This is a genomic window from Paenibacillus sp. FSL M7-0896, assembly GCF_037975415.1.
Taxonomy (GTDB): Bacteria; Bacillota; Bacilli; order Paenibacillales; family Paenibacillaceae; genus Paenibacillus_AQ; species Paenibacillus_AQ silagei.
The window spans coordinates 115,343-230,685 of record NZ_CP150250.1 but is presented as its reverse complement, the minus strand read 5'-3'; the positions used below and the strand labels follow the sequence as shown (position 1 = coordinate 230,685).

Sequence of the window (115,343 nt, the reverse complement as noted above, 5' to 3'; positions counted from 1 at the left end):
ATATCCCTCATAGAACAGCTTCCCCATTTTCAGAAATTCAACCTGCATCTCATGCTCAATATCCGAAATCTGCCCATTCAGCTTGCTCACTTCCACCGAGCTTTGCGCTTTTTCACTCACCCGGCTGGCACCGTCTTTAATGCGTTGCAGTAAATTCATTGTAGTTCCTCCTTCTCCAGAGTGAGAATAGGCTGATTCGCAGCCGCGTATATCCTTACATTCCGATTGCCGCCCCACGCAGCAGCGGAAACGTGATTCTATCATACCAAAAGTCCACGGCAGATTCATTATTTGTCGTCATGTGGTAAATACCAAGTAGAGGCGGTTAGCGTTCTTATTGGAATGAGTATGCTGCGGAAGAAGCAATCATACATATTGCCTTCTGCTGGATCCGTTCCTGCGTACCCGTACATTATCGAATGATGGAGGGATGAATTGTGCCTGACGATAACCTTAACCGATATTTCGTCTCTGTGAATCACGGTCTGATTCAGGAAGAGAGAGGCGACTCCAGTGAGTACGAGGTTCTGCTGTCCAGTGACGGGTTGACTGTGCTTCAGGATCTTCTGGCCGATCTGGCCAGCGGGGATGACTACGCCTTCCGGCGTGCTCTGGTTCCCTACAAGTCAGCCGATCATGATGATGCCGCGGAGCAGTTCGATGACACCACCATCCGCCTGTTCCAGTATCTGCACGACCATGGCACTGACGAGACCCGCCTTCAGATCGAAGGCTTGAACGTCCTGCAGAAGCTGGAGAATACAGGCTATCAGGATGAAGGCTACGGCACAGGCTCTCCCACCAACAAATAAGAATGAACGGAGCTGCGCCATAAGGACGGCCTAAAGCCTATACTGAGCTAATACGCGCCGGAGGGAAGAATGTTTCTCTTCGGTCAGGGTTACGGTTTTATTTTGCTTCCGGGGCTGTACATCGGTTAAAATAGAATCAGAACCGCAGCTAGCGCTGTATAAGATTGCCGTAGTCATCCATTCATGGTCTACAGTCACAAATAACGAAAACCGGGAGAGTTTCAGTGGAAGAATATGATAGTACACAAGTAACATTGAACAAGTTGCAGGTCCATGTGAAGGATATGCAGAAGTGGCAGATTAACGAGGATTTTGCCAAGCAGGTTGAGAATTTCAAGGCTTTGCCGGCGCTGTACCGTCATGCTCTGAATGAGCTTGAGAATAAAATCGATATCATCCGGACCGAGTGGCAGGTGCGTGACGGCTTCAGCCCGATTGAGCATGTGAAGTGCCGGATCAAAGAACCGAAGAGCATTGTGCAAAAAATGCAGCGTAAGGGCTATGAGCTTAATCTGGATAATATGGAACAGCACATCCATGATATTGCGGGGATGCGGATTGTCTGCGCCTTTGTGAAGGATATCTACCGGCTGGTGGACCACCTGTGCGCCCGCGAGGATATCCGTGTGCTTGAGATTAAGGATTATATTGCCCACCCGAAGCCGAACGGCTACCAGAGCCTACACCTTATCGTGGCTATACCGCTGGTACTGCTTGATGGCACCCGCTGGGTGAAGGCAGAAATGCAGCTGCGTACGTTAGCCATGGATTTCTGGGCCAGCATGGAGCATATTCTCTACTATAAATTCGACAAACAGCTGCCCTCCCATGTGGCCGAGGAGCTGAAGGAAGCCGCCCGTGCTGCCGATGAGCTGGACCAGAAGATGCTCCGCCTGCGCCGGGAGATCCTGGAGCTGTCAGAAGGCAGCGGCGGCAACGAGTCTTAATTGCGCTTGTTGCCGTAGTATAAGTGAATAACATAACCAAGCAGACATAATCTTAGGGTAAAATGGCTGCAGCCAGGTCGTTATCCGGCTACTAGAGGGGCACTTGTGTGCTCCTCTTTTGTTTTGCTCACTTCTTTCTGGCGATCAGGACGGAAGTGAGGTGCTCTTCTGCCACTTCTTCTGCCCCTCATTCCCGCCTACCGCCCCGTTTGGGCCAATTCAGGGGCACTTCTGCTCTTCATTCCCACTCCCCGCACGGGTTGGGCCAATTCAGGGGCACTTCTGCTCCTTATTCCCACTCCCCGCACGGGTTGGGCCAATTCAGGAGCACTTCTGCCCCTCATTCCCGCCTACCGCCCCGTTTGGGCCAATTTAGGGGCACTTCTGCTCCTCATTCCCACCTGCTGAATAGTAGCAAAATGTCCGCACGTCGACTTCTGGCTGATCCAGAGGGATTTATCCACTTTATTCCCGCGCAGCCACCTCGCAACCTACCCGGCGCACTGCTCTCAAAACTAATGTTACTTGGTAGAACAACTCTTACATTCGAGCCCGGCATCCGATCCCTTTTCACCAGTTGGCCTAGTTTACCCTCTATATTACTTAAAGAGCAGTTTCAGTCGCCGCATAAACAATGTAGCCTATTGCTCATTCATTCCCATCACACCTATCCGTGCTCCTCCAGTTTACTCAAGCCCCATCTCACGAACCCGCTCAGCTACAGCTTATTCAAGCCCGCCGCGCGCTTCGCAGCAGCTTCCGAGACCCGGCGCATCAGCAGCGCAAGCCCTTCACGCGCCTTGGGTGTCTGCGGGAGGAGTGCGCTCCAATCCTCCTCCGGCTCCATTACCTCAGGCATAGCCGGAAACGGACGTGAGGAGATCTCGTGAAACAGCGGCCCTGGCTGGTGCAGCGAGCCTTCAGCCGCTGCCTCAGCCAGCCACTCTCCAGAGGATACGGCCGGACCCTTGCGCTCCAACCGGGCCAGCTCGGACGCGAGCGACACAGACGCAGGCGCGTCTTCTTCAGCGCTCCGCTCGTTCTCCTGCTCCGCCCACAAGGCGAATACGCCGGAGAGCAGCTCTTCCTTGGACAGTCCGCGCAGGGCGAACGCAAGCAGCGGCGCCTGGATCAGCTGCTGCCGGACCCGTTGCACCAGCTCCTCAGCAGGCAACAGACCCGTGCCCTGTTCCTCTGCAGCCAGCCTCAGCTCGTCATCTACAGGCAGCAGCTCCAGTGCAGCAAGCCCGCCATTCAGGCTGCCCTGCAGCAGATCATACAATTCGCCCGGATGCGCAGCGAGCTGATGCAGCACTTCATTCTTCCGGGCGGGTGTCCACTGCGGAATACGCAGAGTAACAGCCTCCCTCTGCACCTGCGGTAGTGGCGCCTGCTGTCCTTGCCGTACCTGCGGCACTGCTTCCACCCGCTCTTTTTGCCCTTGCTGCACCAGTTGCTTATTCTCCACCCGTTCTACCTGCACCAGCTGCTTATTCTCCGCCCGCTCTCCTTGCCGCACCGGCTCCGCCCGCTGGCCCTGTTCCCCTCGCTTCTCTATCTCTGCTCCGGCTTTGCTGCTGCGTCTGTCTGCTCCTTCAGCAGCAGGCCCCACACTCCCGGTGGCCTTAATGACCCCGGGCAGCACCTCCAGCCGCAGCTCCAGCAGCTCATTCATAGATGTTGCCTCCTTCTGCCTTACAATGTATTGCCCTGTTTACATCCAGTCCTGTCCCTGGAGTTCAATCAGCTCTTTGAGCTCATGGTTAGACATCTCGGTCAACCAGTTCTCGCCGGAGCCGACGACCTGCTCGGACAGGCTTTTTTTGCGTTCAATCAGCTCGTCGATCCGCTCCTCCAGCGTTCCCTGGCAGATCAGCTTATGCACCTGTACATTCTTATGTTGTCCAATCCGGAAGGCGCGGTCCGTCGCCTGATTCTCTACAGCCGGGTTCCACCAGCGGTCATAGTGCAGCACATGATTCGCCCGTGTCAGATTGAGGCCTACTCCCCCCGCCTTAAGCGACAGAACGAAGAAGGCCGGACCGTCCCCCTCTTGAAAAGCATGCACCATCTCGTCGCGCTCACGCTTCGAGATGCCGCCATGCAGGAACAGCGGCGTCTGCCCGTATCGTCTAGCCAGCCGGCTGACCAGCAGTTCGCCCATCGCCACATACTGGGTGAAGATCAGCGCCGATTCGCCAAGCTCGGAGATGCTGTCGAGCACCTCGAACATGACGTCCATTTTGCCCGAAGGCTCACTGCGCAGGCTCCGCCCCTCGTCCTTGCGGAACAGCTGGGGATGATCGCAGATCTGCTTCAGCTTGGTTAGGGAAGACAGCACCAGCCCCCGCCGGGCCATGCCCGAACGCTCGCCGATGACGCCTAGCATCTCATCCACAACCCCCTGATACAGCGCGGCCTGGGTCTCCGTAAGCGGACAATAGGACTTCAGCTCAAGCTTCTCCGGCAGATCCTTCGAGATATCCGGGTCACTCTTGAGACGCCGCAGCAGGAAGGGCGAGACCAGCCGGTGCAGCTCACGCAGCCGTTCGCCGCCCTCTCCCGACACATAACGCTGGCGGAAGGAATGATACGTCCCCAGATAACCTGGGTTGAGAAAATGAAAAATCGACCACAGCTCGCCCAGCCGGTTCTCCACCGGAGTCCCGGTCATTGCGATCCGGTGCGGCGCGCTCAGCTTCATGACGCTCTGCGCCTGCTTGGTGCGGTGATTCTTGATGTATTGCGCTTCATCCAGCACAACCGTGGACCAGCGTACCCCGGCCAGATCCTCGCTGTCCCGGCCCGCCAGATGGTAGGTAGTTAGCACAATCTCATGGCTGGCCGCCAGTTCCCTGAATCCTTCGCCGCGCACCCGCCGCCCTCCATGGTGAATATGCAAGCTAAGCGAAGGGGCGAAGCGCTGCAATTCCCGCTGCCAGTTGCCCAGCAGCGAGGTCGGGCAGAGGATCAGCACAGGCTCCTGCTTCTTGCCCGGCGGGGCATTCAGCGCCCGGTCGAGCAGGCAGGTGATGACCTGCACGGTTTTGCCGAGGCCCATGTCATCAGCCAGGCAGACGCCGAAGCCGAGATTGCTGAGTGCCGTAAGCCACTGATAACCCCGCTCCTGATATGGCCGCAGCGTTCCGTTCAGATCCTCCGGCACCGGACGCAGCGGCATCCCGCGCAGCACATCGCCGTGCATGAGGGAGGCCAGCAGGCCAGAGGTCTCCATGCCGGTAACCGACATGCCCTTCCACAGCCGCTCTTCACCATCTTCAGCCTCCAGGCGCATCCAGTCGGCCGCCGTCATCTCTCCGCTCTCGCCACGCTTAATATATCTCAGGACCTGACGAACTTCCTTCGGGTCCACTTCAATCCATTCTCCCCGGAAGCGCACAAATGGCACGCCTGCTTCCACCAGGGCATTCAGTTCCTCCTCTGTGATGTCTGAATCTCCCAGAGAGGCTTCAATACGGAAAGAGATCAGCTCTTCCATGCCCAGCGCAGACTGCACCGGGCCATCCGCTGCACCCGCCGGGGGCTGCATCTTCATTCTCATGCCGATCCGCCGCCGTCCCTCCCGGCTCCAGCGCGAAGGCATCTGCACGGTAATTCCCCGTTCCCGCAGCTGCTGCACGCTCTCCTTCAGGAAGAAATACAGCCGCTCCGGCGGCAGCTCAATCCCGCGCGGGGCCGGTTCAGCCAGCGAGCGCCGGATGTCGGGCGAACTCTTCGCCGCCCGTCCCAGCGCAGCCAGAAGCTGCTGCTGAATATTGCGGTAACGCTTGCCCCATAGGGTGAATTCCCGCTCCCGGCTGCTCCACACCGCTTCCGCCGGAATCCAGAATTCCCCCTCCTCGCGGCTCTCCGCCCAGAAGGTCAGCTGCCACAGCTCGCTCTCCTCCGCAGGAGGCTCCAGCCGCAGGCCCAGGCTTAGCTGTCCGCTGCGGGCCTCCTCAGTCTCGAAATGCGGCACCTCATGGCCCGCCGTCTCGTTCACCACTGCCAGCAGCTCCGTTACCTCAGCCGGAGTCCCCTGCACGGGGATATCCCGGCTGCCCGTGAGCAGACTGTTCCACCACAGCTCCGTCAGCGGAGAATAGCCGCGGCGGTAATTGGCCTTATACGGCGACAGCACGCTCTCATGGGCGGCAACCACATTCTTGATCTCGGCGGTCATGACCGCCTGCAGGAAGGAATACAGCACATACCCGCCCGCTTCCTCCCGCGAGGACAGGTCGCCTTCCTCAGCTACGTGTGTGCCAAGTGCAAGCACCGGCATGGAAGCCGCCATCTGCAGGAAGAACTCCTTATCCGCCTCTTCCCGGAACGCCGGTGACCAGCATACGGCAGCGGCCTGTTCGCCGCCGCGCCGCCGCGAACCGATCTTGCGCGGCGGCTGGGCGCCGGGCACAATCCCGCCCTTGCCCATCAGCTCCAGCGCGAAGCGGGCGGCTGCCGACCAGTAGCGCAGCTCCCCCCCGGGTTCAATGCCCTGGGCACGGCTCGCCTGCTCATCCCAGGCCAGCAGCAGCTCGAAGGCATCCTTCGGCGACAGCGCCAGCCCTTCCAGCGTGCGTCCGGGCAGTCCGCGCCGCGCCGGTTTGCCCTCCACGGCGGCGGCCGCAGGATACTTCACTTCCGCCAGCCGCAGTGCAGCACCCGCAAAAGGACGCCAGCCGCTGCGGAGCTCCAGCCGTTTGATTACGCGTGTCCATGCGTCCACCTTCGGCTCGGAGGTTTCGCCCGAGAAGCAGAATAATACGTCCCCTAACCATATTGCATACAGATGCTTAATCATTGTTGGTTAATCTCCATTCTTGTGAGCAAACAGCAAGAGCAGCCCTTCCAATCCGGAAGACTGCCTCCTGCTGCGCGAGAAATATATTATGAAGCTGCACCGGCAGCAATAGCTCTAGCCGTACAGCCTTCCTGTTACGTTATCTGCTGCAACTTTTTCTTCATCCCTTCATCTTATACGAAAAAGCCTATATTTAAAAACTTTTCTGCACATTTTCTGTGATTTTCAGCAGATTGTTGTTCAGATCAGGCGATTACTGTCCAGATAGCGTTGCAGCAGAAAGAACCGGCCCGCCCTCTCCAGGCTAGCCGGTCCTGAAATCCTGTGCAGCAACTCGTGCTGGACTACCAAAATCTGACGGGCTACATCTACCTGCCCTCTAATCCGTACCTGCCAGAATCCGCAGCTCCCCGCCCCCGGCAGCATCCGCTACCTGAACGATGATCGCGCCGTTCTTGCCGTTCCGGGCCCAGCCCAGTGCCCCCTCATTCAGCTGCTCCAGGCTAATCTCTGCCAGTCCCTCCACCGCAGCGACAGTGAAGAACGGATAGCAGAGCGCGAAGCGGAGCGTCTCCCGGCGCGGCTTATAATCATGCACCGCATACGCCCACTTCAGTGCAAGCAGACCTTCCCCGCCTTCGGCCTGCACGGCAAGCTCCGTATACTGCCCCTTGCGGTAGCTGAAGCTGTGGCCGTCATCCTCATACAGCTTGAAGGACGAAGAGAAGCCCGCAGCCGCTTCCGCCCCGTAGAGGTGGAAAATGATCGTCTCCTCCGTGTCCTCCAGCGCATACTGTCTCAGCGGGCCTTCAGCCACGAAGCTGCCCGCCTTCACATACATCGGCATGATGTGCAGCGGTGCAGCCGCAAGAATATGCCGTCCGCCTTCGTGAATCTCTCCGTCCCAATAATCCAGCCAGCGGCCTTCCGGCAGATAGACAGAGCGGTGATCCGTATCCGGGCGGTAGACCGGGGCAATCAGCACATTTTCACCCAGCAGGAACTGGTCACACAGGTTACTGACATGCGGATCACGCGGATATTCAAGCACCAGCGGACGGATGACAGGCAGACCACTCTTCTCCGCCTCATGAAAAAGATTATACAAATGCGGCATCCAGCGGTACCTCAGTCCGATGAATTCACGCAGAATCCCTTCCACCTCTTCCCCAAAGGACCACGGCTCCTGGCGCAGCGTCCCGATGGAGGAGTGATTGCGGCAGTATGGGAAAAAGACGCCCATCTGCGTCCACCGCACCAGCAGCTGCGCCGACGTATGATGGGCGAACCCGCCGATATCCGGCCCCGAGAAGGCCAGCCCGGACAGCCCCATGTTGAGCACCATCGGCATCGCCATCGCCATGTGCTCCCAGAAGCTGCGGTTATCGCCGGTCCATACGGCTGCATAGCGCTGGATGCCCGCATACCCGGCACGGGTCAGCACAAAGGGACGCTCACCCCCCATATGCTCGGCCAGCCCTTCATAGGTCGCTTTGGACATCATCATCCCGTACAGGTTATGGTATTCCTCATGCGTCACCGGCCGCCCGTTGTTGAAATGCATCACATCAAGATCCATCGTCTTGGTCTCATTGAAGACCGCAGGCTCGTTCATATCGTTCCAGATGCCCTGAATGCCAAGCTCTGTGTAGTATTTGTGCAAATCTCCCCACCACTCGGCGGTCCGGCTGTCGCTGAAATCAGGAAAGGCACTGATCCCCGGCCACACCTCACCGAAGAAAATATCGCCCTCCAGGCGGCGGCAGAAATGCTTCTCCAGCACCCCTTGCTTATACACCTCGTATTTGGGGTCTTTTTTGACGCCGGGATCTACAATCGGGACAATGCGCACACCCAGCTCCGCAAGCTCCGAGATCATTTTCTGCGGATCAGGGAAGTTGACAGGGTCGAAGGTGAATACGCGGTACTCGTCCATATAGTGGATATCCAGATAGATCACATCGCATGGGATATTCTTCTCACGGAAGGTCTTGGCCAGCTGCAGCACCTCCTGCTGATTCATGTAACTGTAGCGGGACTGGTGATAACCGAGCGCCCACTTAGGCGGAAGTGCGATCCGGCCGGTGAGCGTGGTGTATCTTCGGACGACATCCTTCATCTCGGGCCCATTAATGAAATAGATATCGTACGCTCCCGTAGAACAGCCAATGGTAAAAGCAACGCCGTGCGAGCGCATGTCGAAATCACTCCGGCCCGTATTATCCAGAAACAGCCCGTAGGAGAGGTCACCGTGCATGTGGATAATGAGCGGTATCGACTCATAGAGCGCTTCAATCTCCGGCAGATGAGGGGCGAACACATCGGTGTTCCAGTTCGTATAACGCTCCCCGCGTTTGTCCAGGAAGCTCGATTTCTCACCCAGTCCGTAGAAATGCGAGTCCGGCTGCATATCATATTCCGCATGGCTTGCGCCGCGCGGGTTCCAGCTCGCCAGATTCTGCTGCATGATCACCTTCCCGGATGTATTCTCCACACGGAGCAGAAACGAGGCCTTCTCAATAATCAGCCGGATGGCGCCTGTAGAAAAAATGAGCTGCTCCTCCGTCTCCTCTACCGGAAACAGATGCGGAATACAGCACTCCTTCAGCACAGCCTCCGAGGTGGTTAGGTCCGGTACCTTGCTATGGAAGACCTTCATCCGGAACATATCATCGCTCAGGAAGATAAAAGCCATCCCGGCGCATTCCCCCCGGACGATGTAGATATTCTCGGAGCGTTCCCAGGACACCACGCTGCCCGGCGTGTTCCAGGTCTCCTTCATCACCATCGGCCCCATCTTCTCGGGGCGTATCGCCTCACTGCTCTCCATGAATCTTCTCTCCCTTCGCTGCTTGCTGATCTACTTCTTGACTACATATTACCCCGGGCCTAAGGAATACTATCCGCGATTCTTATGACCAATTGGTCATTTTTTTTGCCGGATTAGTCTTAATTTCCGCCACAGCGGGTATATTCTATATAGGCCAAGGCCAAACCGTAGTTATCAAATAAGTTAGGGAGTGGTCATATGACTAGAACTAATCCTTATAAGTGGGGGAATTTACTGCTCTTCCTCGGCGTCATTGCCGTCAATACCCTTTCGGTCGTCCTGCCGCTTGGCGGGAACAGCACCGCCGAAATCTCGGACAGGTATCATACGTACCTCACACCGGCCGGATATGCTTTTTCCATCTGGTCCCTGATCTATCTGCTGCTGGCCGGATTCATTATTTATCAGTTCCGCAGCGATACCGGGGGCAGGGATTCCGTCCAGCGGATCGGAATTTGGTTCATGCTCAGCTGTCTCTTCAATATGGGCTGGCTGCTCCTCTGGCATTACCTGTACATTGAGCTGTCGCTGGTGGCGATGGTGCTTCTGCTGCTCTCACTGATCGTCATTTACCGCAAAACCCGCTTCATCGCAGATCCCACGACAGGCGAGAAATGGCTCGTGAAGCTGCCGTTCAGCCTCTACCTCGGCTGGATCTCGGTAGCCACCATCGTCAATGTCAGCGTTGTGCTGGTGAAGAATGACTGGGGAGGCTTCGGACTCAGCGGCCCGTTCTGGGCCGTCATCATGCTCTGCGTCGGTGCTGTGCTCGCTGTGCTGGTAAGCTTCCCGTACCGGGACAGCATCTATCCGCTCGTCTTCGTCTGGGCCTACATCGCCATCGCTATCGAGCATAAGTCTACGAATGAGGTGTATTTCACCGGCCTGATTGCAGCAGGCCTTCTCTTGCTCTACAGTATCTGGCTGCTGCTGACTCCGCGCCGTTCCCGCAGCAGATACTAGATTCGCTTATATGTGCACACAAAAAGCCCCCGCACGCCTGCTTCACGTGCGGGGAATTCCCTGTACCCAACCTTGACCGGATGCATCCGGTCTGGGTTATTTCTTGCGTGCTACCGCTTCGATCTCGACCAGCGCGTCCTTCGGCAGACGAGCTACCTCAACGGCACTGCGGGCCGGGTAAGGCTCGGTGAAGAAGGTGCTGTACACCTCGTTAACCGCCGCGAAATCATTCATATCCTTCAGATACACGGTTGTCTTCACCACCTGATCCATTGATGCTCCGGCCTCTTCCAGGATGGCCTTCACATTGTTAAGCGACTGGCGTGCCTGCTCCTGCACACTGCCCGGCAGTTCCGCCGTCTCCGGGTCCATTCCCAGCTGGCCTGAAGTGTAGACCCAGTTGCCGGCAACAATGGCCTGGCTGTAAGGGCCGATCGCTCCTGGAGCTTTCTTTGTAGCTACTTGTTTTTTGGTCATAGTGAACGCCTCCTGCATGCTGTACGCGGCCTGTAGACCGCTATGTACATTCTAATCGTATGTTTATTGTAAGTCCTGGGGTCTGCGGTTTGCAAACCCTGATGCCCAGCTAATGCTTGCCGATCACATGAATGACCTCATTGGTGTAGATATGAACGCCGCCTGTATCGGCCAGGGCAATATTCATCATCGCCCGCGCTACTGTTGCAGCCGGAATGGCCCGGAACTTCGCAGCCTTGCCGATCATGGCGAAATCCAGCGCCTTCATCAGCACAGCCGCGGCGCGTTCCCCCAGCCTGAATTCTGCCCGGTCACCCAGCAGCAGCGAAGGCCGGAACAGATGCAGGCCGTGGAATCCGGCAGCAATCAGGCCCTCCTCCGTCCGCCCCTTGATCCGGCTATAGAAGGTGCGCGATTTGGCGCTGGCTCCCATAGAGGACACGGCCAGGAATTGCTTCACATTATGCTCTTTGGCCAGGGCCGCAGCCGCAAGCGGATACTCCAGGTCCACCCGTTCGAACTGCTCCTGCGAGCCCGCCTGCTTAATCGTCGTTCCCAGGCAGCAGAATACTGCATATACACCGGCGAATTGCTCGCTGTATTGCTCAAGCCGGTCCCAATCCACTTGAATCTGTCTCAGCTTCGGATGCTCAAGGGCAAGAGGACGGCGGACCAGTATACGGACCTCGTCCCAATTCCCGACCAGCAGGTCCCGGGTCAGCGCACTGCCGACCAGTCCTGTAGCTCCCAGTACCAGTGCAATTCTTGTCACCGAAATAGCCTCCTTCTATTCCTCCTTATTCATCCCGCAGAATACGGCGGCCCAGCAGCAGTGCCAGCAGAATCATCAGCACGCCTACCACTAACTGCATGCCGTAGATCTGCATCCACTGGGGCCATTCCTTAATCCATTCATAGATACGGCCGCCCAGCAGCGGGCCGAAGAAGGCCGCCAGACCGGTAAGCGCCGCATACATAGCCATATACATCGGCCGTTCGCGCTTCGGCGTATCGCCAATAATGAAGTTGAAGGCGAGCTGGTTGAAGCCTCCCACACCCACGCCGAACACAATATGAGCCGCAAATAATACCGGAAGCATCGGCAGCACAGACAAGAGTCCCCAGATTAGGGAAGAGACCGCGATAATCGGCAGCGTCCACAGCAGCAACTTCTTGTTGCTGTGCCTGGCATTCAGATTGCCCCATACATAGAAGCTGGCCATCATGAAGACCGTCTGCGCGACATTCAGCAGGGACAGCTTCTCATAATTGATATTCAGCAGCTGCAGCATGACATAGGAATACAGCGGCACGGTCAGGTTCTGCAGCAGCAGCCAAGCAGATAGGAACAGCGTGGATTTCATGAACATCTTGTCCTGAAGCGGCTTCCTGAGCATCGGCAGGAAGTCCTTCTCTTCCGATTTCTCAAACGGCACATCCGGGTAGAAGAAGAACACCACAATATTCGAGATCGAGAAAATCCACACTACAATATACAGGATAAGGAATCCGTGTCCGCCCGGATAACGGTCAAGAATAATACCGCCTCCGTACATCACTAGGCTTCCCAGCGCATTAAGGAACGTATTGCGAATACCGAAATACCGGCCCCGGACCCTTGCAGGCACCAGGTCACTGATGACCGAATTCCAGAGCACACCGCCGGCAGTGTTGGCAATGAAGGCAATGGTATATAGTACGATGAAGGCAGTAACCCAGTGCTCTTGCGGAAAAATAAACGGAACCAGGCCCGTAGATCCCCACAACAGCCGGTGTAAGCCAATAAAAGTCACGAGCGCCCACTTGCGGCTCGGCAGCCTCTGAATCAGGAAAGCCACACCGATCTGTGCGACGTTCACCAGCGTAGTAAGCGCGAGGACAAATCCGATCTGACTGGAGCTGGCACCCAGGTATAACAAAAATCCTGTAAGAAATTGGCCTTGCAGCAGCACCTGGAATATGGTGGATGGTATCCCCTCAAAGGTAGCGATCTGCAGATTCTTGCGGTGTACGGAGGCCTTGCGCAAATCCTTGGAACGGTTCCGCAGCGGCCGGTTTCTCATGATGTTCATGGGGTGTTGACTCTCCTTTGATGCGGCTTTTGCTTCATTCTACTCAGCACCAGGTTCCTGTCAATACACCGAAATCACAAATAAAGTTGGAGCTGCGGGGATTATACGGACGCGCCTGAATGCAGTGGTAAATGTAAGGAGAATATACTGCCCTGGCCTTCGCGGCTATGCAGGGTAATGAAGCCGCCCAGGAGCCTGGCCAGATCATTGCTGATAGACAGACCCAGCCCCGTACCGCCATACTTGCGGCTGACATTGATATCCGCCTGTTCAAAGGCCTCGAAGATCAGATCATGCTTCTCCGGGGGAATGCCGATTCCGGTATCCTGCACCTCAAAGGCAATCCACTTCTGTGCAGCAGACCCCTCCTGACGTTCCACTACACGGATATTCATAGTGACCCCGCCAGTCATCGTGAACTTGAACGCATTCGAGAGCAGATTGCGCAGAATCTGCTGCACCCGCTGGGGGTCCGTGTAGATTACCGCAGGCACCCCTTCGTCCAGGGAGACACTGAAGGTGAGCTGCTTCTGTCTGGCTAAGACGCCGAACTGCTGGACGAGCAGATCAGGGACCTCGCTGGTATTTAAATCCTCTATAATAATATCCAGCTTCCCTGCCTCCACCTTGGACAGATCGAGAATATCATTAATGAGCGACAGGAGATCCTCCCCGGAGCGGTGAATGATCCCGCCATATTCAGCAAGTTCCTCCGTACTCAGGGACTCATCGCCTTCTTCAATCATCTGGGACAGGTTGATAATGCTGTTCAGCGGGGTTCTTAGTTCATGGGACATGTTCGCCAGGAACTCCGATTTGAACTGTGAGGCTAGCATGAGCTGCTTGGCTCTTTCCTCGAGCACAATTTTATTCTTATGCAACTCCTCCGTCTGCTCGGACAACAGCTTATTCGCTCTAATGATCTGTCCTGTACGCATCAGGTCCAGATGGAAATCGCGGATAATCAGCGCGAACAACGCACTGAGGACAAGGCCTGCGGGAAAGGTAACCGGCAGAATCTTCGTTATGTAATCATGTGTGGGAATGACCCCAAATACGGCAATATTCAGCACATTCACTACATTGACTACCAGAATAGTAGCAATCCCCTTATACATCACCGACGCAGACGAACGCTTCATCCATACGCTTAGCGCGGCACAGACAAAGCCCAGGATAGTCAGATTCAGCACGCCTACCAGCGCTGCCTCGTTCACTCCAAAGGTCAGGCGCGTAAGCCCGGTTGCGATTCCGATGATAATCAGGACCAAGGGCTGGGGGTAAGCCAGTGTAGAGATGATCAGCGGTACATACCGCAGGTCAAAAATGACATGCTCATGCAGTCTGTAGCCGAAAAAGGTACTGATCCACCCTGCAAAGACCGCGAGCAGCACCCAGCTTACTCTTTTTACAGGCTCGGATGCGTGGGTTACAGTGTACTTGTATATTAGATTCGCCAGATACGACAGAGTGATTAGTAAAGCTGTATTCACAAAAAAGATTTTGACATATTCCATGGCTTCACTCCTGCAGCGAAAATAAGTTCACAATAATATTTATAGTATCATACTGGAGGAATGAAAAACATGAAGCGTGAGGGCTATTGCATATGTATATGTATGAGAGTGATGGCTGCGGAATGTCCGGGGGACAGCAAAAAAGCGCAAATCAGATACGATTTGCGCTTTTTCCTTGAAATATAAGAATTTATATGTTCTACGCTTTAAATTATCCTTCTGATTAGCTGCGGTGGGAGGACTCCCATTTATGGTACTCCGCTTCGGCTTCATCCTTGGAATGGCCGTAACGCTCCTGCAGCTTGCCTACCAGCTTGTCTTTTTCACCATCGATGATATCCAGGTCGTCATCTGTCAGCTTGCCCCATTGCTTCTTGGCTTCACCTTTAATCTGCAGCCATTTACCTTTGATCACATTGTTATCCACTACAAGCTCATCTCCTTAGTTGTCTATTTAATGTCTGGCGAAAGCTTATAATTGCTTGTGAACTATTACCCCCATGACTTTTGGCTGAATCTCCTGGCTGTGCAGGGGCTGCACCTGCAATTGCATGAAGCCATGCAGAATAACTCAACTTTTGTCACATAAAAGTCTTTTTAAAAAGCTATTCAACTATCTTAAAATTTGATATACTTCAGAAGTAAATTTATTTATGATTTAAGTGATTATTTTCACATGATAGTTCCATAGCTTGTGCTAAAATGCCATCGAACAAGAAACGATATGATTAAATTTTTTCTTATTGCCTGCCGATATATGTCGTATGCCTGCTACAAAAAGGGACTTAAGACCGAGATGAAAGTGACATTTATCATTTATAAAGTGATTTTTATCACTTCCACCGCTATTAAAATGTTTTACATTTTAATATATATATTTTAAACTATTTTCTTGGAGGTCATATCAAAATGAAAAAAGCTTCTGTAATCTTGTCGAGCGCTCTGGTATTGGGTACTTTACTCGCAGGTTGTGGCAACAGCAACAAAGCAGAGAACGCTGCTGCAACAACAGCACCTGTAGCAACTGCTACTGCCGCAACTGAAGCAACTACTGCACCTGCAGCCGAAACAGGCAAGTACCAGGACGGAACCTACTACGGTACAGTGGATGCCGATCCAGAGACTGGTTGGCAGACCTTTACACAACTGACTGTAGAAGGCGGCAAAATCACCAAAGCTGACTGGAATGCTTTCAATGTTAAAAAAGCGGGCGATTTGAAGAAAAAAGTATCTGAAGACGGCAACTACGGCCTGGTAAAAATCGGCGGAGCGAAGTCCGAATGGCATGAACAGGCTGCTCTTGCTGAAGCCTACCTGATTGAAAAACAAGATCCTGCTGCTCTCACTGTAAATGCTGAAGGCAAAACAGATGCAATCTCCGGTGTATCCGTACACGTTAGTGATTTCGTTGGCGCGGCTCAGGCTGCACTTGCTGCCGGCCCTGCACAAGCAGGCCCATACAAAGATGGCGGATATACTGCTGAAGGCGAAATGGATGCTACATCCGGCTGGAAGTCCACAGTAGCTCTCTCTGTTGCTAACGGCAACGTTGTAGCTGTTAATTTCAGCGGTGTGAATGCTGCAGGCGACGATAAGAAACAATATTCTGTAGACGGCAAATACGGCATGAAAGCCGGCGGCGCTGCTGCTGAATGGCATGAAGAAATCGCCCTTGCCGAGAAATACTTCCTTGAGAACAAAGGCGTAGCTCCTACCCTGGATGCTGAAGGTAAAACAGATGCAATCTCCGGCGTATCCATCCACGTTGGTGAATATTTCACACTTGCACAAAAAGCACTCGAAGGCGCGAAATAATTATTCGCTACCCTTTTGCAGCTAATCAGATGAATGAGGTGAGTTTCTCTTGAAGAAAATAGTCATTTTGGGCGGCGGCTACGGCGGCGTACTCACGGCTAAGAAACTGGCAAAGAAATTTAAGAACGACAAAGATGTAGAAATCAAACTGATCGACCGAAATCCATACCACACTCTTTTGACTGAGCTGCATGAGGTTTCTGCGAATCGCGCACCTGAGGATTCGATCAAAATTGACTTGAAGAAAATCTTTGCCGGCCTGAAGGTAGATGTTGTTCTGGACGAAATCAGCAACATTGATTTCAAGAACAAGAAGCTGAAGTCCGACAAAGCCACTTATGCTTATGATTATCTGGTCATCGGCACAGGAAGCAAGCCAACCTTCTTCGGAATCCCCGGAGCAGAAGAGAACACCTTCTCCTTCTGGTCCTACGATGATGCAGTTGCCTTGAAGCGTCAAATCCGCGACATGTACACCAAAGCTGCGAAGGAAAAGAACCCGGCTACACGCCGCGCTATGCTGACCTTCGTAATTATCGGTGCCGGTTTTACCGGCGTTGAGCTTGTAGGTGAAATGGCCGAGCAGCGCGATGAGCTCTGCAGAGAATTCTTCATCGATCCTTCCGAAGTGAGATTAATCGTGGCTGATATGGCTCCGAAGATCCTGCCTATCCTGCCGGATAAGCTGATCCAGAAAGCCGAAGCCCGTCTGCGCAAGCTGAAGGTAGAAATTGTTACAGGCGCCAAAATCACCGAAGTAGGCGCAGGCTCTGTTGCCCTCGGCGAGAAGAACATCGTGGATGCACAGACAATTGTCTGGACAGCCGGTGTTGAAGGCTCCGAAATTGTCGGCAACCTTGATGTTCAGCAGCAAGGCCGCAAACGTATTGTTACCAATGAACACCTTGAAAGTGTTGACCATAAGAATGTGTATGTTGTAGGGGATAACATCTTCTTCATCCCTGAAGGCGAAGAACGTCCAGTTCCGCAAATGGTTGAGAATGCTGAACAAGCGGCTCCGGTTATCGCAGGCAATATCACTGCCGACATCAAGGGTACGCCTAAAAAAGCATACAAACCAGGCTTCCACGGCACCATGGTTTCGATCGGCAGCCGCTACGGTGTAGCGAACGTTGGTCTTCCGGGCAAGTTCTTCATGCTGACCGGCTTCATGGCTATGTTGTCCAAACATTTCATCAATATGTTCTATCTGTCACAGGTTGTAGGCTTCAATAAGGTCTGGACTTACATGATGCACGAGTTCTTCCATGTTGAGAACCGCAAGAGCTTCGTTGGCGGTTACTTCTCCAAGCGCTCGCCGAACTTCTGGCTCGTTCCGCTCCGTATGCTCCTTGGGGGAATGTGGTTATATGAAGGTATAGAGAAGATCCGCAAGATCTGGGTTGATCCGAATAAGATTTTCCTGATTCCTGCGGCTCCTTATGCAGACGCCACATCGGCAGCAAGTCAGGCTGTGGATGCAGTCAAAACTACCGTAGATGCCCAATCTGCCGCTTCCGCAGTATCCACTGCCAAAGAAGCTGTATCGGCTCTTCCGGTTCCAGGCTTCATTTATGATATCTCTAACTGGTTCATGGATCTCATGTTCTATAACCCGGATGGTTCTTACACCTTCCTGGCCAAATGGTTCCAAATCGGTATGGTCTGTGCCGAGATCGTCTTCGGTGTAATGCTGATCGTCGGTCTGTTCACAGCTATCTCTGCTATAGCCACGATAGGTATGGCGGTTATGATCTGGACCACCAAGATGGCAGCAACAGAAATGCTCTGGTATGTTGGGGCAGCGATTGCCTGCATCGGCGGTTCCGGCACCGTGTTCAGCCTGGATTACTATGTTCTTCCTTGGCTCAAGAAGCAGTGGAAGAGAATACCTCTCGTCCGGCGCTGGTATCTGTATACCGACTGATGAACCGGGTAACCGGTGGTTAAGAACTACATTCATTTATAACAGCGGCGTATGCACAAGCTGCGCTGCTGCAAGCTGAATAGGATATTCTTAAGAGTAATGTGTCCCTAGGACACATTACTCTCCTTGTTTAACGAGGTGAAAGTACATTTATATGTTCGATTTCAACAAAATGGTTTTGTAGGGATAATCAGGGATTCGGTTCCATCCAGCAAAACCGACATGAAGGAGAGAAGCTTGTGAACCAAAAAATCGCCCAAGATACATTCCGGTTGCTTCAGGCTGAGATGTCTAAGATCGCCGGAATTCAGTTGTCTCTCTCTCCGGCAGAATGTGAGCAAATGCTCTCGGTACTGGAACGCCATGATCTGGAATATGACCGCAAAACCCATTTGCTAGGCATTTATACCATTCTTACCGTGGCAGCACAGCGCCATATGGAATGTGTCCCACATCATCCTGACCTGACCCGTAACATTTTGGATGGAGATTACCTGTACAGCTTCTATCTGCAGTTTGCAGTGAAATGCCGGGAGCTGGATCTGGTGGCCTACATGGCCCCTTCCATCAAAAAAATGCAGATCGCACGTTCAAATGGAGAGTTCACCGAACACAATCCGGCCCGGGAGTTGGATGAATTCCTCATTCAGGAGCGCAGACAACGAAGCCGTACCAGTAAAGCCATTTGACAGGTGGGAACATGAACGATGAAGCTGCATGAAGCCTTGAATATTGATCTGAATGAAATTAACCGTGAAATTAAGAATCTGGTCACCCATGATAAGGATGTTCCCAAAAAGTCGCAGCTGGCGCAGAGCATTCTTGAATTAACAGGCTCCGGCGGTAAACGCCTCCGCCCGCTGATGGTTATTGTCGGCAGCCGGTTTGGCCTGAGACCTGCCGGACGCCGAACTCTGCAATTATCCGCTGCGGCTGAATTTATCCATGTGGCCTCACTGATTCATGACGATATTATTGATAACGCCGAGCTGCGGCGGGGCGAGCCTGCGCTTCATATCAAGACAGGCATTCTATCCGCTGTTCATATCGGTAATTATATGTCTGCCCGCATCATTGAACTGCTCAGCAAGTACACCGGGGATAAGGACCGTTATGTTCACGATCTGTCCTCTGTTGCCACCTCCCAATTGTGTCTAGGCGAATATCAGCAATTAGAGCATGCCTTCGATTATGATCTTACGCTGGAGCAATATCTGGAGAAATCCCGTAACAAAACCGCGCTGCTAATGGCCACCTGCCTGCGGGTAGGCGCACTGTCGGCGGAGAGCAGCGCAGAGACAGCCCAGCTCCTCTATGATTTCGGCGAAGCGCTGGGGATGTCGTTCCAGATCCAGGATGATATCCTGGACTTCACGCAATCGGCGGATGTACTAGGCAAGCCGGCCGGCAGCGATCTCCGCCACGGCCAGGTTACCCTTCCGGTGCTCTTTGCCTTAGAGGATGCCGAGCTTGCCCCTGTCATCCGCAGAATAGGCCCTGGCTCATCTCCCGCCGACATCGAACAAGTCCTGGAGCTGGTAAGGAACAGTGACGCCCTAACCCGCTCAGAGGCCGTCAGCCAGGACTATCTGGCCCGGGCTGCTGCGATTGTGGAGCAGCTCTCCAGCTTCCCGGCGCATGCCGATCTGGAAACCCTGCTGCAGTACTTCGCTGGGCGTGACCGCTGAGCTCCGGACTGAATGGGTTATAGCCAGCGATGCTCTAACGCATTGTGGCCGTCAGCAGAGAATACCTGGCCAAGGCTGTTGCAATCGGTTAGCATCTGTAAGCTTTCGTACAATGCTTACGTAGCTCAGCTGTATTATGATGCTGCAAGCTCCACGCTGCTTTATTAGTTCATACTGTACGCTCCACCCTTCACACTATTTGTATTAACACATATTAAGTAAACGAGCCTGAGTAAGGCTCGTTTTTTTGTTTTTTATCACACTTCGCCGCGCTAATTGTATTTTGTACAACTAAAGTCCCCTCTAATGAGCTGGCAGGTGCTTTAATTGCACTCTGTACACCTATTTAGGCTGGAATGCCCTCAAAAGCTACTTTTCATTATTTTTAGTTGTACAGAATACATGTATCATACGAAATTAGCTTTTTGGATGTCTTTTAGTTGTACGAAATACACTTAACCGCCCACATCTCACCCATCCGCTAAATAGCGAACGCAGCGGAGCGTACGTGAGTGAGTTTAGCTATTGGTTTGTGATTTGTGGTTTTGGGGGTTTGGGGTTTGGGGTTTGGGGTTTGGGGTTTGGGGTTGCCCCCCCATAATGAAGAAAAGCGCGAAGCTCTAAGCTTATTCGCGCTTTTTCTGCCGCCCCCCGCTGGGTAGGCCTGTTGTCTTTTTGAAGTTAGTGTTGCTCAGGGAGAGGTTAGGACGGAACGGAGAGGAATTTTGGAACTGTAGGAGCGGCAGCGTTCGCCTTTAACTTCGGATTCCTACCGCGTTCAGCGGCTCGAATCAGGGAATCCGAAGTTAACAGCGACCGGAAGTCCAAACATTCCGCGCAGTGCAGCTCCCCACCCTCCTTCCCCCCCCCAACCTAATTAACGTAAAAATAATCAATCAGCGTACACAGCAAGATCACCATACTGATCACCTGATTCAAATTATAAGAAGCCACCTTCATCAGCTTACGGTTGGCAGGCTTGATAATCTTGTGCTCTGTCATAAGCAGTACCGTAGCGATGCCGATGCCCACCAGATACATCCAGCCGAGATCACGCCAGACGTACAGGAACAGCAGCAGCATAACCATAATGAAATGCAGCCCCTTGGAGATCCGCAGCGCGTTCTCCAGGCCGAAGAAGCTCGGGATGGACCATAAGCCGTTCTTCCGGTCGAACTCAATGTCCTGAGTCCCGTAGATGATATCAAACCCGGCAATCCAGAGCATCACCACGGTTCCGATCACGAATGGCGTGAACGCGATATTCCCGGTAACCGCAAACCAGGCGCCAATCGGCGCCGAAGCAATCACGAAGCCCAGATACAGATGGCTCAGGAAGGTGAACCGCTTCGTATAAGAGTAGGATGAGATCAGTACAATGGCTACCGGGGACAGCACCAGGCAGAGCAGGTTCAGCATCCCGGAGGCCACAATGAACAGGGCATAATTGATGATAATGAACAGAATGACTTCCTTCTCTGCGAGCAGACGCTGCGGCAGATGCCGGTGGGCGGTTCGCGGATTATTGCCGTCGAAGGTGCGGTCTACCAGACGATTGAACGCATTCGCCCCGTTGCGTGCCCCGATCAGCGCGATCAGTCCCCATAACATCATATGGCCGGAAGGCCAGCCTCCCGCCGCCCAGACCATCGAGATGATGGCAAAAGGCAGTGAGAACAGCGTATGCGAGAACATCACCAGCTCGCTGAACATTTTCATTTTAAGCGCCGTATGTTTAAAAGCATTAATGATAACCATATTGTTAGGCCTCTTTCTCAGTGGATCGCTTGCAGCACTTCATGGAGTGCATCCAGCAGGGCATCGATATTACCGGAAGTGACCACAAGCGGCGGCTGGAAGGCGAGGACGTTGCGGCCTATACCGTTTTTGCCGATCAGGTATCCGCGGTCCTTCAGCTCTTCCAGCACATAGTCTGTCACCGCAGCCGCATCCTCAGTCTCCGAACCGGCCAGCTCGGCCCCCAGCATAAGTCCGCTGCCCCGTACGTCGGTAATCAACGCAGGGTAACGCTCCTGGAGAGCAAGCAAGCCTTGCTTCAGCTGCCCGCCCAGCTCAGCCGCACGTTCTGCCAGCCGCTCATCACGGATGTAGTCTAGCACCGCCAGCGCCGTAGCCGCTGAGACCGGATTCCCTCCGAACGTCGAGGCGGAAGGCTTGTTCAGCGATGCCGCAATCTCATCCGTTGTGGAAAAGGCAGCGATCGGCACTCCGTTCCCCAGCGCCTTGGCCATGCTGATAATGTCCGGCACGACGCCGAAATGCTCCATCGCAAACATAGCTCCGCTCCGGCCGTAGCCGGTCTGGATTTCGTCGTCAATCAGCAGTACACCGTACTGCTCAAGCAGCGCCTTCACCTCACCGAAATAGGACAGCGCAGGCATGACGATCCCGCCGTTCCCTTGAATCGGCTCCACGATCATGGCGGCAATGGTGTCTCCTTGGGCAGCGAGTACCTCCTTCAGATTCTGGATCGACTGCGCCGCCGCTTCCTCCAGCGTCAATTCCGGATGATACGGGCGTTTAATGAACGTTACATCCTCATCGAGGTAGGCATCGGTTCTCCACATTTGCAGCCCGGTCACACTCATAGTGAGATTGGTCCGGCCATGCAGGCCAGCTTCCAGGGCGATGAAGCCTTTGCGGCCGGTATGCATCCGCGCCAGCAGCAGCGCCCCTTCATTCGCCTCCGAGCCGCTGTTGACGAAGAATGTCCGGCGCAGCGCGCCCGGCAGCACTTCTTCCAGGCGTTCCGCCAAATCTACATTCGGCTGGGTCAGATAGATCGGCGAAGTGTGCTGCAATTGCTGAAGCTGTGCTATCGTACGGGAAGTAATAGCCGGATTACAGTGGCCGCAGGCAACCACTGAGACTCCTGCGAAGAAGTCGGTGTATTCCTTGCCGTTCTCATCGTAGACATACTGCATGCTTCCGCGCACCAATTGCGGGGCATCCCGGTAAAAATGTGCGGTACACGGGTAGAAATACTGCTTTCTTTTGGCAGCTACCGCTTCTCTTCCAATGATGACGCTCTGTTCCATGTAAATCCCTCACTTTCAACTGCTGATAATTCAAGATGATTAGTTTGTGAAAAAAGGTACTTATAATTGCGCCATATGCCCTTATTATACTCTCCTCGGCGTTAATTTAAAATTGAATTATTAGCATTAGTTGAATTGCAGTGAACCGAGGGTGTATCCCGCATAGACCGGCTTCAGCCCGCCCAGCAGTTCCTCCACCGGCTTCGCCCCATCCATTGCAGCCTGATAAGCAGCAATAATGGTACGCAGCTCCTCTATGCTGTATGTCGCACCTTCAATCCGGAAGCTTGTAATTCCCAGGCCGTTCATTTCACCCAGCATCGGGAGATAACATAGCTCCTTGGCGAACAGCAGATGGCAGCGGCCATATTGGTCACGGTAGACCGGGTTCTCGCCCTTGTCGGTCTTGAGCACCAGCACTTCATTACGGACATACTGGTTGTCTTCCTCCCCAATCGGCTCCATCACCTCTGTATTCTCGAACAGATCATGCTCCATATACATCAATGCAGGCGTTCCGTGAACCACAACCTCCAGCGGCAAGTCACTGTGCGAGGTGAAGGAGGCGAAATGCTCCAGCGTCATCTCCGGCGAAACGGTCAGCTTCGTCAGGCCCAGTCCGGCATACAGTCCGGCTGACAGATGGTTGTATACATTCAGATTGGCATCGCCCATCATCGGGTAACCGGTGCCACGGTAACGGCGGATCGCCCCCAGGTTCGTAATGATCAGGCCGTCAATCGGCAGCCGTTCCCCGTTCAGCAGATGATCATATTGGTCGAAATGCAGCTCGTTCATCATCCGCGGCAGACCCAGATATAGCTTGGTATGGCCTTTTACCGCTCCAAGATCCTTAATATCCTGCTTCGTAAAAGGACGGTCCGGCTCAAACACATCGCCCGGCAGGTACAAGCTGTCTACTCCCATCTCCAGTACGAGTCGCGCTTGCTCCATATTATTCACACGCACTGCCAGCTCAGGCTTGATAAGGGTACTGCGTCTGTCTTCAGCCATTCGTGCCCGCAGTTCCGTCACCCGCTCTGCAGATAGCTCACGCTCGGCAGTCGGCGTACTGAATACTTTGCCAGTACTGTAGAACTTGCCTGTTCCCTCATAACGGCGGTTGATATTCGACAGTCCCGGTTTGCCAAAAGCATACGCCGTGGAGAAATCACGCTTACGGTTGTTATACAGCTCTTTGGAATCCTGGGTCCGGTCGAAGCCCAGCGGATCATCAATATAACGGTCAATCGCATCGCCGTAGCTGTTGGACAGCATCACCATGAAGTCTTTATCGCGCATACGGCCTTCGATTTTGAAGGAAGTAATGCCCGATTCAATCAGCTCCGGAAGATGCTCATACATGAACATATCCTTCACCGCCAGCGGATATTCCGCAGGGAAGACATAGCCGTCACGCTTGATCCGGTAATCCCAGCGGCAAGGCTTCATGCATTTGCCCCGGTTGCTGCTCATCCCGAACACCTGAGAGCTGAAATAACAGTTCGCCCCGTGGACAGAGCACATATCGCCATGGATGAAATACTCCAGCTCCATACCGCTTCTTGCGCCCAGCAGCTTCGCAGTCTGCAGATCCATCTCCCGCGAGGTAACCACCCGGCTGACGCCCAGCTCCTTCAGCGCGTGGATCATCTCCAGATTATGCACATTCATCATGACGGATGCGTGAACCGGCAGATTCAGCCCCATCTCGCGGATCAATTCCAGCACCGCCATATCCTGCACGATCAGCGCGTCCGGGCGGGCCGTGTCCAGGAAGCTAAGGTACGCTCTGGCCTCTTCCACATCCTCTTCGCTGAACAGATTGTTGACCGTGATATATACTTTTTTGTCCATACTATGAGCGATATTCAGGGCTTCGATAATCTCTTCATGACTCAAGTTGTAGCCCTTGCGCATCATTCTCATGTTAAGCACCGGACCGCCGAAATACACCGCGTCACACTTCGATTCAATAACAGCCTTGAAGATCTCGAAGGTTCCCGCTGGTGCCAATAACTCTACTTCTTTACCATTAAAATAACGTGCCATTCCCGTATCCCCCTAAATGTCTTACAATAATACAACTGCAACTCCCAGTACAACAAACATAGCAACAAAAAGCGTATCCGCCGCGCCCCACCTGAGCCGGTGATACCGGCTGCGCGGCGCATCCATGCGGAAGCCCCGGGCTTCCATGGAATAGATCAGATCCTGGGCGCGCCGGAACGCACTGGCGATAACCGGGACCAGCAGCGAGACAAGCATCCGCGCCTTCTCCTTCAGCGGCAGCTCCTTCAGATCCGCTCCGCGCGAGGCCTGCGCCTTCAGGATAATCTGCGCCTCATCCAGAATCGTCGGGATGAAGCGGAGCGCGATGCTAATCATCAGCGTAATCCGGTCCGGTGACAGCCGGAGCTTCTTAAGCGGGGCCAGTACTCCCTCAAGTCCCTGATTCAGCTTGGCGGGTGTCGTCGTGAAGGTCAGTAGGGCTGTGAAGGTCAGCAGGAATAACATGCGGATGACAGAAAATGCTCCCATCCGCAGGCCGCCCGCATGCAGCGAGAACGAGCCAAGCGACCATAGCACCTCCCCTTCCTTCACGGATAGCGCCTGTACGATGAAGATGAACAGCATCAGATAACGCAGAGGCTTCGCAGCCTTGATGAAATATTTCAGTGGAATGCGGGTCGTCGCCATCACCACGATGGAGAAGACCGCGACCAGCCCGATCGATATCCAGGAAGTGGACAGCAGGATGATGGCTACATAGAGCAGCATCCCGGTGATTTTGGACCGGGCATCCAGCTTATGGACCCAGGAGCCCGTATCAATGCTGCGTCCCAGCAGCAGACGCTCATTCATGGCCATTCCCCATTTCTTCCGTGCCGGAGGCATTCAGCATGCGGCGCTCTTCCAGCAAGGCCGCAAGCCGCCCCGCGAGGCCCTCCGCTGTAAGGAGCGGCTTCTCGCCGCTAAGGCCGAAGCGCTCGGCGGCAGCCTGCCAGTAACGCAGAGACTGCGGAACCCGCAGTCCGCAGCGCGTAAGAATCGCCGGATCAGCGGCCAGCTCACCGCCGCTGCCCTGGAAGGCGAGCTCCCCATCCTTAAGCAGCACCCAGTTGTCGGCATACGGCAACAGTTCATCCATCCGGTGCGTCACGATGATGATCGTCCGGCCCTGCTCGCGGCACAGCCGCTCCAAGAGCGCGATCAGCTCCGCGCGGCTTACCGGGTCCAGGGTGGCTGTCGGCTCATCCAGCACCACAATGTCCGGGTCCATTGCCAGCACGGAAGCGATAGCCGCCTTGCGCATCTGTCCTCCGCTGAGCCGGAAGGGATTGCGCTCCAGCAGCGCCAGATCCAGCCCCATGTCCGTCATCGACTTGCGGGCCCGTGCCTTGGCCTCCTCCAGACTGACTCCGAAGTTCAGCGGCCCGAAGCAGAGATCCTTCTCCACCGTATCTTCGAACATCTGCTGCTCCGGGAATTGAAAGACGAGGCCTACCCTCCGCCGCAGCGGAAGCAGCCTCGGTGATTTCTCCCCAGCAGTTATCGTTACATCCAGCACCTGCACCGTGCCTTCCGTCGGCTTAAGAATGCCATTGAACAGCTGGAGCAGTGTAGATTTGCCGGAGCCGGTGGCTCCGGCAATGCCGGTCAGCGAACCCTCGGCAATCTCCAGATTAATCCCGTGCAGCGCCGTCTGCTTCCACATACTGCGGTCGGCATACGTGTAGCTTACTTGCTGTAGTTGTATTGCCATAGTGTGTCTATAAGCTCCTTTTCGCTGGCGGGTACATCCACCGTAATTCCCCGGCTCTCCAGTTCACGGGCTAGCTGCCAAGTATAAGGCTCCCGCAAATGACACTTCTCCAGCAGCTCCGCATCACGGAACAGCTCCGCAGGTGATACATCTGCCGTAATGCTTCCCCCGTGCAGCGCAAGCACCCGGTCCGAAGCCAGAATCTCATCGGCATCATGGGTAATCAGCAGAATCGTGTAGCTGCCCGCGGCCTGCATGTCCCGCAGAATCCCCATCAGCTCATCGCGGCTGCCTTCGTCCAACATAGAAGAGGCCTCGTCGAAGATGACGATGCCTGGCTTCATGGCGAGAATCGAGGCGATGGCCACTCGCTGCTTCTGCCCGCCCGACAGCTCTCCGGGATGCTTCGACAGCAGATGGCCAATCCCGAGCTTACCAGTATAGAATTCAAGCCGCTCCTTCATCTCTTCGTAGGACAGGCACTGGCCCTCCAGGCCGAAGAGAATATCTTCTTCCACCGTCTGACCGATGAACTGGTTATCGGGGTTCTGGAAGACCATTCCGATGCATTGCCGGATGGACTGAACCGTCTCTTCCTGCAGCGTATGTCCGCAGACAGAGATCTGGCCTGCACTCTTCGGAAGCAGCGCATTCAGCAGCTTGACCAGGGTCGATTTGCCGCAGCCGTTAGGCCCCACAATGCTCACCCATTGGCCCTGCGGGATCGACACGTTGATATCGTGGAGAATCGGATGCTCCGGGTCATAGCCGAAGGATACGCCCTCAAGGGCAATCACCGCTGGCTTTTCACCGGCTTTTGTATCGTTGTACGCTTGATTCATGTTACTCATCCTTCCGCAGCTAGTGACCCGGTCCGTTCAGGAACTCTTCAAACAAGGATATTTTGGATAGCGAGTCAACCACATACCGGACGGCGAAGCCGACAGCAATGCCCGTAATAATACCGGTAATCAGCAGCACCGGCAGGTAATAGAAAATACTCGTTGAATTGAACACGAACGAGGCTGCCAGCAGCTGCCCCGTATTGTGAGCCAATCCGCCTGCAATGCTGATGCCGATGACACTGAATTTTTTGCGGCCGAGCTTCACCAGCGCGAACATCACGATGAAGCTGAACAGGGAACCGAACAGGCTGAACAGCAGGCTGGACAGCGTACCGAGCAGGAAGGCGGTCAGCAGGGTCTTGAGGATCACCAGTACCAATACATCGCGTCCGCGCAAAAAGTAAATGCAGGTCAAAATCATAATATTGGCGAAGCCCAGCTTCGCCCCGGGCATCAGCCCCACTCCTGCGAGCGGGATCTGCGCCTCCACAATACTCAGCACCACAGCAACGGCAGCGAATATAGCGATAATTACGGTCCGCTTCAGCGCTGTAGCCGATTCACTACTGGACATAGCCATCTACTTCATCCTCCCCGGCCGCACTTGCAATCTCCACCAATACCCGGTGCGGAAGACATACGATGGTCTGCTTCGGCAGCGTGATGAATCCGAAGCCGAGACAGACCTTATCGGGACAATCCGCATCAAACATCTCGACCCCGTAATCATGCACCTTAAGAATGTTATAGCCCCGTTCGGTGCGGACCTCAATAGTCTGCTCTTCTTTGGTAAGGGTTATCGTTTTGAATAACTTACCATCTACCGTGATGTTGGCCTTGAGTTCTTTGCCCGGCCCACCTTTATCAGCATCGTTTGACAGCCATCTTGGCACGAGAAAAGCGAGCGCAGCAATCAGAACGATAGAAATCAGCAGCACATCTGCGCGTTTCATAGAAATCTCCCTTATTTTTTAATTAAAATCCAGACTTAATAATTATAACGGTCTGCCCTCAATCCTTCAATGAATGTAGTCGTTAATTGTCGTAATTCCATGTCAGTTCACAAAATAGGCACGCAAAGCTGAAGCGGATCCTCCATAAACTGGATAGTATCCGCTTCGGCAAGGAATATAAGGATAATGCAATCATTTATAGAATTACCCGGCTTGGACGGGCTGAGCACCCTTAGAGGCTTCCGGCTTCCGGCCGAAGTACCCCAGGAACAGTCCGGCGAATTCAGGGTCCCACTGACTCCCCCTGCCCTGCTCCAGAATATTCAGCGCCCGTTCATGGTCCATCCCTTTCCGGTAAGGCCGGTCGGACGTCATAGCATCATAAGCATCCGCCACAGCGATAATCCGGCCGTGCAACGGAATATTCATACCGGCAAGACCATCCGGGTAGCCCCGGCCGTCATAACGCTCATGATGCGAGCGGACGCCGCCCAGATAGGGTGCCATTTTGTCCGCCGGTTCAATCTGCCGCAGAATATTCTCTCCCAGCACCGTATGACTCTGAATCTGGAGGAATTCCTCATCCGTTAAGGCTTCTTCCTTGAACAGGATGCTGTCTCTCACCCCGATCTTACCAATATCATGCAGCAGTGCTGACTTGCGCAGATCATCCAGCTCCTGCCCCCTCAGTCCGGCCAGCTGCCCGATAATCACCGAATACTCCGCTACACGGAGAGAGTGTCCTGCCGTATACGAATCGCGGGCGTCCAGCGCCACGGCAAGGGTGGAGAAGTAGCTGTCCAGCAGCTGGCGGCTCTGCTGCTCCCGCGCCTGCAGCCCCCGGACCATCATGTTAAAGCCTGCCACCAGCTTCGAGAATTCATCGGAGTACTCATCCTGCACCTGGATCAGATTGCCGTCCTTCACCTGGTTCATCGCCTGATACAGCTCATGGATCGGATGCTGTACGCTGTTCGTCAGCAGCCAGGCCGCAATGGAGGAGAACAGCGTGCCGATCAGCAGCACCATCCCCGCCCAGGCCCAGTAGCTCTGAAGTCCGACGACGACTATCGAATCCCCTTCACCGTTCATACGGATATGCGTGGCCATAATAAACAGGAACAGCGGGAAGGTGCCGATCAGCATACAGCTTACCAAGAATTTGGGGCGTATCGGCACGAACACATGGCCCTCCAGGGAAAAATCCACACCATACTGCTCCAGCGCACGGTTCCTGAATTCCTTGATCAGCGGAATAATGGAGGTGCAGGTCAGGAAGAATTCAATGAGGGAATGCATACAAGCCACAAGCACTGCGCAGCACATCGCCAGAATCAGATAGAAGTACGGAAACGTGACCCAGCCAGAATGGATCATCCACACCGACAGCAGCAGAGCCGGAACGGATAATCCGAGCAGATGCGGCCCCATAATCCGCTGTATAGCCCGTTTGGGCAGCAGGTGCGTATGCAGATATGCTTCTTCCAGCATCGATAGCGCAGCATTCTCCTGAACGAGCGCAGCCCGTATGGGCCTGATCTGTCTGAGAAAGACAGTAATCTCTATAGACGCCATTATTACGAAAGAACAAGCAAGTACCAGTAAGAGGCGGTAGTATTCAACCCGGCTGATCTCCAGGGAAGATAACATAAGCAGACTCCCGACCGCGAGTACCGCTACCGCTGAGCCGAAGATGTAGTTCCGGATCTGATTTCTCAAAAAGCTTCTGTATAGTCTCATCTGTCCACTCATCCCCGTCCGGCCTCAGCCCAATATACAGTTGCATTTATGTGAAGACCATGCTATAATAAAATAATATTTGTTTTCGAGTATGTTTATCCCCATCAAGAAGATGTCAGGCCGATGAATCACTTCTCTATATTATCGGCGGTTTGGACACAATATCTTACGTTTTCTTGCAGTACTTATCCCTTTTATGAGACTAAATTCGAACATAGCATTCCGATTCACACTGGCGCGGCCACGGAGCCGCAAGGACAAAAGAGAGGTAGGGCTTTTGTCGTATTGGAAGGATTATTCTCGCCACACGGCTGCTGGAAATAACAAGGAATAACGACACCCGTCTTGCTCACAGACGGCGGGGGATTAATATACCGATAAGACATGGCTGGCTGCTTCTCTGTTCTTCAGGGAAAGGCCCCATGTGTGGAACATAATTAGCGCCCGATAACCGCTGTCAGCGGATATCGGGCGCGTCTACGTTCTACGGACTTTTTTACCGTATAGATTCAGCGGCAGCCGGACTGTGTACATAACGTTCCACGAATTCGCCTACTGTGCGGATGTATGTGCTTTTATCCGTATCATAGGCAAGACCATGCCCCGCTCCATGCACCACCAGTTGCTCCTTCGGACTCCGGCAGGCCTCATACAGCTCATTCATCATTGCATAAGGCACGAACTTATCCGCATCCCCGTGGATGAACAGAATCGGCACCTTGGCCTTGCGAACCTGCTTCAGCGCAGACGCCTCCCCGAAGAAATAACCGGCCTTCATCCGGGTCACCAGACTGGCCACCGGCACAAACGGGAAGCTGGGCAGACGGTACATCCGCTTCAGCTGATAGGACAGCTGCGCCTTGACCGAGGTGTAGCCGCAATCGGCGACAATCGCCTTGACCTGCGGAGGAAGCTCCTCCCCGGACGTCATCAGCACCGTAGCCCCGCCCATTGATACACCATGCAGCACGATCTGCGCATCCGGACCGTTCTCCTGCAGGACGAATCTGATCCATTTCAGATAATCCCGGCGCTCCGGCCAGCCAAAGCCGATATAATCGCCTTCACTTTTCCCATGTCCCCGGGCATCAGGCAGCAGCACATTGTACCCCAGATTCTCATAATAGTTCTTAGCAGTCGCTCCCATATCCTTGGCCTTCCCGGAATACCCGTGGGCAACAATGACCGTCCGTCCGGCAGCACGCTCTGACGCCAGATAATAGCCCTGCAGCTTGAGCCCATCCTCAGACATCAGCTCCACCTCACGGAAGGTCTGCCGGGACACCCACTCCGCTCCTTCTCCCCACGAGGCTCCGGCCACCGGCGGCGGATCGATCTTAAGGTCTGGGGTCTTGGCCAGGAATTCCTTAGGGGCCCGTTTAATGGCTACTCCATAAAAATAGAATCCTGCATACCCCACCCCTCCGGCCACCACGATCAGCACCACAAGCAGGTATATCATCCACATCAACGTTCCTCCTTCAGTAAGCAACCATATTAATTTGAGCCTAGTATAGCATGGGAGTTAGGCCAACTAAAAATACGGCTGAGGCGCAAACTTCAACTCCATTGTACTCTGCATGACTCTTGAAAGAAGCAGGTGGACTCATTTAGCATACTCGCCTTCCCGCAGCAGATTGCATGTATGTTGTTTTCCACATACATTTGATCCGCTGACTCTCTCACCGGCACATTGTATGCTGTTTTCCACATACATTTGGTCCGCTGACTCTCTCATCGGCACATTGTATATTGTTTTTCGCATACATTGGTCCGCTGACTCTCTCACCGGCACATTGTATGTTGTTTTTCGCATACATTCTGTATCCGGGCACTTATTTCCAACGAAAAAAAGAGCTGCTTCCAGGAGAACATCTTCTCCGAAAGCAGCCCTTGTCAAATTACAGGATCATCGTTTGTTTGTATAAATCTCAGTTCGGGTCACTCACTTACGTTTGCTGTTTCTGGTGGTTCTTCTAAGAATCAAGCCCAGACCAGCGAGTGCCAAACCGGCAAAATAATAAGGCGCAGGACTGGATTCGCCCGTCTTCGGCAAGGTTCCATCCACAGGCACACCGCCTAGAGGAACCTCATCATCAATAAGGACTACACCGGGTGCCGGTTCTGCTGAAGGCGTTGGCTCCGGTGTTGCTGCTATTTGCGCAACCGCAACAGCCGGTGTCGGCGTCGGCACTGTTGTAGCTATTGGAGTTGCTACAGGTCCAAGCGGCAGCGGATCATCATTCACAACCACATCATTGCTCACGATAAATCCGATAATCGGAGTCGGCGTAGGCACTGGAGGGAAACTGAACGGCGGCGATGTTGGCGCTGGTGTTGTTACTGGTGTTGGTTCTGGTGTCGGCGTTGGTGTCGGCTCTACCGTCGGTGTTGGTGTTGGCGTTGCCGTCGGTGTCGGTGTTGGCGTTGGCGTCGGTGTTGGTGTTGGCGTTGGTGTTGGCGTCGGCTCTACCGTTGGTGTCGGTGTTGGCGTTGGTTCTACCGTTGGCGTTGGTGTCGGCTCTACCGTTGGTGTCGGTGTTGGTTCTACCGTCGGTGTTGGTGTTGGTTCTACCGTCGGTGTTGGTGTTGGCTCTGCCGTTGGCGTTGGTGTTGGCTCAGCTGTTGGCGTTGATGTCGGTTCTGCCGTTGGCGTTGGTGTTGGCTCAGCTGTTGGCGTTGGTGTTGGCTCTGCCGTTGGCGTTGGTGTCGGCTCAGCTGTTGGCGTTGGTGTCGGCTCTGCCGTCGGTGTTGGTGTTGGCTCTACCGTTGGCGTTGGTGTTGGCTCAGCTGTTGGCGTTGGTGTCGGCTCTGCCGTTGGTGTTGGTGTCGGTTCCGCCGTTGGCGTTGGTGTTGGCTCTACCGTTGGCGTTGGTGTTGGTTCCGCCGTTGGCGTTGGTGTCGGCTCTGCCGTTGGTGTTGGTGTCGGTTCTGCCGTTGGCGTTGGTGTCGGTTCTGCTGTCGGCGTTGGTGTTGGTTCTACCGTCGGTGTTGGTGTCGGTACTGCCGTTGGTGTTGGTGTCGGTTCTGCCGTTGGTGTTGGTGTCGGTTCTGCCGTTGGCGTTGGTGTCGGTACTGCTGTTGGCGTTGGTGTCGGTACTGCCGTTGGTGTTGGTGTCGGCTCTGCCGTTGGCGTTGGTGTCGGTCCCGCTGTTGGCGTTGGTGTTGGTTCTGCCGTCGGTGTTGGTGTCGGTCCAGCTGTTGGCGTTGGTGTCGGTACAGCTGTTGGCGTTGGCGTCGGCTTCACAGTTGGTGTTGGTGTCGGCTTCACGGTCGGCGTTGGCTTCACAGTTGGCGTTGGTGTCGGCTTCACGGTCGGCGTTGGTGTTGGCTTCACCGTTGGTGTTGGAGTCGGCACCGCTGTTGGTGTCGGTGTTGGCTTCACCGTTGGCGTTGGTGTCGGCTTCACAGTCGGTGTTGGTGTCGGCTTCACAGTCGGCGTTGGTGTCGGCTTCACGGTCGGCGTTGGTGTCGGCTTCACGGTCGGCGTTGGCGTCGGCTTCACGGTCGGTGTTGGCGTCGGCTTCACAGTCGGCGTTGGTGTTGGCTTCACGGTCGGCGTTGGTGTTGGCTTCACGGTCGGCGTTGGTGTTGGCTTCACAGTCGGCGTTGGTGTCGGCTTCACGGTCGGCGTTGGTGTCGGCTTTACAGTCGGTGTTGGCTTTGGAGTTGGAGTGCACACAGGTGTAGGTGACGGTTTTATGGTCGGTGTTGGCTTCACAGTTGGAGTCGGCGTTACCGTCGGCGTTGGCTTCACTGTAGGTGTAGGCGTTACCGTTGGTGTTGGCTTCACTGTAGGTGTTGGTGTTACCGTCGGTGTCGGCTTCACTGTAGGTGTTGGTGTTACCGTCGGTGTTGGCTTCACTGTAGGTGTTGGTGTTACCGTCGGTGTTGGTTTCACTGTCGGTGTCGGTGTAGCCGCTGGTGTCGGTGATGGACTAGGTGTCGGCGTTGCGGTCGGCGTCGGACTCGGTGGCGGCCCCTCTCCCTCGTACAATCCCAGGTGCATCTCAACCCCGCCGCTAAAAGATTTTGCAATCAGAGTCCCGTACAGCTCTGCTCCGGCATAATGAACATCCGCTCTAGGTGCGAGGATCGTCCCGAAGAATGAGGTATAAGCGATATTCACCTCAGAAGCTTCGTAAAAGTTGAACAATACCTGACTGGCTCTGCCGTTATTCATTGCAAAACTTGGCACATTGACTATAGACCCGCTAATATTAATAATCAGCGTAGCGTTCTGTGCAATGTTGAATTCGATATAGTTGGTCTTCGCCAGTGTCGAGGCATCCAAATGAACTACATTGAAACGATCCGGTGCACTTATCTTGAGCTGTCCATAATTGTTATTGCCGATCTCATTCGTGTCAGCCAAGGCCCCATACTCTGTGGAACGGGAGATCAGAGCTTGCTGCTCGGCTGCAAAATCAATCGGGCTGGCATTTTTCTTCCCGCCTTTGATGTTGACACCAGGCTCATTGGCTGTAAAGCTATCCCCAAATACCACATTTCCATAGATCTCTCCACTGCCTGAATGTACAAAATTCTTACCGGCCACAAGTACATCCGTCGGCGAAGCATCCCTGTATGCCCTAGCTACTCCGTAACCTCCGGAGAGGGTAATGTCCCCCGCCGCTGCCAGGCGGCCTTCAATCTGATCATTGGCTTGTTTAAAATCCCCGAGGATAAAAGCATTAAAATTCCCTGCGACCCCCAAAACCGGTGTTGGCGTATACGGCACCCCTGAAGCTGCTCTGACATCCGTGCCCCACGTAAAAGCACTGGATACGGTCAATAGGCCCGCCATAATGATGGCGGCTGTTTTACGTACTCCTTTTTTCAATAGTCCACACCTCCTAGTTACTATTCTATGAATCTGTCACGCGACTATAACAACAAAAAGACCGCCACGAAGGGTTAGCTTCACGGCGGCCGGACGACCCTAGCCTCAACTTTAGAGACAGTAGATTCCTGACTTTGCGTCCCGTTCTTTCGATACGGTTTGCGTTTGTACATGATTTCGGTATGCAATTGAGATTTGCTTATGTAAGATCATTGTTGAGTCTATGACATTTGTTACTTTTGTACTAATTTCAGTTTATCCGCTCTCCCACCCTATTGTCAATCCACTCCCAGTATATTTTTTGAAATTATTTTTTACGATGGTTGCTCATTGATCCCTTGTACCATAAGGGTTCAGGGGCGAGTCTCTTTTTTATCTACTGACGAAAAAAGTCGAGAAATCAGAGGATTGGCTATAGCCGTTTGTCTCTCTTTTCTATAATACTATCAATTTATATCATTAAAATTTGATGCATTCGTCCTATTTTATCGCCCTCAGCCCACCCCTACTCATTATCTGCTCCTGTTCAATGCAATTTTACCTATTTTTGGGCATCTCAGCTCCAAAAAAAGTGCCGCCCATAGGGACGACACCTGCTAATAGACTTCATATATTTTGAATAAAATGTCGCCTAGGCAGACCCGAACAGCTGAACCCAGCCAATCATCGATACCCAGAGCGGAACACTTAGAATGATCCCGAATACCAAACCACGGCGGAGGCTTCCTTCATGACTCATTGCCATTCTCCTTTGAGCTGATTTATTTATCAATCTTTAATATTTCAATTTTAATATAAAATAATTCATCTTATTTTTTTGTGAAATATATCACATTATTTGAGTTAATTTATAAAACCCATTGATTATTTTTTGAAGGATGAGTTACAATGCGAATATACGTTCTCTTTGAGGGGTTGAGAAGGATGCAAAGAGCAGAGAGCCAGGATAACCTGCTGGTCAAATCCTATATTTTGCTGCCGCTTATTCTATCCGCCTTCGAGCGCGATGCTTCTGCTATAGCCTCTGAGCTGCGCACGCCTGCACCTTATCTGGAGGTAATCCAGTCGGCCGCTCATGCCGCTTCTGCCGATCTGCGGGAGGTCCGTGCCGGAATGCGCGCCCGTGGTCTGAAGGTCTATGAGCAGCAGCGGTTGGAGACGGGTGTTGAAGCCAAATTTGTCTGCAGGGGCTATCACGAACGGATGCTGCTGCTGGATGATGTGATTGCCGCCCAGGCCACTCTGCATATGCGCAGATATCTGGGTATGGAGAAGATGGAGCAGCGCTAACAAAGAAGCCTGCCGCAAGCGGCAGACTTCTGCATTAAATGATCACCGGGATGCGGTTACATTAACAACGTCCAATACCCCAATGTGCCGCATATCACCACCACAGCTACCGGGTACAGGATTCTCCGGCTTACCTGATCCCTGAACGCAAGAAACAAACAAAGCATACAAAGCCATGCAATTAGAAGGCTTCCCATCTATTATGCATACGCTCCTTCCCGGCATTTCTGCCCCTCTCCAGCGGTAGACCGCCTCAGAGCACAACTCTCCTTATATATAGGAAGATTTCCCGCCGAATATCCCAATTATACCAGCTGACAGCCAATCTGGAGCAATTTTTCTTCACATTGCCGTCAAGAAATTCACAATTCCTCTTCCAGCACCGGATATTCCCAGAAACCCAGACGTCCCTTAGCAGGTATGGGATGTACCAGCGGAACAACCTCCTCCAGCATCCAGGCATACCTTCCTTCGGCATAATTGCCGAATACATATTCATTGCCGCCCGGCCAGCCTTGCTGCGAAAGCTCCGGCGTCACCTCACAGCAATCCGCAATGCGGCTGACTGCAATGATCTTGCCCGTCGGCAGGTTGTCCGCAGTGTAGCCGTGACGGGCCAGCAACGACTGATACGGCTCCGTCCGGCAGATCGCCTTATTCACCTGCATCCCGGCATGAATGGCTAACTCTCCCCGGTGGGCGGTCCGCCAGGTCCGGGTTTCGATTTGTTTTTCTCCCAGCGCAATTAACGTGGCCCACGGCTGGCGAATGGTTAGGCATTTCATAATGCAGCTTACCTCCTATGTTGAACACCTTTTACTTAGAATTACTATGACCTTCTATGGGAAACATTAATAGCTAAGAAGGGGGACTGACGAACTATGGGTAACGGATTAGATCAAGGGTACGGGGTATTAAAATGCAAATTATCCAATGAGGATACCATATATAAGCTAGGTGTCAAAAATAATCATGTCCAGGTACTGGTTGAGGTTGAAGGTGATATTAATAAAAAGTACAGGGTGGCTATCAATATCAGATCAAGCGCAAAAGCGGAACATTTACCGGAGGACACTGCAAATCAGGTGCTTTATTATGTGGGCGAAGATTTCAAAGCGGAAGAAACGGCCCGTTGGCTCACGCTTGAATCCGGCTTCACGAAGATCACCGGACATAACCGGAGCCTTGCCCTTGATTATATCAGGGGAAACCTGGTGATTCCCAGTAAGATGGTAGCTCTGCCTAATACGAACCGGAATGAACCCGAAAACAGCGATCCCCGCAACAATCTTTATGACAAAATCACCTCTTATCTCAAGGAGGCACAGGAACAGGATGCAACCCTGTACGTATTCGGCGAGCCTTGGGGACCCGAAGAGGATAAGCCCGATAAGTACTTCGGCTTCTCCCCTGGGCAGGGCGTTCATAATATTCATATGAACCAAGGCAATGCGGGCGGGTACGCCAGTGAAAATGGCACATGGCAAGACGGCGGCGTCCTTATTCATTTCGAGAATGAACACAGATGGGTGGCTATCTTCCTGGCCTTCCAGTCCCAATCCTGGTGTACCAACGACCAGGGAGATGCCACCAAGCCGGTTAGTGAATGTAATCATACCAATGTTTTGTCATGAGCCAACACCATCGCATTAACCGCTGATACGATATCCTTGGCATCCAACTGTTCATCCAGCCTCAAATGAAGTTGTAAGGTAGAGACGGGTGATTGGTTAGCAGAAACGATGAGCTCGACCTCATGAGATGAAAGCACCTTTGCTTGTAGGATTTGCAGCCAGGGGATAAGATCCGGTAACGCTTTATCCTCCGAAGGACCAATTTCCATGCCATCCACCCCAATAGGTGAACGCCCGTCGAAATACTCAATCCTTAGCACAGGATAAGAGGGGAGACTGTTCCTTTTCGAGGTCCTAGCCGCTTCCAGCTGATGGCGGGAGGTTTGTTTACGACCGATAATTATTTTCCACAAAACGATACACAGGGAGGGGATGAAGAAGCAGAGCACCGCCAACCAACCACTGAAGGTCTTGACATAGACGGCAAAAAAGAGGGCTGCGGATAGAATCGCAAGCAACCAGATGTAGAGCTCCTGCCTCCAATTGGACTGGCGCTTCCCGGATACTGGAGGAATGGACTGTGCTGGCTGAATATCGGTAGCTTGCTCCGGTTGAGCTGCCGTTCGTTCCCTCCTAGGCAAATGCTCCCCATTCAGCATATAAAAGTTATCGGCTGCTCCCTGCCAGACCTTCTCATGCGAGGGATGCGGCGACTGCCAGAGGGTAACGTATTCTTGAATGTCTTTTAGATACAGGGCAGGATCGCCCGTGAATGAGAAATATTGCGAAAGCTCCAGATGAATAACAGCAGCAGAATAACGCTTTACATGGGTCGATAAGGTTTCCAGCCACTCATGTACAGGAGTGGAAAGCGCTGGGAAATGGGCCAGCGTGCCGGGTAAACTCAGGCGCAATTGCTCTGCAGCATCCGCCCATGGAATCTGCCATTGGAAGGCCTCTGAAAAATGTTCCCACTCAGGCAAATCCTCCACATCCGGTTGGTCCATATGGGGTTGAATCTTGCTCCAAGCTTGCATAAGCTGCCTGCTATAGTGCTGGAACTGGTCTTGGCTGACCAGACAAAACCATATTGGAGCGAGAAAATTATTCGTTTCGAAAGCTGTATTCTCATAATCAATCAAATCTGTATCGGCACTGGTAACACTCAGGAATGTCCGGTTTCCCATATAAGATCCTTGCCTCCTTGCCTCCTAGCATCCAACCATAAGCTCCCCACTTTACTTAACTAAAGGTTAGAAGAATGGTAGATGTTGATGCTTGCATAGAAAAAAGGCGCAGTTCCAAAAAACCGGAAACCCGCGCCACTATCGACTTTGTAAGAATGCTGGTGAAGGGAATTGAACCCCCGGCCTACGCATTACGAGTGCGTTGCTCTACCCCTGAGCTACACCAGCGAACAGGCTTTGCTGTCCTGCCAAACACAAAATATTATAACTCTTCCAGCGGAAAACGCAAGCCCTTTTTCCGCTGGTTGCTGTGTCATCAGCCCTGCATCAGCCCCAGCCCGCGGAAATAATCCAGTGCGAGCTTAGCGCTTGCAAGGGAGGATACCTCATATGCCTCTTGCTCCACAATATAATAGAGAATTCCGCTCTGCTCCGCGATCTCGAAGACGCTCCGGAAATCGACCTCTCCCTTTCCGAGATCGGTCTCCTCATTGTCTGCTCCGAAGTCCTTAATGTGAACCAGCGGAACACGGCCGGCGTACCGTGACACATAATCAACGGGCCGGGCTCCCCCCCTGTATACCCATCCCAGATCAAACTCAGCCAGCATATGCTCGGCAGGAATCTGCTCCAGCCAGATATCGATGACCGCCTTGCCGTCAACCTCTTTGAATTCATAATCATGGTTGTGGTAGCCGTACTGCATCCCCGCCGCCCGGACCATCGCGGAAGCCTTCTCCAGGAATGGAATGATTCTCGTTACATCCTCTATGGAAGGGTTCGGCGGAAGCGGTGCCGACGGGGTGATCATATATTGCAGTCCGAGCTCTACACCGTATTCAATCTCTTTGGCTAATGCCTGTTCCATCTTATCCAGACTGCTGAAGTCCAGGCCTACATGCGCCGAAGGGGCCGCCAGGCCAAGTTCATCCAGCTTACGGCGCAGTTCCCCTGCAGATACACCGAAATAACCGGCGAATTCCACTGCCTGGTACCCCATCTCTGCCACCTTGGCCAGTGTGCCGAGGAAATCGCGTTCCGTCTGGTCACGCAGTGTATACATTTGAATTCCGATCTGCTGTGCTGCTTCTGTCATTAAGAATCCGCTCCTTATCGGTTGATTCTGATTGGATACTATTGTGGTTACTCTCCCTGTAGCTTGCGCTCCACAGATTCCAGCTTGCTGCGGCTGGTCGAGGTCTTGTCGCGCCGGTCATCGATCTTGAGTGAGGTTGAGACTCTCTGTGCCCCGGCGGTAAACGGCGACTCATGCAGCGCTTCTACCGCAGCCAGAATCCGCGCTACCGGTCCCTCAATAATTGTACCCATAGAAGTTAGCTCATAGGTAATGCCCTCCACCGTCTGCAGCACACGCTGCATCTCGGCCACATAGCTGCTGAGACTGGTGCTGCCTGTCCCGATCGGAATAACGGTCACTTCGCCAATTGCCATTGTGATCTCCCTCCTAATTATCTGGTGTGCCTGAGCCTCTTATTTATCCTCTTATTGTAACGCTTCGCCAGGCTTGCTACAAATCACCTGCACCCTCTCTATTCTATTAATATCCGTCAAAATGATTACCAGGATTAGACGCACTCTATTTATGGATTCTTTGTGGCGTATTTTCGGAGATTTTATGAAAAATTCACGGCAGATTCATAGGAAAGTTGTGGATTACCTGTGGACTAACTGTGGATCAGCTGTGAGTAAAAGCGCCGAACCCGCTCCCCGTGCGGGATTGCAAAAAAACATTTACAAACACAATATATTGCGGTAGCTTTAATAGATAACAACAAAATATAGTAGAAACGGGTGTTTCACCCCTTGTAATAGAGGTGCGACTTAATAGGGAAGCGCGGTGCAAAACCGCTGCGGTCCCGCCACTGTAACCGGATGCTCCCAGGGTGCGATGCCCAGGGCCGCATTCTCCGGCTAAATGCCACTAAGGGGCGGAATAAGCCCCCCGGGAAGGCGCCGGAGGAGTTGCCGGAAGCCAGGAGACCTGCCTGTTTCGGTGGCACCGCTTAGACTCCTGCGAGGAATAGGGGAGGTGTCCGTATGCGGCCTGCAATAGCAGAGTTAGCCTTCCGTCAATCGGGCCAGAGGCTGCCGATACCTGAGGACGATCGTGGATTATCTTCAGGTATCGGCTCTGCGGAATATACAAGAACGGGCGTAAGCTATTTACCCAGTGTCTGCTCGTATATTCCACCCAGACCACAGGCAAACTTCCGCTTCCCGGATCTTTGCATCATGCATTCGGGCATTTCCGGCCTTCCCGGCCGGAGGTGCTTTTTTAACGCTTACAATACCCGAGAGGAGAGAGTTATATAATGACGCTGCTGGAGAAACGTTATAACGAAGGACAAGCTGCACAGGAGGATCTTTTGGAAGAGGTCATTCATCTGGGACGGGATATTATCGACAGCCGGGATCTGGATCTGCTGCGCGAGAACGCCAACCTGAACGGGGAGAGCTTCTCCGGCAAAATGAGCAAATTCGGCAGTGAATACTCCAAATGGTATGCCCGCAACTTCACCATGCCGCCGCAGCTGGTACAGGCTACCCTGGATAATGTCGTCTATGTGCATGACCTGGATCAATACGCCATCGGAACCACCAACTGCATCTTCATCCCGTTCGAACGGCTTCTCCGTGAAGGCTTCAACACCGGCAACGGCAGCGTACGGCCTCCCAACTCGATTATGACGGCGATGTCGCTGGTGGCGATTATTTTCCAGTCGCAGCAGAATGCGCAGTACGGCGGTGTGTCCGCGAATAAGCTGGATTATGATCTGGCTCCTTATGTGACCAAGTCCTTCTCCAAGCTCTTCCGCAAAGGTCTGGAGTATTTCGAGGAGAATGCAGAGGTTTCAGAACTTGGGGAGATTACGATGAGCCGCAGCGATCTGGCTGAGCAGTATCCGCGCGCCTTCCGTTTTGCCCTGAAGGAGACGCAGAGCGAGACCCTGCAGGCCGCAGAGAGTATGGTACATAACCTGAATACGATGTCCAGCCGCTCCGGCGGCCAGATTCCTTTTACCAGCATCAACTACGGGACCTGCACCTCCCCGGAGGGCCAGCTTGTGATCAGCTCGCTGCTGACGGCTACGATGAACGGACTGGGCAGCGGGGAGACGCCGGTGTTCCCGATTCAGATCTTCAAATGCAAGCAAGGCATTAACCAGCAACCGGGTGACCCTAACTATGAGCTGTTCCTGAAGGCAGCGGAGTGCTCGGCGCGCAGATTGTATCCGAACTTCGCCAACCTGGACGCTCCGCTGAACATGCAATATTATGATCCGGCTGACCCGGATACCGAGTTCGCTACGATGGGCTGCCGGACCCGTGTGCTCGGCGACCGCTTCGGACGCAACCATTGCTCCGGCAAAGGCAACTTGTCCTTCAATACGCTCAACCTGGTGCGTCTTGGACTGACCCACGGCACGATAACCGGCCGCCGCCTGGCTGCTGATGAAGAAGGGTTCTTCGACGACCTGAATCACTATATGGATATTGCACTGGACGGTCTGCTGCACCGCTTCCGTATCCAGGCTTCCCAGAAGGCCAAAGCCTCCGATTTCATGATGCGTGAAGGCGTCTGGGAGGGCGGCGAGCAGCTTGCACCTGATGACAGCGTAGGCGAACTGCTGAAGCACGGCAGCCTGTCGCTGGGCTTCATCGGGATGGCAGAGTGCATGAAGGCTATGTACGGCAAGCACCACGGCGAAGATATGGAGATTCACGCCAAGGCTGTAGCCATTGTCCGCCACATGCGTGAATATTGCGACCGCAAGAGCGAGGAGCTTAACCTCAACATCACCTTGTTCGCAACACCGGCCGAAGGTCTCTCCGGCAAGTTCACCAAGATCGACCGCAAGGTGCTCGGTTCTATCCCTGGGGTAACCGACCGTGAATACTATACGAACTCGTTCCACATCCCGGTCTACCATGAACTGAGCGCAGCCAAGAAGATCAGCCTGGAAGCCCCGTTCCATGAATATTGCAACGCCGGAGCGATCTCCTATGTCGAGCTGAACGGCAATGCCCGGAGCAACCCTGCAGCCTTCGTCAAAATCATCAAATACGCGCTGGAGCAGGATATCAGCTACTTCAGCATTAACCATCCGATTGACCGCTGCTCCGGCTGCGGCTATGAAGGGGTCATCGGCACGAATTGCCCGACCTGCAATGCCCATGAGGATACCACCCATATCCGCCGTCTGCGCCGGGTTACCGGGTATCTGACCGGTGACTATCAGACCCGCTTCAATGCGGCCAAGCAAGCCGAAGTCCGGGACCGTGTTAAGCATCTATGAACATCTGCGGATATTACCCGGAGTCGATCAATGAAGGGGAAGGCCTGCGGGCCGTCCTCTTCATCAGCGGCTGCCGCCACCGCTGCCCGGGCTGCTTCAACCCGAAGACCTGGAACTTTAACTACGGGGAGGCCTTTACCCCGGAGCGCCGGCGGGAGATTATAGAGGAGATTGCAGGCAATCCGCTGCTGGACGGCTTGACGCTGGCGGGCGGGGACCCTTTTTTCTCGGCTGAGGAGGCTGCAGACTTCATACACGAGCTGCGCGCCGAGCTGCCGGGCTTCCCGGTCTGGATCTATACCGGCTATACGTACGAGGAGCTTACGGCTTCCCCGGGCTCTGCGGAATGGAAGCTGCTGGCCTTGTGCCAGGTCGTGATCGACGGACGGTTCGTCGAAGAGCTCAAAGACCTTACCCTCTCCTACCGGGGAAGCAGCAACCAGCGGATCATTGATATTCCGGCGAGTCTGGCGGGAGATAGGGTTGTTCTGTGGGAGCCGGAGCTGAGCTTTCAAGGGGTATAAAATTCATATCAAGTAGAGACGGTACCGTCCTTATAAAGGACGGTACCGTTTCAGCGAGAAAGATAAGGATAATTATAGCGCGAAGCATATAAATTACTCGCGCGAGCACAATGTATGTTGTTTTCCACATACATTTGGTTCATATGCCTGCATGCGAACACAATGTATGCTGTTTTCCACATAGCATTTGGTTCATATGCCTGCATGCGAGCACAATGTATGCTGTTTTCCACATACATTTGTTTCATATGCCTGCATGAGAGCACAATGTATGCTGTTTTCCACATACATTTGGTTCATATGCTATTGTACCAGCATATTCCTATTCGGTTTTAAGCATACCTTTAGTCACATTCAGTATCAAAGTCACTCTACGGATCACCCAAAGAACTCTTAATCACAAATTTACACACACCTTTTCCACAACAGCAGGAATTATAGTTTCCTATATAACCAAAAAGGCACTGCACGCCCACATCCGGGTAGTGCAGTGCCTTTCGATTATACCGGGCAGCTCGAACCGGCAGCTTCACGTTATTTTGCGGCTCCTGTCTGCCCTGCCTTGCGCCCCATCTTATGCTCCGTCTCCTCCGCCAGCTCTTCCAGCACACTGTTCAGGCGTAAACGCAGCTCTTCAGCCAGCTCAACTACGCCCTGGTCGTTACGAACCGCCTGGGAGTCTACGGCGTAGACGCCGCCAAGAATGTAGCGGGCGCCAAGCACGGACAGTACCGGCTTCAGTGCATAGTCGATCGCCAGCAGATGTGCAAGACTTCCGCCCATGAAGAGCGGCAGGACGATTTTGCCGGCCAGCCCTTTTTGCGGCACCAGATCCAGGAAGGTCTTCAGTACTCCCGTGTAAGAAGCCTTATATACCGGACTGACTACGATTACCGCATCAGCTTCCGCTACGAGCCCATTCGCCTTGACAATGGCTTCGCTCTCGAATTTGGTATGGATCAGATCCTCTGCAGGCAGCTCCGCCACATTGATCCGCTCCACTTCATACCCGCGCTCCCGCAGGGCATTCTCTGCATACTCAATCACGGCATTGATCCGTGAGACCAGCGAGGGTGTTCCGTTAATTACGACTATTTTGGCCATTTCCGCACCTCTTCCGTCCGCATAATAGGATAAACCGGGCTGCTTCGCCGGGCATCAATACTTTAAATTAGTAATAATCCTAGCAGAGTACAAGGAATATTGTCAAACCCCTCTTATGCTTGCAAACCGCTGCCGCTCTGGTTATAATAAACGGCAAACCTATATCCCGACCAGGCCAACGACCGGCATCCAACCGCGAGGCGTCTGCGACCGGAGCAGCTTCCTGTTCCCTAAGTTTACCGGGTTTCGCCCGTTACCGCGAAGACCAAAGAGGGCCTGATTCCGCGCTGCTTAGCTGCTATACGTGAATGAGGTCAACCTGGGTGGCACCGCGAGCTGACGCTCCTCGTCCCATGGATGAGGGCGTTTTTTGCGTTTTTTTACCCACACTTAAGGAGCGGATGCAGATGTTGGATATGAATTGGATCAGGGAGAATGAGGACATTGTACGGAAGACGGCCGAGTGGAAAAGACTGGAGTTCCCGCTGGCGGAGCTCCTGAAATGGGATGACCGGCGGCGGGAGGTACGCCGGGCCACCGAGCAGCGGCGCGCGGAGCGCAACGCGCTGACGAAGGAGGTCGAGCGCCTGCTGCGCGGGGGCGACGTTTCGGGTGGCGAGCTGGCCAAGGAGCAGGTGCGGGTGATCAACGGCCAGCTGACTCTGCTGGAGGCGGAGCTGGCGGAAGCGGAGCAGCGCTGCGGCGAGCTGCTGCTGGAAGCGCCGAATCCCGTGTCGGCGGATACGCCGATCGGGCCGGATGACAGCGCGAATGTGGAGCTGCGGCGGCATGGCGCGCCGCCGGTCTTCGGCTTCCGCGCGCGGGACCATGTCGAGCTCGGAGAGCTGCACGACATCATCGACCTTCCGCGCGGTGTCAAAGCCGGAGGGCCTCGCAGCTATGTGCTGAAGGGGGCCGGGCTGCTGCTGCACCTCGCCGTGCAGCGGCTGGCGCTCGATGTGTTGATGCAGCGCGGCTTCACCGCGATGGATGTGCCCGTGATCGTCCGGCCGGAAGCGCTGGAGCGGACCGGCTTCTTCCCCGGCGGCCGGGACCAGACCTACGAGCTGACAGGCGAGAAGCGCTGGCTGGCCGGGACCTCGGAGGTGTCGCTGGTCTCGCTGTACAGCGATGAGATTCTGGAGCTGGATCAGCCGCTGCGGCTGGCCGGGATGTCGGCCTGCTTCCGCCGTGAGGTGGGTTCGGCCGGCCGCGATGTGCGCGGGCTGTACCGGGTCCACCAGTTCTCGAAGATCGAGCAGGTGGTCATGTGCAAGAACAATCCGGCAGAATCGGAGCAGATGCTCCAGGAGATTCTCGGCAATGCCGAGCATATTCTTCAGCTGCTGGAGCTGCCTTACCGGGTAGTCGCCGTCTGTAGCGGAGACATGGCGATGAAGACCCATAAGCAGTATGACATCGAGACCTGGATGCCGGGCAGAGAAGCTTACGGGGAGACCCACTCGGCTTCCAATCTGCTCGACTTCCAGGCCCGCCGCTCGGGCATCCGCTACCGTGATGAAGACGGGCGGCTGCAATACTGCCATACCTTGAACAACACAGCGGTCGCCACGCCGCGCATTCTGATTCCGCTGCTGGAGAACCACCAGCAGGAGGACGGATCGATCTATATCCCGCAGGCGCTGCGGCCTTATATGGGCGGGGCGGAGCGGATTGAACCGGGAGTGAATCACGGCTGATATCCGGCTCTACAACGACGACTATAATTGATTTTCTATTAATAATCGATAATAGCCATTCCCCATATATTGGGGAATGGCTATTTATATAGATTTTATACTAAACATTACTACTATTTTTATGCATTTCTAATAAACTTCTCTATTATTCTTTTGAATTGGTCTCAATTTAATATATATTTATATGAAGCGACCCTTTATTTAACAATTAAATGGTAGAATAATGGGGAATGCCAATCATAGTTTTGAGAGGAGTGGGTTTAGGATCATGGTTATTTCTCACAGGATGCGAAGATGGCTGTCTGCAGCGTTATCCGTGCTAATGCTGCTTGGACTAGTAACACCTGCTGGACAAAATGCTCAGGCAACAGCGGATAACAGTAACATTGTAATCTCACAAGTCTACGGTGGCGGCGGCAACGGCGGCGCTAAATACAAAAATGACTTCATTGAATTATACAATCCTACGGATACAGCAGTGAGTCTTGAGGGATGGAAGGTGCGTTATGCCAGTGCCAATGGTGACCTAAGTAACACATCCGACATCTCAGTATTAACAGGAACCATTGCCGCGAAGGGATACTTTCTGATCCAGCAATCGGCTGGTACCGGAGGTACGGTTGAATTGCCAGCCCCTGATTATACAGGAACATTAAAGCTTGGAGCTGCCAATGGCAAAATTGACCTTGTAGATGCCTCCAATGCAGGTGTTGATATGGTTGGCTTCGGAAATGCCACTACTTATGAAGGCAGCGGACCTACAGGAGCGCTAAGCAGTACGCTTGCTGCAGTGCGCAAAAACTCAGATATCGGCCCTGCCGGTAACCGCGGCCTGGATACCGATAACAACACCAACGATTTCACCGTCCAGCCCCCTGATCCCCGCAATAGCCATTATGGTCTCAGTCAGACTGTAGCGCCGGTTATTGCCACTCCGTCTGCCAATGCCTGGCCCGCAGGCACTGAAATCTCCCTTAATACGTCAACCGTTGGCGCATCCGTGTACGCCGCAGTCTACATAGACGGCGCCGAAGCGGCATTCAAACCATACAGCGGACCCATACTGCTGAATGCACCCATAACCATCAAAACCTATGCTGCCGTATCGGATTCAGTGTACAGTACGGTAACGAGTTATGATTACACCCTGCTTCAACAACAGGGTATCGCCTCTGTCCGCCCGGCACCTAAGGGTCAGAACGTATGGACGGAAGGAACGGTTACACACATCGACGGCGCAAAAATGTACATTCAGGATGCCACTGCAGGCCTTGTGTTGTACGGGTACCCTGACTTCGCCAAAGCAGGAGATATTGTTAATATTCAAGGTGTTATGGATATCTACAGTAACCTCCAGGAACTTAAACCGTCCGCCGGGCTTAACTACAGTGTAGTGACTCCGGATGCCGGTGTTCCTGCTCCCCAGTTAATCACCGCCGCAGAACTGACAACAGCAAATGGTGAAGCTTATGAGGCTAAACTTGTCACACTTGAGAATGTGACGATCAAAAGTAAAGACGGTAAGAATGTCACCGCCATTCAAGCAGAGCAGCCGTTCAGAATTTACTCTGACCTGCCTCAACTGACCGCAGAAAAGCATTTTGATAGAATCACCGGTGTTATTGAACAGTTTAATGATGTCTATCAATTCATTCCGCTGAATGCCGAGAGTCTGGTAGAAGAGCTCTTCTCTGTGACCGCCAGCCCCGGCGCTGGACGAATCATTAGCGGAGGCTCTGTAACACTATCCAGTCCTACAAAAGGAGCAGCTGTCTATTATACGCTCGACGGCTCAGAACCTACCGTGTCCAGTACGTTGTATACCGTTCCGGTTACGATTACTAAGGATACTGTAATTAAAGCTATCGCTTCCATTCCGGGCCAGACCAGCAAAGTATTCACGTTCAGTTATACCGCTTCAGCGCCTCCGCGCATCCATGATATTCAAGGGGAATCCCATTCCTCTGAATATGCCGGCCAGACCGTTACGGATGTCGAGGGGATTGTAACCCAGTATGGATATACATTTGCGAACGGCAATTATAAAGGCTTTTTCATACAGGACCCTAAGCCGGATAGCAATGACAATACCTCTGAAGGCATATTCGTATACAGCACGAATGCCAGCCTGAAGCCCGATATTGGAGATCATGTGACTGTATCGGGTATGGTGTCGGAGTACAATGAGGGCAGCAGCAAGAATCTGACTTCCACCCAAATTACACTCAGTACAATCAAGACAGTTGCCAAAAACGTAAAACTTCCAGAGCCTGTAGTTCTGGGCAAAGGCGGGCGGATCATCCCGTCCTCAGTCATCGACGATGATAAACTAACCGAATTCCAGCCCGATGAGGATGCTATGGACTTTTATGAATCGCTTGAGGGGATGCTCGTTACACTTCCGACTCCTACGATTCTCAGTCCGTATTGGACAAGCGGCGGCGGTACCTCCACCGTATATAACATTCCTACGAGAGTGGACAATACGATGGACGATGTGATTACAACGGCAGGGGGAATTGTTCTAAAAGACACAAAGAACCTTAACCCGCAACGGCTGCTGATCGCCTATGGCAATCCCGGCCAAGAGGTTGGTACCGGTGATACATTCAACGGTGATGTGACCGGAGTAATCGGCTACAACAATGGAAATTTCAAGGTTATTCCGGCGAATGGAAGTCTGCCCGGCATTACGCAAGGAAGCTTCACACAGGAGACCTCTACGATTGCTGTAGCTGAGGACAAGCTGCTGGTGGCTTCGTATAATATCGAGAACTATTACCCTGGCGTAGGAGCCGCGAAGATTCAGAAGCTGGCTCAGTCCATCGCTGTAAATCTCCAGAAGCCGGATATTATCAGCGTCGTTGAAATGCAGGACAGCAGCGGCGAGGTGGACAACGGTATCGTGGAAGCCAATGCCGCCGAGCTGATCGAAGCGATTCAGACCGCCGGAGGCCCGGCATACCAGTATATTGATATTGCTCCATCGGATAAAGCAGACGGCGGTGCTCCCGGCGGTAACATCCGGGTTGGATTCCTCTACAATCCGGCAAGAGTCAAGCTGTCTGACAGCATCAGCGGACAGAAGGGTTCCGCTCTGCAAGCGGTCAGCTACAATGCGGCTGCGGACCAGTTAAGCTACAATCCGGGAAGAATTGACCCGGCGAACGGTGCCTTTAACCAATCCCGCAAGCCGCTAGCGGCACAATTCGAGTTCAAAGGCAAGAAGGTTATTGTAATTGCCAATCACTTCAATTCCAAGTCGGGGGACAACGGCCCGTTTGAGAACGTTCAGCCACCGGTTTTGTCAAGTGAGACACAGCGTCACAAGATTGCCGCCGTCGTGAACGGCTTCGTCAAGGATGTGCTCGCAGCCAACCCGTCGGCGAATATTATTGCCATGGGCGACTTGAATGATTTCCAATTCACGAAGACCGCAGACATTCTCAAAAGCAATGAGCTGGACAATCTGATTGACAAGCTGCCGCTTAATGAACAGTACACTTATACGTATGACGGAAACTCACAGGTACTGGATCATATTTTGGCGAGTAAAAATATTGCGAAATCCGCAGAAATGGACGTTGTCCATCTTAATGCAGACTTCCCTGCATCGCGTGGACGGGCATCCGACCATGATCCGGTAGTCGCTCAGTTCGACCTATCCAATTTCGCTCTGCGTGTGCTGCACACGAATGACACGCATGGACATCTGGAGACCATTGCCAAGCGTGCTACGGCGATCAAGCAGGAACGCAATCCCTATACTCTACTGTTAGATGCAGGAGATGTGTTCTCAGGGACACTCTATTCCACTACATTTAAAGGCATGGCGGATGTTGATTTCATGAACGACCTCGGCTATGACGCGATGACCTTCGGCAACCATGAATTTGATCAGAATAAGGATCATCCTGAATACCTGAGAAATTTCGTGGAGGCGGCGAAATTCCCGTTCGCGAGCGCAAACATTGACTTTACCTCTAAGAACAGTGAGCTTGCAGACCGGTACCACAACGATATCGTTACCATCGGCGAAGGTGACACCGCGTATAACGGGAACATCTATCCGGCTGTAATCAAAGACGTCTACGGGGAGAAGGTCGGTGTCTTCGGCCTGACTACTGAGGATACGGTCGGATTATCTTCACCGGGTGATAAGATCAGCTTCAAGGACCATATAGAGAGCGCGAAGAACACTGTAGCGATGCTCGAAGCTAAAGGGGTTAATAAGATTATCGCGGTAACCCATCTGGGGTATACCGTAGACAAGAATCTCGCTGCAGCTGTCGACGGCATTGACATCATTGTCGGCGGTCATTCTCATACCAAGATCGACAACCCTCCTGAGCCGGTTACCAACGTTGGTACAGGTAAGCCTGTGCTGGTGGTCCAGACAGGAGAATACGGCCAAAATCTGGGTGAGCTGAATGTTGTCTTTGACAAGAACGGTGAAATTGTATCGTACAACGGAAAGCTGCTGGATGTAGCCAAATACGCTGAAGATCCGGCGGCCAAAGCCAAGCTCGCTTCAACATACGATTCCAAGCTCGAAGCGGTCCGCAGCCAGGTCGTAGGCCGCTCCGAAGTTGACCTCTACACCAACCGCGACATTGACGGGAAATCCGTCCGCGTGGTGCGCAAGGAAGAGACACCGATCGGCAACATGATTGCAGACAGCATCGCGGAAAAGGTCACCGAGCTGATGCCTAACTTCGTGTCCAAGGATGAGCTGGGTACGATCAAAGGCGTCGTAGCCATTCAGAATGGCGGAGGCATCCGTGCGGCGATTGACAAGGGCGAGATCACTATGGGAGAAGTGTTGACCACTCTTCCGTTCAATAACAGCCTGGTCGCCCTGAAGGTTACCGGCGCAGAGATCATCTCTTCTCTGGAGAACGCAGTCAGCGGCCTCGAAACCGACCAGGGACGTTTCGCCCATGTCTCGGGGATGAAATACACGTATGATTCGACTAAAAAACCAGAGATTGTGAGTTCATTGACCGGTCAGGTGACCCAGACCGGGGAACGCATCATCTCCGTTGAGATCAAGCAGACGGACGGATCTTACCAGCCGATTGATCCGGCAGGCTATTATATTCTGTCCACGAACTCCTTCATGGCTGGCGGTGGGGACTTCTACCGCGCACTGGCTTCAGCCAAGGCGGATGGACGTTATTATGAGTTGGGTCTTCCCGACTTCGAAGTTCTGCTGGCTTTTCTGAAGAAGCATAATCCGGTAACTTCAAGCGTTGAAGGACGGATCACCGATCTGAAGGGTGCCGTTCCAAACCCAAGTCCGACAGTAACACCGGCACCAACCACGAATCCGGGCGGATCTAATCCAGGAGGCTCCGGGGGAGTGACTCCTACGGCAACGCCATCAGTAACCTCTGCTCCAAGCGCGTCAGCACCACAGGTTACCACGCTTACAGCAGCAGAGCTTACAGCGAAGCTGGCCGCACTGCCAGCCGGTTCTAGTGAGCTGATCATCCCGCTTACAGCGTCGGCAGGAGGAGCACAGGTTGTCCTGCCAGGCAGTGTGCTGGTTCAGCAGGCGGCTGCCCGCCCTGATACCGTGCTTACCTTCACCTCATCAGGCGGAGCCTCCTACTCCCTGCCGCTGAGCGTTGTGAACGGATCAGCACTGGCTGCAAGACTTGGCACCGGGGAGTTCACGATCACTGTCTCGCTGCTTCAGGCCGGACCTGCTGCACTTGACGGTCTGAACAAGGCCATTGCCGCACAGGGCAATGCGGTCACACTAGCCGGCCCCGTCATTGAATTCAGTGTCACTGCCCAGGCAGGCACCACCAGCGTACCGCTGAACAGCTTCGGCAGTACCTATGTGAAGCGGACAGTCACGGCCACAGGTGCACTTGATGCCAAGGGTGCGACCGGTGTCGCCTTTGACCCGGCCACGGGCAAGCTGTCCTTCGTGCCTTCGGTCTTCGCTAGTCCGGCAGACGGACATACGGAAGTAACGATCAAGCGCAACAGCAACAGCTACTACACTGTCGTTAAATCGTCCAAGACCTTCGGTGACACTGCCGGCCATTGGGCACAGGGCTCCATTGAGCTGCTGGCCTCCAAGCTGGTGATTAACGGCACCAGCAATACCGCCTTCTCACCTGCGCAGTCTATTACACGGGCAGAGTTCGCAGCCTTGATCACCCGCTCGCTGGGGCTTGCACCGGCAGCAACAGGAACATCCTTCAGTGATGTCCGTGCTGGCGCATGGTACACGGATGCTGTACAGACAGCAGCAGCCGCGGGTCTGATTACCGGTTATACCGATGGCAGCTTCAAGCCGGGCAGTCCGATTACCCGGCAGGAGATGGCAGCCGTCCTGTCCAAAGCTATGAAATACACCGGCAAGACCCTGACGGCCGATTCGGCTGTACTGGCTAAATTCCGCGATGCCTCAAGCATCCCGGCCTGGTCCAGAGCAGCGGTAGCAGAAATCGCCGCCGCAGGCATCATCCAGGGTACCCCTGATGGTGCGTTCGCTCCGGCTAAGCTGGCTACCCGTGCGGAAGCGGCTACGATGCTGGAGAAGACCTTGAAGTCCCTGCAATTCATTAACTAACGCACGCACGCTACAGCGTTATACGAGGTTTAAATCAGTAAAGGCGGTTCCCAAGGCGCATGATGCGCTGCGGGAACCGCCTTTTTTTGAATAATAAGATTTGCCAAACCAGAAAAGTTCGTTTATGATAAAACAAATATAAGTTCTATGTTTATAGAACAATTATCTCTACTACACCAGAAAGCAGGAATTCCTTATGGATTATAAAGTAACTGTGGACTTCGCGCCTGTCTATGAATGCATTACCAGCCTGAACGCCTTTATCGGCAAGCAAAATCATACGGCTATGGATGCCGGGACCTCCTGGGTCCGCCAGGTCCAGACGCAGTTTGCCCCTGTCATGCTCCAGCGCATGAAGGAAGTGCTGAAGCTCACCGATAATTTCAGTCTCTCCCCCTACATCTGGAGCTGTCCCGGAGAGCGTACGCCGGAGGAATTCCTGCATTGGTTCGAAGAATTGTCTCCGGGGGAGCTCTACGACATTGCCGGGCGGTTCGGGCAGAGTGTGCCTGCGAATCTTGCCGGGCTGCGGGATGCTGCGGCTGAAGTGATCCGGGTGTGGAATGACAGCTATTTCAGCAGCATTGATCCGGCCATTATGGAAGGGCTGCGGCAGGAGGCCGAAGCACGGGCAGCGATGCTGGACGGCACGAATGATATGGCCATCTACGAGGCAGCTACTGAAGGGATGCGGCTCTATCCGTCTAAGACGCTGAAGCAGGTTATTATCACTCCGCAGTATCATGCCCGTCCGCTGGTCATCTCCTCTCAATATGATGAGTTTGTGTTCACCAGCTACTCTTGTGATGCGCTTCCCCCCGGAGAAGGACGGCCCGCTGCCGCGCTGCTGCGGCTTACCCGGGCGTTATCGGATGAGACCCGGTTGTTCATTCTCCGGCAGCTTACCGGCAGCCAGATGAATTTCACGGAGATTGTGAAGGCGGTCCAGCTGTCCAAAAGCACGATTCACTACCACCTGATCGCGCTGCGCGCAGCAGGTCTGGTCATCGTTCACACCAGCGGCAAAAGTGTCTCCTACAGCCTGCGGCTGGAGGCTCTGGACGATCTGCCTGGGCAAATTGAGGATTACCTGAAGGGGTGAGAAAGTTGCAGAAACGGAGCTATTACGGATTGTTATCCACGGTTTCACTCAGCGCCTTCGGCGACGCCTTTGGGCTGCTGGCCATGGAGTGGCTGGTCTATGACCTGACTGGCTCCAAGGTAGCGATGGGGGCGCTTGCGCTCAGCTCCATGATTCCCGAGCAAGTGCTGCGCCTGCTCGGCTCGCCGCTATCCGACCGGCTGCCCCGCGTGCGGTTCATGGCCTGCCTTGCCGTGCTGCGGCTGCTGGCGCTCCTGCTTCCGCTCGGCATGGGCCTCGCCGGCCATCTCCAGCTCTGGCAGCTGTTCGCGGCCGCCAGCCTGAGCGGCGCCTGCTCCGCGCTGTTCCTGCCGACGGCCATGGCCGTCATCCCGGAAATCGCCGGAACCGGCAAGCTGATGCGTGCCTTCGCCATCATTGACGGGTGCAAGGGCGCTGCCGTGCTGCTCGGTCCAGCGCTTGCCGGTATCCTGACCGCGGCCAGCGGCGCCTTGCCAGCGCTCGGGGTCAACGCCGTCTGCTATATGGCTGCGATTGCCATGCTGCTGTGGCTGCCCCGGATGGGCAAGCCCGCCGGGCCGCCTGCTGCTGCCGTTTCCGTGTCCGGCTATCTGCGGGAGGTAGCCGAAGGCTTCTCGTTCTATCGGCGGTTCCCGGCCATGCTGACGATCATGATGATGGCTGCCGTCAGCAATCTTAGCTCCACAGCCATATGGACGATGATGGTCCCTTATGTCCGCGAGGTGCTGCACCGCAATGCGGCGGCTGTAGGTACGCTGTCTACAGCTTCTGCGCTTGGGTATCTCACCGGACTCGGGGTCATCTCCATCATGGGCGAGATTAAGCAGCGGCGCGTTGTCATGCTGGGCAGCCTGGGCTTGTCAGGTATCGTCACCATGCTGTGGGGCTTCATCCCCAGCTATGCCTTCGCCTTGTTCGCCGTATTCGCCGCCGGACTGATGGGGCCGTTCTTCAGTTCCCTAAGCTCCTCCCTGCACGGGCGGCTCGTACCCGGTCAGCTTCAGGGCCGGGTGAATTCGGTCCGCTTCCTGATTGGCGGGAGCCTGTCGCCGATTGGCGCCTTGGCAGCCGGTACGGTCGCCGAGCTGTACGGAGTTCCTGTGCTTTTGATTGCCGCAGGCCTTCTTCCGGTGCTGTACGCCGGAGTGGCCCTGCGCCTGCCCGGCCTGAAAGCGCTGGACGGCGACCTGTCTGTGCTGGAGCAGCGGGACCGCCAGCGCCAGGAGGCTGTGCTGACGGGCAATGCATCTATGTAGATGGACCTTAAGGAGCTGACAGTGTTGCATTTCGTGCAGGATGTCCGCGCAGGTCGTTCCTATCGAGCCGCAGTGTTGCATTTCGTGCAGCATTTCCGCACACGCCACTCCCAACGAGCCCCAGTGTTGCATATTATGCAGGATTTTTCCTAATTTGTTACTGGCTGTGGCGCATTGTTGCAACTTTTGCAGGAATTTAGGCGATTCGGGGCGAGTGAGAGCTGGATTGTTGCATTTCGTGCAGGATCTCTGCGTAGATCGCCCCTTTCAAGCTCCAGTGTTGCACTTTATGCAAGATTTTCCTTAATTTGTTACTAGTTATGGCACATTGTTGCAGCTTTTGCAGGATTTCGGGCGATTCGGGACTAGTGGGAGCTAGATTGTTGCATTTCGTGCAGGACTTCTGCCCAGGCTGCTCCAATCGAGCCCCAGTGTTGCACAATGTGCAAAATTCCCGCGCACGCCTTACGCCGCCCCACGCCAAACAGGCGATGCCACATGCGCATCGCCTGTTTATCGTAACTCTACCTGCTGTGCTGCTATCCAGTAACTGCTACTCAGGACTCCAGCCCGCCCTCACTGGTCACATAATGACTGGTGTCCCCGTGCAGCACAATCTCCGGCACGCCGTCAGTAATATCAATTCTGCATAGGCAGGTAGGGTGAATGTAGGGCAGATCCCATAGCTTGTCCATGGCCCGGTCTTCAAAATAAGCCATCAACACCTTCACTACTACCGTATGGGTGGCAATAAGGATCGTGCCGCCTTCGTGCAGGTCTATGAGCTCACGCAGCTTGCCGAGCGCACGCTCCTGCACTGCTGCGAAGGTCTCGCCGCCCTGGATGCTGAACAGCGCCGGGTCCCCCCAGAATAGCTGGTGCTGCTCCGGGTACTGCTCCTCCAGTTCACCGGCCTCCCGGCCTTCCCAGACGCCAAGGTTAATCTCTTTGAACTCATCATAAGCGGTAAGCGGGATCTCCCGCCCGCCCCGGATAATCTCTGCCGTCCGCAGCGCCCGGGGGCTGGAGCTGGCATAGACCGCGTCCAGATGGACATCCTTCATAGCCTGGCCCAGCCACTCCGCCTGCTGGACGCCCAGCGGCGTAAGCGGCGAATCCTGATGACCCTGCATCCGCTTCTGCACATTCCATTCCGTCTGCCCGTGTCTTGTAATATACACCGTTGTAGTCATGAATTCCGATTCCCCTTTACCCAATTATGTATCGATGATTGGACCATTCCGGCCGCTATGACACCAGCATGTGCCAATCGTCTCATTCAGGGTCTACCTGCGGCGGCGCTCCAGCCACCTCACCCCATAATCGACAATCTCCCGCTGCGGGACCAGCTGCGCCGCAGATGCTGCAATGAAGCCCTTGGCAATCCGCCCGGTCTCCTTGTCAAAGTCCGCGCCAAGCTGAGCGAAATCATCCGAATTCCAGTTGTAATCACTGAACTCCACCCATTGCCGGACGCCATCCACCAGCATCGGAGCACCTGCGATAACCTCCTGCTTCCCTGCATAATCGGCCCGGTGCTCCGCGAGATGCAGCGAGGTATTGTTCCCATGGTCCACGCCAAGCAGCAGCACGCTTCCCCCCAGCTCATAGATCCGGGCCAGCGGCGACCGCTCTCCGAAGGCATATTCCAGGCCATGGCTGTCAATAATGACATCCCGGTGCTTCCCCCAGGCGGCAAAAGAATCAATCGGATGGCTGCTGCGCCGCACACCCCGCTGCTTGCGGAAGCAGTCCGGGATAATCCCCATACCGCGAATAGGCGTCAGGTTCGGGTCGTACGCCGGCATATGCTCCCGGATCTCCGGCCACCAGGCCTCCGGCACCGGCGGTCTGCTCCAGCCTGACGGATCGGTCAGATCCGAGGATTGCGTCGGCATCACCAGCGTTCCTTCCTCGCCCAGCACCTGCTCCAGCGCGAGGATCACGGCAACAGGTCCGCCTGCCACCCACTGCCCGAGTGACTTCAAGGAGGAGTGCAGCAGCAGCGTCATCCCCTCCTGCACACCCAGCTGCCGGAAATCGGCGGCAAGTCTGTCTGCCGTAATCAGTGTTCCTTGGATCTCTTCCATACCAATACCTCCAGACCTTCCATCTATCCTATCATAGATCACAAGTGGAAACGACTTTGCCGTCCTTTTAAGGACGGTATCGTTTCAGCGAGAAATAGAGGGATAATTCCTCATGTGAAACATATGAATTCTTATATTTGAACCTCAAGTCTTGCCACCCGGCCCTTAACTCCCGCTCATTATCGTTCCAGCATCTGCCCTAGCCCTAAGACTCCTTATCCTCAGCCTGGCCGGGATAACGCCCCATCAGCAGCTTCGCCCGGTACTCTCCGGGGGAGATGCCCTCCAGCTCCTTGAATACCCGTGCGAACTGCTTGCTGTTCTCGAAGCCGACGGACTCAGAGACGGAGGCCAGCTTGACCCGGTTATCGGCCAGCAGCTCCTTGGCGTGACGGATGCGGACTTTTTTGAGATACAGCACGAAGCTCTCCCCGGTATAGGCCTTGAATGCCTCACTGAAATAAGAATAGTTCAGGGACACGTAATTACTGACCATCGCCATGTTCAGCGGACGCGCATAATTCGCTTCGATATACGCCAGCGCTTCCTCCATATCGGCATGCTCGGTATGGGCGGATTTGATGCCTATAATATAATCGTTAACGCTCAGGAGCAAATGCTCCAGCGCACGGTAATAGTCGTGGAAATGGCGGAAGTTATGCAGGTTGCCCACTTGGCGGTAGAGCTTCAGCACCTCCACCGAAGCTTCGCCATGTGTACGGAACACCTCATCCAGTACGCGTTCATTCATACTCCGCCCGACATGCTCCAGGTAGCTCAGATCCAGTCTCAGCAGATGCTCCGTCTGAAAAATAACCCCAAGCAACGCCTTGATCTCCTTCTCCCGCCCGGTTCCGAGCATATTGAGCAGCTTCCGCAGCTCCTCCTCCGGGAGCGGGAAGCTCAGCCGTCCGGCCTGAATATCCGCATAGTCCACGAAGCTGGCCTGCGGCGACAGGAAGGTGTACTGCAGCGCCCGGCAAGCCTCCAGATAACAGGCGCGGAACTGCCCGGCACTGCGGCTCTCGCTGCTGATTCCGAGCAGCAGCCGTGTAAGCTCCTTGGATTCGGCCTTCCTTGTCAGCTCCAGGAAGCTCTCCCCCTCTCCGACAAGCACCAGCTTCCCATCCCCGTCCGTCAGGATCTCCTTGAATTTGTGCTCCAGCGGTCCGCTGAGCTGCTCCAGCAGCCCCTGCACCTCTCCGGGCTTCATCCGTGTACCGTCACTGTGATAATAGTTCAGCACCCCTACTGTAAAAGGCAGCGCAAGCCCCGCAAGCTCCTCCTGCTGTGCAGATGATACCTCGCTCTCCTGCTGCATCAGGAGGCTGCGCAGACGGGCCGCCCGCAGCTCGCGGCGGTAGCCCTCTGCTTCCTGCAGCTGCTTGTGGCTGCTGGATTCCCGCTCTTCCCCTTCCTTGGCTATCCGCTCCAGAATCTCGAACAGCTCCTCACGGCGGATCGGCTTCAGCAGATAATCCTTGACGCGGTAGCGGATCGCGCTTTTGGCATATTCGAAATCATCATGGCCGCTGAGTATAATGACAGCCGGAGCTTCATCCGCCGCTGCTTCCGCAGACAGCCGCGCCAGCAGTGTAATTCCGTCCATGATCGGCATCCGGATATCGGTGATAATCACATCCTGCCGCTCCTGTTTGTACAGCTCCAGTGCTTCCGCGCCGTTGCCCGCCATCGATATGCTGTAGACAGCCGGATATTCCCGTTCAATCATCGCCTTCAGGCCTAAACGGATCATTTTTTCATCATCCACAATCAGCAGATTAGTCATAGCTGTTATCCCCCGTCAATAGAACTTTGGGCAGTGACATGTACACGGCCGTCCATTTTCCCGCTTCGCTCTGTACCTCGAGCCCGTAGGCTTCACCGTAGAATAGCTGCAGCCGCTGATGCACATTGCGCAGTCCGACGCCGCCCGCCTTATATCCTCCGCTGCTGATCCCGGAAGCGTCCGCTCCAGGCTCCTCTTTCGCATAGATCGCCTCATGCAGCGCCAGCAGCCGCTCCGGCGTCAGTCCCAGACCATTGTCGCGCACGACAATTAGAATCTCCGTCCCAACCTCCGTCAGATTAATCCGCACCACGCGGTCCGTAAGCTCGACTCCGTCCGCGTTCCAGGCATGCTTCACACTGTTCTCGACAATCGGCTGCAGCGACATTTTAAGCACCTCCACTTCCAGATAAGCGCTGTCAATATCCAGCTCTAACCGGATGGTATGCTCGAACCTGATGTTCATAACCTCCACATAATTCTCAATATGGCGGATCTCGTCCCTCAGCTTGACGTATTCTCCGCTCCACTTGAAATTATAACGCATCATGCCGCCCAGCCGGGTCAATGCATCCGAGATGGTCCGCTGGTTCTCGATTTCGGCCAGCATCTTGATATTCTCCAGCGTATTATAGAGGAAGTGGGCATCGATCTGATTATGCAGGGTGCGCAGCTCCGCTTCCTTGGAGAGCGCCTGCTTATGGACCGCCTGGGCCACCAGCGTATTGATCGTATTCAGCAGCTTCGAGAAATGATGGGCCAGCTCCCCGACCTCACCGCCGCCGTTGACCCGGATGCTGCCGTAAGGCTCACCTCTGCGGACCTTCTTCATCGTCTCGGTCAGGCGGCGGAGATTCTTCAGAATGAAGGCATTCATCACATACGTAATGGCGGTAACCAGGAACAGGAAGCCGATATTGGCCCCGACAATCAGGTTACGGGTATGCGAAATATCCTTCATTAATCCCTTCATCGAGACCACCGTAACCAGCGAGGCGTCAATCTGCTCCAGCGGGGTCTGAATGAGCAAGAAGGAATTTCCGTTCTCCTGGTAATCCATCTCCCATTCCCCGGTCTTACGGTAATCGGCCAGCCGTACCTTTACGGCTTCAGCCAGTCCCTCATTCTCCTGCAAAAAGGAGTGATCTGTCCGGGAGAAGAGGTTCAGCTCCTCATCGGCGATCATCATCTGTGATTCATTGTCCTGCACAGTGGTGAACGCCTTCGGCGCGAACTTGCTCAGCAGCATATCGACCTGGACCATCCCGACATGGTGCCCGGCAGGAATACTGATCTCCTTCAGCAGCGAGACCTTGGCCGGACCCGCCTCCACTTCCCCCGAGTAGCGCTTCATAAGGTCGGGATCTTTCTTCTGAAAGGACCAATAATAGCCTCCTTCCAGCTGCAGCGCCTTCTGAAACCATGGCTCTCCGGATACCCGGTCCTCCCGGAAGATGACTGGCCACAGCTCGTGTACATTACTGCTGCCGGAGAACAGCCGAAGATGCTCGATATTCGGATTGTTGAATTGCATCTGACTCAAGCTCACATAAGTGGTCGTATTGAAATCGATCAGCTCTCCCAGCGGGGGATCGTCCTCGCTGACCAGATAGCTCTCCACCCCTTTATCCGAGGAAGCCATCTGGGCGACCCGTTCCATCGCTTCAATCTGGTTGAGCACATACAGCTTCTCCATCTGAAGCAGATAGCTGTTCTTCTCAATGGAATCACGCTTATACGTATTGTTGATCGCTCTGTACGAATAGAGGGACACCAGCAGGCTGGGTCCCAGAATAATGAAGATATATGCAGCAATCAGCCGGCTCTGCAGTGACCTCCGCCCCCACCAATAGCGGAAGGAATTCCATAATGCCCCTGTTCGTTCGCGCATGCTCACCTCTTGAAAATAGCCCAAAAGCCCGCAGTCTGCGGGCCAATGGGTCTTATATTTAAAAACTTACATTCCGAGTTTCTTTTTGTTCTCTTCATATTTCGTCTGGCGGTAGGCATCGAAGGTCGCCTGGCCGTCCTTTTCTTTCTTGGCGAGATAATCGCTCCAGATCTTATCGAAGTCTGCATCGGAATCCGCCATCAGCAGCTTCGGCAAGGTTTTGCCGCGAAGCTGTTTCAGCTTGGTCGCGATAATGCCTTCCGGCGAGTTGCCGGTAGGGTCAATCAATTGGAATTCGGAGGTGTTGACCGATTTGCCCTTCGTCCAGTCTTCCAGTTGCTTGTAAGGCTCTACCGATTCCGGCTTCCATTGATCGGTAATATTGGTGTTCTGCATCATCCAGAAGGTGAATGATGAACCGTACTGCTTATCGAAGGCTCCGCGGTCGGTGTTCATCAGCTTCAGCGCCTCAGGCAGGAATTGGTCCTTGCCGTCAATTGTATCATAGCTGACGCCTTTTTCACCCAGGAAAAGATCCTTTTGACCTTCTTCACTGTTCAGGTAGCTGAGGAATTTAATCGCACGCGCTTTATCCTTCACATTCTTGGAGATCAGGGTCACCGTCCAGCCGGAGATCCCAGGGCCGTTCAGTGCAGGCGGGTCCATCTTGGTGTTGGCCGGTCCGTCTACGGCAATGTACACTTGATCAGGGTTTTTCTGGAAAATTGTACCGAGCTGCGAAGCAAAGTCTGTACGCTGATAGAGCATTGCGAAGTAGCGTCCCTGTACGATTTTTTCTTCCATTTGCGCACGCTTGTCAATGAAGATATCCTTCGCCAAGAGTCCGTCCTGGTTCGCCTGGCGGAGAGTCTTCATCCAGCGGACATACTCAGGATCTGTCTCACGGTCATAGACCTTGCCGTCTTTTTCCCAAGGGATGTTCAGGAAATTCTGAATGTAGCCTTCCAGCGAGTCGTTGCCGTTCTCGGTGAATTCATGCAGGCCGAGCGGGATCAGCGGCTGGCCGTTCACTTCAGGGAACTTCTCCTTCGCAGCCTTCAGCGCGGCGAGGAAGCCTTCAGGCGTACGCATATCCGGGCTGCCGATGGCTTCATAGATATCCTTGCGGACCGCAAAGGTCTGGTTGGATACATAGGTGTCACCGTATTGCTTATAATCGGCCGGGGAGGACGAGGAGTTCGGATAGCCGTAGACATTGCCGTCCGGCTGAGTATACCAGCCCAGCTTATCCTTATCCGATACCTTGTAGAAGTACGGGTCATATTCATCTGCCAGCTTGTTCAGCGGAAGCACAAGATCGCCTTCTACCATTTTTTTGATCGCATCTTCCCAGTAGCCGAGCGTAATGAAGTCCGGCAGCTTGCCGGAAGCCATCAGCGTGTTCAGCTTCTCGTTCTCATTACCTGCAGGCACGATGAAGTTAAGGTTAACGCCGGTCTTCTTGGTCACATATTGAGAGGTTGGGTCTACGCCCCATTTATTCGGGAACCAGGCAAAGTTCAGATACCAGTCAAAAGTAATCGGTGAAGTATCGCTCTTCCAGCCCGGTTCATCGGCCGAAGCCGCAGGTGCCGGTGTTGCAGCATCTGTTGCAGGTGCCGTTGTAGCCTCCGTGTTCGCCGGCTTATTATTCCCCGTATTTCCGCCCTCGGCGTTATCCTTGCTGCCACAGCCCGTAACAGAGAAGGCCATCATGAGTCCCAAGAGCAGCAGGACCGTTTTCTTCGGCTTATGTTTCATGCCCATTTGTTTACCCCTTTTCTAGATAATATAAATTATAAGCTCAACCCCGTAGCCCTTATGACACCCGGGCGTTGGAGGAGTTACCTGTGGCTTGCAGATGCTTAGCCCTTGATCGAACCAATCATCATGCCTTTGACGAAATAACGCTGCAGGAACGGATAGACGAACACGATCGGCAGTGTGGTCACGACCATGGTAGCCAGCTTAATCGACTGTGAGGTGACCGTTCTTGTGGCCGCGCTGCCCTGGACAGCAGTCATCATGGTATTGGAGCTGGATTGGGCCACGACCCGGAACAGATAGGTCTGAATCGGCTGCAGATCCACGTTGTTGATGTAGATAATGCCGGTAAAATAATCATTCCACTGATAAACCCCGTGGAACAGCGCGATGGTGGCAATGACCGGCATGGAGACCGGCAGCACAATCCGCAGCAGAATCGACCAGTCGTTGGCCCCGTCAATCCGCGCCGCTTCATCCAGACCATCCGGAATTTCCCGGAAGAAGGTCATGAAGATAATGAGGTCGAAGAAGCTGAACATCACCGGGATGATATAGACCAGGAAGTTATCCAGCAGATGCAGGTCGCGGTTCAGCAGGAAGGTCGGGATTAGCCCGCCGTTGAAGAACAGGGTGACCGTACCGATCAGAATGTAGATTTTGCCGCCCACCAGATCCCTGCGGGATAGAGCATACGCGACCATTGCTGTGAAGAATACATGCACGGCAACACCGATTACTGTCTTGGCTACGGTAATGGCCATCGCCAGCATAATGCCCGGACTTGCGAAGACCGCCTCGAAGTTCTTCAATGTGATGATGCGCGGCCACCAGTAGATTCCGCCCAGCATGGCGTCATTGCCGTCATTGAAGGCGTTGACCAGCACATACCAGATCGGATAGAGCGTCAGGAAGCAGACGCAGAGCATGACCAGATTATTGATGATGTCGAAGATGACTTCGCCTTTGGTTCTGCGTTTGAGTGCAAACATAGATAGATCCTCCTTGTTCTAGAACAGCGACGTGTCGTTGATTTTTTTGGATACCTGGTTAGCAATCAGCAGCAGAATCAGTGCAATGACCGCCTTAACCAGAGTGACCGCCGCAGAGTAGGAGAAGCGGTTAGAGACAATACCTGTCTGATAAATATAATAGTCAATGACGTTAGAAGCACTGTCATTCAGCGAGTTGCGCAGCACCAGAATCTGGTCGAAGTTGGAGCTCAGCACTCCGCTGACCGCGAGAATGAACAGAATGCTGATCGTGCCCCGGACGGACGGCAGCGTAACGAACCACATTTTCTGGAACCGCCCGGCTCCGTCAATCGTCGCCGCCTCATACATCTCCGGAGAGACACCGGCGATCGCCGCCAGATAGATAATAGCTGACCATCCCAGCTCTTTCCAGATGTCGGAGCTAATGATAATGGTCCAGAAGTAGCTTGGCTCGGCCAGATACGTAATCGGCTGGTCAATGAGGTGCAGCGCCATCAGGATACTATTGATAATCCCCACATCGGCCAGCCAGGTGGCCAGAATCCCGCCAAGCACGACCCAGGAGAGGAAATGCGGCAGATAGGAGATCGTCTGAATCGCCTTCTTATACCGGAGGGAACGGACCTCATTAAGAAATAAAGCGAAGATAATCGGCAGCGGGAATCCGATAATCAGCTTGATCAGACTGATTCCCAGCGTATTGCGTATAACATTGGGCAGCTCGTCGTCGTCGAATAATTCCCTGAAGTGCTGCAGGCCCACCCAGGGGGCTTCGGCAATCGATTTGACGATGTTGTACTCCTTGAAGGAAATAATCAGGCCATAGATTGGAATGTAGTTGAATACAATCATCCAGGCTACGCCGAGCAGGGCCATCGTCTGCAAATGCCGCTGGGCTACAAATTTCCTCCAGAGTGAATGTTTTCGACCTGAACCGGTTTCGATTGACGCCGGAATGAGCGGACCCATGACCGGGTCCTGCTTGGTATTTCGTTTGTTCTCCATCGTGTGGACCTCCAGGATACCTATCTGTTTATGTGAAGCGTTTTCATCTCTATGTAAGTATTGTATGCGTTTTAGGTATACGGTAAAAGGCCTCATATTTCGTATTTAGGGGCTCATATTTCGGCTTGGAGTATTCTTCTGGACTCCCCAAGCCGAGCCTCTTACACATGCAGAACCGCATGCTCCTCCGACAAAACAAGATAGTCACCGATCACGCCGTCCTCAAACGCAGGCTTGCGGGGCTGGCCGTTTCCCAGCGGGGGCAGATCCTGATGGTATTTGTAGAAAACAAGCTGGGATCGCGCACCCTCCTGCGTCAGCTCAAGCCGCAGCTCCTCATCGGTCAGACAGACAGCGGACACCACGCTCCCCGTTACTTTTGCCGTCAGCTCATCCCATTGCTCTTCCTCAGGCTCCCCTGCCCAGCTGGATATCCACGGCCGGTGGCTCTTGTTGTAATTCAGGTGGCATTCAATCACTCTGCCGTCCAGCAGAATATATTGGCCCGATGCCCAGACGGCATACACAAGATACTGTCTAACGCCCTCCTTCTCCAGCAGCAGTCCGAAGAAGCCGGGGCCTCCCATGCCATAGGTTCCCAGATGGCGGTGAAATCCGGCAACCCGGCTGCCCATCAGCGAGTCCGTGTCAATCTCTGTCAGGGTCCGGGGTCTGGCGGTCATCATCGCCTCGCCTTCCTCCACTTCATAGTGGAAGTCCCTGAACGCCGGTTCTTCCACCCAGCCCTTCGACTCCCACGTCTCCCGCTGCGCGGCCGGAACAATCATATAGTATTTCTCAATCAGTCCGATCTTAAGCTCGCTCATTCTTAATGTAGCTCCTCTCGTGTTTGGTCGCTCTGCTCTAAGGTCATTCAAACCGAGCTACTCCAACCCAAGCTAGATTAACCCAATCTGATATATCACCTCCGGCTGTATCCTGTTAGCAGATGTATACCTTAGTATTATAAACTAACTTTTGGACTGGTGAATTTGCGTCTAAGTTGGAGTCTGCGTCAGCCTATTGCAATTGTAGTCGGTTTTTCACTTACATTTGGTCCGCACACCCTCGTCCCGCCCATTGTAATCGGTTTTCCACTTACATTCGGTCCGCACACCCTCCGCCCGCACATTGTAATCGGTTTTTCGATTACATTCGGCCCGCACACCCTCCGCCCGCACATTGTAATCGGTTTTTCACTTACATTCGGTCCGCACACCCTCCGCCCGCCCATTGTAATCGGTTTTTCGATTACATTCGGCCCGCACACCCTCCGCCCGCACATTGTAATCGGTTTTTCGATTACATTTAGTCCGTACACCCTCCGCCGGCGCATTGTAGTCGGTTTTTCGATTACATTTGGTCCGCACACCCTCCGCCCGCCTACTGTAATCGGTTTTTCACTTACATTTGGTCCGCACACCCTCGTCCCGCCCATTGTAATCGGTTTTCCACTTACATTCGGTCCGCACACCCTCGTCCCGCCCATTGTAATCGGTTTTCCACTTACATTCGGCCCGCACACCCTCCCCCGCCCATTGTAATCGGTTTTTCACTTACATTCGGCCCGCACACCCTCCGCCCGCACATTGTAATCGGTTTTTCGATTACATTTAGTCCGCACACCCTCCGCCCGCCCATTGTAGTCGGTTTTCCGATTACATTTAGTCCGCACACCCTCCGCCCGCCCATTGTAATCGGTTTTCCACTTACATTCGGTCCGCACACCCTCCGCCCGCCCATTGTAATCGGTTTTCCACTTACATTCGGTCCGCACACCCTCCGCCCGCACACTGTAATCGGTTTTCCACTTACATTTGGTCCGCACACCCTCCGCCCGCCCATTGTAATCGGTTTTTCGATTACATTTGGCTCGCACACCCTCCGCCCGCCCATTGTAATCGGTTTTTCGATTACATTCGGTCCGCACACCCTCCGCCCGCCCATTGTAATCGGTTTTTCGATTACATTTGGCTCGCACACCCTCCGCCCGCCCATTGTAATCGGTTTTCCACTTACATTCGGTCCGCACCCCCTCCGCACACCCATTGTAATCGGTTTTCCACTTACATTCGGTCCGCACACCCTCCGCCCGCCCATTGTAATCGGTTTTTCGATTACATTTAGTCCGCGCTGTCTTATTCACAATAGATGGAATCATGCTTCCTTAGAAAACCAGAAAGGAGGCCCCCGCAAGGACCTCCTCTCCACCACTATCTATGCCCGTTATTCCATCACCGCACGGATCGCGGTAATCTCTCCGCGCCGCAGAGCCTCAGCGTCTGCGCCGCGCAGCAAGCCGCCGGTAATTACGCGCTCTGCACCGTCCCGGAAGGTAAGCGCCAGCGTCTGGATAACCGCCTTGCTGTCGCCGAAGGTATCCGCATGACGCGGATTCACATAGGTCACTTCCGTGCTGCCCAGCAGCTTGAAGGAGACCTCTCCCTGCTCGTGGAACAGCCAGCCGGGCAGCGCCGGGTGAAGCGCCACAGTCAGCTCCCCGTCTTCCATCGTAAACAGGCTGCTGCCTGCCATCATCGTTCTCCACATGCTCAGGAACTCTGCCGTGGAGCCGCTCAGGCGGGCCACGAAGCCTCTGCCATGCGTCGCAGGGTCAGGATTGCCGCCCGTGGAGATGAACGACGAATTCTCCAGCGTACTGCGTCCATAGATCTCCGGGTCAAGGAACGGAATCAGCGATGTCTTCAGCTCACTGTAGAATTCTTCATACAGCCCCGCCTTCAGCAGCTCAAGCAAGTATTTATAGGACATGTGCAGGAAGTTCGATTCCCGCTCCTGCCAGCCTGCGGTGAACGCCCGGATGCGTCCGATCTCATGCCCCTCTTCCTCCAGTGATACCGAAGTCCGGTACATCGAGGTGACCGGATCGAACAGCCCGCTCCGCTTCACCTTGCTGTAGATAGCCTTGGCGGTCTGCTGATCCTCCAGTGTCTTCAGCCAGCGGGTTGGGCCTTCCAGGAAATACGGCAGCGCCGAAGCCTCGAATTCTTCTACGACTGCCTTCGGCAGTCCATAGCCGCTGATGACCGGCTCGCCGGCAGCATCCGTGACCGGCCGGAAGCGCGTAGCCTCGAAACGGAAATAGGTTGGCACCAGTCCACCGCCCATGTCTACCGCACGCGCAATCCCCTGATCCACTTTGTGCAGCCACTGCTCCAGCATTCCGCGGATCACTTTAAGGGAGACTTCGCCGGTCTCGCCTGTGATCCCGAACCGAACGGACGCCCGGTATGCCTCACGCGCTGCGGCCACACGGTCCCAATACGGGAACTCAGCCAGCGAGCCGTCCAGCACTTCCGTTACAGCCTGGCCTACCTGTGTGAGCAGCGCCGCAATCTCCGATGGAAGAGCCACTGTGGAAGGAAGCACGGCACTGTTCTCCAGCGCTTCCGCCATGAACACCAGCATCCGCTTCAGCTCCAGCGTTTCGCTCATCCCCGAGCCGATCAGGCCTGGAAGTCCGTTCATCGCATCGTTCCAGCCCGGCTTATTCGCCTCCATCTCCACACCCATACCGTACGGATCAAGCGTGGCGAATTTGTTCAGGGCGAGCGACAGCATTTTCACAAATAGACTGGTCCGGTAGATCTCCCCGTGCCCGCCTTGCGTGCGCAGCCACTCGGTACCCGATGACTTGCGCTTCAGCTTGTGCAGTTTCTCCTCATCCTCCAGCAGGGCTCCGAACTGCCGCACCTTGCCGCCACTGATCACGTACTTCTCGCTGCGCGGCAGGACGTAAGCCGGAGAGTCGTAGAACGCATACGTCTCATCCCCGAACAGCAGCTCCCCAAGGCGCTCAGGATAAATATCCAGATAGCCTTCCACCAGGTCCAGGTTATACGTCCAGTGATCGGACCAGAATCCCTCGCCGAAGGCGGCTTCAATGTTCTGCTGCGACAACGCAAGCACCCCGCTGAGGAATTCCTGCTCGCTTAGGGTTAACACGATCTGCTGATCGGCAATATAGTTAATCAGACTGCCTGCGGTGAAGCGTCCGGCCAGGAGCTGAGTAAGTCCCGCATGCTGCTCTGCAAGCGCCCCGGCCAGCCATGCCTTAAGCTGCTCCTCCGCACCCGGCAGAATCTCGAAGCTGGTGCCCTGCACACTGAGCGGGTTGTAGCCGTCTGCCTGAATCAGGCTATAGAACATTTTGATATTGAAGCTGCCCACCTTGGGATGGAAAAAGACGTCGTTGCGGCGGTTCTGGTTCATATCGCGGAAATTCCCGTTCCCCTGCGAATAATATTCGGGGGCCAGCGAGAAGAAGTTATAATCCCGTTCCATATCGCCATGCTTGCGGGAGTAGAGATGGACCACGAAGCCCTCTTCCCCATTGTCAAAGATAAACGGATATCCCCCGCGCAGGAAATTGTCGAGATAGGACTGGCGGCAATACGCGTCAAAGATCGGCGAGGACGTCCGGGTGGCGATATCCGCAGTTAACTCCTCGGTCAGTGCGGCAGCTTCAAGGGATTTAGCGGCAAAATACTCCTCACGGCACAGCTCCGCCGTCCGTTCATTAATCCGGGCAATATCATTTACATGCCCGATGATCGTGTTCAGCTTCAGCGAAGCCCCGGGGGCAAGCGTCCGGGCAGTGCCGCTAAATCCGCACGGCACCTTGTTGACCGGATACTGCGCCTGTGCCAGCAGCTCTGCCAGCGGAAGCGCCGCGAAGCGGTCAGGATAGGTCAGTGACGTATTTCCGCCAAAGATCACTTCATAATCTACCAGCGGGCGGAGCAGCTCTCCTTCCGCCGTGGAGGAGAGATAGAAATGCCCGCTCTCGATCTTGCCGATTTCGGCATCGTCATTCGTGCCGGAGCGCAGCTTGTAGAACGGAATCCCGTGCTCCAGGTTGAACACATCCATCCAGCTGCGGAGGAGGTTCCCCATCTCCTTGTAGCCTCCGTTCGCCACCCCGAACGGAAGCACCTCCGGCAGACCGTCCAGCAGTTCCAACTCAAGCTCAGCTCCGCCGGTATTCTGAATCTCCACCTGGCGGACCAGCGCGGCATAATCATCCCCCGGAAGGTTGAAATAGTGGACCGTAGTCTTCAGTCCATGTCCGGCATGCAACTCCTCGATGGTCAGTCCGTTCGGCAGAATGGTCATGATCCGCTTGGCTGCCGGGTCCGGGCGGGCTGACTGGAACGGTTCATAGATCTCCGCTGCTCCCTTCAGCTTGATGAAGGTACGGAAGCCGGTCGATGTTACGTTCTTGTAGGAAATATTGGCTGGCGAGAACTCCATAATCGGCGAGTTTTTGTCCCGTACGCCGAAGCTGCTGATCCCTTGTCCGCGGTTCACATAGAATGTCCACATCGGTATCCCCTTCAGTCCGGCAAGGCCCGGCAGGAAGCTGGCGAACGGCTTGCCTTCGTGGAACTGCTCAATGACAAATTTTCCGGCGTCAAAAGTATACTTACTCATTCTATTCCTCCTAAAAATATCAATATACGTATTCGTTTGTGAGTGATTGCGTTAGCGGTGATTGCATTTAGTGCACTAGAATTTGTCTAGTCGCGCTTCTGGCAGCCTCCTGTTGTATTTCATACAGCAGATTTCCGGCTTTCTGCCCGATAATGCCGTTTTTGCAGAATTCTACTGTACGTAGTGCAATAGATCGCTAATTTAGGCGGAAATTGGAGGGATCTAGTGTACAAAATGCAATCGGCGGCGGCCCGGAAGCCGTCTGGCATTCAGACTCACCTAAATCCGCCGCGCCTACCTCTCACAGCTTCTAGACTCTACAGGCCTATCCGATGCTCCCGATTTTTCACAGCCTCTAAACCTGCAAGCCTACTAAGCCACTCCAACTTCTCACAGCTGCTACTCCTGCAAGCACACTCCGCCGTCCCTACTCCTCTTCCTCTTCCTCTTGCTCCGCAGGCCTACCCCTGCGTAATCAGATGGGTCGCGATAGAGTGCGCAGGCAGCGTGCATTCGGCGGTCTCAGCGCCCAGTCCCAGCGTCAGCGTACGTGCTTCCCCGCCTTCGTTCATCAGCACCACAGCGAGACTGCCGTCTGGATTGCGGAACGCAGCCGACAGCACATCTGCCGCTGCCGGTTCAAGCCCGATCCGCACCGCACCCGGGGCGATGAATTTGCTGAAATGCCCGATGTAGTAATACGAGCTGTTGTAGTGGACCTCGTCAGTAGCCGTATCCGCGATCACCGGAGCATCGCAGAGATTGCCCACATGGTTCGGCCCGCCTGTCTCATCCAGCACCAGATTCCAGTCCAGGTAGCCTTCGGTCCAGGCATTCAGATCACCGATCATATTGCGGCCGTAGCGCTCGCCCGTGAACCATTCGCCCAGACGCACGCCGCCCTCCTGACAGCCCTCGGTGAACAGCACATGCTTATCCGGGAAAAGCTCATGCACCTGCTCCACATTCCCGAACTCCTCGCCGCCGTACCAGTGGATACCGGTCCCCCAGACATACTGTGCAGCTTCCGGGTCCGACAGAATCGGGGTCACGCGCTCGACCATAATGTCGCGGTTATGATCCCAGATCACGATGTTCACATCGCCCATTCCGGCTTCGTGCATCACGGGTCCGAGATGGTTTTTGACAAAATCACGCTCTTCCTCAGCACTGTACACACAGGAATCCCAGGTCTGCACCGCTGCCGGCTCATTCTGCACTGAGACAGCCCAGACCGGAACGCCTTCCTTGCGGTAGGCCTCGATGAATTTGGTATAATACCGCGCCCAGACCGGCGCATACTCCGGCTTCAGCGAGCCGCCGTTGTTCATCTCCCCGTTCGTCTTCATCCAGGCGGGAGGGCTCCACGGGGAGGCCAGCATGGTGAACGGTCCGCCCCGGACCTCCATGGCATCCTTAATCAGCGGCAGCACCCACTTATGGTCACGCGAGATATCGAAGGTCTTAAGCTCCGTATCCCCATCCTCCACATACGTATAATTACCGAGTGCGAAGTCGCAGCTATGAATATGCACACGGCCCATACTGTAATTCAGCCCGTCTACCGGGTCAAAATACCGCCGGATGACCTCGGAACGCTTCGCCGGACTCATCCGGGACAAGGTATACGCCGCTGCTTCTGTGAATGCGCCGCCAAAACCAATAATGGTCTGGAACGCCTGCTCCGGGTGCAGCACGATATCTGCTTTTGCCGCTGCGCCCTCTGCGCTGAACTGAATGCCATCCTTGCGACTCAGGCGATCTCCTGTATCTTTGGCGGTGACTACGGTTTGAACGGTTGTCATGTCTATCACTCCTTTATTATTTTTGCTAGGCGAAACCAGGGACGAAAGAAATCGAAACCGGTTTCGATTTTGCCGAAAAAAAAGGTATTCCTGAATGTACACACCTTCATCACATGCGCGGCGGTGCGCAGGAATCCCTCACAATAATCTCCACAGGCAGCACAAGTGCTTCCTGAGCCGTACCTGGACCGTTCATAGATGCCAGCAGCAGCTCCGCCGCCCGGGTCCCCAGCATTCCGGTATTCTGGCGTACAGTGGTCAGCGCAGGCGTAACGTATCCGGCAAGCTCAATGTCGTCATAGCCCATCACAGAGACATCCTCCGGCACCGCAAGCCCCTGATCCTTAGCCGCCATTACCGCACCCAGGGCCAGCAAGTCACCCGAAGCAAAAACAGCCGTCGGCCGCTGCGGCAACGCCAGCAGACGCTTCATTGCACCATAACCATTCTCCAGCGCGTAGAAGGCTCCCTCGGCCACATATTCATCCGGCACCTCAAGTCCCTGCTGCTCCATCGCTGTTCTGTACCCCAGCTCCCGCTGCTGTCCCGGATAGGTGTTCCCGCCTCCCGAGATATGGGCAATCCGGCGGTGTCCAAGACTGACCAGATACTCCACGGCCTGCAGCGCACCCGTCATGTTATCCGAGCAGACTGTATGCGACAGCTCCGTCTCGAAATCGAGCACCACGGTCGGAATATCACTCTCCAGCAGCTCCCGGAAATACGGGTCATCATAATCAGAGAGGAACACTACCACCCCGTCGACGCCGCGAATCCGGCAGTTCTCCAGATATCCGCTTTGCTTGCCGCCTACATCCTTCGAGATGAACATGAGGGCATAGCCCTTGGCTACGGCAACCTGCTTGAAGCTCTCAATCACTGCGCTGAAAAAAGGATGGCGGATTCCCGCCCCCGTATTCTCCACAAACAGCACACCGATGGTCCAGGATTTCTTGGTCGTCAGTGTACGTGCATGCGCATTGGGAAGATACCCCATCTCCCGGGCGGTACGCAGAATCTCCTCACGCGTCTTCTCCCGCACATCGGAATAGTTATTGAACGCCTTGGACACTGTGGTTGGTGAGTAGCCGGTCCTTTTGGCAATATCGTATATCGTGGTCATTTCCGGTTCACTCCCGCAGCTCAATGAAAGCCCTTTTATGTTCACTGACATTCTAACTTCTTTCGGCACGGCCGTCCAGCATAAAATATCTTTGGACCTCAGGCAGCAGCGTCAAGATCTGAATCAGCATTCCCAGTGACATATAGAACACATGAATCAAGCTGACCATGTTCCACATGTAGGTCTGCACCATAATCCAGATAATCTGGCCGAAGCCGATATAGAGCGAAAAGCTCCAGGCCGCATGCCGCTCCTTGAACGGTGTCAAGGCGTAGCTCCAAGCCCACTGCGGCTGCTTCCAGAGACCGTACAGCACGAGCAGCGGGAGCACGCCGAACACGAACAACAGCAGCAGCCCAGGGACGGCAAAGCTGTGAAAGGGCATTCGTACCATTGCAGAGGCCGGCATGCCGAGCAATTCCCCGCTGGGATCAGTTAGCAGCGCCAGCCCGCCTGCGATGGCCCCCAAGCTCAAAAACCCTTGAAGTACCAGCAGCACCCTAACAGCACCTGGCATTTTTTTAGCAGCGTTCATCCTCATTCCTCATTCCCCATTTCAGGCACCTGTTTTCCGGCTACGGATTAGGGCTATTTCTGGTTAGCGCCTATGCTTTATTGAGATTTTACAGATTTCTCCTCAAGATTGCCGGGAAAGAAATCACACTCCGGAAAATTTGCATGATGTGCCTGCTGTGTGAATGTCTGCGGTTTACGCTATACTAGTATCAATTAGGACAACTCCTGACATTAAAGCGGACGCATGCAAGCAGATGCATTTATCATTCACAATACAGAAGGGATTGGACGGTTGCGGCTTAAGGCTGCTTCTGCCAAGTACACTTATGACTGAGATTACAACTCTACCTCCATCCAAAAAATGCGCGTACTGCCATCAGCTTAAGCCGCTCGCTGAATTCCGCCGGCGCACAGGCAAGCGCGCCAAAGGCGTGTCCCGGCGCGGAGCGTGCCGGGAATGCCGCAAGCTCCGCGAGGCCGAGGCTTCCTTGCCGCCAGTGCGGGCAAGCGTAGCCCCTGCCCTGCCGGAGCGCCAGGCCGGACCGGCAGGTCCCCTCAAGCGGGACAAGGGGCCGGTCTCTATCTCCAAGGCAGCTGCGCCCGAGAAGGCAAAGCCGCCCATGGCCCAGCCCCGTCCAGCCTCACGGCCGGAACGTGCCGGGGACACCAGAGGCAGCGCGGGCACGGCCGGCCATAAGGGCAAGGCGCGTCCCCGGCATGCCGCCGAGACCGGGCGCAGCCTTCCGCAGCAGCGCGGGCCGAAGCCCGATCCGCAGGATGCCTCTGCCCTGATTCCTTCGGCCAAGGGCATGATTCTCATGCGCGGGCACAGCGATAAGGGCCGCCGCTGGCATCAGGAGATCGACCTTGAGCTTGCCGTGACACTGGTCAAGGAGCATGCGGCCATCGTCGTGAACCGGCGTACGATCCGCCGCTTATACAGCAATAAGGACTTCCGCGCCTATATTTTGACGAGGGACAACTATACCTGTTATTTCTGCGGTCAATACGGGGATACCATCGATCATCTGCTCCCCCGCGCCAAAGGCGGGCATACTACGCCGGATAACTGCGTCTGTGCCTGCAATTTATGCAATCAGACGAAGGCTGACCAGTTGGTGGAGCAATTCATGAGCCGGTAATGTTCTTGACCCGTCCAACCTGACCGTCCGCCAGGCGCACCTTGATCCCGTGCGGATGGCGGGGCGAGTTAGTCAGGATGTCTTTCACTGTGCCGTGCGTGAGCTTGCCGGTCGCCTGATCCTGCTTCAGTACGATGTCTACCTGAATGCCGGGGCGGATATCTGCTCTTACTTGTCCGTTCATAATACACTCTCCTTCCGCTAATATTCGCGTAATATATAGTCTACTTACTCTTACAGATAAGGATGAACAGCCATGGCTTTTGGAATCAACCGGGCGGAATTAACCCGCTGGAAACAGGCAGTCTCCGCAGGGGAGATTGCGTTCCTGACCCATTACTGGATCGATAAACGCTACCCTGAGATCACAACAGTCACCAAGGTGGGCTGCAGCGATCTGCCCCGCCTGCGGGAGTGGTGCAGGAAGCACGGTCTCCCGGCGCGGTATATCCATAACCGCCAGCCGTTCCCCCACTTCGACCTCATGGGCCCGAAGCAGGCGGAGATTCTCAGGCAGGAGGGCTTATGGGAGCACCTGGAACGCTTCCGTATGCTCTGATGAACGGCAGACTGCAAGAGCGCCTGTGACCGGGAGGTTATTTCGGGTTCCGCAGATCCTTCATAATCCGGCGGCCGGTCGGGGTCTGGGCCAGCCCGCCCCCTGCCGTCTCCCGGTGCTTCTCAGGCATCGCAGAGCCGACCTCCAGCATGACCTTAATCACTTCATCGGACGGAATCACGCTGCGGACGCCAGCCAGGGCCATATCCGCCGCTGCAAGCGCCGTAACGGCACCGAAGCCGTTGCGGACAATGCATGGAATTTCCACAAGTCCGCCTACCGGATCACAGATCAGCCCCAGTGTATTTTTGAGCGCAAGACCTACTGCATGTACAGCCTGTGCCGGAGTCCCGCCGCGCATCTCGGTCAAGGCTCCGGCCGCCATCCCGATCGCTGAGCCCACCTCGGCCTGACAGCCGCCTTCCGCACCCGATACAAAAGAATTATTAGCAATAACATACCCTATCGCTCCAGCCGCGAACAAACCGGAGACCATATAATCATCGTCCCAGCCGAAGCGCTCCTGACAGCTCAGGAACACACCGGGGATAATTCCGCAGGAGCCGGCAGTCGGTGTGGCAATAATCCGGCCCATAGAAGCGTTCACTTCAGAGACGGCAAGGGCATACGCCATCGCCTGGCCTGCCGGTCCCCCGAGACAAGGCTCATCCGCTGCATTATAGGCGGCCACCCGCTGGGCATCCAGCCCTGTCAGGCCGCTGCGTGAGGTGGTGTCTTCGGTCATGCCGCGCTGCACTGCTTCCTTCATGACCCCGTAATACTCGCGCATGGTGGCGAATTCCTGCTCCTGGGAACGGCCGGATTCGGTGCTCTGCTCCTCAAGCATCAGAGCACCGATCCCAAGCTCCCGCTCCCCGCATAGTACAGCCAGCTGGCTGAGTGTTTGAAAATTCATGTTGTGATGTCCTTCCCCTTCTGTGTCTGTTCTTGTGTATTGCCGTTTAAATCGACTACCTTGACGCTCTTCACTGCCGGAAGCGCCCGCAGCTTCTCCAGCAGCTCCGCCGTGGCTGGCTCATCCAGCTCCAGCACCGTCAAGGCCGCACCGCTGCGGTTCTTCCGGTCGAGTGACATATGTCCGATATTGAACTGGCCCTCCCGCATGACATCCGTAACACTGGCCAGCACACCCAGATAATCCATATGCTGAATCAGCACCGTCGGGTACATGCCGGTCAGCTTCACGCTGAAGCCGTCAATATCTACAATCTCAATATTGCCGCCGCCGATGGATGTGCCGGTAAGGGTCATCTCCGTCCCGCTCTCTCTGTCTGTAAGGCGCAGACGGACCGTATTGGGATGGGGAAACAGCCCCGTTCCCTGACCGAAGGAGATGCTCATCCCGGCTTCGGCCGCAAGCTCAATGGAATCCGGCAGCCGGTGGTCATCCGTGGCGAAGTCAAGCAGACCTCCGGCGATCGCCCGGTCTGTCCCGTGTCCCTGATAAGTCGCGGCAAAAGAACCGAAGAACGTAACCTCGGCCTCTCCCGGCAGCTCACCAAGCACCTGCCTTGCGGCCCGCCCGATCCGCGCGGCTCCCGCTGTATGAGAACTGGAAGGCCCGACCATGGCCGGGCCTATAATTGAGAATACATCTTTAAATCTCATAGTTTTGGTCTCCCGCTATCTGAATTCGGCCATGTACAGCGAATAATGTAATGATGTCCATCCGCTCATTGTACAGCACCTATATATTATACTGCGTCCGCACCAAAGCTACACTATTACATGAATTGTGACCTATTATTCGCTGCTCTGCGAGTGGAAACGGCTTTGCCGTCCTTACAAAGGACGGTACCGTTTCAGCGAGAAATAGAAGGAGAATGTATAGCGTGAAGTCTATACATTCTATTTCGAGAAAAGCACCAAGCCCTCCCGCTCCTGCCAGCCGATACGGGTCCAGAAGCTTCGGCCCATGGCATTATCTTCGATCACCATGAGATGGCACTTCGTTATGCCTGCTTCGCGCAGTCCCGCAAGGCAACGCCTCACCAGCTCACGGCCTGTACCGCTTCCCCGGCTGCTGCTGTCGACAGCCACATGGTACATGTAGCCTCTGCGTCCGTCATGCCCGCACATCGCGGTGCCCATTAGGGTGCCGTCCTCCTTCACGCACACTTGGCTGATGCCCGGATTCCGCTCCAGATAACGGATGATATTTTCACGCGAGTCGGCTTCACTGAGACCCATTCCGTCCGTATTCTCCCACAACCGGTAAGCCGCTTCGTAATCGTCCCCTGTCATTGCTCTATATATCATGCATTCTCCCCATTTCTAAGTTAATGACTCCACTTCACGCCGCACGCTTTTCTGGGCGCATGCATACCCATATACGGAAGAGATGAGCCAGCAAGGAGGAGTAACCCCGATGAACCCCGTGTATCCTTATTATGGCAAGTGGAAACAGCTTTGCCGTCCTTTGAAAGGACGGTACCGTTTCAGCGAGAAATAGAAGGATAAGTTATCGTGTGAAACCTATAAGTTTCTTATATTTTGAAAAGACGGTCTGTCATGTGCAGCCTGTCGCTTTCCCCCTCAGCACCAGGACCGTTACCAGTTGATCTATGTCCAGGCTTCAGCCGGTCACGCCGGCCTTGTTCATTCCCAACCCGAGAGGATGTATAGCGATGAATCAACACAAGGATTTCAACCTGCCTTCTGTCCGCCTGAATGCGGGCATGTACGCTCTGACCAAGCTGTCGGCCGCCGGATTGACCTTCATCCTGATCTCCCTGTTCATGCTGATCCATGGCTATGAGAACGGAATTCCGTCCGGCTGGCCGGTATCGGTGCCTTATGCCATCTACGCCTACGGCCTGCCGGCTGCCATCCTGGCCGATGCGCTGCTGCGCATCTTCCGCTCCACCTCGCTCAGCCCGGCGCTGGCCCTGTACGCCATTGCCGGCTATGGCGCCGGCCTGTGGCTCGCTGCGGAGCAGGGCGGCGACTCCCTTGTCTCCGGCCTTACCGGACTCGCAGTCCTGCTGCTGTTCCGCATCGCCCAGATCGCGGGCGAACGCTTCCCGATCCTGCTTCCCTTCTTCGCTCTGTTCATTCCGCTGGTCTGTCTGGTCTTGTTCTGACCTGGCGGGTTCAGGCAGGGCGGAGCATTGGGGAGGGCCGGGATGGCGGGTAAGGCTGGATACCGGGCTGGATGGGATCAGTATTCGGAAACCGCAAACCCTTCTCACGGCACATTGTGTTCGGTTTTTCGATTATATTTGGACCATACGTCTCCGTCAGGTCCAATGTGGTCGGTTTTTCGACTATATTTGGACCACACGTCTCCGTCACGCCCAAATATGGTCGGTTTTTTGACTATATTGGGACCATACGTCTCCGTCAGGCCCAATGTGGTCGGTTTTTCGATTACATTGGGGCTGATGACCTCGCGCTGGCACATTGCGTTAACTCTTATCGTCCGGTGCATCGCGCTCAAGTAGGATGCCCGAAGCAAAAAATTGGAGAAATGTGTCTTATTTCATCCGTTTCTGCCGTTTACAGGCAGGCAAGTGGAAAATCTCCAACTAATAAAGTTAGTTTTGTCGCCTGGGGTGAAATGTGCTAAATTAAGTGCCGTTTATCCAACTAACGTCCCGCCAGAACTCATCCGCTCATCAGCAGGTGGACAAAATCCACCTGTTATCCGCTAAAGCAGACAGCAGACTAACATAGACTTTGAACTCCAAGCAGCCCGTGCGCCAGAGCAAGCAAGAGCTTGAACTTGTTAATGAAATGTTGACGGAGGGCTGGCGCTGTTGGTTGGAGACATCAACCCCGGTGCTTACACTTACAGCGCCTCGATAATATCCCCGGCGATCAGGGCAGCAGGATGGTCCCGCTTCCGGGCAGCACGTTCTCCGGCCAGCCCGTGTAGATAGACTCCGAACGCGGCGGCCTGATCCGCCTCCAGGCCCTGGGCCAGCAGACCGGAGATGATGCCTGTCAGCACATCGCCCGCACCGCCGGTACCCATACCGGGATGCCCGGTGATATTGATATAGGCCTGCCCTTCGGGCGTTGCTATTACGGTATGTGCGCCTTTGAGCACAAGGATTACCCCATGCTGAACTGCGTAGGACAATGCTATTCCGATCCGGTCCCGCTGCACCTCCGCTGTAGATATCCCCGCCAGACGGGCCATCTCCCCCGGATGAGGGGTCAGAATAACCGGATGGCGGCGGCTCCAGCTCCTGTAATCGGCATCAGCCAGTATATTCAGCGCATCCGCATCGATAACCATAGGACCGTCCGCCTCCTCCCATAGTCTGCGGAGCCACTCCGTGTCTCCTTCGAACCGGCCCAGGCCGGGGCCGATGGCTGTACAATCGCGGCTGGTACTCAGCCGCAGCACTTCAGCGGCCGTACCTGCATTCCACTCCCCGTCACCTCCGGTGACCGGGGCCAGCATCAGCTCCGGTACAGAACCGATCACATGGGGCAGCAGCTTCTCCGGCAGCGCCCAGGTTACCAGCCCGCAGCCTGCGCGCAGTGCAGCGCGGGCAGACAACAGGCCTGCGCCGCTCATGCGCAGGCTTCCTGCTGCCAGCAGGACATGCCCGTAGGTGCCCTTGTGGCCCTCGGGCGAACGGCGGCGCGCCAGGTCAACCTTCAGGCGCGCCGTCAGTACTTCCGGCGTCAGGAGGCTGACCTGGACGCCGCCCTCCCGGGCAAGGGCAGCGGGTATGCCGATGGAGCGGACCACGACCCGCCCGGCAGCCCCAGCGCCGGGATATTGCAGCAGCCCCCGCTTCAGGAACGCGAGGCAGACGGTCACTGACGCATGAATGCAGGGCTCATGCGTCTCCCCCGTGTCCGCATCCAGCCCGCTGGGGATGTCCGCGGACACAATGGCTCTGCCGCTGGCGTTCGCAGCGGCAATCAGCTCCGCATAGGCACCGCGCGGGGCTCCCGCGCTGCCTGTGCCGAGCAGCGCATCCACGATGCCGCTGCATGCGGCAAGGTCCAGGGCGTCTCTGCCGTAGACTACGGCAGGAATGCCCATAGCTGCAGCGGCATCACGCTGCAGCGCGGCTTCGCCGGCCAGCGACTCCGGCGCGGCCGCGTACACCAGCGTGACGGCGATGCCGGCCTCACGCAGGTGCCTGGCGGCGACGAGGCCATCGCCGCCGTTGTTGCCCTTACCGGCGAGGACTAGCCAATGCTCTCCGCCGGCACCGGCAAGCGTCAGCGCCGCATCTCCGCTGACGGAGAAGCCCGCAGCGTCAGCGCCGAAGCCTGACGTACCGCGCCCGCTTAAGGCGCCCGCGTCGCCCCTGCTCGCCCCAGCCCCAGCCACGCCTGCCCCGTTCCACTGCATTCTGCTACCCAGCACTCCCTCTTCACTACCCTGCACTCTACCTCGAGCCGTGCCTGCCCCAACATGCCGGGCTTCACCACCAACTACACCTGCTCCGTCCCTCCCCAATTCGCTACCTGGCACTCCCGCTTCACTACTCCACACTCCACCTCCAGCCGTACCCGCTCCATCCCGCTTCACTCCACCTCCAGCCGCTCCCGCTCCAGCCCCCCACATCCCGCCACCAGGCACGCCAGCTTCACTTGCCCGGCGGCGGCATAGGGCGATGACCTCCTCGGCAATGGCCCGTCCCGCATTTTCCATCAGGGCGATGGCCGGGATGCCCAGCCGCTCGATCGTGTCGCGGTCGAATGCCCGCATCTCCTCCGCTGTCACCACATCCATTGGTCCAGACCTCCTTCATAGTTGCTTCGATTGTACTAAGTCCCGTTTCAGCAAGCAAATAACCAGATAGCTCATGGCGGCCAATGAGCAACAAGCCCCCAGAACAGCAAAAAGCCCTCCCGCTACGAAGAGGACTTCTATGTTAGATAGGTAATGATCCCAACTGCTTAGTCTTGAGGATCAGATAAGCATACTTGGATCCATAGTTGCATTCCATACACCTAAAAACACTCAAAAGCAAGGCTGGCCTCTTCTAACTGTAGTTTGTACAACTAAATCTGCCCAATTGGGGAGAATCCCGGCACAGCGGCATTTTTAAATGTACAGACTGCAACTAAACGGATAATCGGTGGAAAATCAGGCGTTTTAGTTGTACAAAGTGCGATTAAACCTGCCGCTGACTCTACCTCTGCCTTTCCTCTGCCTTTTCACCTTCCGCCTCCGCGTATACCCCCATCAATATCCTACAGTAAACCTGGCTCTGCTGAAATTGCCTTCCTCCAGCTCATCGATGACCGCCACGGCAAAATCCTGGATGCTGATGCTGCTCCGGCCATCTTCGTCTACAATCAGCCGGTCGAGGCCGATGCGGAATTGGCCGGTACGGCGCCCGTCTACCAGAGCGGCAGGCGGACTAAGATACGTATAATCCAGCTCCGACCCTCTATAGATCTCATAGGCATTAGCATGAGCCGAAGCCAGCGCGCGGTAGTCCTCCGGGAATCCGGCGGTGTCCATCAGCCATTCTCCCGATTCCGTCTTGAGGCTGCCTGCTCCGCCGACAATGATCAGACGCTCAAGCCCAGCCGCCTGCAGCCCCTCCAGCAATGAATCCGCCACCCGCAGCAGATCATTCTCATGCCCTGCCGCCGGACCGAAAGCACTGATTACCTCCTCATGCCCGCGCACGGCTGCCGTTACCGAGGCCGGGTCCAGCAGATCAGCAGCCGTCACCTGAAGCCGCTCATGCTGAAGGCCGAAGGCTTCAGGTCTGCGTACCGCAGCCGTGACCTCATGTTTTCTTTTTAACGCTTCCTGTACAATGGCACTTCCAACCCTGCCCGATGCTCCAAACACTACAATATCCATTCTCCCGCTGCCTCACTTTCCTAATCTGCTATCCTTTAGCATTGCACGAATTCACACGATTTATCGCCGCAGAAACATTCCCTGTGAAGCAGGCATTACCGGCTCGAACCCGAATTTGGCATACAGCTTGGCCGCTTCCCCGTCAGCAATGAGACTGATATATGCCTTCTCCGGTACACTGTCCAGGAATGTGCGGATTTCCCCCATGATGGTTTTTCCGAGACCCCGTCCCTGGAAGGAAGGCTTCACTGCTATATCCGTCACTTGAAAAAAACATCCCCCGTCCCCAATTACCCTGCCCATGCCCACCAGCAGCTCCCCCGCATACACCGTCACCGCAAAAGCAGAGTTAGGCAGTCCGGCGGAAGCCCCCTCTATGCTCATCGGACTAAGCCCGGCTTCCTGCCGCAGCGCCAAATAATCCTCAACGGAGGGAAGCTCCTGCCGGATCTCCGGCTGTGCTGAATTTATCATATCGTTCCTCCTGTATCTTTTATCCAGTATCCTGTTTCCTGCAATCTGCAAGCATAACCCGCCTGCTATACTGATACCAATATATATGTATTTGTTCAAAATTGAAACGCCCCGCCTCCTCCGGCGTACAATAACTCAAAACACAGCTCTTGCACTCTGCAGACGGGCAGGTTATTCTTACCCCGTGTCCTTGGGTAAACTGTGGATAGACAAGCAACACTACTATTTTGGAAGGTTGGTGAAGTAATTATGTCTCCTACAGGGAAACTGTTTAAATGGGGAACTTTCGCTTATGAGGCTTTTCTGGCGCTGCCGATTATCGGGGGAAGCTTTGTGGTGGCAAATGCCTGGGCGCCGCTAGGAATCGCTTTTCTGCTGCATGCTGTAGCCATAATCATTCTGCTGAGAGAGCGCGGTCCGATTATCGGGAATGCAGTGGGCGTGGTCACCTCGGTGGTTGCCTTGATTCCTTTTGTCGGCTGGGTGATGCATGCCATTACCGCTATTATTCTGCTCGTAGAAGGGCTAAGCGGATCACGGCGCAATCCACGTTACTGACAGTAAGCACATTAATCAATGAACAAGGAGTACCTTACTAATTATGATTAAAGGATTATACGAAGCCCATTTACCCGTTTCTAATCTGGAAGCATCTATTGAATTCTATAAAAGGCTGGGACTGAAATTCGCCTGGCGTGATGAGGACACCGCGTTCTTCTGGATTACAGAGGGGCGGAGCTGGATTGGATTATGGGAAGGGCCGGAGGTTCAGACCCCTTATCACCCTTCCCTGAGGCATATTGCCTTCGAAGTCACTTATGAGGACCTGAAGCAATCGCTCGCCTGGCTGCGTTCCCTACAGATTGACCCTGTTCCTTTCGGCAGCAGAAGCACGGTTGAGCCTTTTATCCGCCCCCATCAAGGCAATGCCTCGGTTTACTTCAATGATCCGGACGGCAACTCTCTGGAGCTGATGTGTCATATCGAAGTCCCTCAGGGGTTGAAGACGATCACAAGCAAGCTGTCTTTTGAGGAGTGGGAGGAGCTGTGCAGGAAGTCCAGCGATTAGTTCCAGCAGCCATGCTGAGAGGAACCTACAGGGAAACCGACATGTATACTGTTTTCCGCATGCATTCGGGCCACGCGTCCGCATGTGAGCACAATGTATGCTGTTTTCCGCATACATTCGGGCCACACGCCTGCATGTGAGCATAATGTATACTGTTTTCCGCATACATTCGGGCCACGCGTCTGCATGTGAGCATAATGTATGCTGTTTTCCGCATACATTCGGGCCACGAGTCTGCATGTGAGCACAATGTATGCTGTTTTCCGCATACATTCGGGCCACGCGTCCGCATGTGAGCACCGAATGTATGCTGTTTTCCGCATACATTTGAGCCACACGCCTGCGCGCCACTTATTCACAACAGAAGAAAATCATAATTTCCTATACCACAAGAAAGACCTTCCATTGGTTGCCCAATGGAAGGTCTTTCTGTATTATCCTCGTCCCCCTGCACGGGTATCGGTCCGCCGGCTTCCGGTCTCTCCACTACCACGTGAATTTGCTGTGCTGTTCTCGAAACGTTTGCGCTCCGTGCGCTCCATCTGTACGATTTGGCCTTCATGCACTACGATGTGCAGGGAGCCGAATTCCATATCGTCGAGCAGTTCCGTTATCCGCGCAAGCCATACCTCATCCACCTTCAGTGGTTTAGCCATTCGCAAGCCTCCCTTTCCCGGTTAGGGAATAACTCTGCCTAAATTCCGTTATTACCAACTTGTATACTATGAATTAACTTAGCACGGCACCCAATAGCTGTCAATGAGCATTTTTGCGTACAAGCAGGCTTTTTACAACCATCGTCACCAGTGCCAGCAGGAGCAGCAGAGAAGCCACCGCGAAGGATGCCGAGAACTGATATTCGTTGTACAAAATTTCGACATGCAGCGGCAACGTATTCGTCTCCCCGCGAATATGCCCGGACACCACCGAGACGGCCCCGAACTCACCCATGGCCCGTGCATTACAGAGAATAATGCCATAGAGCAGGCCCCACTTAATATTCGGCAGCGTTACGCGCCAGAAGATCTGCCACCCGTGCGCACCGAGCGTAATGGCAGCCTCCTCCTCCTGTGTGCCCTGCTCCTCCATCAGGGGAATCAGCTCGCGGGCGACGAACGGGAACGTGATAAACAGCGTAGCCAGCACGATGCCCGGCAGGGCGAAGACGATTTTGATATCATGGTCGCTTAACCAGGGGCCGAACCAGCCGTGCGAGCCGAACACCAGAATGAAGATCAGCCCGCCAATCACCGGTGATACGGCAAAAGGCAGATCGATCAGCGTCACCAGAAAGCCCTTGCCGCGAAAACGGAACTTGGTTACCGCCCACGCCGCCGTTACCCCAAAGACCGTATTCAGCGGAACCGTAATGGCGGCGACCAGCAGCGTCAGCTTCAGCGCCGAGGCGGCATCCGGGTCGGTCAATGCGGCCCAGTAGACATCCAGCCCCCGCTTCAGCGACTCCACCAGCACAATAATCAGCGGCAGCGCAATCAGCCAGAGCAGGACCAGTCCCGCCAGGGAGATGAGCACCCATTTCACCGCTTGTGACTCCGTCGTAGAAGGCGATGACGCACCTGTACGCGGCCCGGGGACATGCAGGGGAACCGTACCGGCCATATTTATTCCTCCTAAAAGTTTTATGAAGCATACGCTTCCCGATTAACTTCGCAATAAAACTCGCTTCGGAAGCATAAGCTTAAGTTTTATGAAGCATACGCTCCCCGATTAACTTCGCAATAAAACTCGCTTCGGAAGCTTAAGCTTAAGTTTTATGAAGCATACGCTCCCCGATTAACTTCGCAATAAAACTCGCTTCGAAAGCATATCCTTAAGTTTTATGAAGCATACCCGTTCTCTCTTATCGCGAGCTCCTCCGCGCCCAATGCTGAAGGCTGTTAATGACCAGCAGCATCAGGAAGGAGAGCAGCAGCAGAATCAGGGCCACAGCGGTGGCTCCGGCGTAATCGAACTGCTCCAGCTTGGACATGATCAGCAGCGGGGCGATCTCTGTGCGCATCGGCATATTGCCTGAGATGAACACGACAGAGCCGTACTCGCCGATGCCCCGGGCGAACGCCAGGGCGAAGCCCGTAAGCAGCGGCGGGAGCAGCTCGGGCAGGACAATCCGCAGGAAGGTACGCCCGCGGCCTGCCCCCAGCGTAGCAGCGGCTTCCTCCATGTCCCTGTCCAGATCCTCCAGCACCGGCTGCACCGTACGGACGACAAAGGGAATGCTGATGAACATCAGCGCCAGCGTGATGCCCAGCGGTGTGAAGGCTACCTTGAAGCCCAGCGGCGTCAGCAGGGAGCCGACCCAGCCGTTCTGGGAATAGAGGGCGGTCAGCGATACGCCCGCCACGGCTGTAGGGAGCGCGAACGGCAGGTCGATCAGGGCATCGAAGATTCTTTTGCCGGGGAATTCATACCGCACCAGCACCCAGGCCAGCAGCAGTCCCAGACCAACATTGATCAGGGCCGCAGCGCCCGCCGTACTCAGACTGACACGGTAGGAGGCCAGGACGCGGGCATCCGTAGCCACATCCCAGAATTTCGCCCAGCTCAGCCCCGTTGAATTAAAGAGCAGCGCGGACAGCGGCAGCAGGACCACAAGACTCAGATACAGCACGCTGAATCCCATCGTAATCCCGAACCCCGGCAGCAGCCTGCGCCGTGACACCGTCCTTGCAGCAGCTTTGGTCGTGACATTCATCTGCCCATTCATCCTTTCCTGCCTTCGGCATATGGCCGATCAGCCTCTGGCGGAATTCCGCCTGTCAGTATGGTCTTGCCGCTTCTGCATCATCGTTCACGAACTCCGCTGTCAGCTGCCCGGTACGTAGATTTTGTCGAAAATCCCACCGTCATTGAAGTGCTTCGCCTGTGTCTCCTTCCAGGTTCCGAATTTATCCGCCAGGGTGAACAGCTTGATCTCCGGGAATTGATCCTTAAACTCGGCCTTTACGCTATCCAGTGTCGGACGGTAATAGTTCTCGGCAGCGATCTTCTGGCCTTCCTCGGTGTAGAGATATTTCAGATAGGCATCTGCTACCTCGCGCGTTCCTCTTTTATCGACGACCTTATCCACCACAGCAACCGGCGGCTCAGCCAGAATACTCTCTGACGGATTCACAATCTCGAATTTATCCGGACCCAGCTCCTTGATGGACAGATAAGCCTCATTCTCCCAGGCGATCAACACATCTCCGATGCCGCGTTCCACGAAGGTAGTGGTTGAGCCGCGTGCTCCGGTATCCAGGACCGGTACATTCTTGAACAGCTTTTGCACGAATTCCTGAGCCTTGGCTTCATCATTATTATTGTGGTCCAGCGCATAGCCCCAGGCAGCCAGGTAGTTCCAGCGGGCACCGCCGGAGGTCTTGGGGTTAGGGGTGATGACCTCTACGCCGTCCTTCAGCAGATCCGGCCAATCCTTGATGCCCTTCGGGTTGCCTTTGCGGACCAGGAAGACGATGGTGGAGGTATATGGGGAGCTGTTATGCTCATATTTACTCTGCCAGTCCGCGCCAATCAAGCCGGCCTCCTGAAGCGCATCAATGTCATACCCGAGCGCCAGCGTAACGACATCCGCCTCCAGGCCATCCAGTACAGCCCGGCTCTGCTTGCCCGATCCGCCATGCGATTGCTTAACAGTTACCTTCTGGCCGGTCTCCTGCTCCCAGTAGGCGGCGAAGGCTTTGTTATAGTTCTCATACAGCTCACGCGTCGGATCGTAGGATACATTCAGCAGCTCCACCGGATCTTTGGCCTGTGTCTGGGTGGCTTCCGGTGCTGAAGATGCATTCGCAGCCGCTTCTGTTGCTGCCGGGGCCGCTGTTCCTGCACCCGCACTATTCCCTGCATTACTGTTCCCGCAAGCCGTAAGCCCTGCCGTCAATATCAATGCAACCCCGGCGAGAAGCCCCTTCTTGATCCCTTTTGTCATCCCAACCACTCCCCCATAATAGTCTTGTAACAAGCAATAGACGCAGGAAAGCCCGCTTGCGGCAAGTCAAACCGGTCTTGTAGACACGTATCTGCGAGCCTGAAGCAGGCGTTCCTCCGTCTGTACGGTAAGAACTTATTCGATTATTCCTACCCATTTAGTAGGTTATACAGATATAATACTGAACGCTTCCCGCGCTGTCAAACCTTTTTTTCACTTTGAATGAAAGACGGCGATTGCTGGACCCGGGGCAGGAAGTGGCGCCCGTTCCTGTAAGACCCACTTGTTATTGTTGCCCCAAAGTAATATCATTGCTACATCTTATTGAGCGAAAATAGAGCGAATTCATATAAATAGAAACGGCATCACAGTTTCTATTATTGCCGCTTACACCGGGGGAAATAATCATGGGAATGGATTTGGAGTATGGTCCCGCGCCGCAGGGACCGCGGCTGCACAGGCGTGTATTCAGAGAACTGGGCAGACGTATCCTGGAGACGTACAGGTATGATACTACTTTATGGAGGACTGCGCTTAGCGGCCCGTGGACGCTATGCATTCTGGCTTTTTCTATAGTTATTATGGGTATTCCTACCGGACTCGGAAGCGCAGCGGATATTATGCTGGCAGCCGGCGCGGGGACGCTAGTTATGGCGCTGGCCGGCAATCTGCTGGCTGTGCTGCTCTCCCTAACCGGACTCCGCTGTCCGCATCTGTTCGCAGGCTCTTTGCTCAGTACCTATGGGACTGTATTGCTGATCCTGTATTTTTCCGATCTGGAGCTTGGAGCTGCAGCCGTTGTCGCCTGTATCGCAGCCTTGGCCTGCGGGATAGGGGGACTTGCGGCCGGTCTGCTGCGGACCCGGAGAATGTTCACCGGTGGTCTGCTGGCAGCGGCACTCTTCCTCTCCCCCTTCGCACTGGCCTATGGCTATGGGACGGGAAGCAGCCCGGTACCTGTACCCTCGCTTCAGAGTCTGGCGGCGGACGGACAGGTGCTTCCCGTAACGGCGGACGATCCCGCCCATCCGGGCGACTATGAGTTCCACACCTTCACCTACGGCAGCGGCAAGGATCTGCAGCGCAAGGCGTATGGCAAGGATGTCCTGCTAGCCTCTGCTTCCGTGGATGCTACCGAATATATCTCTTCCTGGCCCGTGCTGCGGACCCTGTTCTGGGGGTTCGATCCCGCTTCCCTCCCGCTGAATGCCAGAGTGTGGATGCCGGATGGGGACGGGCCTTATCCGCTGGTGCTCATGGTCCATGGCAACCATATGATGGAGGACTTCTCCGAGGACGGCTATGCCTATCTTGGTGAATTACTGGCCAGCCGGGGCTTCATCGCGGTCACCCTGGATGAGAATTTCCTGAATTATTCGGCCTGGTCGGGTATTCCGGACAACGACTTCAAGGCGCGGACCTGGATGATTCTGAAGCATCTGCAGCAGATCGGCAGCTTCGCGGAGCAGCCCGGCACCCCCTTTTACCAGAAGGTTGATTATGACTCTGTTGCACTGCTTGGCCACAGCCGCGGCGGGCAGGCAGTAGCCATGGCTGCGGATGCGGCACGCTGGTTCGGCAGTGATCCGGTTCTGGACGCTATTCAGCAGTTCCATATTACTTCGGTCATTGCCCTGGCACCTACGGATAAAATGATCGACAGCAAGCAGGCCCGTCTAACCGATGTGAGCTATCTGACACTCCAGGGCGCCCGTGACGGCGATGTACATGATTTCTACGGGGATCGTCAATATATGCGCTCTTCCTACACCGGCAATACCCCTGGCTTCAAAAGCTCGCTCTATATTGCCGACGCTAATCACAGCCAGTTCAATACGGACTGGGGGCTATATGACCAGACGCTGCCTACCGGCCTGTTCCTGAAGCGCTCCCGGATCATGGACGGGGAGGAGCAGCGGAGAATCGCCAAGGTCTATGTCTCTGCCTTCCTGGAGACCACGCTGCACGGGAGGAGCGAGTACCGGCAATTGTTCCGCGATTACCGCAGCGGTGCCCGGTGGCTGCCGGATACCGCCTACTATAACCGCTTCCAGAGCGGGGCCTATATCACGGTGGCGGACTATGATGAAGACCGCAACAGGGGCGCCGTCCAAGGCGGGACCGTCTCTACTACTACGGGGCTTCACTGGAGCGAAGAGGCCGCGAAGGACCGCGAACGGAACAACAAGCCCTCTTACGGTATTCTGCTGGAGCGCAGTAGCAGCCCGGATCAGGAGCATACGGATGCCGAGGCCGCTTACAGCATTAGGCTTAGCGACACGCTGACTCAGACGCTTGCGGAATCCCCTGCCGTAGAGGGACTGACCTTCTCCCTGGCGAACCATAATTCCGGTCCTAACGAGGATGGAGATTCCAAGCCGCTGCCGGAGGCAGAGCTCTCCCCGGAGGTAGAGGTGGAGCTGACCGACAGTAAAGACACCTCTGCAAGAATTCCCCTGGACGAAGTGATGGATATTCTGCCGCTGCCGCAGACTGAGTTTACGCTTAGTCCATGGCTGGAGGAGCGGATCAGTGACGGCAAATTCGGCAACCTCTCGGAAGCCGTCTACCAGACGTACAAGCTGCCCTTCGAGCTGTTCCTTGAGGAAGAGCCCGAGCTTGATCCGGATAGTCTGAAGGACATCACCTTTTATCTGCAAGGGACAGAAGACAAGATTATGCTGGATGACATCGGCTTCTATGAGCGGGAGGACCCGCTGACAGGAGTGTATTAACCGGACATCATTCTATTTATCTGTAGAAAAAATAACTACAGCCCAAATTGCCCCCTGTCGCCTTATTCCGGCTAACAGGGGGCTTTGCTGTTCCTGCACAGGGGTCGTTGTGCAGGTTAATCCAGGGCTACAAGGCAGACAGGCGCCGGCACTTCCAGCTCATTGCCGGTAGGGATCAGCCGTCCGGTCTCACTGTCTATGCGGAAGGAGGCAATATTGCCGCTGTTCTGGTTAGCAGCGAGCAGCATGCCGCCGATCAGAGCGAAGTTACGCGGTGTCCGTCCCCCGGAAGTCACCCAGTCCTCCGCTTCCAGCAGACCCGTAGCCTTATCAATATGGAACAGTGCGATGCTGTCATGCCCACGGTTGGATACGTAGAGGTAGCGTCCGCATGGTGATACATGGATATCTGCAGCCGTATCATCACTTCCGGCGGTATAATGCTCCGGGAGACTGCTGATACTCTGCAGGAGCTTCAGATTGCCCTGAGGCTCATCATTGGCGAACACGGTAACCGTATTGTTCAGTTCATTAACCAAATAGATCCATTGCCGCGAAGGATGAACCGCCAGATGGCGCGGTCCTGAGCCTGGAGGAAGCTCTACCTCCCGGTGAGTGACCAGCTTCCCGTCCTCCACACGATAGAACACGATCTGGTCGAGACCGAGATCACAGACCAGCACATGATCACCCGTCTTGTCCGGAATCACGGAATGGGGATGGGGGGCATCCTGACGGTCGCTGCGGATTCCCGAGCCCTCATGCTTCACCTGGGAGGACATCTCCTGTAATGACCCGTCCTCTTTCAGCGGGAACACATTGACATTCCCTCCCGTATAGTTAGACACGGCTATGTAATCTCCCTTCGGAGCCACCGAGACATAGCAGGGCGCGCCGCCCCCGGTCACTCTGCTGCCCAGCGGATGAAGCGCTTTGCTGCCGGGATCAATGGAGTAGGCATGAACCTCACCCTCATCCTGCTCACTCACTGCATATAATACCGTCTGCGCCGCATTAACCGCCAGATAGGAAGGATTCAGGATCCCCCGGGTACCGCCCATAACTCTCATTTCTCCGGTCTCCTTATCCAGCGCACCGAGCAGGATGGCCTCTTTCTCCTCTCTGTTGTACGTTCCAATATAGAATAATACTTCATTAGGCTGGTGCATGGCAGCGGCTCCTTTGTTTGTATAGTATATAAGCTTATATACCCTGTACACCCCTATACTCACTCAGCGGGTGAACCATAAATTCACTATAACATCTTTATGTACCCACTGCGTTATCAGGGTTAAACAGCATAAATTTGGACAGACTGGAATACTAAATAAATGTGTGCCGGCAAAATTTAACACTGGTTTAAACGCTGTGCATAAGGTTAATAGTAACCATCGAAGACAACAAACACAAAAGGAGCTGAGAGTTAATGAGTTTACTATGGATGTTGATTGTTGGTGGCGTAATTGGTTGGCTGGCCGGGTTGATTATGGGTAGAGACATTCCAGGCGGAATTATCGGCAACATTATCGCTGGTATTCTCGGTTCATGGCTCGGCGGCATGCTGCTGGGAAGCTGGGGACCTAAGATCAGCGACTACTATGTCTTCCCTTCACTGATCGGTGCTGTGGTTCTGATCTTTATCGTAAGCCTGATTCTGCGTTCGGTTGGCGGACGTAGCCGCTCTTAAGCCCTATGGCAGCATTCTTTCCTGAAGCTGCTGAACTATACTTAGCAAGCAGACCCGCCGGGGTTAGACTCTGGCGGGTTTGCTGTGTGCTTCAGGCAGCTCACCCGCATGAGGCAGGCTGCGCATCATTAATGAAATCCGTTCATTATCTGCTATAATGAAGTAAATAGTGACCGAAATCACAGAGGAGGAACGTGAATTATGGGTAACATCAACCCCTCACTTCTGCATGTGGGCTCCACGCTGGGAGCAGTATTCATGGCGCTGATGGTGATTTTTATCCGCATGAAGGCCAGCGCCCGCCCGGTAACCATCCGCAAAATATGGATTCCGCCGCTTGGCATGTCCACCGGCTTCGCCATGTTCGTCGTACCGGAAGTGCGCTTCCCCTGGTGGTGGGCGGTAGCGGCTTTCCTGGTCGGCTGGTTTATTTTTGCCTACCCGCTAATCCGCAGTACGCGGTTCGAAGAACGTGAAGGGCTGATCTATGCCCAGCGCTCCAAGAGCTTCGCCTTCATTCTGCTTGGACTGCTGCTGGTCCGCACCCTGCTCCATGAGTTCATCAACCGGTATGTCTCTGTTCCGCAGTCCGGCGGATTATTCTTCATTCTGGCCTTCGGCATGATCCTCCACTGGAGACTGTTCATGTATAAGCACTATACCGGAATGCTGCCTGCCGAGCCGCAGATTCCGCAGCCCCGGGTCTAGGGTGAGGCCGGGATGGATTATATAATTATGTACAAGGGGGTGTCCCCGGCAGCCTTAGGGAGGACTGCCGGGAACACCCTTTCCTTCTGTCTTCCCAAATGCCCATCAGCTGCATATTATAATTCATAAGAACCCTGATACTCTAACCTTTCATGTGAATTATGGCCAAATAACGGACGGGTGCAGCGGGCATTTTCGGTGCGATGTCAGGTAACTTGCGATGAGATCAGTTAGAATAGTACCATACTTGTAGAGAGTGGGGACTGGGCAATTGAAAAGTAAATCGAGAAAAGTGGCAATCGTCGGCTCCGGCATGGTCGGCTCAAGCGTTGCCTATTCCATGGTGAATCAGGCCATATGCGATGAGATCATGATGATTGACCGCACCTACGACCGCGCCATGGCACAAGCGCTTGATCTCTCGCACTGCATGGACTTCACCGGAACACGCACCAAGGTCTATGCCGGCACCGCCAGTGACTGTGCGGGGATGGATGTCGTCATTCTGACGGCAGGCGCCAATCCCAAGCCGGGGCAGACCCGGCTGGATGTACTGGATGCCGCCGCTGTAATTACCCGGGAGATCATCACCGAGATTATGGCAGGCGGCTTCGATGGGATCTTCGTCGTCGCTGCGAACCCTGTAGATATTGTCACTTATATGGTCTGGCAGATCTCCGGCCTGCCGCGGCACCGGGTAATCGGCACAGGCACCTCCATCGACTCTTCCCGGCTGAAAACACTGCTGTCGGAGGTGTTCACGATTGATCCGCGCAGCGTTAACGGCTACGCCCTTGGCGAGCACGGGGAGTCGCAGTTCGTAGCCTGGTCCCATGTGACCATCGGCGGCAAGCCGATTCTGCAGATTATGGAGCAGCACCGCGAGCGCTTCAGCAGCCTGGACCTTATGGATATCGCCCGCAAGACGAAGGATGCCGGCTGGGAGATTTTTACGCGCAAGGGCTCGACTCACTTCGGGATCGGCAGTGCCCTCGCTTATATCACCCGCTCCATTCTGAATGACGAGCACAAAATCATCGCCGTCTCCGCCATCCTGGACGGGGAATACGGACAACGCGGCGTATGCGCCGGAGTTCCGGCCATTATCGGCAGCAGCGGTATTCAGGAATTGCTGGAGCTGAACCTCAGCGATACAGAGATGGCTAAATTCACCGACTCCTGCAATATCATCCGTGCGGGAATTGATAGCCTCACGCTGGAGGAGCAGCACTAAGCTTAACAGCACAGCCTATACCGCAAACACCCCTCTGCTTCACACAGTAACCTGTGGGGCAGAGGGGTATTTGCGGTGATTTTACCTGATATTATTGAAACTTCTCGATCTCGCTGCGCAATTCGCTCATCAGCTGGTTGAGGGATTCGGCTGAGGTGACAACCTGGCCCATCAGATTCCGCTGCTCGGTGGAGGCCTCCGCCACCATCTCGGCGCTCTCGGCAGAATCTCTGGCAATAATCAGCATGTCGGAAATGGAGGCCGTAATCTCTTCTGTCCCGGCGGACATCTGCTCGTTGACGGCAGAGACGTCCTGGATCTGAACCGATACCTCACGGATGGACGAGCGGATATGGTCGAAGGAGGTGCCTACATTCTGCATTTTACCCATCCCGTCTCCGATCTCAGCAATGCTCTTCTCCATAGAGACCTCAGCCGCTCTGGTGGATTCCTGAATCTGACGGATCAGCTCCACAATGTTCACAATGGCGCTGTTCGTGCGCTCCGCCAGCTTCTTCACTTCATTCGCCACCACGCCGAACCCGCGCCCGTGCTCGCCTGCTCTGGCCGCTTCAATCGACGCATTGAGCGATAACAGCCCCGTCTGATTGGAGATTTCGGAGATTACGTCAACAATCTGGCCAATTTGTTCGGATTGCCCGCTCAGATTGCTGATCAGGGCCGAGGTCTCCTCCGCAGCGCCGCTGATGACATTCATCTGCTTAAGTGTGGATTGAATCTCCACATAGCCGTTCTCGACCTCGGCGCTGACTGTCTCCGCCTGGTCGGACACATTAACCGAGGATTCCGCAATCCGCTGCAGCCCGATCGCCATCTCCTCCGTAGCTCTGGCCGCCTGCTCCGAGCCTTTGAACTGCTCGCCCATTCCATGCGCGACCTCCTGGACGACCGTCTCAATCTCTGCCGATGTATTCGAGGTCTGACTGGCGTATTTCAGCACGCGTTCTGCCGAGACAGCAACCTGCTCCACGGTAGCATCGATTTTGCCGACAATGCCGGACAATGATCCGATCATATCATTAATGCTCTGGCTCATCTGGCCGATCTCATCACCCGAGCGCACGGTCACCCGTTCGCTGAGATAGCCGTCCGCTACTTTCTTCATCACCCCGGAGATCGCCACAATCGGCTTCACAATCAGACGGGTCAGATACAAGGCCAAGGCAACGACCGCCAGAATGATGATTGCAATGAACAATGTGGATATCCGCTGGGCTGAGGTGACTTTGGCGGTAATCTCACTTTTGGGAACCGTAATCAGCAGCTTCCAGTCTGTGCCCGGGACGGTACGGAAATAGGTAATCACCTGCTTGCCGTCCTCTCCCTTATAAACTTCCGAGCCTGCTTCCTTGCCGAGAATATGCTCTACGGCCTGCTTCATCTCTGTGGTCTTCGCGTAATCCGCGATATTCTTGCCGATCCGCTCGGTCTCGGAGTAGGCGTAATAATCACCCTTGCCAGAGATCACATATCCGTAGCCGGTATCGCCCACGTGGATGTTTTTGCCCATCTCCATCAGAATGTCCGGTGTCACCGAGAAGGCGATACCGCCGCCAAACTGCTTGTCCTTGTCCACGACCGGAACGAATACCGGGATAATATATTTACTGAGCTGTTCCAGATAAGACATCTCCGCTACCGCCGGAGCAAGACTCTCCTTGGCCTGCAGGAAATATGCCGATTGGCCCACATCCGCCGTAAGCTTAAGGGAATTGGCCAGAATGCCCTGCTTGTTAATGACGCTGTAGCCTTCGGACTGAGTATCGCTCTCTTCGAGTACCTTGACCACAGGAAAAATAGTATCGGGTCTTGAGGTATCGAATTCAGGATGCTGCGCAATCAGCTCCTGGACCGCAGATGTCCGCGTATTCAGCCACTCTACGATGCGTGTAGTGTTCATCTCCAGAATATTCTGGGCGAGCTCCTCGCTATCGTCTCTGGTGACACCCCCGAAGTACTGCATGAAAAAAATCGTGACGCCGAGCAGAGGTACAATAGCAATTGCCAAAATAACAAGCGAATACTTGCTTTGCAGCGATAATGATTTTCCGTTCTTTGCATTCATTTTCAATTTTGACCGTACACTTCCCTCATTCACCGCAAAATCCCCCTAGAAACCCATTCTGGTCTTCCATATGCTGTAAATATGTATATTGATATATCGGCATAAATAGACAAAAAACATAATACATACAATAAAAATAAGCCTTAAGACCCAAAAATTAGGATCATTAAGGCTTATACTTTTCATAATTATTTCATTATCGATTCATCTTACACGATTATACCGATTTCGGCGGCTGTAAGGCGCGCATGCTGTTCAGTACAGCGAGTACAGTAACTCCGACATCTGAGAATACGGCCTCCCACATCGTGGCAATTCCGAACGCTCCCAGCAGCAGAAAGACCGCTTTGACTCCCAGCGCAAAAGCAATGTTCTGCCAGACAATGGTCCGCGTCCGTTTGGCGATCCCGATGGCGGAAGCGATTTTGGAAGGCTCATCCGTCATGATTACAATATCCGCTGCCTCAATGGCCGCATCCGAGCCAAGTCCGCCCATGGCAATCCCGACATCCGCTCTGGCCAGCACCGGAGTATCATTAATCCCGTCCCCGACAAAAATGATCTTCTCCTTCGGTCCCTTTTCCCGCTCCAGCTGTTCAATCGCTGCGACCTTATCTCCCGGCAGCAGCTCAGCATGAATCTCCTGAATGCCCAGCTGTCTGCCGACAGACTCGGCTACCGGAGCGGCGTCACCCGTCAGCATAACCGTCTTGCGGATTCCCAATGCATTCAGAGCCTGAATCGCCTTAAGAGAATCATCCTTCACTTCATCTGCAATGACGAGATAGCCTGCGTAGCGCTTATCTACAGCAATATGAACGATCGTCCCGTACTCCTGCGGAGTTACGCTGGCAATCCCTTCACGCTCCATCAGCCGCGCATTCCCGGCCAGCACTGCCTTCCCCTCCACGGTAACTGCGATGCCGTGGCCGGAAATTTCGTTATAGCCGGTAATGGCTTCACCCGGAATAGCTTCGCCATAGGCTGCACGGATGGATTCCGCAATCGGATGGCCGGAGTGGCTCTCCGCATAAGCCGCTACCCGCAGCAGCTCCTGCTCTGTGAAGCCTTCCGCCGGAACATTGCCGGTTACCGTGAACTGGCCTTTGGTCAAGGTTCCTGTCTTATCGAACACAACGATCTTCACATCATTCAAGGCTTCCAGATAGTTGCTGCCCTTCACCAGAATCCCGTTCTTCGATGCGGCACCGATCCCGCCGAAGAACCCGAGGGGAATCGACACGACAAGCGCACAAGGGCAAGAGATAACGAGGAAGACCAGTGCACGGTAGATCCAGTCGGAGAAGGTGGCTCCGCTCAGAATCAGCGGCGGAATCACGGCCAGCAGCAGCGCTGTTATGACTACGACCGGCGTATAGGCACGGGCGAATTTGGTGATGAAATTCTCTGTCTTTGCTTTGTTATTCGTAGCATTCTGGACCAGCTCCAGAATCTGCGAGACTGCCGATTCACCGAAGTCCTTGGTCACTTCAATGGTAATCACACCATTGCGGTTAATGAATCCGCTGAGTACCTCGCTGCCCGGTTGAGTAGAACGGGGAACGGATTCTCCGGTCAGTGCCGAGGTATCCATCATCGCGTTGCCCTCCAGAATAATCCCGTCCAGCGGAACCTTCTCACCGGGCTTAACTACGATGCTGTCTCCTACTCTAACCTCTTCGGGGGACACTTTCCGCAGATTACTGCCTTCCTTCAGATAGGCGAACTCCGGCCGGATATCCATCAGCGCTGTGATCGAACGGCGTGAACGGTTCACCGCCATTCCCTGGAACAGCTCACCTACCTGATAGAAGAGCATAACCGCAACGCCTTCGGGATATTCGCCGATGGCGAAGGCGCCGATGGTCGCAAGGGCCATCAGGAAGTTCTCATCGAACACCTGGCCCCTTACAATATTCCGGGCAGCGGCGAGGACGACCTCTCCGCCGACAATCAGATAAGCTGCCAGGAAGATCAGCAGCTCGGTGATCCCGCTGACCGGCAGGAACATCCCGGCCGCAGCCAGAATGGCACCGCCGCCCAGCCGCATCAGGATGCGGCGCGTATCGCCCTCCCCATGCTCATGGCTGTGTCCGTGGCCATGTGAATCCTCCTGGCCGTGGCTATGCTCAGCAGCATGTGAATGCGGGTGCCCCTCTTCATGGGAATGTCCTTCTCCATGGGCATGCTCATGACCGTGCGGTTCGACGTGGGTATGAACATGACCCTGTCCTTGAACCGCTACGCCGCGTACCTGAGCTGCCCCCTCCGCAGACAACGGCTTCTTGACCGCACGCGAAGCACGAACCGCACGCGGCTTCACATGCGGCTCCAGCTTGGTTACCGTATGCTCAGCCTGCTTCGCGATCTCATCTGCAGCAGCAGCTGTTGTCTCCAGTGTCATGGTCTTCGTCGCGAAGTTGACGGAGCAGGAGGACACGCCTTCAATCTTCTTAACCTTATTCTCGATTTTCATAGCGCAGTTCGCGCAGTCCAGCCCATCCAGGACCCACTTGCGCTTCACATTGTCTTCTACCGTACTCAAATGACTCATCTCCCTTGATCGTCCCTATATATGAGTATTTGTTCATATGTTAACTTACACCTATTATATTCCCCTGAATCATGCAGTGTCAATGCATTCAGCCCACAGATTGTGGCTAATTATGTACTGTGAAGAATCTGGATGCCGATGGAGTTATTTTGGACAAACTATTCTTCATCTATATAAAAAAGCTTGTAATTTGTCTGAGCTGGCCATAATATTAACATATGAGCAATCATTCATATGTTAACTGAAAAGAGGTCCTATCTAATGAACAATTCCAAAACCGATTCACACACTCATTCGCATGCTGGAACACACACTCATTCGCACGCTGGCGGGCATTCGCATTCCCACTCCCACTCCCATTCACATGCGCATTCCCACGCACCGGATAATAAGAAAGGCCTGCTGATCGCCTTAATTATCACCGGCGGTATTATGTTCCTTGAATTCTTCGGCGGCCTGTTCACCGGGAGCCTGGCTCTCTTGTCCGACTCGGGGCATATGCTCAGCGATACCGCCTCCCTTGCCCTTAGCCTTGTGGCCATGATTATCGCGGTGAAACCGGCATCCTCCAAGAACTCCTACGGCTTCCACCGGTTTGAGATTATGGCGGCTTTGTTCAACGGGGTGACCCTGTTTGTAATCTCCGGATTCATTATGTATGAAGCCTTCCAACGCTTCTCCGCCCCTCCGGTGGTAGCCAGCGGAACGATGATGCTGATTGCCAGTGTCGGACTGCTGGCCAACCTCGTCAGCGCCTGGTCACTGATGCGCAAAAGCGGGGCTAAAGACAATATCAATATCCGCAGCGCTTACCTGCATGTAATCAGCGATGCTCTCGGCTCCGTCGGCGCGCTGGCGGCTGGTCTGATTATGAACCTGTTCTCCTGGTATGTGGCAGACCCTATCATCAGTGTGCTGGTCGCCCTGCTCATCCTGCGCAGCGCCTGGGGTGTCATCAAGCAGGCCTTCCATATCCTTATGGAAGGAACTCCGCTTAGCGTAAATGCCGAAGAGGTCGAAAAGGCGCTACTTCAAATTGAAGGGGTTCAGGATGTGCATGACCTGCATATCTGGACCATCACCTCCGGCCTGGATGCTCTCAGCGGTCATCTGCTGATCAAAGACGGGGTGAATACAGAACAGGTGCTGCAGCAGGCACTTAAATTAGTGGAAGAGAATTTCGGCATCCAGCACTCCACACTGCAGATTGAGAATTCTGCTGTGAAGCACGGTGATCTTCCGGTCTGAGGAAGAGGTGGTAAGCGGGTAAGGGAGAATGAGGGAGTCCGAGGAAAATCTAACGATTCTGTATGCCTGCCGAATGTATGCTGTTTTCCACATATATTCGGCCACTTGCCCTCACAACGACCGATTGTATGCTGTTTTCCACATATATTCGAACCACTTGCCCTCACAACGACCAATTGTATGCTGTTTTCCACATATATTCGAACCACTTGCCCTCACAACGACCAATTGTATGCTGTTTTCCACATATATTTGGTTTATCGCACATCATAATATAAAAGGGGCTGCCCCAAGCCATTACCCGGCGTTGGGACAGCCCTTGCTGTCATAACAATCTATTCATGCCGGATATGCTCATGGGTCTGCAGGAAAATCTGCTCCACATGTGCATCATTCAGCGAATAATATACGGTCTTGCCTTCCTTGCGGCGCTTCACAATCCGCAGATTGCGCAGATAGCGGAGCTGATGGGAGACTGCCGATTGTCCCATATCCAGTATAGAGGACAAGTCATGCACACACAGCTCCTGCTGGGATAATGCGTAGATCAGCCGAACTCTTGTTGGATCACCCAGTGCCTTGAACATTTCTGCCATCTTATCTGTGATCTCACGGTCCGGCAGAATCAAGGCCATCGATTCCGGTTCCAGTTCGGAACCATTACAGGTGTTGTCGCATTCTTCAAGTGCCGCTGGTTCCATGCTCCCGCCCTCCTCCATATGCTCATCCGGTGTCACCGGCGCTTAATAGTATCTTCTACGATTAATTATAGAAAAAATGGCGTCCAATGTCCATTGAGAAGAAAATACGGGAGGGAATTCATTCAAACATGCGGCGATGTATAGCCTATCCATCAGCGAGATCAGCTAGTATGATCAGTTTCGTTCGGGTTCGCTTCGAACATTCAGTGATCATTCAGTGATAGTTGTAGTCTGTGCATCTAAAAACCCCGAAAAGAAAGGTTTTCCTCTTCTAACTGTAGTCTGTACAACTAAATCTGCCCGAATGGGTGAGAATCCGGTACAGATGGATTTTTAAATGTACGAAGTGCAACTAAACCACTCCTAGGCCATATATCAGGGTGATTTAGTTGTACAGAGTGCATTTAAGCATACCTCGTATACCTTAGTCGCATACGTAAATCGTACGTGAACCCTAACATGTGATTAGTTTTAACATTTCCCGCCAGCCGCATTCCGATACCTGCTAACCTTATACCGCCTTACGCCAAAAGGCTATCAAGCCAGCGCCCAGGAACAGAAGCAGACTCCCCGCCACTACAATCATCAGGCTCTCCAGCGGCAGGTTGAAGGCGCCGAACCGTTCTTCGCCGAAGGGGGACATGGCCAGCACCGGCTGTACCCATGGATAATAAGGACCGTAGGTGGAGGAGTTGGCAATCAGTATATTGGGAATGGTGAAGCAGACATTCAGCGCAAGCGGGGCGCCGAAGCTGCTCCAGCCTTGAGAGATCGCCAGTTGCAGTGCAGCCAGCGGCAGGCAGGCAAACCAGCCTCCGAACAGGCTGTTCAGCAGCAGCCCCCAGGGAATTCCCCCCTCTGCACCCCGATACCACCCCACTCCCAGAACCCCTGCAAGAAACAGCAGCTGAACCGCACCCAACAGCGCTACAATTAATGCATATTTGGCAAAATATACGGAGGTTCGTGTAACCGGAAGCGCCAGGAGCTGCTTCCAGCCGCCGTCACTATGCTCATTGCGGCAGATTAAAGCAGCGAAGAGTCCAGAGAGTACCGGAAGAAACAGCAGCGCATGTACCGCTGACATTGTGCTCAGCAGAACCTGCCAGGTTATCACCCTATCCTCTTGCATGTCCGAAAGCGCGCCTATCGGCAGGGAGATCAGCGGACTGAGCAGTATTAACAGCCAGGTGCGGAATCCGGCTATCTTCATGCACTCCGCAGACATTATTCGCAGAAAAGTCCGCATATTCAGTCCACATCCTTTCGCGCGAAATGTATGGCTCCAGGCAGGATTACCAGGAGTCCAAGCAACAGGCCGGCTCCGCTGAACAGCCAAGGACGCGGATCACTCCAGGCTAAGACCGGCCAGGAGAGCGGGAACCATTCCGTGAAGTACACACCGAACGGGCTGACCAGCGACAAGGTCAATCCCACCGATACCGGAAGGGTCTGGTTCCGGCTGGATAGAGAGAGCCACAGCTGGAGTGCAATGACAGGCATGGCCGCAGCATAAGCGGCGAAGCCTATCCGCAGGACATCTGCAAACGGTATCGGCTGAGCGCCGAATCCGAGCAGCAGCCCGAGGACGACAGTTCCTGCCGACAGCAGCAGGCAGGACACGATAAGCAACAGCAGGCAGAGCAGCAGCTTCGCCATGAACACAGCCGTACGGGAGACAGGCAGCGCCAGAAGCTGCTTCCAGGCGCTGGTCTGATGCTCGACATTCGCAATCAGAGAGCAGATCAGTGTGCCTCCAAGATACAGGGCAATCGGTACGAAGGGTACGACCTCACTGAGCAGGCCACCCCACAGGTCCTCCCGGTACTGCCCGCGAAGATAGTCATAGCGGAGGCCGAAATTCAGCCCCTGCATGGCGATAAGACCCAGCGGGCCGAGGAAGGCGAGGAACCAAATGCCTTTGCCGCGGATCTTAAGCCAGTCGGCCGACAGCGCACGCCACATCATAGCTCCCCTCCCCCAACCACCTGCAGGAAGAATTCCTCCAGAGATTGCCTGTGCTCCTCCACCCTGTAGATCGCGTGACCCTCCTCGACCAGCTCTTTGACCAGCAGCGATACTCTCGCATCACTCATCCGGGGCAGGACCAGCCGGCCCTCCTGCAGCTCGCCGCCGCAGCCGCGCCGCACCGCCGTCATCAGCGCAGTCTCCGGCTCGGATAACGCCAGACGCAGATGGCCGGCCGCCTGCTGCTGGAGATGTGCAATGGTATCCTGATAGACCATCTGCCCCTCGCGGATAATGCCTACCGTACCGGCCATTTGCTCAATCTCGCTCAGCAGATGGCTGGATACCAGAACCGTAATGCCCTGCTCCCCAGGCAGCCGCTTAATCAGGGAGCGGATCTCCTGTATGCCTGACGGGTCCAGTCCGTTGGTCGGCTCATCGAGAATCAGCAGCTCCGGGCTGCCCAGCAGGGCTGCCGCAATCCCCAGCCGCTGCTTCATGCCCAGCGAGAAGCCCTTGACTGGCCGCGTCTCCTCCCCGGTAAGCGATACGATCTCCAGCACCTCGGCAATACGCACCTTGGGCACACCCAGAATGCGGCGGATCGCCTCCAGGTTGTCCCATGCACTCAGATGCCCGTAGTAGGACGGCGATTCCACCAGCGAGCCTACCTTGCGCAGAATCTGCATCCGGTTCGCACGCAGCTCCTTGCCGAAGATTTCAATGCTGCCGGAGGTCGGCTTGATTAGGCCGAGAAGCATGCGGATGGTTGTTGTCTTGCCGGCACCGTTCGGTCCGAGGAAGCCGTAGATTTCCCCTTTTGTAATATTGAGATTCAGGTTCTTCACAGCCGCACGGCCGCGGTATTCCTTAAGCAGATTTCTTGTCTCTATCACTGTATCCTTCATTCTCTTCACCTCGGTAACAGCATAACGCCCCAAGGTTAAAAGCACGGAAGCAGCAAGTTTAAATTTTGTTTAAATTGTTCGGGGTGTCCCGCTTCCAGATCACAACCTCGGTCCCCTTCGCCGTGCTCTCCATGCTCCATTCCAGGTCCATCCGTTTCAGCAGCAGATCGACAATCGACAGGCCCAGGCCGGCTCCTGCGGAGTCCGTGCTCTGCGCAAGGCCGCCGCCGTGATCGGAGATGATAATCACCCGGTTACCCTCACGGATCTCCGTAAGTATTCCAACATATAATCCGCTGCGCGCATGACGCAGAATGTTCTGGAACAGATTATCCAGCACCCTGCGGAACCAGCTGTCATCGATCTCCCAGTACAGCGGCGCTCCCTCCAGATCAATCTCGATCTGGTACCCCTCCTTCTCCCACACCGGATACCAGGCGGCGGCGCTCTCCCGCACCAGTCTCAGCACATCCCGGCGTTCCGGGTGCAGCGCAATGCGTCCGCTGTTCAGCAGATTGTAGGACAGCAGGTTCTCAATTAGGATGCCAAGGCTCTCAATCCGCTGATCCATCAGCTCAAGGGAGGACTGGCCATGCGGTGACAACGGCTCCTTGCCCAGTACATGGAGGTGGCTGCGAATGACGGTCAGCGGAGTCCGCAGATCATGCGACAGATCGGCCACCAGCCGCTTGCGCAGCGCCTCTTCTTCCGCCTCTCTGGCACGGCCTGCCTTAAGCTCCGTCACCATGGTATTGAATGCTTCCTCCAGACGCCCGATCTCATCCGGCTTCCCCGGCGGAACAATCTGCGGCAATCCCTCCTGCCCGGTGAACACCATAGCGGTCTGCAGCCGCAACAGTCTTCTGCGGATCATGATGAAGAAGAACCAGGAGCTGGTGATGAACAGCAGGAAGAACACCAGCATGGCAATCGTATACCATTTATCCAGTCCTGCCCCATATTTGCTTTCCGTAATATCCTCAGGAATCTGCATGACCATGAAGCCCTCTGCGGCCTCTGCCCGGTCTCCTATAAAAGCGACAATCGCCAGCGGCTTCAGCACCGCACTGTCCTTCATGAAGGATACCGCTTCAGCGGCGCTCCACTGGACGGGAACAGCCGGAGCCTCTCCCGTCAAGAGCAGCGGCGGTCCTGAAGGCTCTGTCACCAGCTGTGTTGTGCCCGCAGGATCGACCCAGAATATTCTCGACAGCGGATAGGCTTCGCCTAAGGCCGACAGCCGCTTGGTAATATCCGCCGGGGGTTCACCAAGAAGCTTGCGCGCTTCCTCATGCCACAGAATCTCCAGCTTATCTATACTGGAATACTGTTCATACTCCTTGGGTGGACTTGTATGAGTAGCCCCCGCGAAGATGCTGTATACGGCAATCGTCAGCGGAATAACAACCGGCACGAACAGCAGTGCAGCTACAATAATCAGCAGATAACGAAAAAGAAGCGAACGGTGCAGCAGCTGGAAACGCCCTGCCCCCTTCACCCTCTCACCCGGTAGCCGATCCCCCGGACCGTCTCAATAATCTCCGGCGCGGCCGGATCAAGCTCCAGCTTCTCGCGCAGATAACGGATATGTACCATCAGCGTCTTGTCGCCTTCGATATAGCTCTCCCCCCAGACCGCCTCATAGATCTGCTCCTTGGTCAGAATCTGGCCCAGATGCCGCAGCAGATAAGAGAAGATCTGAAACTGCTTACCGGTAAGCATAATTTCCCGTCCGGTCGCAGCTTCCGTGACCACACTGCTCCCCGGTATGACAACCAGATGCTTAAGGGTCAACTGAGCGGGCGCGGCAGCGCCGCTTCTTCTCAGCAGAACCTCGATTCTCGCCGCCAGCTCATCGGGATGAAACGGCTTGGTCAGATAATCATCCGCGAAGTCCAGCCCCTGAAGCTTATCGTCAATGGAGGTGCGCGCCGAGAGCATCAGAACCGGCAGCTCCGGATAGGCCCGCTTCAGCCGCTGGCCGACGGTGAAGCCGTCCAGCCCCGGCAGCATCACATCCAGAATCGCAAGCTGGCAGCCCTCTGCAGCTTCAAGCGCCCCGTCTCCGCTCTCCAGCCAGCGCACAGCATATTCCCGTTCCCGCAGATCTGCAGCTACGACACTGCCGATCTCCCGGTCATCTTCTACGTACAATAGGGTTACACTCACGTTGTTCTCCGTCCTTTCTTCCTTCAACTGGCAAAACAAATCCCCGGATACCGGCAGTCTTGAGGTCTGCGGTATCCGGGGAGAATGATCCTTGCTGTTCAGGCCGTAATTCCAAACCTTCCCGGAGGCTTATCCTCCGGCAGCCCGAACAGATAGCCTTGTCCCAAATCCATACCGAGATCACGGCAGACCAGGAATTCCTCACGGCGTTCAATGCCTTCGGCCAGCAGGCTTGCACCGAATTCTCCGGCCCTGGAGATTATCTCCCTAAGCATCCGCTGCTTCCCCTCATCCCTGTCACAGAAGCTGATCAGACTGCGGTCAACCTTGACATAATCAGGCTGGAGGCTGGACATCAGTTCAACGGTCGAATAGCCCGCGCCCACATCATCCAGCGCAACCCGCATCCCCTGCTGGCGGTATTCGGCGAAGATGGCGCGCAGATGGGCAATATCGCTGATCTGCTCCGTCTCCACTACTTCAAATACATAGTCCGCCGGGTTCTGGTCCAGCCTCCGGATCGCCTCGAAGGTATGAGTAAGACAATACTTGGGATTATAAATAGAAGAGGGCAGGAAGTTAATGAACCGCTTGATGCCCTTAGGCAGCAGCTTACTGCTGGTCTCTATTGCCGAGATCCGGGCGGCCCGGTCAAGGAAGGAGTGAAACCCTGTCCGCCGGGCAATCTCAAACAGCTCATAAGGCTGAAAATAACTGCCCTGGGGCAGCGGGCGCAGCAGAAATTCAAAGCCGACAATCTCCTCGCTGAAATTCACAATCGGCTGCATGTGGCTGCAGAAATCATGGCTCATAATGATGGACACCAGATTCTCGTTAGCGAAGCGGACCTTCAGCTGATCGAAGGTCAGCCACCGTTCCGGGGCCGCAGGGGCACCTTTGCTCTTAACGCATACGGATAAGGAGTCGGCTATGTCCTCAGCCGCCACCAGCCATTCTATAAGCTTCAACAGCTCTTCCTTACGATGATATGGAATGGTACAGGTCTTGCTTGTCTCAAATACTTCATAACCGGCATTCCGGATGGCAGCAGCCAGCGGATCAGAGCAGGGGCGGAGCTTCAGCTCCCCTTGATCCTCTATCGGGTCGATGTCAGCACAATCAACACAGTTCATGGCAATCCCCTCCGCCTCATGATGTCGATAACCTGAGGTCATTATAGCATGATTCCTTAGGCACAATCCGAAAAGCAGCAGCAGAAAGGGCCCCCTATGAACCATGGAGGTTCCTAAGAGGCCCGGATTGCCGGACTATATAGTACTTAGGCTTAGGCGGAACTTATCCGTTACCGGCCACTGCCATCCTTTTACCGGAGACAACCGCTTAAGACTGCCATACCCCGTGCTCACCGTTCTTACCCATATATTCAATCCGCGAAGGGGACAGCTCAAGAATGACATAATCGGGATCATCCGGTCCCTTGAACCATTTCTCCAGGGACTCATTCCATACCTTAGAGCGCAAGCTATCATCCTTCGTCACAGCAACTGTAGCTTCAATCTCCAGTACATCCTTGCCGCCGCCCTGTTCATAGCCAAGCAAGAGACTAGCATTCGGATTATCCTGAAGCTCTTCTACCTTATGAGTCTTGCGGTTAGTTGCCAGATAGATGGACAGTCCGTCATGAAATATCGCCATGTAACGCACCTTAGGCTTGTTACCGGCCTCAATCGTGCCGAAGGAACCGAACCTGTTGTCGTCCAGCACCTGTATGATTGTTTTCTCCAGCTCTTTGTTATCCATTGACGTCACAGCTCCCTTCAAATTCATGTGAATATAAGTTTATATATTCACGTCCACGGTTTGGATTTATGATTAACCTGTGCCTAATATAGTGTACCCTTCCCGTTCATTCTGAATCCCGCCATCTGTTCATAAATTGATTCATAAGGAGTCTTATTCTTGAAAAAACTAATCTGGATCGGCTGTCTCTCCTATTTCGTAATCGGCCTCGCCCATGTCGTCCTGGGCTCCATTCTTCCGGTGCTGCTCCAGCATTATGACCGCAGCTACAGTGCAGGGGGCGAGCTGATCTTCAGCCAGTTCGCGGGCTTCCTGGCCGGCGTACTGGTCTCGCCGCTGCTGAACCGGCGGTTCGGCAAGCGCGGCGGTATTCTGATTGCCACAGGGTTGCTGCTCTGTGCCGAGATTGCCTACGCCTTCCTCCCGCCCTGGGGCTGGATGTACGTAATTGCCGTAGCCGCAGGGTTCGGCTTCGGGATGATCGAAGCCGTCATCGGCACGATTATTATTGCCGCAGTCACCGAAGGAACGGCGGTTGCCATGAGCCGGCTGGAGGTGCTGTTCGGTGTCGGGGCGCTGCTCATGCCGCTGGCGGCCAGTCCGCTGATTGCCGCCGGGCAGTGGAGGCTGGCCTTCCTGATCGTTGCCGCCTTCTCCCTCCTCTCGCTGCTCTTCTGGGCGAAGAGCAGATTCGGCCCGCTGGACAGCGCGCTGAATGAGCGGCCTGCCCGCCCTGACCGCGCTGCGGCAGCGGAAGCGGGAACCACCAGACGGTTGTCCTTGCCCTACAAGGGCAAGCAATGGGTCGTGCTGGGCTTGTTCATTCTGTTCTTCTTTCTCTATGTAGGCACTGAGATGAGCCTGGTGAATTTCATGCCGGCGATCTTCATTGCGAAGCTGGGCATGAGCGAGGCCGCGGCTGCACTCACGGTGACCTTCTTCTGGCTGGCCATGTCGGCGGGCAGACTGTTCGCCGGTGTCATCGCCGAGAAGATTTCCTACCGCATCTATGTGCTCGTCAGCTGCTTTGCCGCTTTGCTGCTGCTCGTTATTTTCCCGTTCGCCGGTCACCGGCTTGCCGCCTTTGCCATCATCCTGCTGCTTGGCCTGTTCATGTCCGGCATCTTCTCCATCGCGCTGGTCTTCTCCAGCAAGCTGCTGCCCGGCGCGGAAGAATCCACGCCGAGCATTATGATCGCCTCCGGCGGAGTCGGCGGCGCGGTGCTGCCGCTGCTGACCGGCTGGTCCATGGATCATCTGCAGATCGCCCAGACCTCGGGACTTTTGGCCGCTTTTGCCGCGCTGTTATTCGTGCTGAGCGTGACCGCCTGGAGAATCGGGTAATTGTATACAACAAGGTCCATATTCTGTGAATAAGGATGGAACCCACACATGGCTGAACTGCATTCCGAGCCCACTCTGCATACCGCCTTGCTGCAATTCATTTTCCCCTTCTCCATCAAGGCCGAGGTCGATGAAGAGCTGATTGAGAGTTTACAGCAGGATGGATTTACGCGTTTTTTTCTTGAGAACAAGGAACTGGAGCATGCCTATTACGGAGAGAACCACTGTGTATCCCATGAGAAAATGGAGCGCAGCTATCTTCCTTTTGCCGCCCATGTCTTGTTTCCGCATGAGAAGGACAGGGATTCCTTCCGCCGCTTTTCCCGGGTGAGTGATCTGCTGTGCGGGCTGCAAATGCCCTTTCAGACGGTTCCCTTCCGCGTGCTGTCGACCGATGTGTTCCTCTGCCCGTTCGAGCTGGGCTTCCTGACGGTAAGAGTGGCTATTGAGGAGGAGAATCTCCCCTTCAGCATGGTACTCGAATTCGCCGACCGGTTCCGCAACCTGGAGGATGTAAGCGTTCAGGATGAGCATACCTTCATCCATTGTCATAAGAAGTCTTTTGCCCGGGTGGAGGACTTCGTGTTCAGGCATCTGGCAGCCGGGCTGGAGCCGTATCTCGATCCTGCGGAGACGAATGGCAATTATTTCGAGACCCTGCCCTTCTTCGTCGATGAACGAATGCTGGTGCAGGCCTTCTACGGCGTTAATCTCCCTGAGGACGAGGAAGAGATCAGTGTCGAAATGCTCTACCGTGCCTCTCAGGTGGATGGTCTGACCATCGACGGCAGCCCCTACATGAGTGCAAGTGATCCGGATTATATCAAGCAGTACACCCGGGAGCATTGCTATAGCCGCTGGGGGCCGGACACCTACTATATGACCAATGAGCAGACCTTCTGCTGCGTGAGCCGGGCGAAGCCGGAGATTGCCGCAGGCCTGATCAGCCAGATGTACGGAGAGTATTATTACGGAATGCTGCTGAGTATTTTTCATAAAATCGTGCTGCTGAAGCTCGCCAACCTCCACTCCCGGCTGCGTATCAACCACGACAACGATGAGATCGAGAATCTGATCTTCCTGATCAACAAATTCTCGGCCAAATTCTACTTCCTGGAGCTGATTTCGCAGTCGCAGGGGCGGGAGATTTTTTTTCAGCTGCGTAAGGTGTATGGCAATGATGCGCTGTTCGATGAGGTGAAAATGACCCTGAATGACCTGTTCCAGTATCAGGACAAATTCCAGGCCAAACGGCGGGATACGCTCCTGATGGTGCTCACCGTATTTACGGTCATCAGCGGGATCTACGGGATGAATCAGGTCATCGAGGATCTGAAGGGCCAGATTGACTGGAGCAAAATGCTGGAGTACTCCGCGTTCGAGTATCTGGCTCTGTTCCTGACCTTCTCGGGGATCACCGTCAGTGTCGGCTTAACGCTGAGAGAGATCTGGAACGGCATCCGCAGCCGCCGCAAGAAGCGGCATTATACGAGGGATTAAGGCACAGAGGGTGGACAATGTCGAAGCTGCCGTCTATAATACACCGTAAGAACATAGCAATACCCGTGAACTTTATAGAACCAGGGGTGCTGGAATTGGCCGGCTGAGATTGTATCCCACAAGATACTGACCCTTATACCTGATCTGGATAATGCCAGCGTAGGAATCATCATTCGGCACAGTGCCTTAAGCGGTACTGAAGCTGAATTCCCCTCACGCAAGTAACTGGCGTCCCGATCTTCGGGACGCTTTTTTGATTCTAAGGATGTACAGGAATAGGGTTTCTGTAAGCTCTGAAGACCAGGGGTTGCTGGAAGGAGAGAGAAAGAGAAATGGGAGTCAAAAAAACAGTAATGCTGCTGCTCAGTTCCATGCTGGTTCTCACAGTCGCGGGATGTGGCGGCGGGAACAACAGCGGCAATGCGGGGGCCAGCGCACCTGCTGCCGGGAACAGTACGGCTGCACCTGATGCAACCGCAGTCGCACCCACAGATGCACCTAAGGCGCTGACTCCGGTCAAGATTGCCCTGGACTGGACGCCGAACACGAATCATACCGGCCTGTATGCAGCTAAGGAGCTGGGCTATTACGCGGAGGAAGGTCTTGACGTACAGATTGTACAGCCAGGCGCTGCCGGGTCTGATACTATGGTCACTTCCGGCGAAGCCCAGTTCGGCATCAGCGCCCAGGAGGCGCTGACCCTAGCCCGCCTGCAGGATGTGCCGCTGGTGTCGATTGCTGCAATCATTCAGCATAATACCTCGGGCTTTGCGGCTCCGAAGGACCGCAATATTAAGACGCCGAAGGATTTTGAAGGCAAAACGTACGGAGGCTGGGGCTCCCCTGCGGAGCAGGCTGCCATGAAAGCCATCATGGACCCCGAAGGCGGGGATGTCTCCAAGGTGAAGCTGGTGAATATCGGCGAAGCGGACTTTTTCACAGCCGTGAAGCGGGATATTGACTTCGCCTGGATCTTCTATGCCTGGACCGGGGTGGAAGCCGAGCTGCGCGGGGAGCCGCTGGATATGCTCTATCTTAAGGATTATGCGCCGCAGCTGGATTACTACACACCGGTGCTGACCACCAGCGAGAAGGAGATCGCCGAGCATCCTGAAGTGGTGAAGGCCTTCCTGAAGGCTACGTCCAAGGGTTATCAGTACGCTATCGATAACCCGGAAGAAGCCGCGACGGTACTGTCGGATGCTGTACCTGATCTGGACCCCAAGCTGGTGCTGGCCAGTCAGAAATGGCTTAGCCCGAAATACAAGGACGACGCCCCGCGCTGGGGTGAGCAGAAGCTTGAGATCTGGAAGAATTACGCCGACTGGATGTACGGCCTGAAGCTGCTGGATAAGCCGCTGGATGCGGAGAGTACGTTTACGAATGAATTTTTGCCGGAATCATAATGAACCCGCATGGCGGGAATCTTATACTTAACTTGAAAGGATGATTGATCATGGCTAATACACTGCTCAGCATTCAGGTAATCCCCAAGACACCGAACAACGAGGATTCCATCCCTTACGTGGACAAGGCTATAGAGGTGATTCAAAAGTCAGGCGTGAAGCATCAGGTGAATCCGCTGGAGACTACGATGGAAGGCGAGCTATCCGAGCTGCTGGATATTGTGCGTGATATGCATGAGGCGCTGGTCGCTTCCGGCAGTCCTAGTGTCATCTCACAGATCAAGATCGCCCATAATCCGGGCGGCATCAGCATGGAGAAGCTGACGGAGAAATACCGGCCGTGAGAAGCACCTGGAAGCTAGTGTGGCCGCCCTTTGTGGCGGTCCTCTTTTTTGTCGGGATATGGCAGCTATCGGTCATGCTGTTCGATATCCCGGCTTACCAGCTGCCCAGCCCCGCGGATATCGCGCGTGAGACGAAGAATAACGCCTCCGGGATCTGGGAGCACACCGCCGCCACGCTGCGGCTGACCCTGATCGGCTTCCCGGTCGGCACAGGCATCGGCCTGCTCACCGCCTTGCTGCTGCATCTGCTGCCCTGGGTCAAGCGAGCGCTCTATCCGCTGCTGATTCTCAGCCAGAATGTGCCCTCCATTGCGCTTGCCCCGCTGCTGATTATCTGGTTCGGCTTCGGCCTGCTGCCCAAAATCATCCTGATCACCCTCGTCTGCTTCTTCCCTGTGGCTGTTGCGACCATGGGCGGGCTGACGCAAAGCGACCGGGTAATGCTGAATTATATGAAGATGGCAGGTGCAGGCAAGTGGCAGATCTTCACCAAGCTGGAGCTTCCCGGCTCGCTGCCCTCCCTGTTCTCCGGGCTCAAAATCTCCGCCACTTATGCGGTGATGGGCGCAGTGGTCGCCGAGTGGATCGGCGCCGACAAAGGGATCGGCTACTATATGCTGCTGCAGAAGTCCTCTTACCGTGCGGACCGGATGTTCGTGGCCATCGCCATTATCGTGCTGCTGAGTCTCGTATTATTCGCGCTCATTGCCCTCCTGGAGAGATGGCTGGTGCGCTGGAAGCCGCGCAAGGAAGCTTAATGCCACGGGAGGATATCCCAACACGGAAGTACTTATAATTAACTGAAGGAGGTTACGCGAAGTGTCTGAGCTTACGAGGATTGAACTGGAGAAGGCGGACGGAGACGGACGCCTGGGAACACGGAGTGTGCCGCCTGCGCTCGAAGTCAGCGGCATCAGCAAGTCGTTCAAGCACCGCCGCCGGGAGACACAGGTGCTGAATCAGGTCTCCCTGACCGTGGAGCCGCAGGAATTCGTCTCCATTGTCGGCCCGTCCGGCTGCGGCAAAAGCACGCTGTTCCATATCATCGGCGGCCTTACGCTGCCGGATACCGGAACCGTCCGCATGAATGGCATCCCGGTGACCGGGCAGCGCGGCAAGATCAGCTATATGCCGCAGCAGCCCGCGCTGTTCCCGTGGCGCAGCACACTGGACAACGTCCTGCTTGGCGGCGAGCTGCAAGGCGCCCCGCAGCGGGAGGCCCGCGAGGCTGCGCGCCACTGGCTGGCGAAGATCGGCCTCGGCGGCTTCGAGCGGGCCTACCCGCACATGCTGTCCGGCGGCATGCAGCAGCGGGCCGCCTTCCTGCGGGCCATGCTCGCGCCGCAGGAGCTGATGCTGCTCGACGAGCCGTTCAGCGCGCTCGATGCGCTGACCCGCGAGCAGATGCAGCGCTGGCTGCTGGAGCTGTGGGAGGAGAACCGCCGTTCCGTGCTGTTCATCACCCATAACATTGAAGAGGCGCTGCTGCTCTCCACCCGCATCTATGTTTTCTCGGGGCGTCCCGGCTCCGTCCTCCACACCGTGGAGGTCCCCTTCCCGCGTCCGCGCCGCGAAGAGATCGCCGATTCGCCGGAGTTCCTCCGGATGCGGCGCCAGCTCTCAGAGTGGATGCGCGAAGAGCAGGCGAAGAGCCAGAGCTAAGTAACCACTCCGGCGGTATAACCTCCCCGTGTAGGGAGGTTATTTGCTATGTGCCCGCCAGCCTAATGTGATCGTTTTTTCGATTATATTTGGACCACGCTACCCCTCCAGTCCCATTGTGGTCGGTTTTTCGATTATATTCGGACCACGTGCTGCCCCCAGTCCCATTATGGTCGGTTTTTCGATTACATTTGGCCTACGCGCTGCCCCCAGTCCCATTGTGGTCGGTTTTTCGATTACATTTGGACCACGTGCTGCCTCCAGTCCCATTGTGGTCGGTTTTTCGATTACATTTGGACCACGTGCTGCCCTACATCCAGCCCTTGTCCTCCGCCAGCCGTACCGCTTCAATCCGTGTTTTTACCTCCAGCTTGCTGAGGATCTCCGAGATGTAGTTGCGGACCGTGCCATAGGAGAGGTGGAGCGCCGCGGCGATCTCTCCGGCGCTGCGGCCTGCGGCAGCCAGCTTCAGAATCTCCCGCTCCCGGTCCGAGAGCGGGTTCTCTTCGCGCAGGCTGCCGAAGACCAGCTCGGGCGAGACCTCGCGGCCCCCGCCCATCACGCGGCGGATGGCATCCGCCAGCTTATCCACCGGCTCATCCTTCAGCAGATACCCCTGAATCCCGGCCTTCACCCCGCGCTCGAAATAACCGGGACGGGCGAAGGTGGTCAGGATAATGATTTTGGTGCGGCAGCCCCGCGACTTCAGCAGCTCGGCCACCTCCAGACCGCTCATCAGCGGCATCTCAATATCCATCAGACACACATCCGGCTGGACACGCTCGATCAGAGCCAGCGCCTCCGCCCCGTCTCCCGCTTCGCCTGCTACCTCAATATCATCCTCCAGATCGAGCAGCGATGCCATCGCGCCGCGCAGCAGCCGCTGATCTTCGGCAATTATGATGCTGATCATGCCGTTTCCCCATCCTTTCCATCCTTCACTACTCTTGGTGTGACCACCGTCAGCCGGGTTCCCCCTCCGGGTCTCTGGGCAAGCGTCAGTGAACCGTCAATCAGGGCCAGCCGCTCGCCCATTCCCTTCATGCCATTGCCGTCCCGGCGATCCGTGCTCTCCGAGCCGCAGGCATCTACCCCTATGCCGTTATCCTCCAGCGTAATCTGTACCTCGCCGGGTGTCATTACGATGCTGATCCGGCACTGGTCCGCA

96 protein-coding genes, 1 tRNA gene and 3 riboswitches (2 of these 100 running past the window's edge) are annotated in these 115,343 nt (G+C 54.8%); of the genes, 31 read left to right on the top strand and 66 right to left on the bottom strand.

The features are described from left to right. Positions 1-159 carry the beginning of a zinc ribbon domain-containing protein gene (locus tag MKY12_RS00965; protein ID WP_036722144.1) on the bottom strand. The gene continues 672 nt to the left of window position 1, outside the view, so 159 of the gene's 831 nt are visible here — the first part of the coding sequence; the start codon lies at positions 157-159; its stop codon lies off the left edge, out of view. Between the two features lie 278 nt (positions 160-437). Between MKY12_RS00965 and MKY12_RS00960 the strand changes: the two genes are divergently transcribed. Next, a complete protein-coding gene (locus MKY12_RS00960; RefSeq protein WP_036722142.1) occupies positions 438-812 on the top strand; it encodes a hypothetical protein in 375 nt (124 codons plus the stop codon). 284 nt (positions 813-1,096) lie between these two features. Continuing rightward, a complete protein-coding gene (locus MKY12_RS00955) occupies positions 1,097-1,759 on the top strand; it encodes a GTP pyrophosphokinase family protein (RefSeq protein WP_051477780.1) in 663 nt (220 codons plus the stop codon). 718 nt (positions 1,760-2,477) lie between these two features. Here the strand turns inward: MKY12_RS00955 and MKY12_RS00950 are convergent. The 3 genes from MKY12_RS00950 to MKY12_RS00940 form a co-directional block, all read right to left on the bottom strand. Continuing rightward, positions 2,478-3,434 carry a hypothetical protein gene (locus tag MKY12_RS00950; protein WP_339312538.1) on the bottom strand — a complete coding sequence of 319 codons (957 nt, stop codon included), beginning with the start codon at positions 3,432-3,434 and terminating at the stop codon, positions 2,478-2,480. Between the two features lie 39 nt (positions 3,435-3,473). Further along, a complete protein-coding gene (locus MKY12_RS00945; RefSeq protein WP_339312537.1) occupies positions 3,474-6,563 on the bottom strand; it encodes a DEAD/DEAH box helicase in 3,090 nt (1,029 codons plus the stop codon). A 379-nt stretch (positions 6,564-6,942) separates the two neighbouring features. Beyond that, positions 6,943-9,393, bottom strand: coding sequence for a TIM-barrel domain-containing protein (locus MKY12_RS00940; protein ID WP_339312536.1), 2,451 nt, complete (start codon positions 9,391-9,393; stop codon positions 6,943-6,945). Between the two features lie 198 nt (positions 9,394-9,591). Between MKY12_RS00940 and MKY12_RS00935 the strand changes: the two genes are divergently transcribed. Next, the gene (locus tag MKY12_RS00935; protein ID WP_339312535.1) at positions 9,592-10,356 is read left to right on the top strand and encodes a tryptophan-rich sensory protein; all 765 of its coding nucleotides are present in this window, start codon (positions 9,592-9,594) and stop codon (positions 10,354-10,356) included. A 96-nt stretch (positions 10,357-10,452) separates the two neighbouring features. Here the strand turns inward: MKY12_RS00935 and MKY12_RS00930 are convergent, their stop codons facing one another. The 5 genes from MKY12_RS00930 to MKY12_RS00910 all read right to left on the bottom strand — a co-directional run bounded on the left by MKY12_RS00930 (position 10,453) and on the right by MKY12_RS00910 (position 14,849). After that, complete coding sequence (locus MKY12_RS00930; RefSeq protein ID WP_036722134.1) at positions 10,453-10,833, bottom strand: RidA family protein; 381 nt, start codon at positions 10,831-10,833, stop codon at positions 10,453-10,455. Between the two features lie 109 nt (positions 10,834-10,942). Beyond that, positions 10,943-11,605, bottom strand: a complete 663-nt coding sequence (locus tag MKY12_RS00925; protein ID WP_339312533.1) for an oxidoreductase — start codon at positions 11,603-11,605, stop codon at positions 10,943-10,945. Positions 11,606-11,630: 25 nt separating this feature from the next. Further along, positions 11,631-12,905 (bottom strand): MFS transporter, encoded by a 1,275-nt coding sequence (locus MKY12_RS00920; RefSeq protein ID WP_209877274.1) that lies wholly within the window; start codon positions 12,903-12,905, stop codon positions 11,631-11,633. 101 nt (positions 12,906-13,006) lie between these two features. After that, positions 13,007-14,422: an ATP-binding protein gene (locus MKY12_RS00915; RefSeq protein WP_339253235.1), complete on the bottom strand. Its 1,416-nt coding sequence runs from the start codon at positions 14,420-14,422 to the stop codon at positions 13,007-13,009. Positions 14,423-14,645: 223 nt separating this feature from the next. After that, positions 14,646-14,849, bottom strand: coding sequence for a CsbD family protein (locus tag MKY12_RS00910; protein WP_036695255.1), 204 nt, complete (start codon positions 14,847-14,849; stop codon positions 14,646-14,648). A gap of 482 nt (positions 14,850-15,331) precedes the next feature. Here MKY12_RS00910 and MKY12_RS00905 point away from each other — a divergent pair, with 482 nt between their 5' ends. From MKY12_RS00905 to MKY12_RS00890, 4 genes are all read left to right on the top strand, one after another. Beyond that, positions 15,332-16,237, top strand: a complete 906-nt coding sequence (locus MKY12_RS00905) for an FMN-binding protein (protein ID WP_339253233.1) — start codon at positions 15,332-15,334, stop codon at positions 16,235-16,237. A gap of 49 nt (positions 16,238-16,286) precedes the next feature. Further along, positions 16,287-18,164, top strand: a complete 1,878-nt coding sequence (locus MKY12_RS00900) for an FAD-dependent oxidoreductase (RefSeq protein ID WP_036722120.1) — start codon at positions 16,287-16,289, stop codon at positions 18,162-18,164. 239 nt (positions 18,165-18,403) lie between these two features. Next, positions 18,404-18,853, top strand: coding sequence for a hypothetical protein (locus MKY12_RS00895; RefSeq protein ID WP_036722118.1), 450 nt, complete (start codon positions 18,404-18,406; stop codon positions 18,851-18,853). A gap of 18 nt (positions 18,854-18,871) precedes the next feature. Beyond that, the gene (locus MKY12_RS00890) at positions 18,872-19,852 is read left to right on the top strand and encodes a polyprenyl synthetase family protein (RefSeq protein WP_339253231.1); all 981 of its coding nucleotides are present in this window, start codon (positions 18,872-18,874) and stop codon (positions 19,850-19,852) included. Between the two features lie 873 nt (positions 19,853-20,725). Here MKY12_RS00890 and MKY12_RS00885 read toward each other — a convergent pair. The 11 genes from MKY12_RS00885 to MKY12_RS00835 form a co-directional block, all read right to left on the bottom strand. Continuing rightward, on the bottom strand, positions 20,726-21,610 hold the full coding sequence (locus tag MKY12_RS00885) for a UbiA-like polyprenyltransferase (RefSeq protein ID WP_051477771.1): 885 nt from the start codon (positions 21,608-21,610) through the stop codon (positions 20,726-20,728). Between the two features lie 17 nt (positions 21,611-21,627). Further along, positions 21,628-22,911: an aspartate aminotransferase family protein gene (locus tag MKY12_RS00880; RefSeq protein ID WP_339253228.1), complete on the bottom strand. Its 1,284-nt coding sequence runs from the start codon at positions 22,909-22,911 to the stop codon at positions 21,628-21,630. A gap of 126 nt (positions 22,912-23,037) precedes the next feature. After that, positions 23,038-24,963, bottom strand: coding sequence for a U32 family peptidase (locus tag MKY12_RS00875; RefSeq protein ID WP_339253226.1), 1,926 nt, complete (start codon positions 24,961-24,963; stop codon positions 23,038-23,040). Between the two features lie 21 nt (positions 24,964-24,984). Beyond that, positions 24,985-25,776, bottom strand: coding sequence for an energy-coupling factor transporter transmembrane component T (locus MKY12_RS00870; protein ID WP_076085408.1), 792 nt, complete (start codon positions 25,774-25,776; stop codon positions 24,985-24,987). Then, positions 25,769-26,677 carry an energy-coupling factor transporter ATPase gene (locus tag MKY12_RS00865; protein ID WP_339253224.1) on the bottom strand — a complete coding sequence of 303 codons (909 nt, stop codon included), beginning with the start codon at positions 26,675-26,677 and terminating at the stop codon, positions 25,769-25,771. The genes MKY12_RS00870 and MKY12_RS00865 overlap by 8 nt, the downstream gene beginning before the upstream one ends. Continuing rightward, a complete protein-coding gene (locus MKY12_RS00860) occupies positions 26,653-27,519 on the bottom strand; it encodes an ATP-binding cassette domain-containing protein (protein ID WP_339312532.1) in 867 nt (288 codons plus the stop codon). The genes MKY12_RS00865 and MKY12_RS00860 overlap by 25 nt, the downstream gene beginning before the upstream one ends. Positions 27,520-27,538: 19 nt before the next feature. After that, positions 27,539-28,102 (bottom strand): Gx transporter family protein, encoded by a 564-nt coding sequence (locus tag MKY12_RS00855; protein WP_209994599.1) that lies wholly within the window; start codon positions 28,100-28,102, stop codon positions 27,539-27,541. Beyond that, entirely contained in the window at positions 28,086-28,475 is a 390-nt protein-coding gene (locus tag MKY12_RS00850) for a NusG domain II-containing protein (RefSeq protein WP_036700638.1), read from the bottom strand. The genes MKY12_RS00855 and MKY12_RS00850 overlap by 17 nt, the downstream gene beginning before the upstream one ends. Before the next feature lie 204 nt (positions 28,476-28,679). After that, positions 28,680-30,194, bottom strand: a complete 1,515-nt coding sequence (locus MKY12_RS00845) for an HD domain-containing phosphohydrolase (RefSeq protein WP_339253219.1) — start codon at positions 30,192-30,194, stop codon at positions 28,680-28,682. Between the two features lie 517 nt (positions 30,195-30,711). Further along, the gene (locus MKY12_RS00840; RefSeq protein ID WP_339257276.1) at positions 30,712-31,677 is read right to left on the bottom strand and encodes an alpha/beta hydrolase; all 966 of its coding nucleotides are present in this window, start codon (positions 31,675-31,677) and stop codon (positions 30,712-30,714) included. 483 nt (positions 31,678-32,160) lie between these two features. After that, positions 32,161-35,058 (bottom strand): choice-of-anchor A family protein, encoded by a 2,898-nt coding sequence (locus tag MKY12_RS00835; RefSeq protein WP_339312531.1) that lies wholly within the window; start codon positions 35,056-35,058, stop codon positions 32,161-32,163. An 81-nt stretch (positions 35,059-35,139) separates the two neighbouring features. Then, positions 35,140-35,232, bottom strand: a riboswitch (cyclic di-GMP riboswitch). Between the two features lie 750 nt (positions 35,233-35,982). On the opposite strand from MKY12_RS00835, the gene MKY12_RS00830 reads away from it, so the two are divergent. Then, positions 35,983-36,348 (top strand): hypothetical protein, encoded by a 366-nt coding sequence (locus MKY12_RS00830; protein WP_051478700.1) that lies wholly within the window; start codon positions 35,983-35,985, stop codon positions 36,346-36,348. A 362-nt stretch (positions 36,349-36,710) separates the two neighbouring features. Here the strand turns inward: MKY12_RS00830 and MKY12_RS00825 are convergent, their stop codons facing one another. Continuing rightward, complete coding sequence (locus MKY12_RS00825; protein WP_339253216.1) at positions 36,711-37,133, bottom strand: ASCH domain-containing protein; 423 nt, start codon at positions 37,131-37,133, stop codon at positions 36,711-36,713. Positions 37,134-37,229: 96 nt separating this feature from the next. Here MKY12_RS00825 and MKY12_RS00820 point away from each other — a divergent pair, with 96 nt between their 5' ends. Then, positions 37,230-37,982, top strand: a complete 753-nt coding sequence (locus tag MKY12_RS00820; RefSeq protein ID WP_339312530.1) for a YukJ family protein — start codon at positions 37,230-37,232, stop codon at positions 37,980-37,982. Here the strand turns inward: MKY12_RS00820 and MKY12_RS00815 are convergent. The 4 genes from MKY12_RS00815 to MKY12_RS00800 all read right to left on the bottom strand — a co-directional run bounded on the left by MKY12_RS00815 (position 37,961) and on the right by MKY12_RS00800 (position 40,561). Continuing rightward, on the bottom strand, positions 37,961-39,109 hold the full coding sequence (locus tag MKY12_RS00815; protein ID WP_339312529.1) for a hypothetical protein: 1,149 nt from the start codon (positions 39,107-39,109) through the stop codon (positions 37,961-37,963). The two genes, MKY12_RS00820 and MKY12_RS00815, sit on opposite strands and share 22 nt — an antisense overlap. Positions 39,110-39,265: 156 nt before the next feature. Then, positions 39,266-39,337 (bottom strand) — tRNA-Thr (locus MKY12_RS00810). 88 nt (positions 39,338-39,425) lie between these two features. Continuing rightward, positions 39,426-40,205 carry a sugar phosphate isomerase/epimerase gene (locus MKY12_RS00805; RefSeq protein ID WP_036732665.1) on the bottom strand — a complete coding sequence of 260 codons (780 nt, stop codon included), beginning with the start codon at positions 40,203-40,205 and terminating at the stop codon, positions 39,426-39,428. Positions 40,206-40,252: 47 nt separating this feature from the next. After that, positions 40,253-40,561: an MTH1187 family thiamine-binding protein gene (locus MKY12_RS00800; RefSeq protein ID WP_036732667.1), complete on the bottom strand. Its 309-nt coding sequence runs from the start codon at positions 40,559-40,561 to the stop codon at positions 40,253-40,255. 341 nt (positions 40,562-40,902) lie between these two features. Next, positions 40,903-41,134: riboswitch (cobalamin riboswitch) on the top strand. A gap of 308 nt (positions 41,135-41,442) precedes the next feature. Here MKY12_RS00800 and MKY12_RS00795 point away from each other — a divergent pair. Together MKY12_RS00795 and nrdG are read left to right on the top strand one after the other, a co-directional pair. After that, positions 41,443-43,428: an anaerobic ribonucleoside triphosphate reductase gene (locus tag MKY12_RS00795; protein WP_339312528.1), complete on the top strand. Its 1,986-nt coding sequence runs from the start codon at positions 41,443-41,445 to the stop codon at positions 43,426-43,428. Beyond that, positions 43,425-43,952 (top strand): anaerobic ribonucleoside-triphosphate reductase activating protein, encoded by a 528-nt coding sequence (nrdG, locus tag MKY12_RS00790; protein WP_339312527.1) that lies wholly within the window; start codon positions 43,425-43,427, stop codon positions 43,950-43,952. The genes MKY12_RS00795 and nrdG overlap by 4 nt, the downstream gene beginning before the upstream one ends. Positions 43,953-44,486: 534 nt before the next feature. Here the strand turns inward: nrdG and ssuE are convergent. Next, the gene (gene ssuE / locus MKY12_RS00785; protein ID WP_339312525.1) at positions 44,487-45,056 is read right to left on the bottom strand and encodes an NADPH-dependent FMN reductase; all 570 of its coding nucleotides are present in this window, start codon (positions 45,054-45,056) and stop codon (positions 44,487-44,489) included. Between the two features lie 407 nt (positions 45,057-45,463). Between ssuE and serS the strand changes: the two genes are divergently transcribed. The 4 genes from serS to MKY12_RS00765 all read left to right on the top strand — a co-directional run bounded on the left by serS (position 45,464) and on the right by MKY12_RS00765 (position 55,724). Beyond that, positions 45,464-46,756 carry a serine--tRNA ligase gene (gene serS / locus MKY12_RS00780; RefSeq protein ID WP_339312523.1) on the top strand — a complete coding sequence of 431 codons (1,293 nt, stop codon included), beginning with the start codon at positions 45,464-45,466 and terminating at the stop codon, positions 46,754-46,756. A gap of 286 nt (positions 46,757-47,042) precedes the next feature. Beyond that, a complete protein-coding gene (locus tag MKY12_RS00775; protein ID WP_339312522.1) occupies positions 47,043-53,345 on the top strand; it encodes an S-layer homology domain-containing protein in 6,303 nt (2,100 codons plus the stop codon). Between the two features lie 196 nt (positions 53,346-53,541). Further along, positions 53,542-54,447, top strand: a complete 906-nt coding sequence (locus MKY12_RS00770) for a winged helix-turn-helix domain-containing protein (protein WP_339312520.1) — start codon at positions 53,542-53,544, stop codon at positions 54,445-54,447. After that, entirely contained in the window at positions 54,444-55,724 is a 1,281-nt protein-coding gene (locus MKY12_RS00765) for an MFS transporter (protein WP_339312519.1), read from the top strand. The genes MKY12_RS00770 and MKY12_RS00765 overlap by 4 nt, the downstream gene beginning before the upstream one ends. A gap of 557 nt (positions 55,725-56,281) precedes the next feature. On the opposite strand, the gene MKY12_RS00760 is transcribed toward MKY12_RS00765, so the two are convergent. From MKY12_RS00760 to MKY12_RS00695, 14 genes are all read right to left on the bottom strand, one after another. Continuing rightward, positions 56,282-56,917 carry a histidine phosphatase family protein gene (locus MKY12_RS00760; RefSeq protein WP_339312518.1) on the bottom strand — a complete coding sequence of 212 codons (636 nt, stop codon included), beginning with the start codon at positions 56,915-56,917 and terminating at the stop codon, positions 56,282-56,284. A 93-nt stretch (positions 56,918-57,010) separates the two neighbouring features. After that, the gene (locus MKY12_RS00755) at positions 57,011-57,814 is read right to left on the bottom strand and encodes an AAC(3) family N-acetyltransferase (RefSeq protein WP_339312517.1); all 804 of its coding nucleotides are present in this window, start codon (positions 57,812-57,814) and stop codon (positions 57,011-57,013) included. A 205-nt stretch (positions 57,815-58,019) separates the two neighbouring features. Next, positions 58,020-59,603: a response regulator gene (locus MKY12_RS00750; protein WP_339312515.1), complete on the bottom strand. Its 1,584-nt coding sequence runs from the start codon at positions 59,601-59,603 to the stop codon at positions 58,020-58,022. After that, on the bottom strand, positions 59,596-61,494 hold the full coding sequence (locus MKY12_RS00745; RefSeq protein WP_339312514.1) for a histidine kinase: 1,899 nt from the start codon (positions 61,492-61,494) through the stop codon (positions 59,596-59,598). Before MKY12_RS00745 ends, MKY12_RS00750 begins: the two co-directional genes overlap by 8 nt. A gap of 66 nt (positions 61,495-61,560) precedes the next feature. Continuing rightward, positions 61,561-63,261 (bottom strand): extracellular solute-binding protein, encoded by a 1,701-nt coding sequence (locus MKY12_RS00740; RefSeq protein ID WP_339312513.1) that lies wholly within the window; start codon positions 63,259-63,261, stop codon positions 61,561-61,563. 98 nt (positions 63,262-63,359) lie between these two features. Then, positions 63,360-64,250: a carbohydrate ABC transporter permease gene (locus tag MKY12_RS00735; RefSeq protein WP_339312511.1), complete on the bottom strand. Its 891-nt coding sequence runs from the start codon at positions 64,248-64,250 to the stop codon at positions 63,360-63,362. 18 nt (positions 64,251-64,268) lie between these two features. Continuing rightward, entirely contained in the window at positions 64,269-65,258 is a 990-nt protein-coding gene (locus tag MKY12_RS00730; protein ID WP_209877335.1) for an ABC transporter permease subunit, read from the bottom strand. Between the two features lie 161 nt (positions 65,259-65,419). Continuing rightward, on the bottom strand, positions 65,420-66,085 hold the full coding sequence (locus MKY12_RS00725) for a hypothetical protein (protein ID WP_339312509.1): 666 nt from the start codon (positions 66,083-66,085) through the stop codon (positions 65,420-65,422). 188 nt (positions 66,086-66,273) lie between these two features. Beyond that, positions 66,274-66,747 (bottom strand): hypothetical protein, encoded by a 474-nt coding sequence (locus MKY12_RS00720; protein ID WP_339312507.1) that lies wholly within the window; start codon positions 66,745-66,747, stop codon positions 66,274-66,276. A gap of 17 nt (positions 66,748-66,764) precedes the next feature. Beyond that, the gene (locus tag MKY12_RS00715) at positions 66,765-67,358 is read right to left on the bottom strand and encodes a hypothetical protein (RefSeq protein ID WP_339312506.1); all 594 of its coding nucleotides are present in this window, start codon (positions 67,356-67,358) and stop codon (positions 66,765-66,767) included. Between the two features lie 126 nt (positions 67,359-67,484). After that, positions 67,485-70,712, bottom strand: a complete 3,228-nt coding sequence (locus MKY12_RS00710; RefSeq protein WP_339312505.1) for a cellobiose phosphorylase — start codon at positions 70,710-70,712, stop codon at positions 67,485-67,487. Positions 70,713-71,173: 461 nt separating this feature from the next. Beyond that, positions 71,174-72,517 (bottom strand): glycoside hydrolase family 30 protein, encoded by a 1,344-nt coding sequence (locus MKY12_RS00705; protein ID WP_339312504.1) that lies wholly within the window; start codon positions 72,515-72,517, stop codon positions 71,174-71,176. A 109-nt stretch (positions 72,518-72,626) separates the two neighbouring features. Then, the gene (locus MKY12_RS00700) at positions 72,627-73,640 is read right to left on the bottom strand and encodes a LacI family DNA-binding transcriptional regulator (RefSeq protein WP_339312502.1); all 1,014 of its coding nucleotides are present in this window, start codon (positions 73,638-73,640) and stop codon (positions 72,627-72,629) included. Between the two features lie 52 nt (positions 73,641-73,692). After that, entirely contained in the window at positions 73,693-74,175 is a 483-nt protein-coding gene (locus tag MKY12_RS00695; protein WP_339312500.1) for a hypothetical protein, read from the bottom strand. A 307-nt stretch (positions 74,176-74,482) separates the two neighbouring features. Here MKY12_RS00695 and MKY12_RS00690 point away from each other — a divergent pair, with 307 nt between their 5' ends. Beyond that, the gene (locus MKY12_RS00690) at positions 74,483-75,298 is read left to right on the top strand and encodes an HNH endonuclease (protein ID WP_209877345.1); all 816 of its coding nucleotides are present in this window, start codon (positions 74,483-74,485) and stop codon (positions 75,296-75,298) included. Here the strand turns inward: MKY12_RS00690 and MKY12_RS00685 are convergent. Next, positions 75,285-75,482, bottom strand: coding sequence for a YwbE family protein (locus tag MKY12_RS00685; RefSeq protein WP_209877346.1), 198 nt, complete (start codon positions 75,480-75,482; stop codon positions 75,285-75,287). The genes MKY12_RS00690 and MKY12_RS00685 overlap by 14 nt on opposite strands. A gap of 72 nt (positions 75,483-75,554) precedes the next feature. Between MKY12_RS00685 and MKY12_RS00680 the strand changes: the two genes are divergently transcribed. Next, entirely contained in the window at positions 75,555-75,857 is a 303-nt protein-coding gene (locus MKY12_RS00680; RefSeq protein WP_209877347.1) for a hypothetical protein, read from the top strand. A 37-nt stretch (positions 75,858-75,894) separates the two neighbouring features. Here the strand turns inward: MKY12_RS00680 and sdaAA are convergent, their stop codons facing one another. From sdaAA to MKY12_RS00665, 3 genes are all read right to left on the bottom strand, one after another. Further along, on the bottom strand, positions 75,895-76,773 hold the full coding sequence (sdaAA, locus tag MKY12_RS00675) for an L-serine ammonia-lyase, iron-sulfur-dependent, subunit alpha (RefSeq protein WP_339312497.1): 879 nt from the start codon (positions 76,771-76,773) through the stop codon (positions 75,895-75,897). Continuing rightward, positions 76,770-77,486, bottom strand: a complete 717-nt coding sequence (gene sdaAB / locus MKY12_RS00670) for an L-serine ammonia-lyase, iron-sulfur-dependent subunit beta (protein WP_339312495.1) — start codon at positions 77,484-77,486, stop codon at positions 76,770-76,772. The genes sdaAA and sdaAB overlap by 4 nt, the downstream gene beginning before the upstream one ends. A 240-nt stretch (positions 77,487-77,726) precedes the next feature. After that, positions 77,727-78,137, bottom strand: a complete 411-nt coding sequence (locus MKY12_RS00665; RefSeq protein WP_339312494.1) for a GNAT family N-acetyltransferase — start codon at positions 78,135-78,137, stop codon at positions 77,727-77,729. A 368-nt stretch (positions 78,138-78,505) separates the two neighbouring features. On the opposite strand from MKY12_RS00665, the gene MKY12_RS00660 reads away from it, so the two are divergent. Beyond that, on the top strand, positions 78,506-78,961 hold the full coding sequence (locus MKY12_RS00660; protein ID WP_339312492.1) for a hypothetical protein: 456 nt from the start codon (positions 78,506-78,508) through the stop codon (positions 78,959-78,961). Between the two features lie 104 nt (positions 78,962-79,065). Here the strand turns inward: MKY12_RS00660 and MKY12_RS00655 are convergent, their stop codons facing one another. The 4 genes from MKY12_RS00655 to MKY12_RS00640 form a co-directional block, all read right to left on the bottom strand. Then, a complete protein-coding gene (locus MKY12_RS00655) occupies positions 79,066-79,335 on the bottom strand; it encodes a hypothetical protein (protein WP_339312491.1) in 270 nt (89 codons plus the stop codon). Positions 79,336-79,668: 333 nt separating this feature from the next. Next, positions 79,669-81,582: an NAD(P)H-hydrate dehydratase gene (locus MKY12_RS00650; protein WP_339312489.1), complete on the bottom strand. Its 1,914-nt coding sequence runs from the start codon at positions 81,580-81,582 to the stop codon at positions 79,669-79,671. Between the two features lie 456 nt (positions 81,583-82,038). After that, complete coding sequence (locus MKY12_RS00645) at positions 82,039-82,671, bottom strand: NAD(P)H-binding protein (RefSeq protein WP_339312487.1); 633 nt, start codon at positions 82,669-82,671, stop codon at positions 82,039-82,041. Between the two features lie 60 nt (positions 82,672-82,731). Then, a complete protein-coding gene (locus tag MKY12_RS00640) occupies positions 82,732-83,145 on the bottom strand; it encodes a GNAT family N-acetyltransferase (RefSeq protein ID WP_339312485.1) in 414 nt (137 codons plus the stop codon). 249 nt (positions 83,146-83,394) lie between these two features. Here MKY12_RS00640 and MKY12_RS00635 point away from each other — a divergent pair, with 249 nt between their 5' ends. Together MKY12_RS00635 and MKY12_RS00630 are read left to right on the top strand one after the other, a co-directional pair. Next, positions 83,395-83,703, top strand: coding sequence for a hypothetical protein (locus MKY12_RS00635; RefSeq protein ID WP_036732747.1), 309 nt, complete (start codon positions 83,395-83,397; stop codon positions 83,701-83,703). Positions 83,704-83,746: 43 nt separating this feature from the next. Beyond that, positions 83,747-84,214 carry a VOC family protein gene (locus MKY12_RS00630; RefSeq protein ID WP_036732749.1) on the top strand — a complete coding sequence of 156 codons (468 nt, stop codon included), beginning with the start codon at positions 83,747-83,749 and terminating at the stop codon, positions 84,212-84,214. A 434-nt stretch (positions 84,215-84,648) separates the two neighbouring features. Here the strand turns inward: MKY12_RS00630 and MKY12_RS00625 are convergent, their stop codons facing one another. The 4 genes from MKY12_RS00625 to MKY12_RS00610 all read right to left on the bottom strand — a co-directional run bounded on the left by MKY12_RS00625 (position 84,649) and on the right by MKY12_RS00610 (position 88,160). Beyond that, positions 84,649-84,870, bottom strand: a complete 222-nt coding sequence (locus MKY12_RS00625; protein WP_036732753.1) for a YezD family protein — start codon at positions 84,868-84,870, stop codon at positions 84,649-84,651. Positions 84,871-84,970: 100 nt separating this feature from the next. Then, complete coding sequence (cysW, locus tag MKY12_RS00620; RefSeq protein ID WP_076083413.1) at positions 84,971-85,834, bottom strand: sulfate ABC transporter permease subunit CysW; 864 nt, start codon at positions 85,832-85,834, stop codon at positions 84,971-84,973. A 241-nt stretch (positions 85,835-86,075) separates the two neighbouring features. After that, complete coding sequence (gene cysT / locus MKY12_RS00615; protein ID WP_339312483.1) at positions 86,076-86,939, bottom strand: sulfate ABC transporter permease subunit CysT; 864 nt, start codon at positions 86,937-86,939, stop codon at positions 86,076-86,078. Positions 86,940-87,038: 99 nt separating this feature from the next. After that, positions 87,039-88,160 (bottom strand): sulfate ABC transporter substrate-binding protein, encoded by a 1,122-nt coding sequence (locus MKY12_RS00610; protein WP_339312481.1) that lies wholly within the window; start codon positions 88,158-88,160, stop codon positions 87,039-87,041. Positions 88,161-88,567: 407 nt separating this feature from the next. Between MKY12_RS00610 and MKY12_RS00605 the strand changes: the two genes are divergently transcribed. Continuing rightward, the gene (locus tag MKY12_RS00605; RefSeq protein ID WP_339312479.1) at positions 88,568-90,895 is read left to right on the top strand and encodes an alpha/beta hydrolase; all 2,328 of its coding nucleotides are present in this window, start codon (positions 88,568-88,570) and stop codon (positions 90,893-90,895) included. A gap of 116 nt (positions 90,896-91,011) precedes the next feature. Here the strand turns inward: MKY12_RS00605 and MKY12_RS00600 are convergent, their stop codons facing one another. Further along, positions 91,012-92,064 carry a lactonase family protein gene (locus tag MKY12_RS00600; RefSeq protein WP_209877367.1) on the bottom strand — a complete coding sequence of 351 codons (1,053 nt, stop codon included), beginning with the start codon at positions 92,062-92,064 and terminating at the stop codon, positions 91,012-91,014. A gap of 257 nt (positions 92,065-92,321) precedes the next feature. On the opposite strand from MKY12_RS00600, the gene MKY12_RS00595 reads away from it, so the two are divergent. The 3 genes from MKY12_RS00595 (at position 92,322) to MKY12_RS00585 (ending at position 94,524) form a co-directional block, all read left to right on the top strand. Then, positions 92,322-92,582 carry a GlsB/YeaQ/YmgE family stress response membrane protein gene (locus MKY12_RS00595; protein WP_036732764.1) on the top strand — a complete coding sequence of 87 codons (261 nt, stop codon included), beginning with the start codon at positions 92,322-92,324 and terminating at the stop codon, positions 92,580-92,582. Between the two features lie 201 nt (positions 92,583-92,783). Then, positions 92,784-93,290, top strand: a complete 507-nt coding sequence (locus MKY12_RS00590) for a cytochrome c biogenesis protein CcdC (RefSeq protein ID WP_036732774.1) — start codon at positions 92,784-92,786, stop codon at positions 93,288-93,290. 271 nt (positions 93,291-93,561) lie between these two features. Further along, positions 93,562-94,524 (top strand): L-lactate dehydrogenase, encoded by a 963-nt coding sequence (locus MKY12_RS00585; RefSeq protein WP_339312477.1) that lies wholly within the window; start codon positions 93,562-93,564, stop codon positions 94,522-94,524. A 91-nt stretch (positions 94,525-94,615) separates the two neighbouring features. On the opposite strand, the gene MKY12_RS00580 is transcribed toward MKY12_RS00585, so the two are convergent. Beyond that, complete coding sequence (locus tag MKY12_RS00580; protein WP_036732898.1) at positions 94,616-96,610, bottom strand: methyl-accepting chemotaxis protein; 1,995 nt, start codon at positions 96,608-96,610, stop codon at positions 94,616-94,618. 217 nt (positions 96,611-96,827) lie between these two features. Further along, complete coding sequence (locus tag MKY12_RS00575) at positions 96,828-99,164, bottom strand: heavy metal translocating P-type ATPase (RefSeq protein WP_339253154.1); 2,337 nt, start codon at positions 99,162-99,164, stop codon at positions 96,828-96,830. 261 nt (positions 99,165-99,425) lie between these two features. Between MKY12_RS00575 and MKY12_RS00570 the strand changes: the two genes are divergently transcribed. Continuing rightward, positions 99,426-100,412 (top strand): cation diffusion facilitator family transporter, encoded by a 987-nt coding sequence (locus tag MKY12_RS00570; RefSeq protein ID WP_339253153.1) that lies wholly within the window; start codon positions 99,426-99,428, stop codon positions 100,410-100,412. A gap of 335 nt (positions 100,413-100,747) precedes the next feature. Here MKY12_RS00570 and MKY12_RS00565 read toward each other — a convergent pair whose 3' ends face one another. The 8 genes from MKY12_RS00565 to MKY12_RS00530 form a co-directional block, all read right to left on the bottom strand. Continuing rightward, positions 100,748-101,113, bottom strand: coding sequence for a metalloregulator ArsR/SmtB family transcription factor (locus MKY12_RS00565; RefSeq protein ID WP_036732785.1), 366 nt, complete (start codon positions 101,111-101,113; stop codon positions 100,748-100,750). Between the two features lie 511 nt (positions 101,114-101,624). Continuing rightward, positions 101,625-102,362 (bottom strand): ABC transporter permease, encoded by a 738-nt coding sequence (locus tag MKY12_RS00560; protein ID WP_076083436.1) that lies wholly within the window; start codon positions 102,360-102,362, stop codon positions 101,625-101,627. Positions 102,363-102,364: 2 nt separating this feature from the next. Next, positions 102,365-103,081, bottom strand: a complete 717-nt coding sequence (locus MKY12_RS00555; RefSeq protein WP_339312476.1) for an ABC transporter permease — start codon at positions 103,079-103,081, stop codon at positions 102,365-102,367. Beyond that, positions 103,078-103,989 carry an ABC transporter ATP-binding protein gene (locus MKY12_RS00550; protein ID WP_036732796.1) on the bottom strand — a complete coding sequence of 304 codons (912 nt, stop codon included), beginning with the start codon at positions 103,987-103,989 and terminating at the stop codon, positions 103,078-103,080. The genes MKY12_RS00555 and MKY12_RS00550 overlap by 4 nt, the downstream gene beginning before the upstream one ends. 58 nt (positions 103,990-104,047) lie before the next feature. Continuing rightward, complete coding sequence (locus tag MKY12_RS00545; RefSeq protein WP_339312474.1) at positions 104,048-105,487, bottom strand: histidine kinase dimerization/phospho-acceptor domain-containing protein; 1,440 nt, start codon at positions 105,485-105,487, stop codon at positions 104,048-104,050. After that, complete coding sequence (locus tag MKY12_RS00540; protein ID WP_036732799.1) at positions 105,484-106,158, bottom strand: response regulator transcription factor; 675 nt, start codon at positions 106,156-106,158, stop codon at positions 105,484-105,486. Before MKY12_RS00540 ends, MKY12_RS00545 begins: the two co-directional genes overlap by 4 nt. Before the next feature lie 98 nt (positions 106,159-106,256). Beyond that, positions 106,257-107,291, bottom strand: coding sequence for an EAL domain-containing protein (locus MKY12_RS00535; RefSeq protein WP_339312472.1), 1,035 nt, complete (start codon positions 107,289-107,291; stop codon positions 106,257-106,259). A gap of 208 nt (positions 107,292-107,499) precedes the next feature. Then, a complete protein-coding gene (locus MKY12_RS00530; RefSeq protein ID WP_339221824.1) occupies positions 107,500-107,919 on the bottom strand; it encodes a pyridoxamine 5'-phosphate oxidase family protein in 420 nt (139 codons plus the stop codon). Between the two features lie 159 nt (positions 107,920-108,078). On the opposite strand from MKY12_RS00530, the gene MKY12_RS00525 reads away from it, so the two are divergent. From MKY12_RS00525 to MKY12_RS00500, 6 genes are all read left to right on the top strand, one after another. Then, a complete protein-coding gene (locus MKY12_RS00525) occupies positions 108,079-109,263 on the top strand; it encodes an MFS transporter (RefSeq protein WP_339312471.1) in 1,185 nt (394 codons plus the stop codon). A 48-nt stretch (positions 109,264-109,311) separates the two neighbouring features. Continuing rightward, positions 109,312-110,763, top strand: coding sequence for a hypothetical protein (locus MKY12_RS00520; protein ID WP_339253144.1), 1,452 nt, complete (start codon positions 109,312-109,314; stop codon positions 110,761-110,763). Positions 110,764-110,835: 72 nt separating this feature from the next. Continuing rightward, positions 110,836-110,946: riboswitch (TPP riboswitch) on the top strand. 149 nt (positions 110,947-111,095) lie between these two features. Continuing rightward, on the top strand, positions 111,096-112,169 hold the full coding sequence (locus tag MKY12_RS00515; protein ID WP_339312470.1) for an ABC transporter substrate-binding protein: 1,074 nt from the start codon (positions 111,096-111,098) through the stop codon (positions 112,167-112,169). 50 nt (positions 112,170-112,219) lie between these two features. Next, complete coding sequence (locus MKY12_RS00510) at positions 112,220-112,513, top strand: MTH1187 family thiamine-binding protein (protein ID WP_339312468.1); 294 nt, start codon at positions 112,220-112,222, stop codon at positions 112,511-112,513. Then, the gene (locus MKY12_RS00505) at positions 112,510-113,271 is read left to right on the top strand and encodes an ABC transporter permease (RefSeq protein WP_209877388.1); all 762 of its coding nucleotides are present in this window, start codon (positions 112,510-112,512) and stop codon (positions 113,269-113,271) included. Before MKY12_RS00510 ends, MKY12_RS00505 begins: the two co-directional genes overlap by 4 nt. Positions 113,272-113,350: 79 nt before the next feature. Further along, positions 113,351-114,175 (top strand): ABC transporter ATP-binding protein, encoded by an 825-nt coding sequence (locus tag MKY12_RS00500; protein ID WP_235192090.1) that lies wholly within the window; start codon positions 113,351-113,353, stop codon positions 114,173-114,175. Between the two features lie 99 nt (positions 114,176-114,274). Here MKY12_RS00500 and MKY12_RS00495 read toward each other — a convergent pair whose 3' ends face one another. The 3 genes in view from MKY12_RS00495 to MKY12_RS00485 are tightly spaced (at most 40 nt apart) and all read right to left on the bottom strand, a layout consistent with a single transcriptional unit that may run on beyond the window. Next, positions 114,275-114,445 (bottom strand): hypothetical protein, encoded by a 171-nt coding sequence (locus tag MKY12_RS00495; RefSeq protein WP_339312466.1) that lies wholly within the window; start codon positions 114,443-114,445, stop codon positions 114,275-114,277. A gap of 40 nt (positions 114,446-114,485) precedes the next feature. Further along, positions 114,486-115,088, bottom strand: coding sequence for a response regulator transcription factor (locus MKY12_RS00490; protein WP_339312464.1), 603 nt, complete (start codon positions 115,086-115,088; stop codon positions 114,486-114,488). After that, a protein-coding gene (locus MKY12_RS00485; protein ID WP_339312462.1) for a sensor histidine kinase crosses the window boundary here: on the bottom strand, positions 115,085-115,343 show its 3' end. Its footprint extends 899 nt past the window's final position; the window shows 259 of its 1,158 coding nt (coding positions 900-1,158); its start codon lies beyond the right edge, outside the window — the gene reads right to left on this strand; the stop codon is at positions 115,085-115,087. The genes MKY12_RS00490 and MKY12_RS00485 overlap by 4 nt, the downstream gene beginning before the upstream one ends.

What these genes read in the sequence shown, in the direction of transcription:
- MKY12_RS00935 (WP_339312535.1), top strand. Translation starts at nt 9,592, where the DNA reads ATGACTAGAACTAATCCTTATAAGTGGGGGAATTTACTGCTCTTCCTC.
- MKY12_RS00735 (WP_339312511.1), bottom strand. Translation starts at nt 64,250, where the DNA reads ATGTTTGCACTCAAACGCAGAACCAAAGGCGAAGTCATCTTCGACATC.
- MKY12_RS00590 (WP_036732774.1), top strand. Translation starts at nt 92,784, where the DNA reads ATGGGTAACATCAACCCCTCACTTCTGCATGTGGGCTCCACGCTGGGA.
- nrdG (WP_339312527.1), top strand. Translation starts at nt 43,425, where the DNA reads ATGAACATCTGCGGATATTACCCGGAGTCGATCAATGAAGGGGAAGGC.
- MKY12_RS00550 (WP_036732796.1), bottom strand. Translation starts at nt 103,989, where the DNA reads ATGAAGGATACAGTGATAGAGACAAGAAATCTGCTTAAGGAATACCGC.
- MKY12_RS00520 (WP_339253144.1), top strand. Translation starts at nt 109,312, where the DNA reads ATGGCTGAACTGCATTCCGAGCCCACTCTGCATACCGCCTTGCTGCAA.
- MKY12_RS00760 (WP_339312518.1), bottom strand. Translation starts at nt 56,917, where the DNA reads ATGACTACAACGGTGTATATTACAAGACACGGGCAGACGGAATGGAAT.
- MKY12_RS00510 (WP_339312468.1), top strand. Translation starts at nt 112,220, where the DNA reads ATGGCTAATACACTGCTCAGCATTCAGGTAATCCCCAAGACACCGAAC.
- MKY12_RS00855 (WP_209994599.1), bottom strand. Translation starts at nt 28,102, where the DNA reads ATGGCTATGTCCAGTAGTGAATCGGCTACAGCGCTGAAGCGGACCGTA.
- MKY12_RS00715 (WP_339312506.1), bottom strand. Translation starts at nt 67,358, where the DNA reads ATGGGCGGGCGGAGGGTGTGCGGACCGAATGTAAGTGGAAAACCGATT.
- sdaAB (WP_339312495.1), bottom strand. Translation starts at nt 77,486, where the DNA reads ATGAGATTTAAAGATGTATTCTCAATTATAGGCCCGGCCATGGTCGGG.
- MKY12_RS00755 (WP_339312517.1), bottom strand. Translation starts at nt 57,814, where the DNA reads ATGGAAGAGATCCAAGGAACACTGATTACGGCAGACAGACTTGCCGCC.
- MKY12_RS00640 (WP_339312485.1), bottom strand. Translation starts at nt 83,145, where the DNA reads ATGATAAATTCAGCACAGCCGGAGATCCGGCAGGAGCTTCCCTCCGTT.
- MKY12_RS00840 (WP_339257276.1), bottom strand. Translation starts at nt 31,677, where the DNA reads ATGATATACCTGCTTGTGGTGCTGATCGTGGTGGCCGGAGGGGTGGGG.
- MKY12_RS00865 (WP_339253224.1), bottom strand. Translation starts at nt 26,677, where the DNA reads ATGGCAATACAACTACAGCAAGTAAGCTACACGTATGCCGACCGCAGT.
- MKY12_RS00890 (WP_339253231.1), top strand. Translation starts at nt 18,872, where the DNA reads ATGAAGCTGCATGAAGCCTTGAATATTGATCTGAATGAAATTAACCGT.
- MKY12_RS00940 (WP_339312536.1), bottom strand. Translation starts at nt 9,393, where the DNA reads ATGGAGAGCAGTGAGGCGATACGCCCCGAGAAGATGGGGCCGATGGTG.
- MKY12_RS00775 (WP_339312522.1), top strand. Translation starts at nt 47,043, where the DNA reads ATGCGAAGATGGCTGTCTGCAGCGTTATCCGTGCTAATGCTGCTTGGA.
- MKY12_RS00820 (WP_339312530.1), top strand. Translation starts at nt 37,230, where the DNA reads ATGGGTAACGGATTAGATCAAGGGTACGGGGTATTAAAATGCAAATTA.
- MKY12_RS00700 (WP_339312502.1), bottom strand. Translation starts at nt 73,640, where the DNA reads ATGACCACGATATACGATATTGCCAAAAGGACCGGCTACTCACCAACC.
- MKY12_RS00860 (WP_339312532.1), bottom strand. Translation starts at nt 27,519, where the DNA reads ATGAATCAAGCGTACAACGATACAAAAGCCGGTGAAAAGCCAGCGGTG.
- MKY12_RS00530 (WP_339221824.1), bottom strand. Translation starts at nt 107,919, where the DNA reads ATGGATAACAAAGAGCTGGAGAAAACAATCATACAGGTGCTGGACGAC.
- MKY12_RS00630 (WP_036732749.1), top strand. Translation starts at nt 83,747, where the DNA reads ATGATTAAAGGATTATACGAAGCCCATTTACCCGTTTCTAATCTGGAA.
- MKY12_RS00950 (WP_339312538.1), bottom strand. Translation starts at nt 3,434, where the DNA reads ATGAATGAGCTGCTGGAGCTGCGGCTGGAGGTGCTGCCCGGGGTCATT.
- MKY12_RS00555 (WP_339312476.1), bottom strand. Translation starts at nt 103,081, where the DNA reads ATGATGTGGCGTGCGCTGTCGGCCGACTGGCTTAAGATCCGCGGCAAA.
- MKY12_RS00805 (WP_036732665.1), bottom strand. Translation starts at nt 40,205, where the DNA reads ATGACAGAAGCAGCACAGCAGATCGGAATTCAAATGTATACACTGCGT.
- MKY12_RS00650 (WP_339312489.1), bottom strand. Translation starts at nt 81,582, where the DNA reads ATGGATGTGGTGACAGCGGAGGAGATGCGGGCATTCGACCGCGACACG.
- serS (WP_339312523.1), top strand. Translation starts at nt 45,464, where the DNA reads ATGTTGGATATGAATTGGATCAGGGAGAATGAGGACATTGTACGGAAG.
- MKY12_RS00745 (WP_339312514.1), bottom strand. Translation starts at nt 61,494, where the DNA reads ATGCGCGAACGAACAGGGGCATTATGGAATTCCTTCCGCTATTGGTGG.
- MKY12_RS00605 (WP_339312479.1), top strand. Translation starts at nt 88,568, where the DNA reads ATGGGAATGGATTTGGAGTATGGTCCCGCGCCGCAGGGACCGCGGCTG.
- MKY12_RS00830 (WP_051478700.1), top strand. Translation starts at nt 35,983, where the DNA reads ATGCAAAGAGCAGAGAGCCAGGATAACCTGCTGGTCAAATCCTATATT.
- ssuE (WP_339312525.1), bottom strand. Translation starts at nt 45,056, where the DNA reads ATGGCCAAAATAGTCGTAATTAACGGAACACCCTCGCTGGTCTCACGG.
- MKY12_RS00680 (WP_209877347.1), top strand. Translation starts at nt 75,555, where the DNA reads ATGGCTTTTGGAATCAACCGGGCGGAATTAACCCGCTGGAAACAGGCA.
- cysW (WP_076083413.1), bottom strand. Translation starts at nt 85,834, where the DNA reads ATGGCCGGTACGGTTCCCCTGCATGTCCCCGGGCCGCGTACAGGTGCG.
- MKY12_RS00885 (WP_051477771.1), bottom strand. Translation starts at nt 21,610, where the DNA reads ATGGTTATCATTAATGCTTTTAAACATACGGCGCTTAAAATGAAAATG.
- MKY12_RS00920 (WP_209877274.1), bottom strand. Translation starts at nt 12,905, where the DNA reads ATGAACATCATGAGAAACCGGCCGCTGCGGAACCGTTCCAAGGATTTG.
- MKY12_RS00740 (WP_339312513.1), bottom strand. Translation starts at nt 63,261, where the DNA reads ATGGGCATGAAACATAAGCCGAAGAAAACGGTCCTGCTGCTCTTGGGA.
- MKY12_RS00535 (WP_339312472.1), bottom strand. Translation starts at nt 107,291, where the DNA reads ATGAACTGTGTTGATTGTGCTGACATCGACCCGATAGAGGATCAAGGG.
- MKY12_RS00665 (WP_339312494.1), bottom strand. Translation starts at nt 78,137, where the DNA reads ATGATATATAGAGCAATGACAGGGGACGATTACGAAGCGGCTTACCGG.
- MKY12_RS00825 (WP_339253216.1), bottom strand. Translation starts at nt 37,133, where the DNA reads ATGAAATGCCTAACCATTCGCCAGCCGTGGGCCACGTTAATTGCGCTG.
- MKY12_RS00515 (WP_339312470.1), top strand. Translation starts at nt 111,096, where the DNA reads ATGGGAGTCAAAAAAACAGTAATGCTGCTGCTCAGTTCCATGCTGGTT.
- MKY12_RS00945 (WP_339312537.1), bottom strand. Translation starts at nt 6,563, where the DNA reads ATGATTAAGCATCTGTATGCAATATGGTTAGGGGACGTATTATTCTGC.
- MKY12_RS00575 (WP_339253154.1), bottom strand. Translation starts at nt 99,164, where the DNA reads ATGAGTCATTTGAGTACGGTAGAAGACAATGTGAAGCGCAAGTGGGTC.
- MKY12_RS00495 (WP_339312466.1), bottom strand. Translation starts at nt 114,445, where the DNA reads ATGGGACTGGAGGCAGCACGTGGTCCAAATGTAATCGAAAAACCGACC.
- MKY12_RS00800 (WP_036732667.1), bottom strand. Translation starts at nt 40,561, where the DNA reads ATGGCAATTGGCGAAGTGACCGTTATTCCGATCGGGACAGGCAGCACC.
- MKY12_RS00645 (WP_339312487.1), bottom strand. Translation starts at nt 82,671, where the DNA reads ATGGATATTGTAGTGTTTGGAGCATCGGGCAGGGTTGGAAGTGCCATT.
- MKY12_RS00870 (WP_076085408.1), bottom strand. Translation starts at nt 25,776, where the DNA reads ATGAATGAGCGTCTGCTGCTGGGACGCAGCATTGATACGGGCTCCTGG.
- MKY12_RS00705 (WP_339312504.1), bottom strand. Translation starts at nt 72,517, where the DNA reads ATGACAACCGTTCAAACCGTAGTCACCGCCAAAGATACAGGAGATCGC.
- MKY12_RS00580 (WP_036732898.1), bottom strand. Translation starts at nt 96,610, where the DNA reads ATGAATGCAAAGAACGGAAAATCATTATCGCTGCAAAGCAAGTATTCG.
- MKY12_RS00905 (WP_339253233.1), top strand. Translation starts at nt 15,332, where the DNA reads ATGAAAAAAGCTTCTGTAATCTTGTCGAGCGCTCTGGTATTGGGTACT.
- MKY12_RS00570 (WP_339253153.1), top strand. Translation starts at nt 99,426, where the DNA reads ATGAACAATTCCAAAACCGATTCACACACTCATTCGCATGCTGGAACA.
- MKY12_RS00600 (WP_209877367.1), bottom strand. Translation starts at nt 92,064, where the DNA reads ATGCACCAGCCTAATGAAGTATTATTCTATATTGGAACGTACAACAGA.
- MKY12_RS00730 (WP_209877335.1), bottom strand. Translation starts at nt 65,258, where the DNA reads ATGGAGAACAAACGAAATACCAAGCAGGACCCGGTCATGGGTCCGCTC.
- MKY12_RS00690 (WP_209877345.1), top strand. Translation starts at nt 74,483, where the DNA reads ATGACTGAGATTACAACTCTACCTCCATCCAAAAAATGCGCGTACTGC.
- MKY12_RS00915 (WP_339253235.1), bottom strand. Translation starts at nt 14,422, where the DNA reads ATGGAATATGTCAAAATCTTTTTTGTGAATACAGCTTTACTAATCACT.
- MKY12_RS00490 (WP_339312464.1), bottom strand. Translation starts at nt 115,088, where the DNA reads ATGATCAGCATCATAATTGCCGAAGATCAGCGGCTGCTGCGCGGCGCG.
- MKY12_RS00930 (WP_036722134.1), bottom strand. Translation starts at nt 10,833, where the DNA reads ATGACCAAAAAACAAGTAGCTACAAAGAAAGCTCCAGGAGCGATCGGC.
- sdaAA (WP_339312497.1), bottom strand. Translation starts at nt 76,773, where the DNA reads ATGAATTTTCAAACACTCAGCCAGCTGGCTGTACTATGCGGGGAGCGG.
- MKY12_RS00710 (WP_339312505.1), bottom strand. Translation starts at nt 70,712, where the DNA reads ATGAGTAAGTATACTTTTGACGCCGGAAAATTTGTCATTGAGCAGTTC.
- MKY12_RS00695 (WP_339312500.1), bottom strand. Translation starts at nt 74,175, where the DNA reads ATGAACGCTGCTAAAAAAATGCCAGGTGCTGTTAGGGTGCTGCTGGTA.
- MKY12_RS00850 (WP_036700638.1), bottom strand. Translation starts at nt 28,475, where the DNA reads ATGAAACGCGCAGATGTGCTGCTGATTTCTATCGTTCTGATTGCTGCG.
- MKY12_RS00685 (WP_209877346.1), bottom strand. Translation starts at nt 75,482, where the DNA reads ATGAACGGACAAGTAAGAGCAGATATCCGCCCCGGCATTCAGGTAGAC.
- cysT (WP_339312483.1), bottom strand. Translation starts at nt 86,939, where the DNA reads ATGAATGGGCAGATGAATGTCACGACCAAAGCTGCTGCAAGGACGGTG.
- MKY12_RS00795 (WP_339312528.1), top strand. Translation starts at nt 41,443, where the DNA reads ATGACGCTGCTGGAGAAACGTTATAACGAAGGACAAGCTGCACAGGAG.
- MKY12_RS00875 (WP_339253226.1), bottom strand. Translation starts at nt 24,963, where the DNA reads ATGGCACGTTATTTTAATGGTAAAGAAGTAGAGTTATTGGCACCAGCG.
- MKY12_RS00625 (WP_036732753.1), bottom strand. Translation starts at nt 84,870, where the DNA reads ATGGCTAAACCACTGAAGGTGGATGAGGTATGGCTTGCGCGGATAACG.
- MKY12_RS00560 (WP_076083436.1), bottom strand. Translation starts at nt 102,362, where the DNA reads ATGCGGACTTTTCTGCGAATAATGTCTGCGGAGTGCATGAAGATAGCC.
- MKY12_RS00725 (WP_339312509.1), bottom strand. Translation starts at nt 66,085, where the DNA reads ATGAGCGAGCTTAAGATCGGACTGATTGAGAAATACTATATGATTGTT.
- MKY12_RS00955 (WP_051477780.1), top strand. Translation starts at nt 1,097, where the DNA reads ATGCAGAAGTGGCAGATTAACGAGGATTTTGCCAAGCAGGTTGAGAAT.
- MKY12_RS00770 (WP_339312520.1), top strand. Translation starts at nt 53,542, where the DNA reads ATGGATTATAAAGTAACTGTGGACTTCGCGCCTGTCTATGAATGCATT.
- MKY12_RS00635 (WP_036732747.1), top strand. Translation starts at nt 83,395, where the DNA reads ATGTCTCCTACAGGGAAACTGTTTAAATGGGGAACTTTCGCTTATGAG.
- MKY12_RS00815 (WP_339312529.1), bottom strand. Translation starts at nt 39,109, where the DNA reads ATGGGAAACCGGACATTCCTGAGTGTTACCAGTGCCGATACAGATTTG.
- MKY12_RS00750 (WP_339312515.1), bottom strand. Translation starts at nt 59,603, where the DNA reads ATGACTAATCTGCTGATTGTGGATGATGAAAAAATGATCCGTTTAGGC.
- MKY12_RS00880 (WP_339253228.1), bottom strand. Translation starts at nt 22,911, where the DNA reads ATGGAACAGAGCGTCATCATTGGAAGAGAAGCGGTAGCTGCCAAAAGA.
- MKY12_RS00595 (WP_036732764.1), top strand. Translation starts at nt 92,322, where the DNA reads ATGAGTTTACTATGGATGTTGATTGTTGGTGGCGTAATTGGTTGGCTG.
- MKY12_RS00660 (WP_339312492.1), top strand. Translation starts at nt 78,506, where the DNA reads ATGAATCAACACAAGGATTTCAACCTGCCTTCTGTCCGCCTGAATGCG.
- MKY12_RS00720 (WP_339312507.1), bottom strand. Translation starts at nt 66,747, where the DNA reads ATGGGCGGGACGAGGGTGTGCGGACCGAATGTAAGTGGAAAACCGATT.
- MKY12_RS00610 (WP_339312481.1), bottom strand. Translation starts at nt 88,160, where the DNA reads ATGACAAAAGGGATCAAGAAGGGGCTTCTCGCCGGGGTTGCATTGATA.
- MKY12_RS00565 (WP_036732785.1), bottom strand. Translation starts at nt 101,113, where the DNA reads ATGGAACCAGCGGCACTTGAAGAATGCGACAACACCTGTAATGGTTCC.